We start from the raw sequence: 110,496 nt of genomic DNA, 5'->3' as shown, positions 1-110,496 counted from the left end.
AAGGCTGATCATGAACGAATCTTCTACTTCATCTGGCGGACAGACCGGTACCACAAATGCCGGTTGCCCGATTCTGTTCCTTCAGGCAAATGTTCCGGGAGTCACGCCCTATTGCGCTGGAAAACACGTTTGGGGTGCGCCGTTAGAGCAATTCAGCAAGTCGAGGAAGGTCCTGACTTTGGATCTGCCAGGCAGCGCTGGTTCACCAATACTGCAAGAGGTTCCCACGGTCGACGTGATGACCCAGAAAGTCGCGGAATTTACAGACCGTCAAAAGCTGGGGCCTGTTCATCTTGTAGGCCACGATGTTGCGGGGCTGGTGGCGCTCATGATGGCCATGGAGCATCCAAAACTTCTGACAGCAATAACTATCGTTTCTAGCGCATGGGCATCACCTTCCGGCGACGGCGTGGAGAACTACACGCTCCAGTATCCGCCGGCACCACTTTGGTCAAAGAAATCCCAACATTGGGCATTCGAGAGACTGTCTTATAGCCATCAGCACATAGATGAGGCTCTTCTGGAAGCGTCCGTAAACGCGGCAAACCAACCAGCACACCTCGGTGCAGTCCAAGCGATGTCTGGCCAGGGCTACAAGAAAACTTTTTTGGCCAGCGCCACGAAAGCCAAATTCCGATTTTTCAAACTTGCCAGGGCTGAAGGACTTTCAGTACCCGTGCAGGTCATCGCAGGCCAAAACGATCCACTCATAACTCCCGACTATCCGCTCAGCTTGTTCAGGATCGCTGCAGCAAAGCAGGTGAACGCTCATTTTCACATCATCAACAAGGCGGGCTCATTCGTTTTTCGTGAGCAGCCAGATGAGTTCTACCGTGTGTTGGCGGCTTTCCAGGATGGACTATTCAAATCCAGGCGCTGACATTTCGGCTGCTTCGCATAGGTCAAGCCATCCAATTAACCGAAGAACCTGGAGTTCCCAATGCGTATTCTTCTATGGAGTGTGAAGCTCTTCATCTCGGCAAGTTTTGCCGCTGTGTCATACACGGCAACTTTTGCGGCTGATGCGTTCCCAGTCAAACCAGTACGCCTCATCACAGCAGTCAGCGCAGGAAGCACAGGTGACGTCCTGGCTCGTCTGCTTGCCAACGAGCTTTCGACAACATGGGGACAGCGGGTGATTGTTGAAAATCGGCCGGGATCTGGAGGCATTGTTGCTGCTCAAGCCATGCTCAACTCACCCGCCGACGGATATGCAATTTTTTTTGGCTCAGGAAATTCCCTGACTATTGCCCAATCGATGTACACCAAGCTTCCCTATAACGTCGAGAAGGATTTTTCCCCCGTTGCCTTGGTCGCCGAAATTCCATTGATCATGGCAATTGGTCCAGGCCTCCCGGTTCGCAACCTCAAAGAGCTCATTGATTACGCCAAGAAGAATCCAGGGAAAATGAACTATGGCGCGACAGGAGTGGGATCCGTCCTGCATCTGTCTGGTGCTCTTTTGATGTCACAAACCGGACTGGACATGACCTATGTCCCCTACCCCGGCATTGCCCAAGCATTGCCCGATGTAGCATCCGGTCGCGTTGACATGCTCATCGAAGCAGGGCCTGGCCTGTCGGGCCCCGTAAAGGCGGGCCAGCTCAGGCCAATAGCGGTGACCTCGAACAAGCGGATGTCTATATATCCTGATGTTGCGGCCATCTCCGAGGTAATTCCAGGCTACTCGTCCACCGGCTTCTATATGCTGGTTGCCAACAAACTGGCGCCGGAAAGTATCTCGAGGCAGATCCACGCAGCGGTTGTTCAAGTCTTAAGTAAACCAGAAATGGCGGCACGGCTTAATGAACTCGGAAACGAGATACGGCCTGTACCGTTCGATGAATTGCCCGGATATCTGCGTCGTGACCGTGATCTATGGGCACCCGTAGTCAGACGCCTTGGCATTGCCGAAAAGTGAACCCTGCTTCACTTGACATGACCACCGAACACAACGTCACCGAGACTCTGGCCGAATTCGCGCTTAAAGCTGAGTTCGAACGGCTGCCTCGGCAAGTGGTCACGGTAGCCAAACAATGCGTACTCGATTGGCTCGGCTGCACGCTGGCGGGAACAAAAGATCCCTTTGCCAAAATCTTGCTCGAAGAAATCTCCGAGCAGGGAGGAAACAAACAAGCATCTGTCGTTGGCACCAATGTTCGCTGCACATTACAACAGGCAGCTCTAGTCAATGGCGCCCTTTCGCATGTATTGGACTATGACGATGTTCACCTCGACATGCCAGGGCACCCCTCAGCCCCAGTGGTACCTGCAGCACTCGCGTTAACCGAGCTCACTAACGCGACTGGCGCGGATTTCATAACTGCAGTAGCTGTTGCAATCGAGGTCGAGTGCCGTATCGGACGTTTGATGGGGCCGACACACTACAGCCATGGATGGAACCCATCGGGCACCATCGGCACTTTCGGAGCGACTGTTGCCGCAGCCCGGCTTATGCATCTCAGCATTAAGCAATTGCTTCACGCATTGGGTCTTGCAGGAACACAGGCAGCAGGTCTCCAGTCAATGATAAAGACCCAGGCTATGACCTTCCACTCCGGGCGTGCAGCCAGTAGTGGGGTCCTCGCGGCTAGCCTCGCTGCGAAAGGTATGACTGCAAACAACCAAGTGCTGGACTGTGCGCAGGGATTTGCGGCAACCCAGTCACAAGCAGTGAATCCTTCAGCAGCCTTGCAGGGTCTCAATAAAGAGTGGCGCATTCTTGACACTATTTTCAAACATCACGTTTGCTGCTTCGGGGCTCATCCTGCCTTAGAAGCCACTTATTCATCTGTCCGTGAGCACGATCTAGCGCCCGGAGACATCCTTTCCGTGGATGCCTATGTATCAACCTTTATTAACAAACTATGCAACGTGACAGACCCGCAGACTGTGCCTGAGATGAAGTTTTGCATACCTCTAAATCTGGCAATGACGTTGACTGGCGTAGATACGGGTGACGTCGACTCCTATTCCCTGGAGCAGATTACCCGGCCGGAAATTGCACGGACAAAAAATCTCGTGCAAATGCATCATGAGCCTACTTTTCCTGATTGGCAGTCAGACGTTGACATTCATTTGAAGGATGGAACAACTCTGCACGGTACGGCCAATCTCGCCGAAGCTAATCGCGATCTAGCCGATCAAGACCAAAGGCTGAGTTCCAAATTCCTGAATCTTGCTGGATCGACACTGGGTAAGTCTTCAGCAGCCAAGGCACTGGACTTGCTTCGGTGTATCGAGGAGCTCCCCGATCTGAAAACCTTAATGGCGTTAAGCACCTTCGAGAAAGAATTTCAATGAGCGCGGAAATTGTGATTCAGGCCATTGTGAGCGGACTGTTAATGGGGGCCGCTTACGCACTAGCAACCGTAGGATTCACCATTGTTTTTGGTGTCATGAACATTGCCAATTTCGCACACGGACATAGCATCATGATTGCTATGTTTGGGGGTTACTGCCTTAACAAATATTTTGGACTGAGCCCCTATATAGCAGCACCCATTCTTTTCGTTATTTTCCTGGGCTTGGGGCAGCTCCTGTACAAGCTTGCGATTGCGCCAATCATGAGTAGTTCGGTTGCCGCACAGCTGCTGACGACTCTGGGACTAATGATCATTCTGGAGAATCTTGCAAATCTCATTTTCGGTGGAGATCTGCGAAGCGTTCCACCACCTTTCGCAAGCAGCTCTCTGAGAATCTCGGGCATAGCCATGCCTTGGACCCAGGTCATCGCAGGTGTCGCCAGCTTCTTTGTGATTGGACTGCTGTGGGCATTTCTCAGGTACACGCGTTTTGGTACCCAGATACGGGCTGCAAGTGATAACAAGGTTGGTGCGGCTGTTGTCGGCGTGCCCATCGAGAAAGTCTTCCGCTGGGCATTTGCCCTCGCGACAGCAACAGGAGCCATGGCGGCTGGCCTTTTGCTACCGATGTACCTTGTAAGCCCGTTTGTCGGTCACGACTTCATGCTTAAAGCGTTCGTGGTTGCAATCATTGGGGGCCTCGGGAGTTTCCCTGGCGCCCTCTTCGCCGGCCTCCTGATTGGCGTGATTGAAGCTCTTAGTGGCTTGTTCATCGGCGCATCCCTAGGTAGTGCGGTCGTATTCGCACTACTTCTTCTGACGCTTCTGGTTAGGCCAGAAGGCCTGTTTGCGCGAAAGTAACTGCGTCATGACCTCCAAGATCTCCTTTCTGCGCCATCTTTCCCCCATGCGACTTGTTGCTCTAGCTGGAGTAATCGGCCTTCTCGCGCTGGCTGCAGCTGGCTCGGATTACTCCTTGACTGCGGCAACCTTGATTCTTTTAGGGTGCATCCTTGCACAAAGTTGGAACCTTTCTGCGGGTTATGCCGGGCAATTCTCTTTGGGACACACTGTCTTTTTTGGAATTGGGGGCTACACCTCCACAGTGCTTTTCACCACATATGGCATTTCCCCGTGGTTTGGGATGCTTGTTGGCGGGCTAATCGCATCTGCGGCAGGCGCTGCACTCTCTGCAGTTGCGTTTCGCAGCGGCGTGAAGGGTATTTTTTTCGCCGTGGTGACGCTGAGTGCCGCGGAAGTGGTGCGAAGCCTCATCGACCAGTTTGACTCTCTGGGTGGCAGTGCGGGCATTTACCTCGTGTTGGCGAACCAGCCCGCAAACATGCTGTTCACCTCACGCGCTCCTTATTTGGTGATTGCACTGTTCCTTGTGATATTGCTGGCACTTGGGACATTTTTACTTGAGAGAAGTCGATTTGGCCAGTATCTTCAGGCCATCCGCGAGGATGAAGATGCCGCTGAAGCCACCGGTATACCCACATTCCGCTGCAAAGTCGCCGTCATAGCGCTATCTGCATTTCCTACCGCGATCGCCGGCAGTTTCTACGCGCAGTTTCTTTTGTTTATTGCGCCGAACACCATGTTTTCTTTTGAACACATTCTCACGATGTTGCTCGGCACGATGGTGGGAGGGGCCGGCACCGTGGCCGGGCCAATCATCGGAGCAGTCACTTTCGGTGTGATCTCTGAAATCATCCGCGCTCTTCCCTTCGCAGACTCACGGGAGATAACAAGTTTGCTACGCATTGCCTACGCGGTGGTTCTCATCATCATTGTTATCCGCGTACCTGGCGGTCTGCTGTCACTCTCAAAACGGATCGGATGGAAAAGAAAATGAGCCTACTCTCGCTAGAGGCTGTTGGCCGCAACTTTGGTGGCTTAAAGGCACTACAGGGTGTCAGCTTTGAGGTGCCAGAGGGTGGTACTTTTGGCGTCATGGGTGCAAATGGCGCCGGGAAGACAACACTATTCGGTGTAATTTCAGGTTTCATCAAACCAAGTACTGGAGGTGTGACCTTTCAGGACAAAGACATCACCAGCCTTCCTCCCTATAAACGCTGCATCGCGGGGATAGGCCGCACCTTTCAGATCACCAAGCCCTTTCCCGAACTTACAGTTCGCCAGACTGTCCGCATCGGCGTGCTTCTCAGGACCAAAAACATGGCGGAAGCCACACAGAAAGCGGATGTGATCCTGGAGCGATTCGGATTGATGGCCCACGCAGAACGGCTTGGTCATCAGCTCGCTGTCATGGATCGCAAGCGCCTTGAAATTGCACGCGCGTACGCAACTGCTCCTAAATTGCTGCTGCTCGACGAGGTCGCCGCCGGCCTGAGACCAGCGGAGGTTGACAAGCTTGTAGAACTAATAGACAGCGTTGCGAGTGAGGGAGTGACCGTGCTGATGATCGAGCATGTTTTACCGGCTATTTTTTCCCTGGCAAAACAGGTTGTCGTGCTTGATCATGGGCAACTCATCGCGCAAGGAACGCCGTCGGAAATACTGAAGAACCAGCATGTCATCGAAGCTTATTTGGGAGCAGGTTATGGCACTGCTTGATATCAGGAATCTCTCAGCTGCCTATGGTGACGTCCCGGTTCTGTTTGATGTCAGCTTGCATGTGGATGAAGGCGAAGTGGTATCGCTGATTGGCTCTAACGGAGCCGGAAAAACGACATTACTGCGAGCGGTGTCAGGGCTGATCTCAAGCCAAGGCGAGTTGTTCTTCTCGGGAGAAAAAATCTCAGGACTGGATTCCCACCGAATCGTTGAGAAGGGGATCGCCCATGTCCCTGAGGGCCGACAACTGTTCTCGGGCATGACTGTCGCCGAAAACCTGCGCCTGGGTCTCCCCAGATCCATCACGAAGACAGAGTCATTACGGAGGATGGAATCAATCTATGAACTCTTCCCTCGTCTGAAACAGAGACTGGGACAAATTGCCGGCACCTTGTCCGGTGGCGAGCAGCAAATGGTGGCCATCGGCAGAGGTTTAGCTCTCCAACCACGTTTGTTGATCCTGGATGAACCCTCTCTTGGCCTCTCACCAGTAATGGTTCAAAGCATCTTTGAGACAGTCAAAAAATTAAGAGACTCTGGCATGACCTTGCTTCTGGTAGAGCAGAACGTCACAGAGTCGCTCAAGTGCTCAAGTCGCGCATACGTAATGGATGCGGGGCATATCACTATCGGCGGGGCGGCAAACGATTTGCTCCATGACCCCAAAGTTCGAGCGGCATTTCTCGGCGGCAATTTTGTTGAAATCTAAAGGAAACATCATCATGAATTCATCTGACACGCTCTTCCGTTCTAACCATACAGCACCCGCTTCTGGCAGGAGAAGATTTCTTGTTGCAGGCGCGGCCTCCCTTGCAGGTATCGCGGTTCACACTACTTCCAAAGCTCAACCCGGCGAGGTAGTGATCGGCGCCGTCCTGCCACTAACGGGACCGAGCGCCAGTTTTGGTCAAAACTCCTGGAATGCGCTTCAATATGCGTGCGAAGTCGCCAACGAGGCCGGTGGCGTAAAAGCCATGGGAGGGATGAAATTCCGGGCTGTGGTCGCAGATACTCAAAGTCAACCGGAAATCGCAGCATCCCAAACCGAGCAACTGATAAGGCGTGGTGTCACCGTATTGATCGGATGCAACCAGAGCGCAGCCTCCATCATTTCAACTCAAATTGCTGAGCGGGCCGGTGTCCCATTCCTTACTGCCTACGACATTGATCCGGCGATCACTGCCCGTGGTTTTAAATACACATTTCGCGCCTCTCCACTCATCGACGCCTACGCACGCGACATGGTGACTTTCGTCAAAGCACTGGCAGAAAAAAATGGGAAGCCACTTCCAAAGATAGTAGCCTTTAGCGAAAACTCGATTGCAGGCCAAAGCGCCAACAAGTTTATCGTGCAGACCGCCAAGAGCCTTGGCATGGAGGTGGTGGAGGCTGCGACTTATGACGTCGGCAAGACCCAAAACTTTGCGCCGTACATTTCGCGCTTCAAGGCTGCGAATGCACAGGCTTACATTGGACACAACCGGACAGCTGATGGCATCCTGATAGTCAGAACCATGAAGGAGCTCGGGTTCAATCCAGCGGTGATGGGGGGCATTCTTGGTGCCACCAGCGATCCGGAATTTTCGAAAAATCTGGGCGCCGACTCCAACAACATTTACGCCAGCGACAGTTTCTCTCCGGAACTGAAGATCCCGGGAATGGCAGCCATCACGGGCAGGTACGCCGCAAAGTTCGGACGTCCCATGGATGTGGGCTCGGCAACCATGTTTGCAGACCTTGCTGTGCTTTGGGACAGCCTTGAGCGCAAGAAGTCTCTCAAGCCAAAAGATCTGCGGGATGCAATCGCATCGACTGAACTAAAACCTGGTGACCGCGGGTTCTTCCTTTTGGGCGGGGTGAAGTTCAACGAGGTAGGCGACAACGCACGCGCCGGGGGAATGATTACGGTCCTGCGCAACGGCAATAACGTCCCCGTTTTCCCCAACGAAGTGGCCACTACGCCAGGCGTGTATCCCAAACCGAACTGGTCATGAGCTGATGAAGAGCTAAATAACAAATGAGACAACGATTCGAACAAGGCAGATCCTGATGACCATTCATTTCAAACCTCTTTCCAAACACGTTGGCGTCGAAGTCATCGGACTGGATCTTTCCAAAGCCTGCACGGCCCAAGAGGAGGAAATGCTCCGCAGCGCATTTGTGGAGCATGACCTTCTTTTGGTTCGCCAAGCGGGCCTCAGCCCCGAAGATCAGGCGCGCTTCGCCCGGATTTTTGGCGACATAGAGATCAGGAACAAAAGCAGCGACTCTGACGGGATTACGCAGCATGTCTCTAACACCCGCAAAGACGGCATCCTGGGAGATGGTGAAATTCTGTTTCACCAGGACCACCTCTTCTATCAGCACCCGCTCAAAGCCTTGATTCTCTATGGACTGGAGATTCCAGCATCCGGAAGCGTCACCAAGTTTCGGAGTGGCTCTGCAGTCCTAGCGCAACTACCGCCCTCGTTGAGAAGAAAGCTTGAGTCTGTTGAGTGCCTTCACCTGTACAACTACGCGGCTGATTACACCAAGAGGCAGGATCTTTCCAAAGCTCCAGACAGCGCTCCGCGCGCTTGGCAACCCCTGGTGTGGAACAACATCGACGCAAAAAGGAAGACGCTCTGGCTGAGTCCACTCAACGTCGTGGGATATCGTGGAGTGACGAACGAAGAAGGCGAGGCGCTGCTGCAGGAAGTTAACTCGATCGCCGATTCATCGGAGGAAACGGTGTATGCCCACCATTGGGCTCCTGGCGATCTGCTGATATGGAACAACCAGATGCTTCACCACGCCCGCATGCCATTCAACAATGCAGAACCGCGCACACTTCGGCGAACGCCGATTGTTTCAAAAGCTTCTGCTTCTGAAATGTCCGCAGAAATGTCGGAGCGAATTGAGTCCATCCGGAAAACGCGTGGGTTCATCTTGCCGCATCATGGTCTGATGGCAATTTGCGATATGCCGCTCCTGAAGGCGTATGACGCCTTTTACACGGAACTCGCGCTGAACAAAAGAGCGCTTGACGAACATGACAAGGAATTGGTGTGGGTGATGTGCCTGATCGCCACTCAGGAGGCGATACCTATACATCACATCAGGAATCTGCGCCGGAGCGGTGGATCTGATCTGGAAGTCGCAGAGCTTGCCCGAATCGCGTCGGTGGTCTGGGGAGCTACATCCTTCAAGTTCGTCGCGAACAACTTTAGTAACTACCTGCCTGACTTTGACAGGAAGGAGGAGTATTGGAAGCTCTATTCTGCAGCGTCGGATGGACTTTCCATCGGACCAAGAATGGCATCGCTAACGGCTCTGGCAGCATGTGTCTGCCAGGCCCGATGGGAAGAATTCGGGTGGCATCTGGAGAATGCGTATGAACTTAATGTTCCCGAGCCAGAGATAGCCGAGGCAATATCAATTCCGATGTTTCCAGGCGATGCGGCGAACTATTTCTATCCTGCATGCCAGATCTGGCGACGGCTTATCCGGAGTGGGACGCTGAACGCATCTGCGGCGTTTAAGACCTGGGCCTATCTGCCGGACCATGATCCGACAGCGGGCTAAGGCTTTAAACGAGCTGCGGAGCGAAGATTTAATTTAGATGCACAACGGAGAAATTTAAATGAGAAAGTCACCAGGATTTTTTAAGGCAATCGTCGTTGTGTCCTTTGGGATATTCGCGTCCTGCCTGGCCCAAGCGCAAAGCTATCCAAGCCACCCCATCACCATCATCGTCAATGCAGATGCAGGAGGTCCCACGGACATTGTGGCGCGGGCACTCAAAGACATCATGAGCTCGGACTTGGGGCAGCCGATCGTCATTGAGAACCGGACAGGGGCGGGGGGGATTGTTGGCGCGACTGCAGCGGCGAGAGCCCAACCAAACGGCTACACACTTCTGATCAGCGGAGCCGGCCCACTGGTGTTCAGCCCGCTGCTATCGGCAAATGTGCCTTACGATCCTGCCGCGTTCAAACACATCGCTCTCTTGACTACCCTGCCCACGATTCTTGCTGTCAACCCGAAGATTGAGGCAAAGACAGTGGCGGAACTGATCGCATTGGCCAAGCGAAAGCCGGGGGAGTTGATGTTTGCATCCTCAGGAATTGGAACCCCCAGTCACCTGGCTGGCGAATTGTTCAAGCAGGTTGGGGGAATTGAGATCCAGCACGTTCCTTACCGCAGTGTTCCGCAGGCAAATCTCGCGCTGGCCACGGGGGAAGTGGCATTGAGTTTCACAAGCCCCTCAAGCAGCCTGCCCTTGATCGCAGACGGTCGAATCCGGGCCTTGGCGGTGACTGGAAATGAACAGTTCAAGCAAGCGCCACAAATACCAAGCATCACTCAGGCGGGATATCGGAACATGGAAGTTCTTGGCTGGTTTGGTCTTCTTGCACCGGCAAACACTCCCAACGAAATCGTAAACCGTCTCTATCAATCTGCGGCTAAAGCGTTGGCGGACTCAAAGGTCCGAGAGGTATTGAGCAAGACGGGGGGCGACCCTGCCCTGCAATCTCCCGAAGAATTCTCCCGCTACACCAAGAACGAACGTGAACGCTGGGGAAAGGTGGTGCGCGCCGCCGGAATCAAGCCAGAGTAAACAGCGCCGCTTAACAGAGATTCACAGACTTCGGAAGATGAAAAACGCATGCTCAATCTAGATGGACAAGTTGCGCTTGTCACTGGTGCTGCCGGGGGAATCGGCAACGCGGTGATACGCCTCCTGCAGCAGCAGGGGGCCGTCGTCGCGGCAGTCGACCTGAATCCGCTCGATGAAACCTTATTGATAGGCTCAGGAGTTCAGCGTCCAGTCAAGTCATGGATTTGCGATGTAACAAAGGTCGAGGAAGTCGACCGCGTCTGCGACAAGGTCCGGGCCTCCTTGGGACCCATATCCATCCTTGTAAACCTCGCGGGAGGCAGTGGAACGCGTGCAGCTCAAACTTTAAGCGACACCACAGACGAAATCTGGGAGCATGTCATGTCCTTGAATGTCACAAGCGTCTTGCGTTTTTGCCGGGCGATTGCACCATCCATGAGCAGTGCAGGTTATGGGCGCATCATTAACGTTTCTTCGACACTTCGCCATGGGATATATGGTGCCGTTGGAACGCTCGGAGCCCGCTTGCCCTACATCACCAGTAAAAGCGCACTGGTGGGGATGACAAGCCAACTGGCCAAGGATCTCGGGCCCTTCGGGATCACAGTTAATGCGGTTGCTCCAGGCCTGACTTTGCCCGGGGAGGAAGGCGCAATTACAAAACGTTTCCGTGCCCTGCCCCAAGAAGCGCAAGACAAGCTGACAGGTCATATTCCCGCTGGTCGACCAGCGGATGGCAATGACATCGCAAATGCCATTGCATTTCTGGCATCGCCTGAGGCAAAGTATGTCAGCGGGCAAGTTCTGGATATAAGTGGCGGAGCTTGAGCCAGCTCTTGCTTGATTAACCTAGCAATGGACCGAGAATGAAAATCCCTAAAAAATATCAAAGCACATGGACCCTGCCCAATAATGCAAAACTGGCATTCACGGTGGGCATCCCGTTTGAGGCCTTTCTGAACCAAAGCCAGGTCAATCTCATTGCCAAACCAGGTGTCAAAGATGCTTTTTCGCTTTCCTACGGAGACTATGGTTGGAAGGTGGGCGTCTGGCGCTTGATGAGCCTGCTGGAGGAGTTTGGAGTTACAGCCTCAATGTCGGTGAATGGGCTGGCAGCTCAGCTCCACCCTGAGATCATCAAGGTGATGATCGAGCAGGGTCATGAAGTCTTGGGGCATGGATGGGTCAACGATGTCTACGTCAAAGACGAGGGTCCGGAAAAAGAGTCCGCAGAAATTGAACGGGTGACAAAAGCGATTGAGCAAGCTTGTGGCGTGCGTCCGGTAGGCTGGACAAGCCCTGGTAGCAGTGGGTCAGATCACACTGTCGAGTTGCTCAGTAAACACGGCTATACATGGGTAGGTGATGATGCCAGCGATGACATTCCTTTTGTCGTCAACACGGCTACGGGACCCTTTGTCATTCTTCCTCGCACGAATGTTTCTACAAATGACATCACGATGTGGGTGTTCCCGAAAAATCCCCCATCAGCCTTCTTCGAAAGTTTCAAGGACACGTTCGATCAGCTTTACGCTGAAGGCGCGGCCGGCTCGCCGAAGTGGCTTGATCTGACCTTGCACAGTCATATGGCAGGACGTGCCACCCTGATACCTACCATTCGTAAGTGCCTTGAATACGTGAAGCAACATGACGGAATCTTTTACACACGCAAGTGTGATCTTGCTGCCCAGGCATTGGCGGACCATGAAGATTCACTGAAACGTTCATAGTCCGAATAACCTGAAACTACTTCATCGTGAAAAAATCGCGCGCACTTCTAGGACAAATTAGCGACACAGACATCAGGCTGTTGCGAGTTTTCAAGAGCGTGGTGAACTGTGGCGGTATGGCCGCTGCTGAACTGGAGTTGAATATCGGGACATCGACGGTGAGCCGTCACATCAAGGACCTGGAAACCCGCCTGGGCTTAACCCTCTGTACACGCGGGAGAGCCGGCTTTGCGCTCACTCCTGAAGGAAGCCGGGTATATGAAGAGACGCTGCGCCTCATTTCCTCGATGGATCTCTTCCGAAGCGGCATTGATGACATACACGGCCGCCTTGGAGGAAAGGTTAACCTGGCAATCTTTGACAAGACAGCCACAAATCCGGAAGCGCACATCGGAAAAGCACTAGCCCTATTTCACGAAAGGGCACCCGCTGTCTCGTTGAATGTCTACGTGTCCACCATCAATGCCATAGAAAGAGGGGTTATTGACGGTGAATTCCAGGTTGGAATTATTCCGGCGCACCGTACATCGAGCATCCTGGACTACTCAACCTTGTTCAGGGAAACCATGCTTCTGTATTGTGGCAATTCGCATCCGCTCTATGATGCGGCCGACAGCCGATTGACCTGGGAGAGCCTCAGGTCACATGCCTTCGCTGTTTTGGGAGAGCACTCACCCAACATGGAGTTGAGCCATAAACACCAATTACAAAGTAAGGCCACTGGCTTTGACCAGGAAGCCATCGCCACGTTGATTCTTTCGGGCAACTTTCTCGGCTTTTTACCTGACCACTATGGTGATCTCTTTGAGCGCAGAGGCCAAATACGTGCCATTGCCCCGGCGCGGTTCAGATATGAATGCCGCTTTGTAAGCCTGCAGCGCCGCTCCCCTCAGCCCGCGCGGGTTGTGCAGCTGCTGAGCGCTTGCCTGGCGGAAGCCCATCCTCCCCAGACTTTCAACCTTGCTGCCGTGAAAGCCTGAGGCGCACTTAAGCCGTCTCGTGCAGCGCGTCACCCAGGGCACTGACAAGCCGTTCAATCTCAGTGACCTCGGTGATGAATGGCGGCGCCAGCTGGATCGTATCGCCGCTGTAGCGGACATAAAACCCTTTTTTCCAGCAGGCTTGAGCAATGTCGAAAGGCCTGCGAGCCGGTTCACCAGGAAGTGATTCAATGGTGATGCCCGCTGCCAGCCCAAAATTCCGAATGTCTGTCACATGTTTAGTCCCCTTCAGACTATGAACTGCTGACTCAAAATAAGGGGCCAATGCTGCAGCTTTGGCAACAATCTGCTCATTCACCAGAATATCGAGTGCCGCAATGCCGGCAGCGCAGGCAACTGGATGAGCCGAGTAGGTGTAACCGTGCGGGAACTCGACAAGATAGTCCGGGCCACCCGCGTCCATGAATGTTTCGTAAATCTCCCGCGTTGAAACCACAGCGCCAAGGGGCTGGGCACCATTGGTGACCTGTTTGGCAATGTTCATGATGTCGGGCACTACGCCGAATGCATCAGCGCCCGTCATGGCACCCGTACGCCCGAATGCCGTAATCACTTCGTCAAATATGAGCAGGATGTTGTTGTCCGTGCATATGCGACGCAATTTTTCGAGGTAGCCTACTGGCGGCACGACTACACCCGCCGAGCCAGAGAACGGCTCCACAATGACGGCAGCAATAGTTGATGCATCATGCAGCGCAATCATGTCAAGCAAGCGATCTGCCAAGTCGCCACCCGTCTGCGGCATTCCCTTCGAAAATGCAGCACCGGCTTGCTGTGTGTGCGGCAAATGGTCTGCCTCTATTCCAGAACCAAACAGTTTTCTGTTTCCAGCGATTCCCCCAACCGAAATCCCGCCGAAGTTCACACCGTGGTAGCCCTTCTCACGGCCAATGAGACGGGTTTTAGACGCTTGACCCTTCGCCCGCCAGTAGGCTCTCGCCATCTTGAGAGAAGTGTCAGCCGCTTCGGATCCAGAAGAAGTGAAGAATACGTACTCCAGAGACTTGGGTGTCAGATCGCGAATCCGGTTAGCCAGCTCAAAGGAAAGAGGATGTCCGTGCTGGAATCCAGGCGAATAATCCAGTTTTGCAACCTGTTTACTGATTGCAGCGGTGATCTCCTGACGTCCATGGCCCAAGCCACAACACCAAAGACCTGAAAGTCCGTCAAAGATTTTGCGGCCATCGATGTCTGTGTAGTAAGCACCTTTGGCCTCTACGATCATGCGCGGATCTTTTTTGAACTTTCGATTGCCCGTGAACGGCATCCAGTGGGAGTCCATCCAAGCAGGATCCGAACGAAAACTCGCATCCTGATTTGCTTCTGCAATGAGTGACATGATGATCCAAGTAGTAGGTGTTGGACCATTGTCCCGATCACCAGCAACAAGGAAAATAGCTAGTTAGCCATGTTTACTTGACTAACCGTGCAACTAGGTCGAAGGTTAATCACTCCGTCACTCTGCTGTTTTGCCGTGCAAGTAGCGCTGAGTGGCAAGCCACTTGGGGAGCGGTAGGTGCACATGTTAAACGCCTTTAGTCTTAAGCTTCTGCAACCCCGACCGACATCTCCCTCATGCCATTCGATCCTGCCCAATAGTTGCCAGTTACTGAGGGATCATGCCTGATGCTTTCACAAGACGGGAATAGGATCCGATATCTTCTCTGATTGCCTTTGCGAACTTCTCTGGGCTTCCGCCTGCTGTGTCCAGCCCGATCGCAGCGAATCGTTCACCCAAGCCGCCAGAAATCAGGGCTTTCTGAACGGCAGCGTTAAGGGTCTCGACAACGCTCCTAGGAGTGCCACTCGGAGCCAGCAGACCGATCCACGTCGTCAGTTCCAGCCCTTTAATTCCAACTTGGCTCATCGTGGGCACCTCGGGAAGGACGCCGGAACGAGTTTCGCTCATGACCGCTAATGCCCTGAGTTTTCCGCCCTTTACGTGGGTCACGGCTTCTGGCACAGGCGCAAAGATCATGTCAATCTGACCGCCTAGCAGATCAACCATTGCGGGAGCACCCCCCTTATATGCCACATGGGTCATGGCGGTCCCGGTCGCCTGACCAAACATGACTCCAAAAAGATGGTGCGGAGATCCATCGCCGCCGGAACCATAATTGAGTTTTCCAGGACTTGCTTTAGCCAACTCGACCAACTTTGCGACGGAGGTGTATGGGCTGGAGGGATTAACGATCAACACAGTGGGCTGAATTACGGTCTGAATGACCGGTGCGAAATCGCGCACAGGATCGTACGGCAGCTTAGCGAAAGTGCTCACATGAGACGCGATCCAGGCAGCTGGGGCCATCGTCAAGACATATCCATCCGGATTGGCCTTGGCGACGTAATCTGTACCGATGATTCCGGCACCTCCTGCCCTGTTTTCAACAATAAATGGTTGGCCCAATGACTCAGTCAATTTTTCGGCTACGGACCTTGCAACCATGTCTATGCTCCCACCTGCAGGCACGGCGACGACAATACGTACCGGTTTGTTGGGAAAGACAGGTTTCGCCAAAGTCGAAAAACCATGGGCATATCCCGCACTGGCAATGAAGCTTTTCAGAATGTCTCTACGTTTCATTTGCTACTCCTGAAGTCACTTAGGGTTCAAGATCAAACATCTGGATCCGGTTATCAACCGAAGTACTTGGACTCGTCAGCCAAAAGCTTCTTCGCCCATACCGCCACCACTTCATCCGGATTGCTTCGCTCAGACCAGCGCCGAGGAAAGTTCTGCAGCGAATGTTTCGCTTTGCGCAGCAAGCGAAGATGGACCATATGCCTCAGTAGCTCCAGGATCGATTCGCTGCATATCGGAGGGGTTCCATCCACCCACCCATTGGCAAGTCCTGTTACAGGGTCGATCAGACCGCATCGAGCAGCGGTCTCCGTTACCCGACGTTCGTCGGAAACCTCGTGAATTGCCTCGGGCATATGCAACGCAGCCGCAAGGCATGCTTCGATGCCATAAGCCCCCCAATTTGCAACCGCAGCAACAACGAGCACTTCTGTCTTCAGAGGCGTTCCGATGATTTTTCCGGTCGGGACCACATCATCGATCGCATCGAGAATGCTGCCCATCCCCACCTCATTTCCGCCATCGCCAATGCCTATCGTGAGAACGCCGCGACGATTTGCTTCGTTCACTATCCAATCGATCTTTCCGACCACTGACGAAACATCGAGGCCAACGCCAGTGTGATAGAAGCCGCTTCGACAAGGTGCTGGCTTCTCAATCGCAATAAATGCTGATGGATTAACTTCATCCAGGCAGCGGATCGCCTCGCGCTGAGCCCGATCGGTGTCTATGGGCAGCACTGCAATCGCCCCCTTGTAAGGCGTTGTACGTGCAAGTTCCAAGTCCACAATCTCTATACCCGCAGCATTGGCCAGCGCAGTCATGCTAGCGACGTTGTTCAGCTCTGTCAGGAAAACAGGGGTTGCGTCGAGCATCGCGCAGAGTGCACGCGCCAGCAATGCAGCCCCCAGTGGACCATCAGCCTCTCCAATCATGGATGGGGGATCAAAAAACCCACTTGTGATGATCACTGTGTCGCGCGGCTTAACTTTCTCAAGCAGCTTTTTTGCTGCAAGCGATGTCATCGGCTCCCCGCTGATCAATCTACCTGCATCTGACAACTCTTTGGTGATATTCCGGTTGGTGAGCTCTGCGGATCCTCCGGACATGAAAATCTGTGATGACAACAGGCGGTCAGCAGATTCGCCAACAGTTTCGCAAAGGGTGATATCTAGTTCCATAATTTTCTCAATTGATTGGGGATCGGCTGGATGTTATTGGCGCCTGTATTGCCCCCGCAGACCTATAAGGGGCAGAGGCCGCGCCTAAATAGTTACGGGATTTCTGAGTACTCCTATATCCTCGATCTCGGCCTCAATGACATCACCCGGACGGAGCCGGTAGTCAAACATCCCGGGCGGTGATCCAGTTGTCACGATGTCACCCGCGCGGAGTTCGTAAATTTGACTGGCGAGCGACACAACAGTTTCGATCGGGAACATCATTTCTGACAGTGACCCGTTTTGATATGCGACACCATTGACACGCAATTCAAATCGCAGTGACTGAACGTTTTCAATGTCCTCAGCTGGAACCATGTGGGGTCCAATGGGGCCAAACGTGTAAAAACCTTTGGATGCGCAGACCGGATAGCCTGCAAGCTCCATGTCGCGCTGAGTCAGATCGTTGAAGATTGTGTAGCCGAGGATGTGTTCCCTGACGTCGGACACTTTCAGCCGATGACAGGTATCCTTAATGACAATCCCAAGCTCCACTTCACCTGTAACTTGACCCCAAGAGTTGTCGAACGTCTTTTTGATAAGTGGAGAAATATCAGGCAGTTTGACAGGGGCTCCATCGCTGCTGAAGGAGGATGGGGACTTGACAAAGAACCACGGCAGGCCTTTTATCTCCTCCTTAATCGGAAACCACTCCGCCAGCTCCTTGTTGTGTGCTGCGTAAGACATGCCGCCGCAAATGATCTGGCGCGGTAATGCGAGCGGTATTCGCCTAGTCCTTGAAGTTGCAAATTTCTGTGAGCCGGCATATCGATCTGGGCTTTCCACGTTCGTGGCCGAATTGGGCATTTTTATCTCCGTGTATTCAGTTGCCATCAATCAAGCTTTATCTTGAGCTCAGGTAACGCTTGGCCCCACCTTTCAAAGGATGCTTTGGCAAATTCATCCGCCTGCTGGCTGGATGGCCGGTCGCTTATCGTGAAGCCTCCATCGTTGAGCTTTTGCATCACGGTGGGATCCACCAAAGCCGCGTTCAAACTCTGATTTAGACGGTCGACCACAGGTTGTGGTGTACCTGCAGCGACGGCCATTCCCAACCACACCTGAAATCCCACGTCGTATCCGGATTCAAGGAAAGTGGGCAACGAGGAATAGGCGCTCAGCCGCTTTGGGGTGGCGGTTCCGATCATCTTCAACTTCCCAGCACGGACATGCTGGATCCCATCGTTTGGACCAACGAAAAGTGCCGAAACCTGGCCGGCCATCAGATCGATAAATGCCGGGGGCGATCCTTTATATGGAACGTGAACCATATTGAGGTTTGCTTTCTGCTTGAACATCTCCATAGTCAGGTGTGCCGCAGTCCCCAACCCAGACGACGCGTAGTTCACGGTGCCCGGGGGCTTTGACTTGACGTAATTGATGTATTCCGCAACTGTGTTGACATTGAGTGAGGCAGGAACAAACATCACCATCGGTATGCTCACGAGCATGCCGGCCATCTTTAAGTCCCGCTTTGGCTCGTAAGCGAGCTTTGTGTAGAGATGGGGATTGAGGGCGTAGGTGCCTATATCCACACTCATGAGGGTGTATCCATCACGCGGCGCGGACGTCACACCCCCAACTGCCACCGCCCCGGCGGCACCAGGCCGGTTATCGACCGCAATCGACTGTCCCAAGCTTTTACTCATTGAATCGGCGACAACTCGCGTAACAAAGTCCAGCCCGCTGCCCGCAGGAAACCCTACGATCCAACGGAGCGGGCGCTCTGGAAATGCTTGTGCTTGAGCGGCACCTGCGGCTCCCAGAAGCAACGTCGCCAACAACACCGAATGGCAGGCTGACGTGATTCTTCTGTAACCGCCATGCAGCTGGCGCGTAGCCGTTGTTATCAGTGCCTCTAAAAATCTGGATTGCAGCAGGTTTGCGCCGCAATCGCATCTACTAGCCGGGTTCATAACAATCTCCTATTTCTTCAAGATATCGTATCAACATATAGAACGCTTGTTCTATTATTTATCCTAACGGTTCCAAATTTTTGTGTCAATGAGGGTTTTGCTAGCGCCTTGCCACGCTCGCTCGACAGAGCGTCCAAATGAGCGAATGCATAATTCCTAACTAGTAACTCGCCGCCCAACCGCGGCACGAATTCCGCCTCAAAGGTATCGATGGATAAAACACTTGTTAAAGGACTGGCCGTTCTTGAAGCGTTGGCGAAAAGCGAACGTGCTCGTGGAGTGACCGAGGTGAGTCAAGAACTGGGGATGACGAAAAGCAACGTTCATCGCTTCATGCAGACGCTGACCGAGTGTGGGTACATCAAACAGGATGCGGAAAGTGGTCGCTATCTGCCCACCCTCAAAGCTTGGGAAATAGGCTACGAGGTGCTCAGCCGCTCGACATTGAAACGGAGCTTCTCACCCTATGCAGAGGACTTGGCCAGACGCACAGGGCAACTGGTGCATGTGGTGGTAGTTTCTGGCGACGAGTTGCAGTTTCTTGAGCAGATCGGAGCACCCAACCCCCACCCTCTTCGGCGATGGCCAATAGGCGGGAGAATGAAATTCTGGGAATTCCTCCCTGGTGGACACGACTTGGTGGCCATTCAGCTGGCCTATATGGCGACGCTACCCGCCTCTCAACAAAAGTGGCTATTTAAAAAGGTTGATGAGGAATCTCACCACTCAATAACCGCCAAAGACCTTCTGAAGCGTATTGAAGAAACCAAAAAGCGAGGGTACGCCATCAACAAAGGTGAATGGCATGAAGCGGTCAGAGGGTCCGCAGCCACTTTCTTTTCTGAAGGCGGAGAGCCGGCTGGCGTCTTAGGACTAATGGCGCAATCTGAAGGCGCAACCTTGGCTGACCTTGAAAGATGGGGAAAAGCCAACAAGGAGTGCGGCGACGCTATCTCCTATGCTCTCGGGTATCGCGGGACTGTCAAGTCAACTCGGTAATATCGCTGGCCAAGCAACGCAGCAATGGCGGGGGGAGGGGTGTTTTGGAGCGAACATTGCCAGACACTTAGTACTTCGAATCCAGGATGCCCAGTCTCTGCAAATGTTGGGATGTCGGGAAAAGTGCTGAACGTCGAGTCCCTATCACCGCCAGGAAATTCAGACGCCCCCTGCTTTGTGAAAACAGGCCAGACTCAATAGTGTGGCCTGTCTATTCCTTGGTCAAATATGTTTAAGGCCAGTAAGAGCCAGTTTCCTGCACCACAATTTGAATCATGGCATCGATGTAGTATGGATCGTCGTAGATATTTTGACTTTCACCGTGTTGATTGCCTTCGTCGTCGTCGCATTCGATATCACTAGTCATAAAACTTCCTTAAAAAGAACACTGGAAAAGAACCAGTGATAGCACAATACTTATTAGGCGTGAGCTATGCAACCAAAACTTTTCCGCAGATATGTCACTAGGGTTCAACGTAATCCAAAGACGTCCAAGAACGTCTAAAAATATATTGTGCAATTGTTGTAAGGCTGCAATTTATTGTTAGTGCCTTCAAGTTACTCCCGGGATCCCTCAGCAGCGGCCTAATGCGCAAATGGCCGAAAATTCGCCGTCGGCTTTGAACGCTGCTGAAATCCAACCCGTAAAGAGTGGTGATTTCCATCGAGACCTGATCCACGTGGGCCCTACCCCGCAAATTTTCAAAAGCAGGGGAACTCTGGAGTAATAGACCTGGTGAGATTCAACGCCATCAGGCGCTGGGCACTGCGAGAGCATATGTACATGCGCAAAATGGCAAGGCGTGCAGGCCTCGCACGCAACACGATAAAGAAGTACCTCACATCCGAGGAGAGCGAGCCGCGGTATACCAGGTGGGCCAGGCCAAGCAAGCTTGATCCCTATGCCAAAAAGCGGGCCGCATGGCTGGTAACGGAGGTAACAAAATCGCGTAAACAGCGGCGTACTTTAAGACAGATCTACACAGTCCTTCATTGGTTGTTCCGCGTATGATTTGCCGTTTTGAATTGATGACCAAAGGCTGCTCTCAGTTTCAAAAACCTGCAACAACTCGTGCTTGGTGACTGTGCAATGGATAAATTGACTCGAAATTTTGTCTTGGAAGAAATTCAGAATGAAGCGGTGGGAATCGACGTTTTTTCGAAAGAGTATTTCTTCGACAGCAAATACGCAAAACATCGAAGCGAGGTGGTGGTTTTCGGGGGCTCACTGTCACACAGAAGCCGTCTGTCAATCCTGATTCGCGAAGGACTGAACAACGTCCGCCGTAAAAAGATATTTGACAGTGACTTTCAGCTGGGAAACAGGCGCGCGCTAGCACCATCGCAGTGCACATACGAAAGCCTTACGCATGAGCTTTGGCCCGGAACAATAAAACCAGAAGCGAACGATGCTTTCGAAACCATACAGAATTGGATTCCCATAATCACAGGCAGAAAGATAGGGGATCATGCCAAAACCAACAAGTCAACTACCTTCAAAGTGCTGTATACGTTGAAGCGACTGATGATGAGAAACCAGAGGCTCTTTGATTTGTTGCGTCCGCCGAACCTGGAAAACTGGTCATTGGCTTTTGGAGACGCTTACGGCTATAAAAAAAATCAAGAGCAAGTTTGGTTGGTGGCTGACTTGAAAGCTTATCTCAGCGCCGAGTTGAGTCATGAATCTATTCAGAGAATCGGCGATGCATACAGGGGGCTGGGTGAGTGGAAAAACAGTGTTCTACAACTTGTTCCGCAAGCCCTCTCCGCTGCGTACGCCGCAGATCCGATAGGCAAAGCGTCTGCATTCAAAGCTTTGGCTGATGAACTCGGAAAGTTTCAGGTGTCAGGGCCGCTAAACGTTGCACCATTGGATGAGATCCTCTTTAGCCACGTTCTGTCGCTTGATGAGCAGCATCTACACATTGGCTACTCAAAGCTGTTGATGCAGGCCGTGCCTCAAATTTCGGTCACCCCAATCCGCCTCCCGCTAAAAAGATTAACTAATCTGATCCTGACCGCCGAACAAGATGAGGAACATGAATTTATAGAAATCCAGAAGGTGTGTGAGGTTGCGAACAAATATCGTGAGGAAATCATCTCCCTCATGCAACTAGCCCTGGACTCGAAAATCAAGCCTCCAGGTTTCAACAGCATTGTGGAAGCCGCAACTAACCTCCTGCACACGCGCGCAGTATGGGGAAGAAATGGAAAAGGACTATTTCAGGACCGAACAGCGCTGGTGAGCGTGCTGGAGATGATTGCTGCGTTCTGCTGTGTCTGGCACACGCAGATGGATGGCACGGAAGTTATGCCGTATTGGCCTGGGCAGAAAACCCAAGGCAAACGTGTCACAACTTCATTTAAGCAAGCACCTCTGCCTATACCTGACATCACGGTTGATGAGATTCCTGAGGAACACCGGCACTTCCTTACGTATCGTTTTGAATGGTTTACCAATGCACTCCGCGGGCATCAAGAGTTGATACAACAAGAGTTCGCATTCCGCTCCGCCATTGCGAAAATTGTGGCAGACCTGAGCCGTACAAATAATCCTGGCTACATCGTCGACACCCCGGACATAATCAACGCCCTCATTCAAGAGACGGCGTGGAGAATACTTCCGGAGTAGATCCCCCGTGACTATCAAGAGCGTTTTTCAGCGAGTCGAGCAGTAGCCTCATCTCATCCGGTAAAACGTGTCTATCTTTCACTCAGCATCGTTTAGGTGCGTCGATCCCGACTAAAAGCCAGCAAGAGGTTTTCGACAGGAAATTCTTTGCTGCTGAATTTACCAATGAAGTAAATGCCAGCTGACATCGGCTGAACGATGCATCCATCTCCCGTCTATCCCGGCCTTCTCTTTTCGGCAAATCCATACATCTGGGTTCACCGCTCCGTAAGGGCGTCGAGATAAGCACACCTTCGACGCGGCGTCGGAATCTGTCGGCGTTGAAAACTCTCCCCGAGACTTAAACCGGCGCTTTTTTTACAGTTCAACCAAGCCATGGTGGCCCCGGCGGAACTAAAGACTTCAGGTTCCCCGAAAGTAAACGGAGAACCTATGCCTTTAATCAAACCTGCAGTCCCAACTGAAATCTTCACGGGGGTTAGTCGCACGTCACCTAACCCATCGGAAGCACTCGAAACCGCTGCGAAGTGCTCCTGTCAAGCAAGCCGCAAATTTTCTGTTGAGGTGATTGCTCAAGAATCCCTTCTGAAGTGGCTCGACATTAGTCGCACCACGTTGTACAGCCTGCAGGACCCCGACGACCCCAAATTTGACCCAGATTTTCCCACCGTTTCAAAACCATTCGGCGAGAAGAAGAATTACTGGGTCGTGGAGGAGATCTCCGTTTGGCTCAGTGCACGTATTGCCGCAGGCCGTTCACCGCGCCTTGTGAATTCTAGCAAAGCAAAGGGTCGCTAGCAAACATCAACCCTGTGCAACTGCCCACTAATTTAGGAGGCGTTTAACCATCATCCCCGCGTGGAGTTCATTGGGTCCCGGGTGGACCGCTACACCACCCCAGGACTAAAGGCTGGCCGATTTCCTGACTGCTTTGACCCACTTACCAAATCAAACCTGAGGGCATCTATTCCGTAGTGATTCATGTTGTTTGTCACTATCTTTCTGGAAAAAAGGAGCAATTTTCTTGGGCGCTGGAGGTCCCGTGCGTCCGACTTGGATTCGTTTTTTATTGGATATGCAAAGGAGATCACCTATATGAAAGTCATAGGCACCAAGCTCGAAAAGCTTTTGGAAGCCCGAAAAAACATCGCATTCGAGCGAGACCTTTTTCTAGCAAAGGAAATCCCACTTCGTAAGGCTGACCCTACATTCACGCCCGCACAGCTCAAGTCGCTCAGAAATCTGCAGATGTCGCATTTCAAAATCGCAGGCATGAAGATTGAGCGCGACATCCTTTCATGTCTTATTGAGCAGGAGGTCAAGGATCACGCGAAGAAGACTGCTTTGAAGCACTAGGCGGCACCACAGCCTCCCATTTTCACAATCTCTTCAGGGGGTATGCAATTTCGATAGCGATGAAGCACTACGTCTTTCGTCCTCAACCTTTTAAGAACTATGGAAAACGAAACTTTTGATCCACCATTCCCATGTGAAGCATTGATGCCAGTAATTGCCGGCGCTACCCACTTTATCCAACGCACCAATCAAACCCCAGTCGAAATGGGGGCTTGCTCAGTATTGGCGGCATGCGCATCGGTCTGCCAGGGTCTTTACGATGTTAAATGGCGAGAGAATAAAAAATCGCCTTCAACACTGATTATTCTCATTGATGCAGGGTCCGGAGAACGCAAAAGTGCCATCGACGACATAGCGTTTCTTCACATACGATTATTCAATGCAGCGCAAGCACTTCTTGCAGAAGAGCATGAGCACGAATATCAAGCGAACGTGGCACTTTGGAAGCAGAAAGTCAAAGAGATCCGAAAGCTGATTTCCAAGCTATGCGCGCGCGATGAATGTACCGACGAAGAGGAAGATCGCCTGGAAGAGCTGCTATTGGAAGAGCCTGAAAAGCGGAAATTTGCCCAAATGCTGGTGGTTGAATCAACAGGGCCGGCATTGGCTCAGCATCTTCACTCGACTTACCCATACGCGGGGCTTATTACCGACGAGGGAATCACAGTTTTCAAAAGCGGTGTGTTGAGCGACTTAGGGATGCACAACAAGCTTTGGGAAGCCGGAAATTGGAGTTCGGACCGTATCACGCGCAAAAGAGTTGTTCTGAGTGACTGCCGGTTGAGCATTTATATCCAGAGCCAACCAGGCGTTACGGACAACTACCTTGAAGATCGAGGCAAGCTCTTCCATGCGACAGGATTTTCGAGCCGTATTCTTTACGCTCGTCCCAAATCGACGCAAGGAGCAAGACTTGAAGAATTTATAGATATCAGCAAGGAAATCATCGAGCCGTATCACGCGCGCGTGCGTGAACTTTTGAAGGAATACGAAGGGCCTGAGGTTCCCAAGCCGCAAGAGTTGACGCTTAGCAAGCCAGCGTCCGAACTGTTGGCCTGGTACTCTCGTGAAATTGAAAAGGAACTGGGCGAAGGAAAACGCTTCTTCGACATGCGAGGCGCCGCTTCCAAAAGCACCGAAAACGCCGCGAGGATTGCCGCCATCTTGCACATAATGGAGAAAAGGAATGGTCCCATTTCAGTGGAGGTCATCCGGAACGCCATCAAGCTCGCTGCCTGGTTTCTAAATCAATTTCGCAAGCGGTTTTCCCCCCGGTCGCAACTTGAGCTGGACATGATCAGTCTCGAAGAGTTCATCACCGACAGGATCGCCCCCCGATTTGCGAAGGAAAGATCCGTTCCGGGACCCTACTTGTGCAGATACGCACCACGCCATCTACGACAAATAGACCGGCTTTGGGAGACGCTCAAAGGGCTCGAGCATAGGAATAAGGTGAAAGTTTGGGGAAGCAAAGGGGACTCATGGCATGTTCATCTTGCTGACTGGTTCCCTCCCCCGCCAGTTCCGGTCCACCCCATAGATGAGCGACCACAACGATTCTCACGATTTGACAGGCCATGGTATGTTCGTGAACCAGTCAAACCAGAGGTTACGAACGACGGTTACGAACTTTGGCCAGGGGTGTATCTGAAGTAACGAGCTCTCGGTCGCGGCTATTTGGCTACTGAGTAGCCAAATAGCCGCCAACCGATCCATTTGAAGTCAAACGAAGGCCGGCTGGACGGCTATGACTCGTCTAGTTTGGACCGGGCGTCACGGCGTCCCATCTGCCGTACCGCAGATATTCCCGTCATCTGAGTCGGTCGTGGGCGCGTCTGGCCCTTTTCCCAGAGATAAACCGTAGCACCTGAAACACCGATCAGTTTTCCCATATCCGCAGCCGACAGGCCCAGACGCTTGCGCTGAGCGGCAATGCCTTTGGCGCTGAAGCGCTCAACTGACTTTTCAGCTCCAGCCTCTTTCGCCGTTGAATTTCGTGCCCGACCACTTCCAGCGGCTTTGCTCAACAGCTTGATTGCCTTTTCCAACTCCAACAACCGGCGTTTGAGTTCGGCATTGTCAGCGCGTAGTTTGGTAGTGACTTTCTTGAGAGTTTGGAATTCGGCACGCATCTCTTTGCGCGACACGCGGGAAATCTCGGACTTCAGAGCAACAGCTATGTTCATGGGATCCAATGTTAACAACTCATGGAAGCCGAGTTTTAAGACAAGTCCGGCTGGACAGTGCCTGCCAAGCGAACTGCAAGCCGTTTCGTTTTAAGGCCAGAGTCTATTCAAGATCCGGGTCAACCGGGCGCCGGCCAACACCAGTTGCTGCTCCAGGACTGGAGTCCAACGGTCCACATAAGGTGCCTCTACCTTCCGGTCGGGATAGAACCCGGGCGTCGCCACGACGCGGCAAGACTCTTCAGCCACGCGGACGAGATCGATCAGGTTGACACGGGCAGGTAACGGTCTGGTAAAAAGCCTGTCTACCCAGACCTTCGTGTCGTCCGAGACAAATTTGATCAATCCAGAATCCCAAAGTGCGTGAAGGTTGGAACCGCGTTTATAAGCCTGGATTTGATACTGGTTTCCACCCCTGTCGTCCAAATAGCCCAGGTGCAGCGGCTGGTGAAGGTCACCGATGAAATGGACCAAGTATTTGAGGGCTTGCAGCCTCTGAAGGTCAGTGGCATCAGACTTCAAAATATTCAACTGCCGGTCGATGGCACCCAGAAGGCAGTTGCCGTCGGGGCAGTCCCTGGCTTGGTCGTAATTGCAACTGGTGCGCGGGAAGTTCAAAAAATGCCAGCGCGCAGTGGTGGAATTTTTACGCTCATCCGCCCATGTGGAAATGGAAGCCAGTGTGGATCCAGCTTCCGAGGCGAGCAGAGTCTGCACTTGGACTCGAGCGTTAGCAGTAAGCTGCTTCTCGGCCAAGGCGCCAATGACCTGATGTCCCGTAGCGCCCCAAGCGAAGGCGCATGGCGGAAACATGAGTACGCTAATGACGAGTAGCTGTCCAAGCCGCGAAATGGCAATTCCCAAATGGCATCCCATCCTGGGAGTCGGCGATCGAACGCTTGTTGTGCTAATGGACCGGCAGTTCGTGGAATCTTTGCCCAACGCTACCAAAGCGCAGAGTCCCGAAGATTTCGAACCCAGCGTCGGGCATGCCTGCGGCGTTTCCATTCCCATGCAAGGGCAATCAGGATGATGCCCACACCCACAACCGATTTCCCATTCTCCCAGCCTGCGCCCGGCCACCACCGATAGCAGCAAGCAGCTTATGGCAGTACCTACAAGAGTGGCAGCGATGAAGGTGACTAGTCGCGGCATGACTAACAAAGAATTGGTGTGACGTTCGATATTTGGAAGCTCAGGGGGATTCAATCTCCCAAAGAGCTGCACATTGTCCACAAAAACTGGGGCTAACCTTTTGGATAACTTCCATGTCCGGTTGCCCGAATTGGCTCAGCTTCACGGCTTTAACCAGTTGCCTACATATTAAGCAACGTGTATTCCTGGAAGTTACTCAACCCAAGTGGAGCTAGGCGAGGTGAAGCTCAAAGTGGGCCTCACCCTCACCTATATTCTTAAGCCCCGCCCTCTGGGCTGCCTCAAAAGCCTTTGGCCATCTGACTGCAAGACTAGCTATGTCGCTGCTCAGCTCAGCAGCATCGCAGTCACAAGCTTCCTTCCAGGCCATAAAGGTAGCGACGACTGCCTCAGATCCACCCAGGCTTTTGTCCAGTTCCTTGATGAACCGCATTTCGGCAGAAATCTTCTCGGCTGCTGGCATTGCTATGACGTGCTCAAGGCTCACTACATACGGCTTGGTATCCATTGAATTTCTCCTGCTCTAGTAACTGTATAAATATACAGTATTAAGGTTTAGAGGCAAATGGTCAACCCTCGACTGGTCGTGACTCACAGTCCCGTGGCTGCATAACTTCGTGCGCTTCAGAAAAGCTGAAATCGCCGCATAGAAGGATGAAAGCCGCCCGTCTTTTCCACTGAGCAAGCAGTTCGCCGCCGCTGTACTTCGGGTAAATAATGTTATTAAGAAGAGAAGCGAGTTTATATAGACAGTACAGCTCAACTAGATTGAAGAGCAGCTTATAGACCATCTTCATAAACGCTAATCAGTAAAAAATTACATCGTTACTTATCTCCTATGAACCATAGGAGAGTAATGAATGAATTCCGACGCTACACAGCAGCTCACTGCTGACGAGATATACCGGGCCATCGACCTGGAAAAGAACCTTGAGATCACTGAAGCCGAGCAGTTGGTGATCAAAAAGGATTTCGAAAACCATCGTCCAGCAGTAGAGCGTTTCGTGCACAAGGTGATTGCCTCAAGTAGTATGGGTTACGACATCAAGCCCAATGCAAAAGGTATATTAGCCGTCAAGGAACTGACCATTGGCCGTCAGTACTTCCCGCTTCTGAAGGCCTATTGTCAATCCTTCATCCCGGGCTACTATTTCAGCCCGCATGTCGAGCTGTTCTTTCAGTGCTGCAGGCACTTATGTGTTGGAGATTGGGCTTCTTTAAGACCAGATGAAAAGCTGAGCTCAGGCCTTTTGGTGGCCGAGATGTTCAACTGTCTGCTCGATGAGTTACGCAAGGGTGCTGCCAGAGACCAATTCAAGCGCAAACTACGCGCGATCGACGAAACATGCCAGCGGGGCTTCGAGAGTTGCAAGACGTATTTCAATGACCTGATAGCCTGCAGGAGAAGACTGCTGGTCCTGCGGGTGGACTTCTCCTACCTCAAGGAACATTCAGCCAGTGCGTCACCGGAAGAAATCGCAGGAGACTTGAAGCGGTTTCTTGATAGCAGACGATACGACCCTCTCTTTAAGACATTGTGGGGCTACATCTGGCGTCTGGAGTACGGCGAAGACAAGGGGTTGCACTACCACATGATCTTTTTCCTGAACGGTTCAAAGTCTCAACATGACGGCTGGCTGGCTCAGCAGTACGGTCTGCACTGGCAAAAGTGCTGTGCAAGTGGTCAAGGCATCTTTTTCAACTGCAACAGGAAAAAGAAGTCCTACTGCTATTTGGGTATCGGCATGATCAAACGCGACGATTACCTCAAGCGTTACTACTTCATAAGAAACGTCTTGAGTTATCTGGCAAAGAAAGATCAATACCTGTTATCCAAGGTGACGAAGAACATGCGCCGCTGGGGCCATGGGGAGCTTCCCGACAAACCAGATTCAGTTAGGCTCGGACGGCCGAGAGCTCACTGAGAGTGCGTGCAATAAGCCCCGAGAAGTAGGCTGCCGAGACAAAAGCCCAGGGGAAGAGTTTAGAGGGAAGCGTACGAATCTGGATCAAAATGATGAAGGACAGCAATGAGACCTTTCGACTTCTTCCGCCGGAAGGTGGCACTTCCGGTCAGAGTTGCGACGTCAGTCGCTTCAAGAGAGGCACCGTTTGACGAAACCCGCTGGTCGCCGCCTCAACGGCCGCCGGAGCGCAAAGGCAAACGCAAGACGGCAGAGGAGCGGGAGGTTGAGCGGACTAGCCTCGCAGCACACATGCGCGAACTGGCCGCAAAACGCATTGCGCGCGACTTCGCTCGTGCAGGGTCCATCGGCGTCACGCATTACATATGGCAGACCTGTGGCGCAGACTCTTGCGACGACTGCCTGGCATTAGCCGGCATGAAGTTTCGACTGGACACTAGGCCTGCACATGGTCATGCTGGAGAACCTGCTTGTAAAGATCGCGGGTATTGCAGATGCTGGCCCGAGTTCATCATCCCAGGTTTCAGCTGAAACCCCAGTTGCTTGCCTTGTAAAAATCATGACGGCAAAAAAAAAGCCGCTTTAACCCACCCGTCTCCGGGGCGGGCATCAAGCGGCTTGTGGTGATGTCAGTTGGTACAACCGGTGTCGTAAGAGCAATCGCGGACGCTCTGCAGCGAGACTAGGCCTGCAAGGTTCTTGGCCCACCACGCCCGCTCCGACGCAAGGTCTTTTTGAGCCAGTCTCATGATCGAGAAAATTTCATCGCCTCCCGAAACGCCCTGCTGCTTGTCGCCGAGAAGCATACGCATCCCCCTGATTCGGCTCTGCTCACCACGAATCTGGAAATAGTATTCAGCCGCAAAGGGCTCATTGGCTTCCAGCAATTCCTTGAAAGCTGCCAATGCTTTGTCTTTGCGGGCATCGACTTCTGCGAGATAGGCATTGGCCCCCTCCTTGCGCGAACTCAGGCGCCCCATTTCTTCCTGCTGCTCCTTCAGCACACTGGGCGGAATTGAAGATGGGTCTTGCCCTCCATACTGCCGGGAGAAGTTTTCCACCCGCTGTTCAGCCTGTCTGATCTGACTGTCGAAAGCCAGCTTGTTCAGTTTCACGACTTCGGCCAGGCTTTTCTCGGCAATGGAGATCGCCTGCTCCCTGGCTTCGCTCGCCATGGAACGGCTGAGGGTGCAGGTCGCCGTCACATACTTCTTGCCGTTGTCATCCGTGGGTACAGCCCATTTGAGGGAACGGCAATCCGCCCTGTCCTCCAGAATGACTCCATAAGTGGGCATGTTTTCATAATGACGGGATTGCTTGACTGCTTTGACCTCCGGATCGGTACAACCGGCCAGAAATGTCGACAAAACCACCAGACACAGTGGAACGATGGATTTCAGTAGATTCATGACTTTTCTTTCAAAACGTGTGTGGATGGAATGGGTGACAGCGGACCCATTCCGCTGTCCATGTACAAAAAAGCGGCCAGTGGCCGCGAAGAGTCGGAGTTGATGAACCTGACGCTGCCCGCATAACGGCCTGCAGGCGAGGCATGCAGATTCCGCCTCCAGGGGTTCACTCGGTCTTGGCAGGCTCAGCTACAGCGGGCCCGTTGTAGATCGCGAGATACATGATCAGCCCCCGCACCCCAACAAAGATCAGGAACATCGCCTGAACGGTGTAGAGCTCGGCCATCATGCAAATCAGGGACAGGATCGTCCCGCCCACCACCAGCATCCAGTTGAGCCTGGTGCTGCCGGCAAAGCCAGTCTTCTGGTGGGCCAGGTAGAGACGCACGCTCAACCCAAAACAGACACCAGCAGCTGCCCCAATAAGGACGAAGGCTTTTGTTGTGAACAGAAAGATCACGCCCAGCGCAGCGGCTGCCAGCATCACCAAGTGGAGTTTCTTGTTCAACGAGTCTGCGGGGCTAAGGACCGTCGCTGACGCTGGGGTTGATCCCACTTGCGCAATGGGAGTTGCAGCCGGCTTTTGAGGCGCACCGCATTCCGGGCAAGCCAAGGCGGTTTCGTGAATTTGTTTGCCGCAGCCGCGGCAATAGACCATGGTCATTTATTTCTCCTGTTTGTAGTAAAAATTGTTCAAATCAAATCGAGCCCAGCAGTGCTAGGCCAGCGATAGCGCAGACGATGAAAGCGGCAATCGACAGTCCATCGCGGGTGTGAGGACGGCTGACGTTGAACACGCCAAAAGACAGCCCCAGCATGAATACAAAGGCGGCGCCGATCAGGGTGTCTTTCTCCCAGACATCTGTGCCCAGAAGTCCGGCGAAGGCCAATGCACCCAGAACAATGCCGGCGATGGACACGCCAAGGCTGACTTTGTTGACAGGGGGCTTGGCTGGCGTTGGATTAATGACTGCCCCGCAGTGGGGACAGCTGACTGCGGTTTCGTGAAGGGCACCCCCGCAGCCCCTGCAATAAATCATGTTTTCTCCTCGTGTTGTATTTCCAATCCGTGGGTAAGCGAATTTGGTTTTTGATACTCAGGAATCCTTAGTGTAAATATACGACATATCTAAGACTATCTGAGCATGCCCCGCGGTATCTCTCGCTCAGAAGTTGATCCAGATCTACCGCTATTTGCGCGGCGATTGAAGGCTGCCCGCCTGAGTTCGGGCCTATCGCAGGAGCGACTAGGCGTTGCTGCTGGAGTGGACGAGTTTTCGGCGAGCGCGAGAATCAACCAATACGAGCGTGGCAAGCACACGCCTGACGTGTTGACTGCGGCTCATTTGGCGAAAGCTTTGGGAGTGCCCTTGGCATATTTCTGGGCTGTGGAAGAGGACCTCGCGAAGCTCGTACTCAGGTACGGTCAACTCAATGCCAAAGGACGAAAAGCCCTTCTGGCAACAGCTGATGAGCTGTCCCAACAGAAGTAGTCTGCTAGCTGCAGTTCGGGTTCGGTGCCTGCCCCCGCTCCACATAGCCCCAGAACCGAGCCTCAGCCTCGATCAATCGCTCGATCAAGACCTCATCGCGTTCGACTCTATAAAGCTGCACAGAACGCCCTCCAGCCAGTACAGCCAGATCCACCGCCTGCTGACCTGTCACCGCCTGCAGGTGTCCGATATCTACCTTCACGTGCTCAGGAACTCCACCCTGCCATAGCGACAGATCCTCTGAGGCGATCTGCAGGCAATGCAGCAGCCTCACCTCGGACGACTGGACCTCCCAGCGGATCGCTGCCCCCATCCAGGGGTGCTCGGAACTGCGCAGGGTTTTGGAAACCCGCTTGACCGGGTTTCCCGTCCGCTTGCTGTAGACCAGCGCCACCAGCGGCTCGATGAGGTCCCAGCTGCACTGACCGTGCTGGCCTGCAGGTGTCTGAGTCTGGATCAGCAAGCCCTGCTTCTCATGCCAGATGTCCAGCATGCTGCGCTTTGGATCCAACCCCATGATGGCAGCGGCCTCCGAACTGTAGATGCCGCGTTCAAAGTGGGGCTCGTTGGCCGATGCATCGCTGTCCTGATGTCTGCCGAGGGTGACGGTCAGACCGGTCGGGGCCGGTGTCCAGGTGTTGTCTGGATTGAGGTTGCGCATTGGAAATCCTTTCATGATTGGATGGGTGAAGTGGACTGCTGGGGGTTGTCTGCATGGAACAGCCGGACGTTGGCCCGCCAGTCCGCAGATTGCTCGGGCGCCAGATCCAGGAAATGGATCGGGCAGTCGTAGTAATAGGGGTGGCTGGATTCCTCCAGGCACTTGTAGCCCCAGCCCTCTGGACTGGATTCCAGCAAGTCGCAACGGATGAAGTTGATGGATTCGCCGGCTTTGAGTTGCAGGCAGCCGTCCTTGAGAGCCGTCAGGCACACCAGGGACCAGAGAACGTTGCCGACCAAGTGGTGTTCCAGCACTTTGGATTGGACGAGCTCGTTGCTGCTTTCTTCGGTCAGCATGGCGATCAATTGATCGCGGGTTTTGCGCGTAAATAACCAGCCCATGGGTAGACTCCTTTTGGATTGAATGAATGGATATGAATGAGGCGCACCGGCGGATCGGGCTGATCCACCGGTGCGTTGATGCGACTGGATCGAGCTCCGCCAGACTCAGGCCACAAGCTCAAGCGCCTGGCTCAGAGCCCGGTCCTTGATCTGCGCGCCCAATCCAAACCAGGCCGAGTCCATCCTCAAATCGGGACTTTTGGCGCGCCGCTCGTGGTCCACGAATTCCGTGACGGAATTCAGAATTCCCCAAGCCGTGCCTTTGGCTGCGGACAGATCAGCCCCGCGGCCTTGGCCATTGAAAAGATCCAGGATCTTCTTCAAAGACCGGCCATGTGAGGCCTGTGCGTTGGTGTTCACTGACATCTGAGCTAGGTCAGAAAGCTGCGGCAGGTGCAGCAGCTTGCGAAGGAAGGTCTCCGCTTCCGCGTTGTTGACCTTCCTCTGGCTGAGCGCCTTCATTCGGTCCATGAACTGGTCCCACTGCGACACAGCAATGCCCAGTCTGGATTTGACGATTTCGGGATCAAACACGGTGTTGTGTGGAACACGGACCGCACCACGGCTGTTGTTGATCGCCACCGCCAGTGTGTTGGCACAAACTACCCGCACGGTAGTGTGGGTAGCTGTCGTCGCGAGGGAGCCGTCGCAGGATGTCGCCAAAAGTATGTAACCGTCCACGCGGTCACCGCCCCTGAGGACCGTCTGCTTGCCGGTTTTGGCGAGCGCCCAGATTTTTCGGCCGCCTCGCAAGCAACCGGCAGTCGCGAGCTCGTATCCGGAGACCTGCATCAGATCGCGGTAGAACTCCAGCACGGCTTTGGGCTGTACCTGGACATACTTTTTGGAGACGACGGACAAGGCCTGGTGGTTGTCGCTGCGGTAAAGGACCTTCTTGTCGTCGAAGACGAGGATGGAGGAATCTGCGGATTTGCCCGGCTGGAACCGGACCGGGGCTTCGCACAGAGTCCAGTCCATCCCAGCCTTCTGGGCCCAGACCTCGATGGACTGTTTGGGGGGAAGCCGGCTACCTAGGGCGTGCCAGGGGGTTTCGCCAACATAGGCGGTGGAGGAAATTTCATGGGACATGTGAGTGTTTGCTTTCTGAAAGTACAGGCGTGACCGGGCCTCTGCGGAATTGCAGAAGCCTGGTGTTGCCGGGGGTTAAGGAGTTTGTGAAGTGAAGAGGCAGGCGCAGGGAAAGCTAGATGCGGGGCGCACCGCCTTCATCTGCATCCGGACGGGAGTCCGGACTAGGTGGATGGCTTGAATCCGGTCCAGCGCTGGCACTGGAATCCAGCGCCAAGTCTTGCGGTCCGAGTCCAAAGCCGAAAGCGGGCAGTCTGGACGGGAAGTCACCGTTTCCCTCGCCGCTGTCAGCCTCTTCGCCCCCTTCGTTTTCTTCGTCCAGGTCGACGTCGGTGGGGGGTTCACCGAATCGGGCAGGATAGAAACCTGGACCGCGCGGTCTGGCAAAGCCTGCTGCCTGCCGGGAGGCGGCTTCGAAGGGGGTGGGCCGCTGGACGTAGTCCATTCCAGCGCCGAACGGATGGCCGCACTGGCGACAGGTCTGGTTTTCTAATAAATGGGCGTCGACGAGTTCGCCCAGTCTGATCCCCACCAGGCACCCGGTTGTGGCACCAATGATGGCGCGCAGCGTGGCGGCAGCCAGTGAGATCAGGTCTGTCCGGAAATCTTCGATGTCCTCCGGGTAGTGGACATCGTCCATCCCTATCCTGTCGGTGCCCAGGATGCCGTACACACCGCAGGCCGCGCCGGCCACTGCCCCGAGAGCCCCGCCGATCTTTCGGGCGAGGTTCTTAGGGCGGCGGTCTTCGTGGTGGCAGTTGGGACAAATGCAGGCCATGGGTGGGGCCTGGGGCTGGGGATCGCGTTTGAAATATTTCAATAGATTCATCGGTGTGTTCCTTTGGATTGACGAACTCAGGTGGTGGGGACCGGTCCGAGTGAGCTGAGGGTGTTGAGGGCGCTGACGGCGTCAGCCCGTATATGTGCCGTGTAGCGCGCGAGTAAAAGTCCTGCGACAAGGCCGCCGAAAAATGCGAGGGAGAAGGCGGCAAGTGATTCCAGCGGGGAGGTGTTGACGATCATGGGTTCCTTGGTTGGTTGATGAGAGGTGGAGCGATCTGTGTTTGCGATACCTCAATGCCGGGGATAACCCAGGCCTTGGGAAGTCATGCGATTGGACAAGGCATGTGCGGCTTCCCGCCTGCCTTTGATGGTTTTGGTTTGATCACCTTGCAGCCAGGCGTGGCAGGTACCGAGCAGCTCCACCGCTTTGGCGAGTTGGACTTGAAGACCACTTACCTGGGCGCTCAGGCTGGTCATGGCTGCCTGGACGTCCTCGCCCAATCCTTCGAGTTTTCCGGCTTCGAAGGCTTGGGTTTTGAGGATGTCCTGACTGTTGGCGTAGTCGAGGTTCTCCTGCTGGAGGTCATGGGCGGTTTCGGCGAGCGAGGCGATCAGGCCGTCGCCAGCCACGAACGCCCTGCGCTCGATCTCGTCGTGGGTGAGGTAAAGGGGATACAGCAAATTTGGACTCCTTGTTTTGGGTTGAAGTTGAGGTGTGTGTGCCGGGCACGGGATGGCCTCGTGCCCGCCCTCTGTCACAGGGCTGGCGCTGATGTCATCTGTGTTGGCTGGACCGCACCCACACAACGGGCTGTTTGTCACGGCGATGCATGGGATCGCACAGTGCAGCACCGCCGGGCGCTCTCGGGTTGTCGGTCAGCAGTGCGCCAACTAGGAGGCAGCCGAAGCCATCCTTCATGGCGCAGCCGTCGCACACACCGGCTTCGCCGCCCTTCTGTGCAAGAAAGCGCTCGCCGTCTAGCTGAACGCTGTTCTCGTCACTTGAGAATGTGACGCGGCTCATTCACTCATCTTCCGTGATTGCAGCAACAACCGATTTGAAGCGGCTGATGTGAAACTCGCACTCACAGGTGATGTGCCCGTCATGGCGCACTTTCACCTGATTCGGACCCATCGGAGGGCCCTTGCGGTACAGGTCCATGCTGTAGTGCTCACCGCCACGCGTGCCGTGCGCTTTCTCGAAGCCTATGCCTTCGAGCATGGCGACATGCTGGCGTAGTGTGTCGTGCCTCGTCTCATACTCGGCCAGCAGGTTGCGCATCTTTGTCGCCACCTCAACAGCCTCGGGGTTCTTGAGCACGCGCTTGAGCACAGCTTTGATGATGCGGTCTGCATCGTGCGTTGCGTCAAAGGTTGCGTTGTAACTCCCGCCATGCACATCGCCGGGGCTGACGCGGATACCGTGCCTGCCCTCGATGGCGGAGACGAATGCGCTGATGCGGTTCTCTTTGTTCCAGTTGCCGCCAGTCAGACTGAAGGAAAGGCCTTCAGGCGTCGTCACCCTGGCAGTAATCCAGTTTGCGTTGTCCTCAATGTGAACCGGTTTTGCGGTCCACAGGCCTTGCTTTACGCCTGCCGCCACAACCTCATGCAGCTTTGCGATGGATGCGGCCTTGTCCGCATCGCGCTTGTTCAAGTTCATGTCATTTCCCTTCAGGAAAAAGAAACCCCGCCGAAGCGGGGTGTTTGATGGGTGAATCTGTTGACTTAGTAGCAGTCGGAGTCAAAGGGTCGACCTCGCAGCGTAGAAACCATCCGGATCTACGTTACGTAGAGCTTTGAGGTGTCCAAGCCTTTCGCTTGGCGGGCTGTGCGGATGAGGTCGGTGAGGATCAAACCGAAGGTGGAGGCTTGAGACTCTTTGGGGAAATCAGCAACGATTTCAATATGGCCGCCGATGTCAAGGTGTAATGCGACCGACCAGAACTGGGGCTGGGTGCCCTCCGGGTGTTCGTTGGTCTCGAAGCGTTGGATACAGTCATCCCCTTCTATACAGCCAAACACTTCGACGGCGTCGTAGTGGTGCAGGGGCATCTGGGGATTGGTCAGGTCAAACGGGGCGGTTGCAGTCGAGGCAGTGCCGGGGCGATAGCGTGCTTGGGGTCTGAGGATGGTGGCGCCGTCCGGGAGGCGGTGCTGCTCCAGGCCCAAACCGTCCAGCAAGCATTGATGCTGCTGCTCGGTCAGCCGAAAATGGTTGCTGGCCCAGCAGGCCGCTCCCACGACGGCGTTTGTCACCAGCCCTCTCGGGTTCAGCCGCCAGCATATGTCGCGGTCGAAAGTGACCAGCCCGGCGCCTTCGTTGGGTGGCGTGTAGGGCTGGAACTTGCGGGAATAGATGGTGGAAATCGGGGTTGGCATGAATGTCTCCGATGGAGGCGACCGACTAGGGTGCCTAGTTAGAAAGGCGCCCATTCCTCGCAGCATGTCCACCATGAAGGCGGCATAAAAAAACCGGCTTGCCTATTCGGGCAGCCGGTTGGGTTGTGAGGAGTAATTAGACGCGGTGTATTTTGATCAGATTATTCGTCTGATCACAATGGGCATATGTGACTGAAAAATTCTGGAATACTTTTGGTGCATCTGACCTAACCCCAGAATTGCCGAAATTCAGCGCTGTCAAAGTAAATATGAAGCGCTGATTCGATCCTTCACGAGTATGAGTTCCAGTTTATGGTTCCGTTGACATTCAAAACATTGCTGCGCAGATTTTTGAGGTCCGACACCAAGATGTCGGAATCACCGTTCACCAACGAGAACATGATGACGTAGCGCATTTTTCCCTTGACCTCTATCCGCGAAATAAAGAAGTACCCTGGCTTTCCTTGGAAGGTCGTCGCCTTCGAAGTAGCGAAGCCCCGTCCGCCGTCGTGATTCAAGTAGTTCTGTATGTTCCGGACAGCTTCCTCATTGGAGGGCGGGCCTGAGTCAGGTTTTTTCAGTTTGGGATTGGCAGAAAAATTGATTGATTTGCTCATCGCATCATCCTCACTTGTTGGTTAAAAATGAAATGATGCGTGAAATGGACGGATCGCTCAACGCCCATATTTAGAAGCCGATTCGGAGAGCGTTACGTGGCCTATTCCAACTGCGTCCAACAACGTCCAACGACATCCGATGGCCAGAATCTGCACAAGTCAGATTGTTTTTCCAACGTCTCGAAAAAACCACTGCCTGTCAGCTTTTGATAGATGTTTTAAGGTCCAAACGCAAAAAAAGGGCACGCCGACAACGTGCCATCATTTCGAAGTCTAGGCTACTGCAAATGTCTTCGCTACCGACGAATCGGAGGCCTTAGACGCAAATCTAGCTTTTGCATGCGGACTTGGTGAAAGAACTACAGATCAAAAAAACCGAAATCCTGCTGAGCCTTCAGAAAGAAAACTCAGGGTTCGGTGCATTTTTCCTTGTCAGCGCAAGGACGCCAGAGATCGAATCATTTCGTCGAAAGCATTTGTACGCGACGCCATCAAGCGCAGATCAAGTCCTCTTGAGCTGCTCAAGTTCAACTGGTGATAACTGCAAAGGGGCAACTGCCGATTGTTCGCGAATCTTCTATCCGGTCCGCCATCATTCCGGACATACTGCCATGTGTGGCCGATGATGGTGGCATCCGAGGGAACAATTCCATCCTCCACAAATCTTGTCGTCTGGGCTTGGGCATCCAGTTCTTTGTAGGAAATTGAACCGACCTGCTTGCCCTCGAAAGCCAGAATCCGGTCGGGGAAGAACGCCAACGTCTTTTTGCTGCCCTTTAACATCGGAATCTCAATATTCGTAACGATCCCGGGAACCTGTCCAATCGAAAAACTGGCAGGCTTCAATTGCAATCCCGCGGTTGCCCCTGCGGTGTACCTCTTGTCGGCGTACTGCGACGTTGCAGCGATCCCGGAGAGCCTGTGGGTTGTCGACACCTGCAGTATTGCAGACGCTAAACGACTGAACAAATCGCTGTTAGGCTGATCCAGCTCAAAAAAGAGGACTGTCAGCTTTCTCAGTTGATCTCGCCAATAGACCCAGTAAATCAGGCCACCCAGCGCGGCGAAGAACAGGACATGAACAATTTCATACCAGTTTCTGGTCAAAGATTTCCCCCAGATAAACAGAAAAATGCTGCCGGCTGCCACCCAAGGCCAGCGCGGCATGAACTGGTTCTGTTCATTGAGGGTTTTGACCAGTTCATCACCGCTGGAGTCTGTCAATTCCAGCACGTTTTTCACGTCATGCTCAACAGAGGCAAGGACATTTCCATTCGGAACTACGGGAAGGCTGGGCTGCAGGGGAGTGGTTTGATTTTGCGGTTGTGCGAGGGGCTGTGAACTCCGCGAAGACTTACCTCGCAGACTTTGGCGATATCGAAAGCCGCCTGCCCCTCCGCTGATGTAGGCTCCGCGAGGACCAGTTCCTATCCGCAGACCGGGAATCCCGACCGAAACGCCTATGCCACTGCCAGAAAAATTGAACCTTACCGCCCCGAACTTGATGCTTTTAGAGTAACTCAGTCCCATAAACGTCCTCTCCTGTCAGTCCTAATTTGCAATACCCTTGTCCGCGTCAGCCTGTGCCAAACGTTGCGCGGCGCGTCGCAGCTCGTCCAGATTCTGCGTGTAGGCACTTTGAACCTGCAATCTCAAAGCCTGGAGCGCTTCGGGCGCTGCGGACAGTGCGGCCTCCAGTGCCCGGCGCCTGACGTAGATTGCTGAGCGAACCTTCGCCTTGTCTGCATCCGTGACTGCTCGGCGGGGATCGAAGTGGAAGCCTTTCTCGACCTGGTTTTTCCAGTCGACTACAGAACGGGTCAGCACGTCACCGAAGCCCTTGACCATGGACACGCGCGAGTACGAGACGTCCGCAGCTGTTTCGATACCAAAGGATCTCAGCGCTGCCTTCTTTGCCCCGCCAACGCCATGAATGGTGGCCTTCTCTATGAAATGCCGCTCGAGATATTGCTTCTTCTGTCGCTTCTCCGCAGTTGCATCCAGCTTTTCGATCTCTGACTTTTCCCGGGCATCCAGCCCCTCATATTCCCTTTTAATATCAGCAAGCTCTTTTTTCTTGTTCGCGAATGCGGTGCGGTGAGCATCACCCTGCGCCCTCGAAAATATCGCGTCATACGCACTTTTGGCAGTGTTGCGGGCATCATCTCGACGCCGTTTCTCAGCCTGCAGGGGGCCTTTGTCCTCCACACCCACAACGACCCAGGCTATCCAGGTCAATACGGCGATGGGCAGCCAGGCTTTGGGCCAAGCCAAAAAGATCCCGACGCCGATCAGAATGACGGCAAACTTCCACCAATACTTGCTGACGCTGGGAATAAGGTGATCCGGCAATGGCACTGCGATCACTGAAAAGTCTGCAGCTTTGGGAATCGCCTGCTGCAGTATCAGGTTGACCGACTCAATGGCCGCCCAAGTTCTGGCCAGCGAGAAGTTCGAAGCCGGAGCCGTGAATGCGCCGCCCAGATCGATGAAATGCACAATACCTGCCTCATCGAGGGCACACCAGGGGCAGGAGCTCAGACTGGTCGGGAAAACGTGCATTTTGGACTGGGCACAGCGCTTCAAACGGGCGCGGGCGTCGTCAAGTACCTTCAGCCATTGTTCAGCACCCGGCCTTTGACCCTTCGCCCCCGGCTCCGTGAATGCAGTCACAAACATCTGTTGAACTTCAGCGCTGACCAGGCTCAACGGAATTGCATTGGGCGGCGGTGAGGTCCCCCTATTCTTGGCATCGGGAGCATAGGCATAGCGAAATGCCTTGATGTCTTCCTCCAGGGAATCCCCAACGCCATTGCGCAAGGGGCGACCGGCATAAGGGTGTCGTCCGCCGAAAAGCAGATGAAAAACCAGCAATGCCAAACCAAAGTTGTCGTGGTTGGTGGTGCGCTGGGTGCGGTCAAACAGAGTACTGCCCTGCAATTCTGGTGGGGTGAAATGCGACACGCCAACTTCACAGAGATGCAGGGTGCCTTTTTCATTCACCTGGTATGAATCGCAATCGATCAGCATGACCTTGCTGTCATGCCCCACCATTACATTGCCCTGATTGACGTCACCCAGCACATGGTGGTGTTTGTGCAGGGTCTCGAATGCGGCCGCTGTATTCCTAGCGGTGTAGAGCAGGAAATCCCAAGCCGCTTTCGGAAAATCCTGTTTCCGCTGGGCCGGGCCGTACAAGGTGTGAATAGGCACCTTGGCATTGACCTTGGGCATGAAGAACCCGACGACGGGACCTCCTTTGGTCAGGTGCAGGGTGTCTTTTGGCCAGGCGCAGTATTCGAACAGGGAGGCTGTGGCATTGGCAGCCATGAAACCGAGCTTGGCCTGCTTTTTCGCGTTGGGAGGCTGGTGATAGAGCTTCGCTACGAAGTTAGCATGATCGGAGATATCAAAGACAGCACCTTCCCCTCCCCGTCCGAGTTGCTGACTGAGCTGGATCAGTTCATGACGGCCAGTGAAGTAGTTTTTCACACGGATTCCAGCCGAACTGCCAGCGCCAGTGTTTTGTCATCGTCTGTTCTGGCGTTAACTGGCTCACTGCCAAGATATGAGGCGAGGGCCTCGCCCAACTGCTCTGTTTGATCTTCGCTGGATTTGGAAAGCACATCGAAAAAAGGTTTGAAGAACGGTTCGTGCGGCGTGTTCTCCGTCATGTTCAGAGCAAGCCTTTGAACGCCATCGGTAAAGGCCGCTATCTTTCCTGCAGCCTTGTTGATGAGCCTTGTGGTGACAAGGGAAAGCGCGTTTTCATCAGTCACAAAATTCGTCATGTTGGCGTATTCGCCATTCATGGGAATGACCGCGAGTTCAAGCCCATCGCCAACGTCCATGACGATCCCCCCGTCGCCTATCTGCATCACAAGAGTCGCGTCGGGAATCGCAACCACCCCCAGAAAAGTACAGGCGAAGTCTCTGGGGACCTTTTGCTGAGCCCAAGCCTCTGCCTGGATCGTTTCCCGCACGGTTTCCACGCAGCGACCAGCCAGCTCTTCGTTCAGAACAAAACCAGGTGTCGCCAGCTCATCACATGCAAGTTTGACGGCGCTCTGAATGGCCAGGCGCGCGCCTTCCCCGCCATTGCTCGCACTTCCAGCACCATCGGCAACAAACACCACCAGGGCTGACCGGCCATCTGCCAGCGAGATCTCAAACGCCCAACAGTCGTCCTGGCATTCTTGAGATCTTGCTATGTGGGACGTTCCGATGACTGATGCCGAAACTACCGTCCAACTCACACAGAAGCCCAGCCAGTTGGCGCAGCAAGGGGCACATCGGTACCTGGCGTGGATTGGGATACGGATTTCAGTGACGAGGAGAGCCAGCTGAAGAGTTCGCGAAACTTCAGCGCATCGAGAGACAGCGGCTCCCGAACGCTGATTTGCCTCAGAATTTCCATATTGGCGCCCTTGACGCCAATTGCAAAGAAAGCAAATGACTTGTTGGCCTCCCCTTCCCTGATGGCTGCGGCCGCAGACTGCCACTCATCGGTTGGCCCGCCATCGGTGATCATGAAGATCCATGGCCTGTAATAGGGAACCGCATTATTTCGGTATTCAGCTTTTCGCTGATCGACCATCTCGATGGCCAGCCGGATGGCACTGCCCATCGGAGTATCACCTTGGGCAGTCAACGTCGGTGGATAGAAATTTTCAGCCCCCGTGAAAGGCAACTCGGCCTTGACCGGTCCGAAAGTCACGATGCCCACTTCCACGCGCTTCATGGCCAGCGCGTCAGTGGCGAGTTCATCCTTAAATGTAGATAGACCGAGATTCAGCTCCATCAGTGCAGCGCCCTGCATGGATCCCGACACGTCCAGCAAAAGCAGGCACGGGCAGCGCGGCTCCGGGTTGTCTGCGAAATTGGTGGATCCAAAGGTGATTTGTTCTGTCATGACTTCCCTCTAGTTGATCGACTGCAGATATATTTCTTATGTTGCAAGATGTATCTTGCCATAAATGATCAAGTTAAAGAGGGGGCGATATGGAGGCAATTGGGGGCTTGCTGGCGATACTCGGGTTGGTATCGCTTTTCACCAGTAGCTACGGCGGCGGCAAACCAGACCGAAGGACCCGGACGGGATACAGAGGCAACGTGCTGCCGACCTACGTCCCTCTGAACTCCCGGCTTCGATTTACCGGCATATGCTGGCTAGGCTCTGCATTGTGCTTCTGGCCTTTCTACGTCTTGCAATTAGCCGCAATGGGGGCTCTGGCTTTCATCATCTGGGTCTTATACCCAACCTTTCATGCCAAATACCAGCCTGGCATAAAAACCGAATCAGGCGTGCTCATTGCGCGATTGGCCGCCTGTTTGATGCTGGGAATACTTCTTCCCCTTTCCCTGTTTCAACTTATTCTGCCGCAAGGCAAAGCACTTCTAGATGCAGTTCAAAGTGGAGCGGCTGTATCTCCCCAGCCGGTGACGTTGCCCGCCACACCGGCCAAAGTCCCGCCTAAGCCTCCAGTTGTAGAACAGGTCCAGACGGCGTTGCCTCCCATACCAAGTACATCTGAAGTTTTCAAGAACCGAACCACATTCAGCGAAAAGACCGAGACTCTGCCTGCTACCCCTAGCGCGATAGCAATACAGCGCACCGAGCCGGCACAAGTAGCATCACCCGCCAATACTCCCGTTGTTAACAGCAAACCTGCAGAACAACCATTCGAAGACAGTCGTTTCAAGGGAAACTAGTTGCCATATGTCGAGTACTTACCTGCCTCGCTGAAGCAATCAGTTGTGCGCCGCCTGACCTTGCACTTCAGGGCCGCAGTACCTTTCCATGCAACGGCCCCTCAAAAGGCAGACTGCTTAGTCCGAATGCAGCTGGCGTTCTAACGGTCACGCTTCGCGGATGCATGTAACCCAGCTAGATGTGTTTGGGTTTCTTCACGCTTTTCAGCCTCAAGCTGGGAAAGCGCGAGTATGCCTTCAAGTAAAGAGTTAGTTATAGGCCCCAGCTTCTTTAATTGCTCAGTTATCCATGTACGCGAATTGGGATAGACAAACGCGATGATGACGATCCCGATTAAACCGATCTTGAATTTCGCGGGTAGCTTTTCCACGATATTCTTAATTGCACCCAATAGCTTCAAAAAGCCACCAATTGCAATCGCTCCTACGAAATATCCAGAGACCCTTATGCCCACCGATATCACTGCTGCTCTCGCGTAACTTCTAGTGGCCAACACGAAATCCAGTGTAAGACGGTTACCCCCCATCCGATCAATGTCGCCGTCTTTGCTGAGGATGCCTGTGGCATTCAGGGCATTCTGCAAGTCAATGTATGGCAAATCTTTTGGATCGTCTGTGTGGGAGAAATCTTTGGGTATCGAATCATATTCTTCATCCCAGTTGATGAGAACCTTATAGCGTTCCCATGCTGCCCACAAATCGCTCTCAGAGATCCTTCGCCTCCGGGCCACTTGTTGGAAAGCCGAGGACAATTCTGTCTCCAGCCATCTCGGCGCAAAGATCTCAAGCACGCTGGATTGTGCAAGTTCCTCCAACGCAGTACTGCCTCTACCCGGATACTTGATTTTCTGAAGCAGATCGCTGACAACAAAGTTGACGTCAATGACGACTCTTAAGCGTACAAATTGTTCTATGGATGAAAGAAACTCCCGGTGCCTATCTAAAAGAGCCCGGAGCAGTTTGATATTTCCAGTGTCGACACGCCACTTCTGAGTCATATAACCGGTAGTCTTTCTGCTGGCTTGTAAGGTATCAGAACGAAATCGTGACGATTTATGTGAGCCCTGAAGAACATGTGGAGAGCATGCACTGCACTCATCAGATGCCCTTATCCGTGGCCTATCGAATGTTCGTAAGATTGCCTAAAAAAAAGAACTTCGGGCAGTCCGAGGTGCTTAGTCTGAATCAATCTCGCCCCACCGGCTTTAGGTCAATCTGCGCTTCTTCGCACAGGAGCTCCACGTGAAGGCAGGTGGTTCCCACTATTAGAGCAACGAGAGGGGAGTGCTTTGCTCGGCCCGATAGAAGCTTCCGCCACTCCGTCCGGTCGAAGCTCGAAGGCACCGGCACCCGTTGGGGGTGTGTGTGCCATTCGCCGAGGTAGTCGACTGTTCCGCCGCTAGTGGCCCACGCCTCCATGGCCGCAGTTGCATGGCCATTGACCTCGCGTTCAAAGAAGAACGGTCGACGCCTGTCCGTGATCATTGGCTCAGTTGCGAACAGCACTTCAAGATGATTCCCTCGTCGCTTGCCGAGGAGGATGCCGCCAGCCTCTGTCTGCCAAGGAAACCGCTGTCGGTGCTTCATGAAGACCTGGACGGCTGCCGGAGCGAACACCACGAGCCGCCTCCGGTCAGGCGTTACCCATTCGCTTACGAACTGCACGCTGGGCATTGAGGCAGTCTTGACACGTCTACATCGCCCGAAGCAGGCGAGAAGCTCGAGCGTATGACCCGGGTGCGCAGCCGGGGCGATGGAACACCCCGATTCCAGTCCACGACCATTTCGGCTGCCAAGCAGGCCGCGTGCACCGATGCAGTCGCAGGAAAGGGCACGTAAAGGCTTTCGCAACCGTGACCAGCTAGCTCCACCGGGATGGGCTCCGTCACCGCAGGAAAAAGCGGTTTGCGCTGCAGGTCGGACATGCACCTGGTGCATGCCTGTTCTGGGGCGTCTCGGAATAATGCCCGGGCGGCGACCCCGGCGCCCTCAACCCAGACCGTCAATGTCGGGATGAACAACTGCTGTTTTGTCCACTCTCGTGTCAGCAGATGCGCGAGTGCCTCTTCACCGGTGGCATTGATGAAGAGGTCCGCTCTCCCCAGCTCCCCCTGCTCTACGGCGACGGGCAGGTCGCGCAAGTTGGCCGTAGGTGCTCCACGACGAAGCTCATGTGCCAGGGCGGTGGCCTTGTTCTTCAACACGTAGTTCATCCCCAACCGGTGGCGGCCGACGTTCTGGGGCGCCAGGATATCGGGGTCGACGAGGAGAAGTTCTCCGCGGCCCAAGCCTGCTCCGTTCTTGACCAGCAGTTCCGCGAGGAATCCGCCAATCGTGCCGCATCCCACCAAGACGATGCGCTTGTGTGCCAAGGTGGGCTGCTGCGGGGTATTGCGCTGACTCACATAGGCGTCATCGAACCGAAAGAGCGACATCGGCTGCACCTCAGAGGCGTACAGGCGTTTGCGCAGGGATTCCGTGGGCCTGGCTTCTTTCGGGCCTGGGTCCGGAAAGCTGACGAAGATGGCGTACTGCGTTACGGGAGCCGCTACAACACATAGGGCTGCCTGCCGCCCCTTCCCGCAGGCCACCAAGAGTTTCCGCTCCATGTTGCGCCGCGCCGCGGGGTCGAGCATCCCTTGCCAGGCGAGGAGCGCTGCCATTGTCTTAGGCGGCCAGTCGTCGATAAGCGGGCGTGGATTCGCAGAACTTTGGACCTTCACCGCCACTGCACCAGTGTCGGGGCCCTCTTCCAGGCCCATGGCCTGCAGCTTCAACCGTGTACCCGCGGGCTGGTTGCCGACAAAGAGCATGCTGGTTCTGTCGGCAGCATAGCTGGCGAATATCACAGTGAGTTCCGATGGACCGTCCCTTTCGACATCGACAAAGCAGGGTGTGCCGTGCCAGAAGGCAAAAAACTCGTCCTCGAGGTCTTTCTTCATCTTTCCGCGCAGGGAAAGGTCCAGCACCTCGGCAGCGCGCTGCAGGTGAGCGACCGTTTGGCCGGCAATGTCGAAGACATCGGGTACTACGCTGCCCTTGGCCGCGTAGCAAACCTGGCCGCCGGCCCCGATGTGCGCCAGGACCTTAGGCGCGTTTGGGGGTAGGCAGACACTCACTAATGGGAGCTTTAGGCCTTTGGGGTCGACAGATACCACTGCGGGGTGATCACCCTCGGCTGCATGGAGCGCTCCGTGGAACTCCCAAGAGCCGTCCGCCCGTCGGCGACGGTAGTCGAAGCCGCGCGCCTGGAGCGCGGCTCGCAGCAGCGTGAACGGTGTGTGGTCGGAAGTCATCCAGCCTGCGAGCGGCCGACCAACGGGCTAGCAACCGCCGCCGCAGGCACAGCCTGCACCGTCGCAGTCGCGGTCGTCGGCTTCACGCGTTCCGGTGCGTGCGGGAACCGAGACCCGAACTGGTTGATAAGCCACTGGCAGGCCTGGTCCGCGTTGCTGGCGTTGATGGCACCGCGCAAGTTGTCTTCCAACTGCTTGAGCTTGCGGATGGCATCTTCGACCCCGTCTTTGCCCAGCCGGTCGGTGAGTGATTCGGTCTCGTCGGTAGGGTTGCAGACGCCTTTTCTGAGCCGCTCTTGCATGGCCTCGACCAGGTCAAGCAGAGCGAGGTCATCACGCCGGTCCCGAGAATCGAACACCGGCGCCGCGGCCGCCATCAGCAGGATGGACGAAGGGCCCCCGGTAGGCCACTGCCAGTCGCGGAACGCTTTCAGGTACCGCACGCTACGGCGGAACTGCTCACCGAGACGGTCGACCTCCTCGATGAACCACTTCTTGACCGGCCGGGGGTCGGACGGCTTCCAACCCTCTTCACGATGCGCGAGCAACACTTTGTCGCGCGGCAGGGCGGTCCAGGCGTCGCGCTCCGCTTTGATGACCGCCTCGTCTTGGGCGCCCAAGGTGTAGTTATTCATCGCGGCCTTGCGCAGCTCCTCAAACTGCACGTCTGGAATCGCGTAGAGTGGTATGTCGATGTGTGCGCTCCTGGCAATCACGATGCGAATGCACGTCGCCTTGTCTGTAACCAGCTTCCAGCCTCTTTCTTTCACCAGTGGTTCGAGCGCGGTTTCAGCAGCCTTGAAGAAGACCTGGCTCGCGGCCCTAGGGCGGCCTGTTTCCGTCATAAAGCTCAGAGGCAGGTACGCGCCGTCGTCGATATCCGCCTGCTGGGGTGGCAGATGGCACGGCGCATTGATGGTTTTGTAGGCCCACGAGCCCTGCGTGAAGAATCTGGGAGGCACAGCTTCTTTTTCGTACCCGGCTTCCTTCATCAACCGCGGAAGCCCAACGCGCAACTGCTTTCGGACGGCCTCCTTCGCTTCGAGGATGAACTCGCACTCGGCGTCGCCAAGGGTGATATTTTTCAGCAGGGTCGAGTCCTCGACCTCGGTGTGAAAAAGTGGGCTGAGATTAAGCATGATCAATTTCCTGAGTTTTTGTTGGGCCCGTGGAAGAACACCGGGCTGGCCGCAACGTGGCTGCGGAAGGGAGCGAATCGGGAGTCACCGAGCGCCGCTCTGGCGGCTTGGGTACCCCGGGTTTTCAGAACCTCGATAGCGGCTGGTGTCACCAAATCAAGTTTCTCGATGTCCCGGCTCTGATCGGGCGTAGCCGGATCGTCGATGCGCATGTAGTCGTTGCCGAGCAAGTGGCCAAGCAGGGTGTCGGTGGACTTCTCCTGCGTCGAGATGACTAGGTCGAAGAGCTTGGCACCCCACTGCTTGTAGCCCCAATCGAGACCGGAGCCGCCCCGTTTTGTGGCACCCAAAGTCATCGTGCCGATGGCCAGAACGCGCACAGCACCAGGTTCGCGCGACGCACCAAGGACCTGATGCGCCTCATGAAGTCCAAAAAAACCGGGGGAGTTGCCAACAAGGCCCCCGTCGGCGAACACACCTTCGTCACCCATCTGATGAAGCGGGAAGTATGTAGGGGCGGCAGCGGTGGCCAAACCCACGTCAACAAGCTTGTGCTTGTAGTCGGTGTAGAAATTTTCCGCGTGTGGCGTTTTGAAGAACTGGCCGGAGCCCTTGGAGTAGTTCACCGTCGGAATCAGCACGCGATGCTTAAGGTCACCGATGTTCAATTCACCCAGCTGTTCCGTGAGCACCGTGCGCAGCCCGTCAGACGCGTGCTTTGCCTGCAACCACGGGCCGAACACTTTACGCTTCAGGTTCTGAGAACTAAAAATGCGGCCGCCATCTTGCTCGAACATCGCTTGCAGCTTGACTGCGGGTACCTCGGCGGCCAATCCCATTGCCAGCAGACCTCCGGCAGATGTCCCGCAAATCAAGTCAAACCGGTTCGCCAGTGGCGCGCCAAGCTGCTCCTCGAGAACCTTAAGGACAGTCGCGGTGTAAAGGCCGCGGAACCCCCCACCGGAAAGTGCCAAAACATGCAACGACATTAACGACCCCAGACCGGGACCATTCCCGATGATGGGGACAATTGTGGATGAGGCGGTAGCTCAAATAGTGCGCTACCCAGCAGGCTCGTCGCCGTAATGTTTTGCTGCAGCGCACAAACGCTCTTGAATCCTCTGGCGCAACTCGGGCGGCGCTAGGACTTCGACCTCGGGCCCGTAGCGCAGCACGTCCATTACGAGCTCCTGATCGTTTGAATATGGGACTTCCAAAATGTAGCTGCCGTCGCTCAGCCATTTGTCACTCTGGTCAGGATGCCAAGTCTCCAGGGCAATCCATTGGGCGCGGTCATGAGTGAACTTCAGGATAGCCCGATTAGTCGCCTTCCCAGAGAAAATACCGTATCCGCTCTGAAAGTGCGTTCTCATTTCCTCTTGGCTTACCTCGATCGCAGATTCGGGCAGGATCCTGACGTCCTCGATGGCCTCGGGGGCAAAGGAGCGCAGCTCATTGCGCAGGTGGCACCAAGCATCCAGAACCCAATTTTCCCGGTAATGGACCAACTGCAATGGAGAGATGATGCGGTCGGTCATCTCGCTTTTGTCACGGCGCAGATACTGCAATTGAAGTTTCTTACCTTCCAATAGGGCGGTGGCTAGCACCTTAAAGTGTTTGGGTTCAACCCTACGCGGTGCAAAGTGAATCAGCTTGACCTTACGCTCAACCTGCTTTGCCGACTTTCCGCCTGCTGCCAGCATTGAGCGCACTCGCTCCTTCATGGGAGCGACATGCTCTTCAAGGAGGCCTGGCTGCACGCCCTCAACAAGGTGCAACATCATCAGCATTGCGAAGAGCTCTGAGGCATCGAACCAGAGACCTGGAAGTTCAAAACGCTCGCCGGTTGCCGGGTCGTCCCGTAGCGTGTATGCGCGCTTGCGGCTGTCCCATTCGATTGGGCAGTTCAGCCGGTCTTTCAAGTACTCTATGTCACGCTTGACAGAAGCAGTCGAGACACCGAGTTCAACCTCAAGGTCGCCCATAGTCACGCCATTTTTTCTGCGTGCGAGCCGAACAATCTTTACGAACCGTTCGATGCTGACCTTGGAAACCCGCGCTTTTTTTTGCCCATTGTTAAGCACTGGCACACGATTGGGCTGCTTCTTTGCAAGGCTAGACGTAAGCTGAAATTTGGGTATTCCTGACACTTGGGACGCTAGGTTCTTCTTTGTTGATAGTGCCATGTTCCGCCCCGCCTAGAAATCTTGGCTATTCTTTTGAACACGCAAAGGTTAAAGAATTTTGCCCGGATGCATATTCAATGCCTTCGCCCTCAAATCCGAGCTTATCAAGCGTGGCAGATGCTTATTTCTCTGAGGTCATGGCTTGGAAGCAGCAGCCGTCGCCATGTGGTCCCATGCTTGGATAGCCATCACCATTGCCAGCGTGTCCAGCTCGCAGTATCGAAGAAGAGCGTTCTCTATGCTTGCCCTACGAGCATCAGACAGATCCTCAAATTGGAGCCGTGCGTAGGCAGCCATCGCTGCGCCCCCTTCTTTCAGTTCTTCGGACAGGCCTTCATCGGCTGCGTCGGTCTCATCTCGCGACACGTCATCGAATACCGGAGGCAGAAGCGCGTACGGGTCGATCACCTTGCCATCGTGTTCCTGCCACCAGGCAATAGGTTCCACAAAGTTCAAGCTGACACCGTTGCCGCCGTAGTTCGCCTTGCTGTAAGTATCGCGCAGCACAGTCGAACTATTCATCAGTGCTGGGAGCACCTTCTTTAGTGAGTTGCTGCCCTTGGTAGATGGGTGAAAATAGAACTTCTCTGCGATGTCGCAGAGGTCAATCATGGTCCTTGCTCCGTGAACTTTCTCTTTGGGCGACACCGATCTTGACGTTATGGACTCAATGAAGCTGATTAGTGCGTCCTTATCTGTGGGAGACGTAGCGGAAACAAGTAGCTCTTCACGCAGCTTGTTCAGCACGGTGTTCTCGTGCGCGGACCATCGAAAAATCGACCCATCGTCTTTGCAAAGGGCGTCGCGCAGCGCACGGACGAAATCGATATTCGGATCGACGCCTGGTTTGGCGCAGAGCCACTGGCTTCGGTGCTCAACCCGGCCATCGTTGTGAACGACATGGTGCGAAAACTGGAAGGCAGTGATCTCGTACGGATGCCGACCGCTCGCGAAGGGGATAGCCACGGCGCTTGTCTCGAAGTCTATGCAGTGCAAAGGGAATTTCCATTCATTCCTTGCATTCTGATAGCCGGCACCGTCGAAGTAGTACTCGCCGCCACCAGGCCACGCCGGCTGGCAGATGTACCACTGACGATGCTTTCGGGTCATCCCATCAATGCCTGGCTCTTCGCCATCGAATTTCAGGTCCTCCAGCGTTACTTGTTGTGCCTTAAGTACTCCCTGGTCGATGAGCTGGGTCTTTCTGAGAAAACCCCAGAGGTCAAGAACCGTCGACCCCATGAAATCAGGCTCGCTCCACTTGAATGCTTGTGACCAACACTCGTGAAAGCCGCTCTTGGTTTGCTCGGCCGATTGCCAACTCGTTGCTTTGAACTGGCAGCCGCCACAGGCTGAAGACGGAACTGGTGGGAGTGGATTGTCATTTGTGTAGGCTAGAGCGAATGCATCCACGGCTTCCGGGAAGGGGCGCAGATCGGCGGGCCCAACCCTGAGGGTATCTGACAGAATCATGTCGACCTGCCCATCCACCGGCACCTTGGCCAAGAGGAACTGACCCAAAGATTCCGGCGTCGTGCCTGGTGTCACCTGGACTCTGAGCCGTCTTTCTTCTAGGACCACCTTAAAGCGCTGATTGAGTCCATCGACTGTCGAGGACTGCTCCTTGTCGACAAGCATCAAGAACGCGTGAACTTGGTGGCCAGGAAGCGCCTGCTGCGCAACGTAGCGCTGAAAAGCGACGTCCTGCAGGTATGGAAGGAAATCTGACTTCAACTGACCCTTGGCTCCTTTGAAGTCTCCGTCCTTCTTGGCGCTGTAGGACTTCGCTTTGACTTCAATGATCTCGATGCGGGTCCCGCTCTTGCGCAAGACATCGACACGCACAAATAGAGTCCCGACTGCGATCGCGGCTTCAAAGATGATGACTTCGTCCTGCTGCAAGAGTTCTGCAGTCTTGGCGAGCGCGACTTGGTGATTGAGCTCGTCAACGCGGACTCCACCGGGATGCATTAGGCAGGCCAATTCGCCTACTTGATAGCCACCCTCGGCCAACGCTGCCAGAAAGCTGTCATCAAGTGATCGGTCGAGGTAGTTCTTCTTGCCCGTGTAATAAAGCTTTCTGGGGCATTCGGCTGCCAGCTTGAAGCGAGACTTGGTTAGATACCTAACGACTTGGTTCATGAAAAGATGGTATGCCCATGCACCCGGATGTCCATAGCAATTTTCACCAAGCAGCTACGTCCCAAGGCACCAAGTATGAAGACCCTAGGCCCCAGAGCGCCAGCCAGGAGCAATTGGCGGCGCCAAGTAGATACATCGACAACCGATGAGCCAATCCTAAGAACGTGCTCGTTTATGACGAAATTGGCATGTGATCGGCCGTCTGCCGCCTCTTGAGCATCCCGTCGGACTCAATCAGCCGAGTGGAGCCGAAATACATGTGGCGATGGAGGCAAAGGGCACACCGTCTGAACCATGCATCGTGATAAGAGTTGACATCAATCCGACAACCCAGTGTCCCGATCTATTCAAATTCATCCAGCAGCATCCAAGAAAAATCTGGCAACGATCTGGCAACGGCATAAAAAGAAAAATCCCCGCTACCGATTCGATAGCAGGGATTCCAGCATTGACGCTATATAAATGGTAGGGCGTCACAGACTTGAACTGTGGACCAAAGGATTATGAGTCCTCTGCTCTAACCAACTGAGCTAACGCCCCTGACCAACTGACTATTGTAAGCGGCTACTTGCTGTGGCTCAGCGCCGAGCTAACGAGTTTTGAGGTGATATCCACGATCTGGATCATTTTTTCGTAAGGCATGCGCATGGGGCCTATGACACCCAGGGTGCCGACGACCTGGCCGTCGACCTCATAGGGCGCCGTGACGACAGACAGCTCCTGGTAGGGGATGACCTGGCTTTCACCGCCTATATAGATACGCACGCCTTCGGCCCTGCTGGATACGTCCAGCAGGCGCATGAGCTGGGCCTTCTGCTCGAAAAGGTCGAACAGCTTGCGCAGGTTGCCCATGTCGCCAGAAAAGTCGCTGACGGCCAGCAGGTTGCGTTCGCCCGAAATGACGACTTCATCGCGTGACTCGATCGCCTCGGTGCTGACCTTGACTGCGGCCTGCATCAGTGAGGCGATCTCGCCCCTGAGCGCTTCAACCTCGTTTTTCAGGCGCTCCCTGACCTCTTCAATCGCCATGCCGGCATAGTGGGAGTTGAGGAAATTGGCGGCTTCAACCAGCTGGCTCTGGGTGTAGTCGGCCTCGGTAAAGATGACGCGGTTTTGCACGTCGCCATCGGGTGACACGATTATGACAAGAAAGCGCTTTTCTGAAAGCCGCAGAAACTCGATGTGCTTGAACACCGAGGTGCGGCGCGGCGCCATCACCACGCCTACAAACTGCGACAGGCTGGACAGCATGTGCGCGGCGTTGCTGATGACTTTTTGCGGCTGGTCGGGTGCCAGATGCGGGGCAGTGAGGCCGGTGGGGGCAAAACGCTCGCGCTGTGTGGTCAGCATGGTGTCGACAAACAGGCGGTAGCCCCGGGCCGTGGGAATGCGCCCGGCGGAGGTATGCGGGCTGACGATGAGGCCGAGCTCTTCGAGGTCGCTCATCACATTGCGGATGGTGGCGGGCGAAAGCTCCAGGCCCGAGGCCTTGGAGAGGGTACGCGAACCTACCGGCTGGCCATCGGCGATGTAACGCTCAACCAGCGCTTTTAACAACAGTCGGGCACGATCATCAAGCATGCGTACATTCTACGAAGGCAAAGGCACATCTTGTGATGTAATTTGACGATGAAGTCGCAATTTCACCATGTAGCCCTCATCGGGAAGTACCACGCGCATGGTTCACGCTCTGCACTGGAGGGGATTGCGCAATTCTTGGGGGCGCAGGGTTGCGATGTCGCTATTGAGCAGGACACCGCCAACAACACCGGGATGACCCAATACCCCATTCTTGACGTGGCAGGCATTGGCGCCCAGTGCGATCTGGGCCTGGTCGTGGGCGGAGACGGCACCATGCTGGGCATTGGCCGCCTGCTGGCTCAGTTCGGCGTGCCTCTGGTGGGCATCAACCAGGGCCGGCTGGGCTTTATTACCGACATCGCATTTGACGACTACCCCGCCGTGCTTGCGTCCATACTGCGCGGCGAGTTTGAAGAAGACAAACGCTGGATGATGCAGGCCAAGGTTGTGCGGGACGGGCGCTGTGTCTTCAATGCCACCGCCATGAATGACGTGGTCGTCAACCGCGGGGCCACGGCCGGTATGGTTGAGTTGCGCGTGGAGGTGGATGGCCGCTTTCTGGCGAACCAGCGGGCCGATGGTCTGATCATTGCCACCTCAACCGGGTCGACGGCCTATGCGCTTTCTGCAGGCGGGCCGTTGCTGCACCCGTCAATTGCCGGCTGGGTGCTGGTGCCAATTGCACCGCACACGCTGTCAAACCGGCCGATTGTTCTGTCAGACAGCGGGGAGATCACGGTCGAGATTGTGGCGGGCCGTGATGCCAGCGCCAATTTCGACATGCAGTCACTCGCCACGCTCTTGCACGGCGACCGCATTACCGTGCGGCGCTCCGAGCACCAGATGCGCTTTCTTCACCCCCGGGGCTGGAGCTACTTTGACACCCTGCGCAAAAAACTTCACTGGAACGAAGGTGTGGCATGAGCCTGAAAAGCATCTCGCTGCGTGATTTTGTCATCGTCCATGCACTGGATCTTGACCTTGATGGCGGCTTTACCGTACTGACTGGCGAGACCGGGGCGGGCAAATCGATTCTGATTGATGCACTTCAACTGGCGCTGGGCGCACGCGCAGATGCCGGCGTGGTGCGCGAGGGCGCGCAGCGCTGTGAAATAAGTGCTGAATTTGACAACCCGCCTGCCCTGCTGGACTGGCTTGAACAGGCCGGGTTCAACGCAGGCGACACCCTGCTGCTGCGCCGGACGATTGACGTGCAGGGCAAAAGCCGCGCATGGATCAATGGCAGTGCGGCAACAGCTACGCAGCTCAAAGACATTGCCGACAAGCTGGTTGACATTCATGGCCAGCACGCCTGGCAAAGCCTGACGCGGCCAGATGCGGTGCGCGGCCTGCTTGATTCATACGGCAGCGTGTCTACACAAGCCCTGGCAGGCCATTGGCAACAGTGGCGGCTGGCACAAAAAATCTTGCTGGATGCACGCGAGGCCCAGGACAGCCTGCAACGCGAGCGCGAGCGCCTCGCATGGCAAATAAGCGAGGTCGACAAGCTCGCCCCCGGCGACGATGAGTGGGACGAACTCAACACGCAGCACAACCGCCTTTCGAATGCGCAGGCCCTGACCGGGGCCGTACAGGCTGCGGTTGATGCGCTGCAGGAGTCAGAGCAAAACGCCAGCAGCCTCATAGGGCAGGCGCTTGCACTGCTGCAGGAGCAGGAACACATCGAGCCGCAGTTCAGGCCACTGGCTGAGGTGCTTGCAAGCGCACTGGCACAGACGGAAGACGTGGTGCATTCATTGCACGGTTATGCCCGGCATGCAGAACTGGAGCCGCATCGCCTGGGTGAACTTGATGAACGCCTGGCGCTGTGGGTGAGCCTGGCCAGGCGCTACAAGCGCACGCCGGCCGAATTGCCCGAGCTGCTGGCAGCGTGGCGCAGCGAATTGCAGAAGCTGGATGCTGCAGCTGACCTGGCCAAGCTGGAACAAAACGAACAGCAGGCGCAGCGGCTTTACCAGGACGAGGCCAAAAAAGTATCCGCTGCACGCAGCAAGGCCGCACCCTCACTGGCCAAGGCCATTACCCAGGCAATGCAGGGTCTGGGCATGCAGGGCGGCAAGTTTGAGGTAGCCCTGACAAAACTTGAGCAGCCGGCCCAGTACGGGCTGGAACAGGCGGAATTTCTGGTGGCCGGCCACAGCGGCACAACACCGCGACCCGTGGGCAAGGTGGCATCCGGCGGTGAACTCTCGCGAATCGCGCTGGCGATCGCGGTGACGACCAGCCAGCTGGGTGAAGCCCAGACACTGATATTTGACGAGGTGGATTCTGGCGTTGGTGGTGCGGTGGCCGAAACCGTTGGCCGCCTCATGAAGCAGCTTGGCAAGGACAGGCAGGTCATGGCCGTGACGCACCTGCCGCAGGTGGCCGCATGCGCAGACCAGCACCTGGTGGTCGCCAAACAAACAGAAAAAGGCAAGACGATGAGCACCGTGGCTGCCGTCAATGGTGAAGAGCGGGTGGCTGAAGTTGCCCGCATGCTGGGTGGCGAACGCCTCTCAGGCACCACACTGGCCCATGCCAAGGAGATGCTGGGGCAATGATGGCCAACCTTGAGGTTGTGCTGATCACCGGCATGTCGGGCTCAGGCAAATCAGTTGCGCTGCACGCGCTGGAAGATGCAGGTTATTACTGCGTCGACAACCTGCCCCCGGAATTGCTCACCTCTTTTGCGGCGCTTGAAAAGCAGCACGGCGCCAACAAGGTTGCGATTGCCATGGATGTGCGCAGCGCCACATCGCTGCCGCTTGTACCCAAACAGCTGCAGCAGCTTCGGGCGCAGGGCGTGACGGTTCAGTCACTTTTCCTCGATGCCAGCACCGAAACACTGGTGCGGCGCTTTTCGGAGACACGCCGCCTGCACCCCTTGTCGCGCGCAGACGTAGCTGATCAGCACCGGGCGCTGGTAGAAGCCATTGAACTGGAGCGCGAGTTATTGAGCGAGATGCGCGAGCAGGCACATGTGCTGGATACCAGCATGATCCGCTCGTCGCAACTGCAGGGTTATGTGAAGTCACTGATCTCTGCACCTTCGACACAGCTGACGCTGGTGTTTGAATCGTTTGCCTTCAAACGCGGCGTACCGCTGGATGCGGACTATGTGTTTGATGTGCGCATGCTGCCAAACCCCCACTACGAATCGGGCCTGCGCGACCTGACGGGGCGTGATGAACCTGTTGCCAGTTACCTTCGCGGCCACCCCGAAGTGACGGACATGTTCAACGATATCGAGAAGTTCATCAGTCACTGGCTGCAGGCGCTGGTGCGGGACCACCGCAGCTACGTGACGGTGGCCATCGGCTGTACCGGGGGCCAGCACAGGTCCGTCTATCTTGTCGAACAGCTGGCCGCGGCATTTGGTTCACGCTGGAAAACACTCAGGCGCCACCGCGAACTGGACGCAGCGCGGCAAGGCTGAGCAGCTACACGTTGCAATCAGTTCAGCGATCGGTTTCAAGCAGCTTGCGTATGGGCGCAGGCAAGCCCAGAGCAGGCCACTCCTGCGATGAAAACCACGCACCGTAGCTCCCGGGCTCACCAGTTGCAGACGCTTCCCCCGAAGGCATCTTTTGTATGGCGGTAAAGCCCGCCATGACGGGGCTGAGATGCAAGTCCTTATGGGTCAATACATGCTTGAACGTCGGCAATACCTCTGTTCTGGCGTGCAGCTTTTCAGGCAAAAATGCCAGCAACGCCTCTTCACTTTCAAACACAGGCAGACAATAAAGCCCGCCCCAGATTCCTGTTGCGGGCCTGCGTTCAAGCCAGACCGACCCGTCAGGCCGCTGCGCCCAGAGCAGGCTCAGGGACTGGGCGCTACGCTTTAATTTACGGGTTTTGACGGGGTATTTTTCAGGCTCGCCGCTGGCAAAACCAAAGCAGATGTTGTGCACCGGGCAGAGCAGGCAGGCAGGCTTGCGCTGGGCACAGACGGTAGCGCCAAGGTCCATGATGCCCTGCGTATAGCGGGGCATGGCCTCCTTCAGGTTTGTGGAAGGCAGCAGGTCATTGGCGATGTCACGCAGTTTCTTTTCCTGGCTGCCTTGCGCCATGTCGCCCTCAAAAGCCAGCAGGCGCGTCAGCACCCGCTTGACATTGCCATCGAGAATGGCGACCCGCTCTGAAAAGCAGAAGGAAGCGATTGCCGCCGCGGTCGAAGGCCCGATGCCGGGCAGGGTCTGCAGTTCTTCTGAAGTACAGGGGAACTGCCCGCCATGAAGCGCCACCACCTGTTGCGCACAACGGTGCAGGTTGCGGGCACGGCTGTAATACCCCAGCCCGCTCCAGAGTCCCAGCACTTCATCGGTGTGGGCGGCGGCCAGGTCACTTACATGAGGAAAGCGCTTTAAAAATCGTGCGTAGTAATCGAGCACGGTCGCAACCTGCGTCTGCTGAAGCATGATTTCAGACAGCCAGACCCGATAGGGGTCGCGCGTGTTTTGCCAGGGCAGGCTGTGGCGGCCATGCGTTTTTTGCCATTGCACAAGCTCACGCGCGAAGTGCGGCAGGACGGCCTGCGTTGAATCGTCGGGAGTCACGGACGCTCCAGAGGCCCTAGGCAGTCTCGCTCATCGCAGCATCCATCACAGTGTCAGGTCCATGCCCGTCATTGCCTTCATCTACCGGGCTCCCCGCCAGGTGGGAGGTCAGCTCCGTCAGCTTGTTATCAAGATCATTCAGGACCTGCTCCTGCTCGTCGATTTCGCCGATGCGCTCGTCCAGCCCCGACGCGGCGCTCTGTATGCGCTCGATGGCCTCAATGCGGCGACCGAAGTTGCGCCTGCGCTCACGAAGCTGCGCGTCGAGTTGCGAAGCCGCGGACTTGTTCCACAACTCGACCTCCCCGAGCGCTGATTCGAACACCACACGCAGGCGGGTGGACAACGCGCGCACAAGGCGTTCGGAAAAATCAGGCTGCGAGAGCTTGAGCACATTGCTCACGCCAAGATATTGCAGGTGGCTTCGCTCTATCAGTTCAAGATCATGCGAGAAGCGGATCAGTTCAGGGGCTTTGGGCGCCTGGAGCGAAAAACCGAACTCTGTATTGAGCTGTTTGAAAGTTGCCATCAGCATGGCATGAATCTCGTTACTGGTGACATCGGCCTTCTGCAGGCTTTCGCGCAGTCGCGAGAAGGTCTGGCCGTAAGCCTTTTTCACCCCCAGCTTGATGCCGGGTTGCTTGAGGGCGGCGGTCAGCTCGGCAAGTTCGCCCTTGAGCGTTGGCGTACTGAGCAGCGTAAAGACTTCACGCAGGAGTTTCAGGTGCACGGAGCGCACCGCGTGTATCTTGGCGCCGCTGGTATCGAACTCCGATTGTTCCTGCTCGATACGGCTGCGCATGTGCTTGATGACAGAGGCATTTTTACCCCTGAGTCCGCGCAGCTCGTCCATCTGTTCGGCGAGATCGCGACGGCGTATATGAATGGCGCGCCCGGCCTCGACGCGCAGATCGGCAATGCCGCCCGCAACGGCAGACCTGAGGATCCTCTGGCGCTGACCCATGACGCCCTCCGCCAGCGCCAGCTCCAGAGTGGGCAAGCGGCTGGCTGCCAGCAGTTCATCGTTACCAGTGACCTTGGCCACAAGGCCCTTTTGGGCGGACACGGGGATGACCTGACTCTGTGACAGCCCCAGAATTTCCGCCGAAGACGCGCGCTGGCGATCTATCTGGCGCTGAACCTGCTCGGGCGAGCTGAGCGCATCCCACAAGGTGTCTATCTTGTTGAGCACGACCAGTCGTGAAATATCCTCTTCGTCGCCGGTGATCAGGTGTTCACGCCAGATGGCCAGGTCGGATTTGGTCACGCCGGTATCGGCAGCAAGTATGAAGACCACCGCATGCGCCTGTGGAATCAGGCTGACGGTCAGTTCGGGCTCCGCACCGATGGCATTGAGGCCAGGCGTATCAAGAATCACCAGGCCCTGCTTGAGCAGCGGGTGCGCAATGTTGATCAGCGCATGGCGCCACTTGGGCACCTCAATCAGCCCGTCAGCGCCCACCAGCGGGTTATCGTCAATGTTTTCATCGTTCCAGAAACCAAGTGCACGCGCATCATCCTTGGTGACATGGCGAACCTCTGCAACTTTTTCAAGCGCCTGGGCCAGTTGTGCGGGGTCGTTCACATCGAGGTCGACACGCGTCCATTTTTCAGGTGCTGCACGCCACTCCATCAGCGCCTGCGGTTGCAGGCGGGTCTCGATGGGCAGCAATCTCAGGCAGGGAGGAATATCGGCGTCGTAGCCCAGCTCGGTCGGGCACATGGTGGTGCGTCCGGCGCTGGCAGGCATGATGCGCCTGCCGTATCCGGCAAAAAAGAGGGCATTGATCAGTTCGGACTTGCCGCGCGAAAACTCGGCTACAAATGCCACCATGACCTTGTCGGCGCGCACCTGGGACTCCAGCCTGCGCAGGCGCTCTTCAACGGCCGCGTCCAGCAGGTCATGGTCTTTCATCCATTCGGCAAGCAGCTTGAGTCGCAGCGCAAACTGTCGCCGCCAGGTACCGTGCTGGTCGAATTGTTCGTTAAAAGACATGTTGATTGGGTCTATGGTGGTCGGTCAATATAGCATCACCACCCGGAAAGAGCCATTGGCGGGGCTACGTACTGGCCGCCCCGTTTAAACCCGGGTTTTCAGGGTTTCTGGCAAACGGTGCAGTAAAAAGTAGACCTTTGGCCCTGCCGCAGGCTTTTCACGGCATTCCCACAGACCCGGCAAGGCTGGCCCGCGCGGTCGTAGACCATGGCCTCAAGCTGGAAGTAACCGGACTCGCCATTGGCGTTGGAAAAGTCTTTCAGGGTGCTACCGCCCTTTTGCACAGCTTGCGCCAATACCTTTTGTATTGCGCCATGCAAGGCCAGGGACCGCAGCCTGCTGAGCTTGTTTGCCCGCGTGGTGGGGCGGATACCGGCCAGGAAAAGTGTCTCTGACGCGTAAATATTGCCCACACCCACCACAATTTCCCCTCCGAGAAGCACCTGCTTGATGGGGGTCTTTTTCAGCTTGAGGGATGCATGGAATGCAGCCGGATCAAAGTCACCGGACAGCGGTTCCACACCCAGTCGGCCCAGGAGCTTTTGTGCGGAAACGTCATCTTCACCGGGCGCAAACACCACGGCGCCGAAACGCCTGGGATCATGCAGGCGCAAGGTGCCGCTGGTCGTCACCATATCGAAATGGTCGTGTTTGCCGGCAGGGGGTAAATCGGGGCCAAAGCTGATGCTGCCGGACATGCCCAGATGAATCAGCAGCAGGCCTCCACTCATGTCCAGCAACAGGTATTTGCCGCGGCGCCTGACACCCAGCACTTTCTGGCCTTTCAGCATTGACGGTTCGCAGCCAAGCGGCCAGCGCAGGGCCTTGCCCATGGTGACCGACAGGACGCTTGCACCTGCTATCCGTCCTGCAAAGCTCAGGCGGGTGACTTCTACTTCCGGGAGTTCAGGCATGGGCACCAATGGATTAGGGGGACGGCATAAAGTTCTCCCGGCAGCACGGGAAGCGAAAAACCTTTACGCCAGCTTCATCTGAAAGGGGCATACGCGGCCCCAAGCCTTCAATTATCATGGCTTGATGAAGAAAAAACTGATCTGGATTCTCGCCGGCTCGTGCCTCGCGGCACCGCTTCTCATGGCCCAGACCAGCCCCCCGAATCCGCCTGCTGCATCTGCAAAAGCCGCAGAAGCGCCCCTCGTCTCAGCGCTGGATGGAGAGCTCTTCTACCAGTTGCTGGTTGGCGAGATCACGATTCAGGAAGGTGAACCAGGCGCCGGTTTTGCCATCATCCTGGATGCGGCAAGAAAATCGAACGACCCGCTTTTGTATCAGCGGGCGACAGAGATTGCCCTTCAGGGGCGCTCTGGCGATGCCGCCCTGCAGGCTGCAAAGGCATGGCAGCAGGCACAGCCGGAGTCACGCGATCCCAACCGCTATGTCCTGCAGATTCTGATTGCGCTCAACCGTATTACAGAAACCGAAGTGCCGCTGAAAACCGGCGTGGAACTGGCGCCTGCGGCAGACCGGTCACTGGCTATTTCAGCGATTCCCAGGGCCTACGCGCGTGTCAGCGACAAAAAACTGGCCAGTATGGTGGTCGAACAGGCACTGGCCACCTACATTGCCAACCCCGCCACAGCCAGCTCAGCATGGACCACCGTAGGCCGGATGCGTCTGGCCGCAGGCGATGTCACGGGAGCGCTGGAGGCGGCACAAAAAGGCCAGGCTGCCGATGTACGCTACGAAGGCCCGCCTCTCATGGCCCTCGAATTGATGGACCCCAAGCTGCCCGCAGCCGAGGCACTGGTGCAGAAGTACCTCACGGGCAACCCAAAATCACTGCCCGAAATACGCATGGCTTACGCCCGCGCCCTGCTTGATGCGCAACGTTATGGTGAGGCTTCGGCCCAACTGCAAATTGTCATCAAGGAGAAACCTGATTTCCCGCCGGCATGGCTGGTGCTGGGCTCACTGCAGCTGCAGGACAACCAGTTGGCCCAGGCCCAGACCTCGCTGCAGCGCTATGTCACGCTGGCGCAGCAGCCGTCTGCCGAAGAAGACCAGGCCAGGGGGCTGGCGCAGGCCTATCTGCAACTTGCCCAGATTGCAGAAAAACGCAAGGATTTTGCGGCCGCCGAGAACTGGATCAGCAAGATTGAAAATCCGGACGACATGATGCAGGCACAGGTCCGCCGTGCCTCCCTTCTGGCCAACCAGGGCAAGCTGGCAGAGGGCAGGCAACTGATACGCAACCTTCCTGAACGCAGGCCTGGCGACGCGCGCCTTAAGGTGCTGGCCGAAGTGGGTCTGCTGCGTGACCTCAAGCAATACCGCCCCGCCTATGACCTGCTGACCGAGGCGAGCGTCAAATTCCCCAATGACCCTGACCTGGTTTACGACCAGGCCATGATGGCCGAAAAGTCAGGCCAGTTGCAGGAAATGGAGAACCTGCTGCGGCGCGTGATCCAGCTCAAGCCCGACTCTGCCAGTGCCTACAACGCCCTGGGTTATTCATTTGCAGACCGCAATGTCAAGCTGACCGAGGCCCGCGAGCTGATACGCAAGGCGCTTGAATTCACACCGGGTGACCCGTTCATCCGCGACAGCCTGGGCTGGGTTGAGTTTCGCCTCGGCAACCGCGAGGAAGCCGCAAAAATCTTTGCCGAAGCATTCAAGGCAAAGCCTGATGCCGAGATCGCAGCCCACTACGGGGAAGTGCTCTGGAGCATGGGCCAGCGCGATCGCGCCATCGCCATCTGGCGCGAGGGCAACCTGCTGAATCCGGAAAACGAAACCCTTGTCGAGACCCTCAAGCGCCTGCGCGTGAAGCTGTAGGACCTGTTAACACAATGACAGCATTTAGATGGATTCGCGGCGCCGCGATATCTCTGGCGACGGGTGCCGTTTTGCTCATCAGTGGATGCGCAACCCCGCAAAGCCCCGCCCCTCAAAACGATGGCCCGAAAGACGCTTGGGCGGGCCGCATAGGCCTGCAGATACAGAGCGAACCTCCCCAGGCCTTTTTTGCGGGGTTCGAGCTCAAGGGCAATGCGCAGGCCGGCGAACTCAGGCTCACCAGCCCCATAGGCAGCGTTCTTGGTGTGATGCGATGGTCGCCCGCCGAAGCGTTGCTCGATTCAGGCCAGGAGGTCAAAAAATTCGCCTCGATTGATGCTCTGCTGGAGCAAACCACGGGTGCGGCAATTCCCATCAATGCCCTCTTCGACTGGCTCAACGGCAGAAATACCAGCCTTGACGGCTGGACGGCCGACCTGACTGAACAAGCTGCCGGGAAAATTTCGGCCAGACGGACCAACCCGGCACCGCAAACCGACCTGCGCGTTGTGCTTGAACAGTAGCCTGTCGCCCATCATGACCACGCCCAATCAGGCCATCAAGGCTATCTACGACGTCCCAGCCCCGGCCAAGCTGAATCTTTTCCTGCACATCACGGGGCGCCGGGCTGATGGTTACCACCTGCTCCAGTCCGTTTTCATGCTCATAGACTGGTGCGACACCCTGCACTTTGAGCTGCGCACCGATGGGCAGATCACGCGCCGTGACCTGAACAGCGATGGCGCAGACCCCCTGCCGGCGGAAGACCTGACGCTGCGCGCCGCCCGCGCCCTGCAAAAGGCCTGCGGCACCATGCTCGGTGCCGACATCAGCCTTGAAAAGCGCATTCCGGCACAGGCCGGCATGGGCGGCGGTTCATCGGATGCGGCCAGTTGCCTGCTGGCACTGCAGCGGCTTTGGGGCGTCAGCCTGCCGCGCGAGCAGTTGCTGGCGATTGCCCTGTCGCTGGGCGCTGATGTGCCGTTTTTCCTCTTTGGCGGTCACGCCTGGGTAGAAGGCATTGGCGAGAAAATGACGGCGATTGACCTGCCCGACGCCCGGTTTCTGGTGGTCAAACCAGCCCAGGGGCTCTCGACGCAGGCGATTTTCACGTCGCCACTGCTCAAACGGGACACAGAAACTGCTACAATCTTAGGCTTTGCTGCAAATGATGGCGGTGGCGCTGAAAACCCGGTTTTCGGGTTTGGCCGCAACGATCTGCAGCCGGTTGCCCTGGGTTTGTGCCCGCAGCTGGGCCAGTCTCTTGACTGGCTTGCCGCGATGAAACTCCAGGGGCGAATGACCGGCTCTGGAAGTGCCGTATTTGCGCATCTGCCGCATGAGATGGAGATTCCCCAAGCCCCTGGCGACTGGAAGATCCGCACATGCAGCAACCTGAAGGCGCATCCGCTGGCTGGTTGGTAAAATAACCGCCGCTGGGTCGCTTCCAGTGACAAAGTTTGAGGTTGGCTGACAGATTAAAAGTTTGACAGCTGTCCTGTGTAGGGGTGTCGCCAAGTTGGTTAAGGCACCGGATTTTGATTCCGGCATTCGCAGGTTCGACTCCTTCCACCCCTGCCAAATTATTCAGGTTTCGCCGCATTGGCGACTCCAACGCACAGCAGACCCGCCAGACTACCGAATGGCGGGTCTGTGTGTTTAGAGCGACGATTGTTCAGGCAATGGCCTTTTAGAATGACAGCCACGACTCAAACATCGACACAAGCTGGGCCCTACATGCAAACGCACCACCCCGAGTTCATGCTGTTTACTGGCAATGCCAACCCCAGCATGGCAGCCGAAATTGCCCAGAATCTGGGTATTTCTCTGGGTGCAGCCCATGTGGGCCGCTTCTCGGATGGTGAGGTTACGGTAGAAATCCAGCAGAACGTGCGTGCACGTGATGTGTTTGTGGTGCAGTCCACCTGCGCACCGACGAACGAGAACCTGATGGAACTGCTCATCATGGTCGACGCGCTCAAGCGATCCTCCGCACAGAGCATTGCCGCAGTGATTCCCTACTTCGGTTATGCGCGCCAGGACCGCCGGCCGCGTTCGGCCCGGGTGCCGATCAGCGCCAAGGTGGTGGCCAACATGCTGCAGGCTGTGGGCGTGTCGCGGGTTTTGACGATGGATCTGCATGCAGACCAGATCCAGGGCTTTTTTGACATTCCGGTCGACAACATTTATGCGTCGCCGGTGCTGCTGGGCGATTTGCGGCAGAAGAATTATTCCGACCTGATGGTGGTGTCACCTGACGTCGGCGGTGTGGTGCGTGCACGTGCGCTGGCCAAGCAGCTCGGCTGCGACATGGCCATCATCGACAAGCGCCGCCCCAAGGCGAATGTGTCTGAAGTCATGCACGTGATCGGCGACATCGAAGGCCGCAACTGCGTGATCATGGACGACATGATCGACACGGCCGGTACGCTGGTCAAGGCAGCCGAGGTCCTGAAGGACCGTGGCGCCAAAAAGGTTTATGCCTATTGCACGCACCCGATTTTTTCGGGCCCTGCAATAGACCGCATCGCGCAGGGCGCGGCACTCGATGAAGTGGTGATCACCAACACCATTCCGCTCAGTGCCAATGCCGTGGCATGCAAGAAGATTCGCCAGCTCTCCGTGGCGCCGCTGATCGCAGAAACGATACAGCGCATCGCCAAGGGTGAGTCGGTCATGAGTTTGTTCTCGGACCAGGACCAGCCGGCCCTGATCTGAGACAAAAGGTGGTTGCGAGGCACTTTGCCCGCAGCTTTTTTGCAAAGAATAGTTGATCCATTGTCGATTGATGAAATTTGCGCGGAACGAGACTGGTCGCGGTCCGTTCCATATTGGAGTAAGTTATGAAATTCGTCGCTTTTGAGCGCGCAAAGCAGGGCACGGGTGCGAGCCGCCGTCTCCGCATCACCGGTCGCACGCCCGGTATTGTTTACGGTGGCACCGGTGAACCCACGCTGATCGAAATCGATCACAACGCGTTGTTCCACGCCATCAAGAAAGAAGCTTTCCACGCTTCCATCCTCGAGATGGAACTCGGTGCAGACATCCCCGAGTTCATCGCCGTTGACCTCTCCGGCCTGAGCAAGGGCAAGTCCCTGCACGTCAAGGACATCACCCTGCCAAAGGGCGTGAAGTTCGTGGTCAAGGGCCAGGAAAACCCGGTTCTGGTGTCTGTGTCGTCGGTGTCGGAAGAAGCCGAAGCCGATGCAGCAGCCGCAGCCGCCGCACCTGTGGATCCGAAAGCAGCCAAGGCAGCCGCTGCCAAGGACGCCAAGGCCAACGCAGCCAAAGACGCCGCCAAACCTGTCGCCAAGAAGTAATCCACCCGGATCGCTTCATTGCGCTGGCTTGAACGCCACGGCCCATACCTTCAACGGTGTGGGCCGTTTTTATTTGTGCCCTCGCAGTGGTACCGAAAACTTTCAGAAATTCGATTCTGGGGATGCAGGGCAAGGCGCACGGAGCGCAGGACACCGGAATGCACTTGGGTGCATGAGGATTCCGAGCACCGTAGCAACGCCGCCATGCGCCCTAGAATTGGATTTATGGAAGTTTTCAAATGATCAAGCTGTTTGTCGGTCTGGGCAACCCGGGTGCTGAATACGAAGCCACACGCCACAACGCCGGCTTCTGGTGGGTTGACGAGCTCTCGCGTGAGCTCAAGGCACCCCTGAACTTCGACAAGAGTTATTCGGGCCTGGTGGCACGCACGACGGCCGCCGGCCAGACCGTCTGGCTGCTGGAGCCGCAGACCTTCATGAACCTCTCGGGCAAATCGGTCGGCGCACTGGCGCGCTTCTTCAAGATCCAGCCTGAAGAGATCCTCGTCGCCCATGACGAGCTCGACATCGTGCCCGGCCAGGTCAAGCTCAAATTTGGCGGCAGCCATGCCGGCCACAACGGCCTGCGTGACATCCATGCGCAACTGGGCACCGGCGACTACTGGCGGCTGCGCATAGGCGTGGGCCATCCGGGCATCAAGTCTGAAGTCATCAACTGGGTGCTGAAAAAGCCCTCGCCCGAGCACCGCACGGCGATTGAGGACTGCATTGCCCGCTCGCTAAAGGCCGTGCCCGCGCTGCTGGCCGGCGACATGGAAAAAGCCACCATGCAGATACACACCAGCACCCCACCCCGCCCCAAACCGCCGCGCAAGCCGCCAGAGCCTGAAACGGCCCCGCCCGCACCCTGACATTACGGCAAACGCCGGGAACTGCAAGTCACGGATAGCGGCAGATTGCTATTAAATTCGTAGCTGGTCACGCGCGTATTTATTGGCCTGGAGGCCGATTTACGGGTTAAAAACTGACATTTTTGACCTCAAAACCGGCGAAAAAGGCTGCCGGAACCTGCGAAGCACCCCAAATGTAAAGCGGACTTTACATCTGGCACACCAGCTACTTCAGGCAGGCCCGACGGCCCAGGCCTGGTCAGCCCACTGAAGACGGTGCAGCCGTCGTGCCGGTCAGGCGGTGGTACTTCTGCCAGAGCGTTTCCTTGGCTTCCACATGCTGCGGGTTCACCGGTATGCAGGCGACCGGGCAGACCTGCACGCACTGCGGCTCGTCGAAGTGGCCGACGCACTCGGTGCACTTGTTGTGGTCAATCTCGTAGATGGCCTCGCCCATGTAGATGGCCTGGTTGGGGCATTCGGGCTCGCACACATCGCAGTTGATGCATTCGTCGGTAATCATCAGGGCCATCTCAAGCCCCCTTTGCGGTACCGTGCGCGGTTTTCAGGGCGGCGATCACCTCGGCACCGGCCATCTGGCCTACATCGCCACCGAGTTTGCTGATCTCGCGCACCAGCGTGCTGCTGATGCACGCCAGCGGCGCATCAGGCAACAGGAAGACGGTTTCCACTTCAGGCCGCAGCTTGCGGTTCATGGCCGCCATCTGCGCTTCGTAGTCAAAGTCGGTCAGGTTGCGGATGCCGCGCACCACGGCCGTGGCCTTTTGGGCGGCACAAAAATCCATGATCAGGCCATCAAACGGCAGCACGCTGACGTTGGCCAGGCCCTTGCACGCGCCCTGCACCAGCGCCACGCGCTGCTCCAGCGTGAACAGCGTTTTTTTGTGGTGGGCGATGGCCACCGCAATGACCAGGTGGTCAAACAGACCGGCAGCGCGGCGCACCACATCGACATGGCCCAGGGTCACCGGGTCAAAAGTGCCTGAATAAACCGCTGTGCGTGGGGATGTTGAGGTGCTGGCTGCCATGGGTGAAATTATGCCTCTGCGGGGGTTTCCACACTGCTGGCAGCGCCTTTGGTGAGCAGATGGAAGTGCACGGCACCTGCCTTGCCGAAGCGATGCACCTTCAGGCCCAGACCGGACAGCTCGTCATCTGTCCAGGCTCTGGGCGCTTCAAGGTACACAAAACCATTGGCGTGAATGGCTTGCGCAGCCGCTTTCAGTGCAGGTTCAAACAGCGCAGATTCATACGGCGGGTCCAGAAACAGCAGCTGCATGCTGCCCGGGCTCAGGCGCCTGAGCAGGCTGACGCCATCGCCGCGCTCAAGCCTGATCGCGTCGGCTTTCAGCTTGGCCTGCAGCGTCCTGATTTTTTCAAGCAGCACCGGGTCCTGCTCGCAGATCAGCACTTCTGCTGCGCCGCGAGAGGCGGCCTCAAAACCCAGCACGCCCGTGCCCGCAAACACATCGGCGCAGCGCCAGCCGGTCAGATCCTGGCCCAGCCAGTTGAACAGCGTCTCGCGCACGCGGTCTGGCGTGGGGCGCAGGCCGGGCCTGTCGGCCACAGGCACCTTGCTGCGCTTGAACAGGCCGCCAATGATGCGGATTTCACCCGGCGGCACGGTTTTGCGCGCGACGACCTTGCCGGAACGTGCAGGTTTTGGTTTTTTATCGGTTTTTGTATCGGTGCTTGCTGCGGTGTATTTCACGGTTTTCCTCCCAGGATGACCGTGACCATTTTCTCAGGTTGCAGTTTCTGCGCGAACGCGGCTTTCACATCGGCTGCCGTAACACTGCTTATCCTGGCGGTCCAGGTATCGAGGTAGTTCAGCGGCAGGTCATTCCACGCGATGTTTGAGATGTTGCCCAGCAGCTTGCGGTTGCTGTCTATCAGCAGCGCAAAGCCGCCAATCAGGTTGTCCTTTGCAGCCTTGAGTTCGGCCTCGGTCGGGCCGTCGGCCACAAAGTCGCGCAGCACCTTGCGCGTCACCTCCAGCGCCTGGCCGGTCTGGTCGGGCCGCGTCTGCAGGCCAATCGTGAAGGCGCCGGCATGCAGGCCGGGCGAAAAACCGCTGGAGACGCTGTAGGTCAGGCCGCGTTTCTCACGCACCTCACTGGCCAGGCGCGAGACAAAACCGCCGCCGCCCAGGATGTAGTTGCCCACCAGCAGCGAGAAGAACTGCGGGTCGGAGCGCTTGTAGCCGGGCTGACCCAAAAGCACCTGCGCCTGCGCAGAATCAAACGGAATGATCTTCTCGTCGGCCTGGGCCAGCGCCGCCACTTCAGGAACGGTCGCGGGCGCAGGCAGGCCGGCGCAAGGCACCTGCGGCAGGCGGGCCAGCAGGCGCTGCGCAATCGCATCGGCCTGGGCGCGTGTCACTGCACCGACCATACTGACACGTGCGCGGCAGGCCACCACACCGGCGTTGTAGAAGGCACGCATGTCGGCCACGCTGATGCGCTTGACGCTTTCTTCGGTCGTTTCATGACCGTAGGGGTGGCTGCCGTAAACCGCTTTTGAATAGGCCCGGCCAGCAATACTGCCGGGGCGTGTGTACGACTCCTTCAGGCTGGCGATGATGCGCAGCTTGCCGCGCTCCCAGATGTTCTCGGGAAACGAAGGTTCACCAATCTGCCGCGCCGCCAGCGCGACTGCCTTGTCGAGCAGTGCCGGGTCGGTCAGCGTGCGCAGCGAAAAGCTCATGCGGTCTGCACCGGCACTGCTGCCAAAACTGGCGCCCAGATCAGCCCAGGCTTCGCCCAGTGCGTTCTCATTCAGGGCCGGCTGGCCGTCGCGTGCTGCAACGCCCTTCTCAAGCAGATTGGCGGTGGAGCTGGCCAGCCCGGCTTTGTCAGCAGGGTCACGCCTGCCACCCGCGTCAAAGTCGATCTGCACATCGAGCATGGGAATCGCAGGGCTTTCAACCAGGTAGACGCGCGCGCCGCCGGGCTGCGTCCATTCCTGGATGGGGATGGCGGCAAACGCCGTGCTGCACAGCAGGCCTGCAACACCTGCAAGGAAAGCATTGCGAATGATGGTGTGTTTGAAATTTGAAATCAGGATCATGTTTTTTCAGTCCATCAATGATTAGGAACGGCAGGGCCGGGCGTGCGCGGCTTGCGGTTCGGGTCCGGCGGCTGTGGAATCAGGGTGGCCATGGTGAGCTGGTCGTCACCAAAATAACGTGCAGCCACTGACTGCACTTCTGCGCCGGTGATGGTGCGCAGCTTCGCAATCAGGCGGGCACTGGCGTCCAGCGGCATGCCGTTGATCCAGTTGCTGCCCAGCTCGCGCGCCTGGTTGAAGACGCCGTCGAGCTTGTAGGTCTCGCTGGCCTGCCACTGTGTCTTGACGCGGTTGAGTTCGGCCTCACGCACGCCATCACGCGCGATCAGCGCCACCTGTTCGCGCAGCGCGGCCACCACCTGATCGGTGGTCTTGCCGGCTGCAGGCACGCCATCGAGCATGAAAAGCTGCGGGCCGCGGCCATAGAGGCCATTCGATGCGCCGGCGCTGTCGGCAATGCGGGCTGCGCCCTCGCCCTGCTCCAGCGCACGGGCCAGGCGCGCGCCGGTGTAGCCGTCAAGCACGGCAGCCAGCACGGTGAGCGCCAGGGCATCACGGCCAGGAGTCGCACCAGCGGGTGCATTGTCCGCAAGATCCGCAGGCTCGAGCTTGGGCACCTTGAAGGCAAGCGATACGTAGGCCTGGCTGGCGGGCGCCTTGAACTCCAGCTTTTTCAGGCCGTTTTGCACAGGCTCATGCTGGGGCTTGCGCGCAGGCACAGGCCGCGCGGGAATGCCGCCGTAGTATTTTTCAACCAGGCGGCGTACTTCGGCCACCTCCACATCACCGCTGACCACGACTGCGGCATTGGCAGGTACATACCAGCGGCGGTAAAACTCGCGTGCATCAGCCGGCGTCATGGCGTCCAGGTCGCTCATCCAGCCCACCACAGGCCGGCGATAGGGCGACGCCGTGAACGTGAGGGCATTGGCGGCTTCATACATCAGCGCACGCGGTGAATCTTCCGTGCGCAGGCGGCGCTCTTCCTTCACCACCTCGATCTCTCGCTTGAACTCGTCGTCGGCCCACTGGTTGTTGGCAAAGCGGTCGGCCTCAAGCTTCATCACGTCCTCAAGTTTGCTGGCCGGAATCTGCTGGTAATAGCCGGTGTTGTCGCGGGAGGTGAAGGCGTTTTCACGGCCCCCCATTGCAGCGACGAGGCGCGAAAATTCGCCCACCTTCAACGAGGGCGTGCCCTTGAACATCATGTGCTCCAGCGCATGCGCCACGCCAGATGTGCCATCGACTTCATCCATGGAGCCCACACGCACCCACAGCATGTGCGCCGCGGTAGGGGCGCGGTGGTCGGGCTTGACGATGACGGTCAGGCCGTTGGCCAGGGTGAATTGCTCGACCCTGGGCACGGTCTGGGCCTGTGCGGCACCGGCTGAAAAAGCCATGACGAGAGACGGTAAAAGGGTTGAATAAAGGCGGGGAAAGCGGCAAAACAGGTGTTTCATAGAATAGTGCGACTCCAAAGCAGGCCCAATGTTCAGTTTCTTCAAGAAAAAATCCCCTCCCCCAGCCGCAGCCCCCACGACGCCAGCCCCGCAAGCGCAACAGCCTGTCAGTCCGGTACCGGCAGCGCCAGCCACCGGGAGCCTGATCGGCAGTGCGCTGGTGGCGCCTATTGACATCGCATCGATTGCAGTCGCACCCGAGCGCGAGCGCTGGCTGGCCAAGCTTACATCGGGCCTGCGCAAGACCGGCTCCAGCATCTCGGGCGTCTTTACAGGCACACAGATCAACGATGAACTGTATGAAGACCTCGAAACCGCGCTGCTGATGGCCGACACCGGCGTCAAGGCCACCACCTTTTTGCTCGACGACGTGAAAAAGCGTGTGAAAGACAGCGGCGTGACGCACCCGGTCGCCGTGCGCAACATCCTGCTTGAATCACTGGCCAGGCTGCTCAAGCCGCTGGAGCAGGCCCTGGTCATAGGCCAGCATCAACCTACGGTCATCATGGTGGCGGGCGTCAATGGCGCAGGCAAAACCACCTCCATCGGCAAACTCACCAAACACCTGGCGACCGAAGGTGCGTCGGTGCTGCTGGCGGCTGCCGACACCTTCCGCGCCGCGGCACGCGAGCAGCTCAGCGTCTGGGCCGACCGCAACACGGTCGAGATCATCAGCCAGGAAGGCGGCGACCCGGCTGCCGTGGCGTTTGACGCCGTCAGCGCCGGCAAGGCGCGCGGCAAGGATGTGGTGCTGGTCGATACCGCCGGGCGTTTGCCGACGCAACTGCATTTGATGGAAGAGCTGAAAAAGATCAAGCGCGTGGTGCAGAAAGCGGATGGCACGGCACCGCATGAAGTGCTGCTCGTCATCGACGGTAACACAGGCCAGAACGCGCTGTCGCAGGTCAAGGCTTTTGACGAGGCGCTACAGCTCACGGGCCTGATCGTCACCAAGCTCGACGGCACAGCCAAGGGCGGCATGCTGGCAGCGATTGCGCTCTGGGCCCAGGAGCGCCAGCAGGCATCGCCCACCCTGCGGCCAGTGCCGGTTTATTTCATCGGTGTCGGGGAAAAGCTGGAAGACCTGGAAACGTTTAATGCCCGGGAATTTGCGCAGGCCCTGCTGAGTTAGTTGAGCTAGGCCGACACCGTCAAAACCCAAAAGTTAACTTCCATATTAACTTTTTGCCTTTTTGAGCTCATCGCGCACTGCAAAATCGCCCCCAAAAAGCCTAAAAAGGCCATTTTTGGGTGGCAAATCGGGCTGTAGCCCTTTAAATACGAGCGTGAGCAGCTACTGAATTAATAGCATTCAGAAGCTCGCGAGGCTTTGCTTGCTGCCCGACGCGACCTTCAGACGACCTTCAGACGACCCTCAGGCAGCCTTGAGCAGCCGTTTGAGCTTGAGCACAGCACAGTCAGGCGTGGTCAACACCTTCAGCCCGGTCGCTTTGGCCACTTCGCCCGCCGCACGCGCCAGGCTGAACTGGGCCAGCGCAATCACATCGCAATCGCGCAGGCCGGCAGCAGCCACTGCAGCGAGCCGGTCATGCTCATGCACGTCGCCCCGGTCAAGCGCGGCCAGTGCACCTTCCGCGAGTTTGGGCACCACCGTCATGCCCGCCGGAAACTCGGGCGGCATGGACGCCAGTGTGGGCGCAAAGGTGGCCAGCAGGCCCACCCGCCGCGCCAGGCCGGCGGCCTCTTCAATCATGGCCTCGTTGGGCTTGAGTACCGGGATATCAGGGTACTTCGCGGCGCAGGCTTCAATGCAGGGCCCGAATGCCGAGCAGGTGAAGAGGATGGCATCCGCACCGGTAGACACTGCATAGGCGCTCAGTTCAAGAAAACGCCGGGTGATGTCGTCGGTGATGCGGCCTGCCGCCGCCAGGTCTGCAGAGAGGCTGTCATCGAGCAGGTTCATCAATTTTGGCTCGGGCCACAGCCTCGCAAACGACTCCTCTACAGGCGGCGGTGAATGGCGCAGGGCATGGATCAGGGCAATTCGCATGTCAGTTCAATCAGTCAAAAGCAAAGCCCGCAGCCTACTCCTGTTTGACGCCGGTTTCTTTCACCACCCGGGCCCATTTGGCAAGTTCCTGCTTCTGGTAGGCCGCAAACTGTTTGGGCGGCACATCAGATGCCTCAAAGCCCAGATTGACAAGCTGCTCTTTCACGTCGGCCTGCGCCAGTATGGACACCACATCTGCAGAAATTTTGTCAACGATGGCGGCCGGCGTGCCCTTTTGCACCCACAGGCCCACCCAGGTCGAATCTTCAAAACCTGTGAAGCCTGCTTCGGCAATGGTCGGCACATCGGGCAGAACCTTTGAACGCCTGTTGCTGGTGACGGCGAGCGCACGCACCTTGCCGGACTTGACCAGTTGCACGGCAGCAGGCATGGCGACGCTGGCCATCTCTACCTGGCCGCCGGCCACGGCTGCCACTGCAGGCGATGCGCCGCTATAAGGCACATGTGTCACCGGTACCTTTGCAAGTGACTTGAAAAGGTATTCAGCCGACAGCTGCGGTGTGGTGCCCAGGCCCGGCGAACCGTAGTTCAGGGGTTTGGTCTTCGCCAGATCCACCGCTGCCTTCAATGTCGTCGCCGGCAACTGCGTGCTGGAGACAATGATGTTGGGTGTGGAAGCGATCAGCACAACGGGGATGAAGTCTTTTTCGGCGTCATAGCCGGGATTTAGCATGATGCTGGGGCTGACAGTAAACCCGCTCGAACTGAGCAGCACGGAATAGCCATCCGCCGGCGCGCGCCCCGCCGTGGTGATGGACAGCACACTGCCAGCGCCGGGCCGGTTTTCCACCACCACCGACTTGCCCCAGAGCACACTGAGTTTCTGGCCAATCAGCCGGCCTATGACATCCTGCGGGCTGCCGACGGATGCGGTAATGAATTTGACGGGTTTGTTGGGGTAAGGCCCTTCCTGCGCAAGGGCAGCCGCAAAGGGCGCACTGCAGAGGCCGGCCAGCAGCAGGCGGCGAAAAGTTTTCATGATGTCTCCTCTTTATTTTTAAAAACCGGCACGGCCCATCAGCCCTGGCCTGTAAACCGCCACTTCAGCAGCCTGCGCTCCAGCGCCTGCAGGGCCATCGACGTCGCAAAGCCAATCACACCGAGCATGAGCACTCCGGCGTACAGATCAGGTGTTTTGAAGGAGCGCTGCGCCATCAGGATGTTCTGCCCCAAACCGGGCAGCGAGGCCTGCATCTCGGTCACCACCGCCAGAATCAGCGCAATCGCCAGTCCGACTTTTGCACCGGCAAGGATGTCGGGCAGCGCACTGGGCAGGCTGATCTTGAAGAAGCGGTCACGGCGGCTCATCTCCAGCGCGGCCGATACCTCGGCCAGCCTGTCGCTGACCGCACCAAAACCCTGAATGCTGGCCAGCAGAACCGGCCAGATGGAGCCGAATGCAATCACGGCAGTGGACATGGTGCCAGACAGGCCGAAGGCCAGAATGGCCACCGGGATGATGGCCGATGCGGGCAGCGGCCGCATGAAGTCGAGTATGGGCTCCAGCATGGCCCGCGCCACAGCCGAGCCGGCAATCATCGCGCCCAGAACAATGCCGGCCACAGACGCGGCCAGCCAGCCCCAGGCCATGCGCGAGACGGTGGAGCCCAGCGGTCCCCACAGCTGGCCTTCGGCAATCTGGTTCCAGAGCGCGGTCAGCGTGCGCAGCGGCGAAGGGAAGAACAGCGGTGAAATGATGTTGGTGGCCGACAGCAGCTGCCAGAGCAGCAGCAAAAACAATGCAAAGGCGACGGCACCGAGACGGTCCAGCCAGCGGTGTGAAGCCCTCATGCTGCCGCCCCCTGCGCCGCCATGCCGGGCCAGCTTTTCACCAGCCGCTGCGAGAGCTTGCTGATGGCCCAGCCGATCACGCCTATCCAGAGCAGTTGCGCATACATCTGGTCAAAGCGCAGCGCCTGCTGCGCCGACATCATGGCAAAACCAAGGCCGCGCGGGTTGATGACGATCTCTACCGTGACCGCCACGATGAGCGCGATGCCCAGGGCCAATTGCAGGCCCACCGCGATCAGCCCCAGCGCTGCGGGAATGACAATCTTGAAGGTGCGCGCCAGCGATGACATCTCCAGCGCATCGGCCACCTCCAGCAGGCGCGGGTCAATCGCCCGCACGGCGGCGGTCGTCACCAGCAGCACCGGCCAGAAACTTGCAAAGGCCACCACCAGTGCCTCAAGCGATACACCAAAACCAAACAGCAGCAAAGCCAGCGGTATCAGCGCAACGGAAGGCACAGGGCGCATGGCATCGACCGTCGGGCCGACGATGCGGTCCACACGCGGCATCAGGCCCAGAACAATGCCGAGAAAAAGACCGCACACAGCGGCAATCCCGAAGCCGAGCGCGGCGGCTTCCAGCGTTTCAAGCGTGGATTTGAGAATGGTTTTGTCAGTCATGCCCAGGTAGAAGGCCTGCGCCACATCCCAGGGGCGGGACAGCGACTCCATCCTCAGGGATTGCACATGCCAGATGGCTTCCCACGCGAGCAGCAAGGCCATCGGAATGATCATGCCGAGCGCGCGCTTGTTGAGGCGCATGTCATTCACGTCAGTGCTCCAGCAGGCCATGCAGGCGATGGCGGAGCTCCAGGAAGCGCGGCATCTCCTTGGTAAGGAGCTGCGACCTGGGCTTGGGCAAAGCCACATCCACCTCTTCAAGAATGCGCCCCGGGTTGGCCCCCAGCACAATCACCCTGTCACCCAGGTAGATGGCTTCTTCAAGGTCGTGCGTGATGAAAACAACCGTGGTGCCATGGATGGCGGCCAGGCTGGCAACTTCATCCTGCAGGTGCTGGCGGGTGATGGCATCGAGCGCACCAAAGGGTTCATCCATCAGCAGCAGTGAAGGCTTTTGCGCCAGGCAGCGGGCAATCTGCACACGCTGCTGCATGCCGCCCGACAGCTGGTGCGGGTAACGGTCAACGGCATGCGCCAGACCTGTGGTTTTTGCAAGGGCGGCGACCCGTTCAGCCTGCTCTTCCTTGGGCACACCGCAGGATTCAAGCGCCAGCGCCATATTGCCGGCCACCGTACGCCAGGGCAGCAGGGCACGGCCGTAGTCCTGGAAAACAATGGCGCGGTCACGCGACGGCCGCGACACGCGCTGGCCCTTGAACAGCACCACGCCCGAGCTGGGCGTCAGCAAGCCCGCCAGCAAGCGCAGCAGCGTGGTCTTGCCGCAACCCGAGGGCCCGACGATGCACAAAAATTCGCCCGCATGCGCATGAAAGTTCAGCGAGTCGATCACCACCTTGCCGCCAAATTTGACGGACAGGTCGCGCACGGAGATCGCCGGCTCCTTGTGTTTGAGGGCAGCCACGGCTGCAGCTTCGAGGACAGAATTGTTCATGGGTGGTGTCGGATTCACGTTACGCCTGAGGCCTTGTCTACGGCACGCATGGCAATCACGCGGACCAGGTTGGCTCGGTATTCAGCCGTTGCATGCATGTCGGTGTTCAATTCAGATGCATCGACCGCAATCGTTTTCAGCGCATCTGCAGAGAACTGCTTTTTGAGGGCTTCTTCAAATGCGGTCATGCGCATGACACCCGCGCCGGCGCCCGTCACGGCGACACGGATATCACCGCCGAAATCGGCCACAAAGACCCCGACCAGTGCAAAACGTGAGGCGGGGTGCCGGAACTTCACATAGGACGCGCGTTTGGGAATACGAAATTCGATCGCGGTAATGAGTTCGCCCGCGTCAAGTGCGGTTGAAAACATGCCGAGAAAAAAAATATCCGCCTTTACTTTTCTGCCGGAGGTGAGCACTGTGGCATCGAGCGCCAGCAGGGCGGCTGGCCAGTCTGCCGCCGGATCGTTGTTGGCGACAGAACCACCCATGGTGCCCATGTGGCGCACCATGGGGTCGCCGATATGGCTGGCCATGTCGCTCAATGCACCCAGTGCGCCGGCAATTTCCTGCGACCCGGCCACCTCTGCATGTGTGGTCATGGCGCCAATGCTGATGGACTGGCCGGCAAGCACACGAATGCCTTTCAACTCGGCCAGCTGGCCCAGGTGAACCAGGCCATCAGGCTGGGCCAGACGCAGCTTGAGCGATGCAAGAAGCGTCTGCCCGCCCGCCAGAAAACGCGCATCACTGTACTGTCCGAACGACGCCAGCGAATCGGCAACACTTTGCGCGCGATGAAACTTGAATGAATACACGGTGCGTCTCCTCAGTGACCGGCGCGGCTTGCACACAGGGACACCGCCTTGACGATGTTTTCGTAACCGGTACAGCGGCACAGGTTGCCTTCCAGGCCCTCACGTATCTCTGCTTCGCTGGCCGCAGGCTTGCGCCGCAGCAGGTCCATGGCGCTCATCACCATGCCCGGCGTGCAGAAGCCGCACTGCAGGCCATGGCATTCCCTGAAGGCCTGCTGCATCGGGTGCAGCGCGCCGTCTTTTTCGCATATGCCCTCTATCGTGGTGACGGTGCCGCCGCTGACCTGAAGGGCCAGCACGTTGCACGATTTCACCGCCTGCCCATTCAGGTGCACGGTGCAGGCGCCGCACTGTGCGGTATCACACCCCCGGTGCGTGCCCTTGAGCCCCAGCGTGTCGCGAAGCAGGTCACTGAGCAAGGTGCGTTCTTCGACCTCACGCACGATTTTTTTCTGGTTGACAACAAGATTTACTTCCATGACCGGCCTCAACGTTTGGGAGAATTCAAAATTTCACAACTTCAGCGCAAGACCATGCGGCTGACATCCATGGGCTTGGTGAGGTAACCCACATCGCGTGCGTACTTGACCCAGATGTCCAGATCCGCCACATTCACAGGCACCGAGAAGGGCAGCATGATGGGGGTCTTGAAACCCAGGTACTTGAGTTCGATGGCGCGTGCTTCATCGGTGTTGGTCTTGATGAACTCGATGGCCTCGACCAGGGACTCACGGAAAGCCGGGATGGCACGGGGGTTGGCATCTGCCCACTGTTTTTGTGCAACCCAGACACCGCCCAGCAGGTCGGGGTTGACCTCGGCCATGTAGTCGGCCACGCGGTATCCGGTGTTGTCGGCCACGATGCCGCTGCGGAAAGGCTCCAGTACGGCGACAGCATCAAGCGTGCCGCCCTTGAGCAAATCCTTCATCTGCGGGAAGGAGGCTTCAACAATCGACACCTTTGAAACCGTGGCGCCTTTTTCCTGCAGCCACTTGCGGAACATCACGTCACCGGTGCTTCGAAGTCCGGGAACGCCGACACGCTTGCCCTCCAGGTCCTTGGCACTGGCAACCTTGACGCCAGTGCGCACCACCACGCTGAAGATCGATGGGTTTTTGACAAAGCGCGTGCCGCCGGCGACTGCCACAAGGCCGAGCCCTGCATCGGAGGCGTCCATCAGCACGGTGGCCGTGCTGGCGCCAATCATCAGGCTACCCGACATGATGGCCGCCGGAATATTGGAGATGATGCCGACCTTGGTCAGCGTGACATCCAGGTTGCGCTTTTCAAAAAATCCCTTGTCCTTGGCAATCAGCGCCGGCAACCAGTCGCCCGCGGGTATGTAACCGATATTGACTTTCACCGGCTGGGCAAAGCTCAATGTGGACACCAGCGACAAGGCCAGTGCGGGTAAGAAACGCAGGAATTTTTTCAACACGATTTGTCTCCTCTATAAGTTAAATATCTGACCGTAAAATCACCAGACCACTGCTACAGCATTACCAAGCGGTATGGCCGCCATCTGCCGAAAACACCGAACCGGTGCTGAATGAGCTGGCATCGCTGACCAGAAACACCAGCGCCTGTGCCACCTCTGCAGGGTCGGCAAAACGTTTTTGCAACTGACGCCCTGTCAGCTTGCCGACCAGCTCGGCCGAATCACTTTCAGACAGACCGCTGAGCAAACCCCTGGCCATGGGTGTGTCCATACCGCCCGGGCAGACCACGTTGCAGCGCACATGCGGTGCCAGCTCGGCGGCGACTGCGCGGGTCAGGCCGATCACAGCGGCTTTCGAGGCGCAGTAGGTCGTCATCATGGGCAGCGCCACCATGGCACCGACCGAGGCCACATTGACGATGGCACCCTGCCCCGATGCCTTGAGTGCCGACGCCATGCGCTGTATGGCCAGCAACTGCGCAAAACAGTTGACATGCATGACGTGGTCAAAACTTTTCTCTGTGACGTCGGCCAGCTGGCCCGCACCCAGCACACCCGCCACATTGCACAGGCCGTGCAGGCTTCCAAACTCGCCCAAGGCGCTGGCCAGCAGCTGGTCATGGGTGGCGGCCTGCGTCACATCACCCACCACACTGACGGCATCCACACCTGCGGTTTTCAGGGCCTCCATGGTGGATGCCAGGCCCGCCCCATCGATATCGGTCAAGGCAAGGCGCGCACCTTCGCGGCCCATGGCAAGCGCCGTGGCGCGCCCCAGGCCCTGGGCTGCGCCAGTGATGGCAATGACTTTGCCCGCGAGGTTTTTCATGCGCTGGCCACACTTTCTTTGGCAGCCTGCAAGGCATGCCATACCTTTGAAGGAGTCGCAGGCATGTCAAGGTGCTTCACACCCAGAGGCCTTAATGCGTTCATGACCGCGTTCATGACGGCTGAAGGTGCGGCAATCGTGCCGGCCTCACCGACCGCCTTCACACCGAGCGGGTTGGTCTTGCAGGTGAATTCGACCAGCTTGAGGTTATAGGACGGCACATCGTCGGCGCGCGGCATGCCGTAGTCCATGAAACTGCCGCTCAGCAGCTGTCCGCTCTCGCGGTCATAGACCACGTGCTCAAGCAGCGCCTGGCCAATGCCCTGGGCCACACCGCCCTGAATCTGCCCTTCACAAATCATGGGGTTGAGGATGCGCCCGACATCATCAATGGCGTTGTAGCGGTCAACTTTCACGACGCCAGTTTGCGGATCAATCTCGACCTCACACAAATGGCAGCCACTCGGGAAGTTAGGCGGGTCGGTGTTCCATGTGCCGCTGGCCTCCAGACCCACACCCAGCTGGGACATGGGGCCGGCCTTGATGAAGAAATTTTTGGCCACATCAGAAAGCGCCACGGTTTTGCCGTCGGCCTCGCTGGTGAACAGGCCGTTATGAAACTTCAGCTGATCCGGCGTGCAGGCCAGCAGTTGTGCGGCGACGGGGCGTACCCGCTCGATGATGCGGTCACAGGCGATGCGCAGGGCGTTGCCGCCAATCATGGACGAGCGCGCCGCATAAGTGCCGCGCCCGAAAGGCACCTTGTCGGTATCACCCTGCAGGTAGCGTATGGCCTCAAACGGCACGCCCAGCCATTCAGACACGAGCTGTGCAAACACCGTCGCATGGCTCTGCCCGTGCGAATGTGTACCTGCCAGAATGGTGACCCCACCGGTGGCGTCAAAACGCACACTCATCTGGTCGTTGAAGATGCCGCCCTGTTCGATAAAAAAGGCAATACCACGGCCCCGCAGAAGTCCATTCTGTTTTGAAGACTGCTGCCGCTTGTCATAGCCATCGGCATCCGCAAACCGCAGGCAATGCGACAGCATGTCGGGGAAGTCGCCGCTGTCATATACAAAACCGGTTTGTGTGGCGTAGGGCAACTGGTCGGGGCGGATCAGGTTGCGGCGGCGCAACTCGACGGGGTCCATGCCCAGTTCTGCGGCCGCCTTCTCAATCAATGCTTCGCACACATAGGTGGCCTCTGGCCGGCCAGCACCGCGATACGGGCCGGTGGGAGAGGTGTTGGTGAAGATGCCGAAATTCACGCCAAAAAACACCGGCACGTCGTACACCCCGGGGATGAAACGCAGCGCAAACGTCAGCGGCGCAACAGCAGCAGACACCACATAGGCCCCGAAGGCATGCATGGAGCGCGCACGCATGGCCAGGATGCGGCCATCAGCATCAAGCGCCAGCTCGGCGTTGACGACCTGGTCCCGGCCATGGTTGTCACCCAGAATGCTCTCGCTGCGCGTGGGAATCCACTTGACAGGCCTGCCACACCGGCGCGAGGCCCACAGAACCAGGCCGTCGTCGGGATAGGCGTCGGCCTTCATGCCGAAACCGCCACCCACGTCGGGAGAGACCACACGCATTTTGGTTTCCGGAATGCGGAACACCGAGCTGCACAGCATCTGCCGCGCACCATGCGGGTTTTGCGAGCTGGTGTGCAGCGTGTAACTGTCGTCCGATTCGTGGTACTCGCCAATGGCGCCGCGCGGCTCAATTGAATTGGCAGACAGGCGGTTGTTTTCTATGCGTATCGATGTCACATGGGCGGCTGCCTCAAACGCGGCTTTGGCCTTGTCTTCGTCACCGAACTTCACGACGCAGCACTTGTTGCCGGGTGCGCCATCCCAGACCAGGGGCGCGCCTTCACCCACCGCGTCTTCAAGCGCCGTCACTGATGGCAACGCGTCGTATTCCACCTCAATGAGTTCAAGCGCATCACGCGCCAGTGCGGCGGTTTCAGCCACGACGAACGCGACGCGGTCACCCACACAGCGCACTTTGTCGGTCGCCAGCAGGGGGCGGGAGGTACGGTAGCCCTTGGGCCCCCCCATGTCTTCGGGCATGAAGAGCGGCGGCAGGCCGCCCATGTTTTCAGCCAGCACATCGGCGCCGGTCAACACGCACAGCACGCCGGGAGCCGCCAGTGCCTGGCTGGTATCCACGGACACGATGCGTGCATGGGCATACGGAGACATCAGCGTCACGCCATGCACCATGCGCGGCAATTCGATGTCATCGATGTACTGGCCCCGCCCCGTCAGGAAGCGGCGGTCTTCCAGTCGGGGGGCGGACTGGCCAATACCGGTTCCAGCATGGCTCTCTGTTGTTGTACTCAAAACATGTCTCCTTGGCTTTTTTTAATGTCTGGCGTTGCGGTATCTGTCAAGGCAGCAATACACCGCGCAAAAAGTCACCCACCGTCTCAGTGAACAGCACGGGCTGCTGCACATTGCCCAGATGCGCCACACCGGGCATCACGACCAGGCGTGCACCCTGGATCTGCTCTGACATCGCGGTGGCGACAGACGGCGGCGCGGCCGCATCAACCTCGCCGGCCACCACGAGCACAGGCGCGCGCAGGGTCTTCAAGGCGTCAAAGTGGTCGAGCTGCTGGATGGCCCTGATGGCGGCCGCATAACCTTCGGGGTACGTGGAGGCGATCTGGTCGGCGATCCATCGCAATGTCATGGGCGAGGCCTCGGCAAACTCGCGCGGAAACCAGCGATCTAGAACCGACGGTATCTGGGCCACCAGGCCATCCTGGTTGAACTGGTCAAGACGGCGTGCCCATATCTCCCAACCCGCAGGGTAGGTGCGGGCGCTGGTATGTGCCAGCACCACGGCAGACGTGCGCTGCGGACAGGCCAGCGCAAATGCCTGCGCCACCATGCCACCCAGGGAGAGGCCCACAAAGGCTGCGCGGTCGATATTCAGATGGTCGAGCACATCCTTCACGGCCTCTGCGTAGTCGGCCATGCCGGAGATGCCCGGCTGCGGCGCGCTCTTGCCGTGACCCGGCAGATCAATAGCCACAACACGGAACTGTGCTGCCCACGCGGGAAGTTGTGGCGCCCACAAGGCGCTGCTGGTGGCCAGGGCGTGCAGCAATACAAGTGGCTGGTCGCTGGCAGAGCCGTGAACGCTGTGTGCAAGGAGCGCGCTCATGCCGCAGCTCCGTGTTTGGTGTTCCAGCGGCCCAGCCCGATACCTGTGTACCAGTTGGACACCGCCTTGTAATAAAGCGTCTCGAACCGGCCGCCACCTGCGGCGCCATGCGCCATCAGCCAGGTGCGTATTTCTTCTGCGCCGTTGCCGGCTTCGTTGACGTGATCGGCGGCGTAGCGCACCAGTTCTTCATCGTTCCCTGCCGACAGCAGGCGCATGAATTCCAGATCAAAGCTTTCATTGACCATGCCCATGCGGGGCGTGGCGATGTCATGACTGATACCACCGGTTGCCAGGATGGCCACACGTTCGCAGCCGTCGTAGGCACGCAGGGCCTTGCCCAGAAATGTTCCCCATTGCAGTGCGCGCTTCATGGGTGGCAGCGGCGGCTGCACGCAGTTGACCAGCATGGGCACGATGGCGAAGTCCTGCGCCACACCGGCCAGGTGCATGGGTGCCAGTGTGCCGTGGTCCAGCTTGAGCTCCATCGAGAACGAAGGGTCGAAGCCGCTGTCCAGCGCCTGTTCCACAAGATAACCGCCCAGCCGTGCATCACCCCTGAGGGTTTGCCTGTCGAGCTTGAGCCAGTGCTCGGCCGGCGTGTCATAAGACTCCGCAGCGCCTATGCATACGGCAGGGAAATTGTTGAAGAAGAAATTGTGGATATGGTCGTCAGAGATCACCACCACCACGTCGGGTTTCGCGCTGACGATCTGCTCGCCGACTTCCTTGAAGGAGGCAAAGATCGCCTCGCGGTCAGAGTCCGGAATCGCTCCCGGGAAATTGATCATCACCGGTGTATGGCTGACGGCATGGATGGCAACAATTTCAGCCATGGTCAGCTCCCGACACCTTGTTGTCGCCCACAGCCTTGAGCGAGTCAACAAAGAGTTTTTCTGAAATATGCAGGCCCAGGCAGTGGGCTCGCAGCAGGTAAGGATTCACACCAGCCACGTACATGGCGCCTATGTCGTTGTCGCGAATCGCCGCCTTGAGCGAGGGCTCCAGCGGAATGTCGGCCATGTAGGCATCCGGGCTCGCCTTGTAGCGCTGCAGGTGGCTGTCCTTATGGTGCACGTCATACAACACGCGGTTCATCCAGTAAGCCGAGGTGGTCGGTATTTTTTGTTGCCAGTTGCCAGCCATCACCGCACCCCGCCTGCATGCACCTGGCGTGCCAGCCAGTCCACCACCGTGGGCAGTGTTTTGGGCGTGAGCCCCATATGCCCGCCCGGGAACATGCGTACCGATTTCGGCCAGCCGTGGTCTGTCAGCAGCTCGATGTCTGCCACCGGACACTGTTTGTCTTCCTTGCCATTGACGAGCAGCAGCGGCGCGCAGGGCTTGTCCAGCCAACCCTGATCCAGCAGAGACAGGCGCCTGAAGAACTCGACGTACTCCGCATCGTTGGTGGCGCCCAGCATGGCGCTGCGGGTTTCGACCAGCTCCATGAGGTAGCTGTCCGGGTAGCGTGAGGCCTGCACCCATTCGGGCTGAAACATGTAATGCGCACCGCCACCCCAGTTCACCGCGCCGGCAATCATGTCGGGCACCTGATGCGCGAGCTTGGTCGCCCAGTAGCCACCAAATGAACGGCCCAGGCAACCCACACGCGCGCCGCTCAATGAGGTCTGCCGGCGCACCCATTCAAAGACGGTGATGAACTGGCGTTCGGCATCCGGCACACCCCTGACCGGCGATTCCCCGGTACCGGCGTTGTCCATCGCCACCGTGGCAATGCCCTGTGCCAGCAGTGCATCGCTGGCTTCCGTCATCTGCTCCTTGCAGGCGTCGACGCCGCCCCACATCACAACCACGGGCGGCTTCTCGATACCGGCCGGCCTGCGCAGCAACACCACGATCTCCCCGCCTTCGCCTTCGCGACCGTCAAACGGGATGGTGATTCGCTCTATCGGCACAGCCCAGAACCGGCTGGCGGCAATATAGGTCTCTCGCTCTGCCACGGCACAGCGTTGTTTGGCCGGATGGTTCGGGCACGGAAAGCGCCCCATAAAGAACATGCCGCTGGCCTTTTTGTAAAGTGCCCCGGCGCGCGCGCCGTCGCCCGCCTGCTCGGCATCCAGCGCCTGCCTGCGCACCTTCTCACCACAGGCTTCCCAGTAGCTGCCCCAGGCCTGGCCATCCAGCGCGGGCACGGCGTCTATCAATGCCGGGCCTTCCTCAAGGCTCAGGGCATTCATGGGGTGAAAGCGCGACACCAGCCGCTGCTGCATCCATGCCTTTGATTCGGCAAGATTTTTCGGTCGGTCAGTGACCTGCGTGTTAGGGGAATGGTCAGTCAAGTCGCGCTCTCCGGTGCGGGGTTTCAGGGTCTTTTTCGTTTGTCTACATACATGCAAATCACCTTGCGGCGGCCTGCTGTGTGGTGACCGAAATGTTAGGTAGAACGACTCAAAAATGTTGTTCCCGGCCGGTAGCGGAATTTGACTGCGCATGCAGCGCGCACAGTGTTAACCCTGAGCACCAGTAGAACGCACCGGCCCGTCAAAAGAACAGGCAAACAAGGCACTTGACTCGGTGCGCTTTGCCTTTTGCCTGCGATGGCTTTATGCATGCAGAAGCGTTGACGCTCGCAAGGTGCAGCGCTTAACCTCGCGCCACTGACAACAGATCAAACACTTGGGCAGCTGTTGCACGTACCCGGATGCGGGCACGACAGCAAGCCAGACCTACGAGACAAAGAACAGCATGCAAGATCAAAACAAAGCAAAACAAATCCTGGTCGTCGGCGGTGGAATAGGCGGCATGTCTGCCGCCATCTCCATGCGGCGCAAAGGCATGGACGTCGACCTGGTTGATCTTGACCCGCAGTGGCGTGTTTACGGCGCAGGCATCTCCATCACCGGCCCGACGCTGCGCGCCTTCAAAGGCGTGGGCATACTCGAAGAAGTCATGCAGCAGGCCTATACCGGTGAGGGCATACAGGTGTGCGACGTCAACGGCAAGCCCGTGCATATCGTGCCCACACCGCTCGTGGGGGCCGATGATGTACCGGGTTCGGGCGGCATCATGCGACCGCTGCTGCACAGCATCCTGTCACGCCGCACAAGGGAGCTGGGCACGCAGGTCAGGCTGGGCATCACGGTAGACAGCCTCAGGTCTGATGACGACGGTGTAGACGTCGTATTTTCAGACGGCAGTGCACAGCGTTATGACGTGGTGGTCGGTGCAGATGGCGTATTCTCACGGGTGCGCAGGCTGCTGTTTCCCGACGCTCCCGGGCCTGAATACACCGGACAGTGTGTATGGCGCATCACCGTACCGCGGCCTGCATCTGTTGTCCGCAGGATGTTTTTTCTCGGCGGCGAACTCAAGGTGGGCCTGACGCCGGTGTCGCAGGGCGAGATGTATATGTTCCTGCTGGAGCCGGCGCCCAGACGCGACATCATTCCTGACGCGGAACTGCCTTCACGGCTATCGAGGCTGATGCAGGGCTATGGCGGCGTGCTGCAGGACATTCGTGAAAACCTCAGCGACTCCTCACACATTGTGCTGCGGCCGCTTGAAGGTTTTTTGCTGCCACGCCCCTGGGAGAAAGGCCGTGTCATCCTGATCGGTGATGCCGCGCACCCGACCACGCCCCAGCTCGCGTCCGGCGCGGGCATGGCGGTGGAGGATGCGCTGGTACTGGCCGAAGAGCTGGCGCAGCAGCCATCGGTGGAGCTGGCCTTTGAAGGCTTCATGGCCCGCCGCTATGAACGATGCCGTCTGGTGGTTGAAAACTCACTGGAAATAGGCCGGCGCGAACAGGCGCGGGCACCCATGGAAAAACAGGCAGAACTTGTCGAGCAATCGCTGCGCGTTCTTGCAGAGCCCATTTGAATTCAAGTCATCTACCCGAAACCCAGACATGCAGATATCCAGTCAACAAACCCTTCCCGCATCACAGGACAACGCCTGGGCGGCGCTGAACAATATTGAGGTGCTCAAGGCCTGCATCCCCGGATGCGAATCCCTCACCGAAACAGAACCCGGCCGCTATGAAGTCCTGATCACGGCGGCCGTCGGCCCCGTGAAGGCGAAATTCAAGGGCAAGCTGGGCCTGGCCGACATCAACCCGCCCGAGTCCTACACCATCAACTTTGAGGGCCAGGGCGGCGCGGCTGGCCACGGCAAGGGCTCAGCCAAAGTCAGACTCGAACATACGGGCCTCAACCAGAGCGTGCTGCATTACACGGCCGATGCGTCGGTGGGCGGAAAGATAGCCCAGATAGGCCAGCGGCTGGTGGACATGGCGGCGCAAAAAATGGCTGCTGAATTTTTTGCCAGCTTCAATCGCCAGATCCTGCTGCTTCACCCGCTGGACGCTGTACCACCGGGCACAACAACTGCAGAAGCAGGTCGGGATGAGCAAGCGGGTCTCTGGGCGCGCCTGCAGCGCTGGTTACGCGCCCTGCTGGGCAGGAATTAAACGGACCGGGATGGCATCGCTGAAGATGCCATCAGCGATCTCAGTGCCTGGTGTCGGCAAGCACTTCCAGCATACGGCCCTGAGCTGCCTTGCGAAACTCGCGCGGCCCTGTGCCGAACTCGGCCTTGAAGGCGCGGCTGAAATGGGACACATTGCTGAAACCCCAGGTAAAGGCGATCTCGCCAACAGTTCTGGCCTGCAGCCTGGGTTCAGCGAGGTCACGCCGGCACAGGTTCAGCCTTTCCTTCCAGACCGACTTCATGAGCGGCTGGTCATCTTCCGAAAAGAGTTCGTACACATGCCTGGGCGACAGGTTGACGCCGCGTGCAATGGCGTTCGCGTCCATGTTGCTGTCCCAGAGGTTGTCGCGCACAAAACGCGAAATGCGCTGGCGGTGCAGCGCCTTCAGGCGGGTAGCTGATTTGTCGGATGACTTCTCAAGATTGCGCAGTGCCGGGGCCAGCAAATAGGGCAGCGCATCAGACATGTCATCTGCAATCTCTTCGGACATGGTGGGTGTCATGGCAAACAGGCCGTCCAGCACAGAACGGAAGATGGCGCCAGGCCCATGGTCACAGCGGATCGCAAGTGCTGTCAGCGTGTCGAACTGCGGGAGCAACTGGCGCAAGGCGCAGGGCTTGATGTAAACGGAATGGACATAAATCTCGCTGGCCTCGATATGAAAGGGCCGTGAGGGATCAATGACAAAAATATCGCCAGCTTCAATGCGGCTCTCACGGCCGCCCTGTGACACCACGGCCACGCCCTGTTTGTGCAGCGACACCAGCAGGCGGGACTCTGGTGAATTTGAGGTACGGGTGGACGCTGTGGAATGCGGCGAAAACCTGATCGCTGCAAAACGCAGATTGCGCCCGAAATAGCCGGACACATCCGCAGTCAGGGGCTTTTCCTCAGGGCTGCGAACGGCCAGACCCACCGAAAAAAGGGATTGCATCTCACGCTGGAACAACTGCGCGCGCAGGGATTCCGGCGTTGAGTCGGTTGAAAAGTGCCGGGTAGTGCCGGCATCGTGGGCATGCGTCAGCATTGTTGTCTCCTGGATATCCCTTTGCAGGTATCTGGCGCAAATATAGCGCTGCACAGACATTTACAACAATGATTTGTATGGATAGAATTTATCCATGCCATCTATACCTCGAATTGCGCAGAATTTTCAGGGGACCAGCGGTGCGCATCAACCGGCTTGACCTGAACCAGCTCGCCACACTGGACGCCCTGCTGACAGAGGCCAATGTCAGCAAGGCAGCCATTCGTGTGCATCTGAGCCAGCCGGCGGCCAGTGCAGCGCTGGCCAAGCTCAGGGAATTTTTCGGCGACCTGCTGCTGGTGCCCAACGGGCGGGTCTTGAGCCTGACACCATTTGCGCAGGCACTCGTCGATCCTGTGCACGACCTGCTGCTGAAGGCGCAGGCCCTGTCACGGTTGCGCCCCCAAACCATTCCCTCGAAATTCGAACGCAAGATAACGGTTGCCGCATCAGACTATGCGTTCAGCATATTCCTTTTGCCCATGTTCAAGCGTGCGGAAATCGAGGCGCCGGGCCTGACATTTGAGTGGCGTCCGTTAATGGGCTCCATCACCGAGGAGCTGGACAGGGGCGATGTGGACATGGTGGTGTCGCTGGCCTCCGGCGCATCGCCACGCCACCCGAGCGAGATGATTTTTGTCGACACCTTTTCTTCCATTGTCTGGAAAGACAACCCGCTGGTCGGCAAGGCACTGACAAAAAAACAGTATCTTGAGCTCGGGCATGTGGTGATGGTTCTAGGCAACGGACGCGTACCGACGCTGGACCAGCTCGCCATGGAAGCTGCCGGCCTGCAGCGAAAAATACAGGTGAAGGTGCCCAGCTTTACGCTGATTCCTGCCTGTGTGGCAGGCAGCAACCGCATAGGCACCATACAGACCACGCTGGCCCACATGCTGGCGCAGCGCATGCCCCTGCGGGTGATGCGTTGCCCGATACCCATACCCGTCATCCAGTCCTCAGTACAGTGGCACAGCTACCAGAGCCGTGACCCGGCGATTCAATGGACACTTGCCGCCATTCGTGACCTTGCGCGCGAACTCGGCAGCAGGCGCAAAACTGCATAGATGGCGATTCGCAGCAAACACGCCGCGGGTTAACACTGAGCCCATCACAAAGACAGGCAAGTCCCGCTTCCGGCAGGGAACAACATCAATGCCTTCGTCTGCCTAACATCCTCCGCAGCCCGGGATTCGCTGCGCCAGATATGGAGGCTGTGCGCTGTCGATTCCTGTTTCAGGATTTAAACAAGAGAGACAAAACATGACTTCACGCCAGACCCTTTCGCGCCGCGCGCTGCTGCAGCTGTCCGCAGCCGGAGCTGCCACCGCAGGCCTTGCTGCCGCTTTTGCACAAAGCGCCGGCAGCGCGCTTGACCTGTCCAAAGTCGTGCTGGGCCAACCGGCAGGATCACTGGTGGATATTTTTGCGCGCCGCGTTGCGGACTCCATTCAACCAGCGTATTCGCGCAACGTCATCGTCGACAACCGGGTCGGTGCAGGCGGCCAGATCGCTGTGACCGCCGTGAAGGCCGGGCCGGCCGATGGCACCAATATCCTGCTGACACCATCGCCCATGATGGGCATCTACCCGCATACCTACCCCAAGCTGCCCTATGACCCGGTTGCAGATTTCATCCCGGTGTCACTGGGCGCGGTGTTCGAGCTGGCATTTGCAATAGGCCCACTGGTGCCGGCCAGCGTGAAGACGCTGCCCCAGTTTTTCGAGTGGTGCAAGGTCAATCGCGGCGTGGCCAATTTCGGCTCGCCCGCTGCCGGGTCATCGCCGCACTTCATGGGCACCATGGCGGCACAGGCGGCTGGTGTCGAACTGACGCACGTGCCCTTCCGCGGCACTGTGCCTGCCATCTCCGACATGGTGGGCGGGCAGATCGCAGCGGTCAGCACCCCGCTGGGTGATTTGATGCCTTTTGTTGAGGCCGGCAAATGCCGCCTGCTGGCCACCACCGGTGAAAAGCGCAGCCGGTTCTCACCCGCGGTTCCCACCTTTGCTGAAATGGGTTACAAAAATCTGGTGCTCACAGACTGGTTTGCATTTTTCGTGGCGGCCAAAACGCCGGCAGCCCACGTGCAGCGCCTGAGCAATGCACTGAAGACCTCGCTCACCTCGCCTGTCGTCGTCAAGGCCATGGCCGAGCGTGGCCTGGAGGCGCGCTGGTCAACGTCGGCAGAGCTTGCGGCGCGCCTGCAGGGCGATCTGGCACGCTGGAAGCCGATTGTGAAGTCGCTCAACTTCACGGCGACATCCTGAGGGAGGGCGCTTCACGCCCCCAGCAGGAAATCAACCATCAGGTCGCGCACGCTGCCAAACATGTCCGCGCCTGTCATGGTGACGCACCCTTTTGCACGCGCTGCAGCGATCAGCGGCGTCACGGCAGGCACTGTGATGACGCAGCCGACAAACATCCCGGTGCTGATCCTTTCCGCATCCAGCGGATAAGGGTCGGCCTCCTGCATGCCGACAGGCGTGGCATTGAGTACGATGTCAAAACCGGTCGGGTCTGCAGAACCCTGCGTGACCGGGCATTTGTTGAGGCTTGCGAGGCGATGCACCAGCGTGTTGCGGCGCATGTCGTCTTTATCATGGATGGCAATGCTCTTGGCGCCCGCCATCACCAGCGCATGTGCGATCGCCGAACCGGCACCGCCCGCACCGACCAGCAATGCTTTTTTGCCTTCGGGCTGGCAGCCTTTGCCCTGCATGGCAGAAACAAAACCCAGGCCATCGAACATGTCGCCATGCCACGAACCATCGGCATTGCGGCGCATGGTGTTGACGGCACGTAAAAACGCTGCGCGTTCGGAAGCCGTCCCGCACAGGTCAAAGCAGGCGAACTTGTGCGGAACAGTGGCGATGATGCCGTCCACGTTTTTGGCAAGGGACGCGCCCGCAAACCAGCTTGCCAGATCGGCCGGCGCCACATGTGCGGGCATCACACAAGCGTTGTGGCCGCGCTCCTGCAAGGCGCGGGTAACGCCCGCGGGGGATTTGACCTGGGCAATCGGGTCACCCACGATGTAGTGAAGACGTGTTGCGCCGTTTAAAGCTAGAGGTTCTGGCATGGCTGCTTTGCCCGATAGGTGTTTGTGATGGCCCTGAAGAATAACTGGCGCACGTGCCGTCCTCCTGTGGTCGATTGGCGGCAGCCGCGCTGGAGCCGCACGTCTAAAGACGGCGGAATCGGCGTTTTCACGCTTGCGCGGGTGACCGTAGGGCTTGTAGAGTCCGTCAAGGAACCGCCACAGGAGACAACCCATGACCACCGCAGCCCACACCGACACCCAAACGCCACAAGGCACGCGCCGCGTCGACGAACTCCTCGCCCACTATGGCGAGAGCCATCAGAACCCCGGCAATGAGGTGATCCACTTCATTGCCATACCGCTCATCATGCTCAGCCTGGTGGGCATGCTGTTTGCGCTGCACCCGTGGGTCGCCTACGCTTTTGTGGCAGCCAGCATGGTTTATTACGCCAGGCTATCGGTGGTTTTTTTGATCACCATGGCGGTCCTTTCCGTGCTGGCATTTGCCATTGTGTTCGCCATGGGCCAGCATGCATTGGCCATCTCGGTGGCCATATTCGTGGGGGCATGGATCATGCAGTTCATCGGCCACAAGATGGAAGGCAAAAAGCCCTCTTTCTTTGAAGACCTGCAATACCTCTGGGTAGGCCCCCTCTTTGTGCTGAGCAAGCTTTTTAACAGGCTGGGCGTGCGCTGGTAACCCAAAAGCAATCATTGAAATCCGGCTGGGTGGCCAAATTTAAAAGGTTTAAAGGAGTCATGTGTCCAGTTTTATCAGCCAGTTTCTGCGTTTGGTCCTGAAACTCGTTTTGGCCGCTTTCGGCATCGTGTTCGCGCTCAGCCTGCTGGCCGCCACGCTGATTTTCCTGGTCTGGCGCCAGCTGGTTGGCCTCTTCACCGGCAAAAAGCCCCCACCGCTCATGGCGTTTGGCAAATTCCAGCGCTTTTCGCCCCAGGACATCTGGGCTGCCGGCGCAGGCGGCTCGCAGGCCGGCAAACAGGGTGAGGTGGTCGACGTTGAAGTCCGCGAAGTGCGCGACGACCAGCGGCTGCGCTGATTCCACAGTTTCCTCCGCCCATCGCATTCCTTTGTCGCTACTTATTTGATAGCTGCTCACGTGCATATCCATTGCCTGGAGGCCGATTTATTGGCTAAAACCGGGTATAACACCCCATATTCCTGCCAAAGTCACCCTTTAAGGCTGGCTTAAGCCTGTCAAATGGCTCCCAGTGCATACTTGCAGCAAGTTAATGCACTTATTACATACAAAAAAAGTTTCGAATGACCCCGCCTTGAGCCCGTAATGCAATGCGGAGCCATTCGCCTACAGATACAAAAGCCCTCCGCGGCTGTTGAAGTTTGCGAGTCTCTCTAGAGTGAAAACAGGGGTTAACGCGTATTAGCCTTTCGCTATTCCCCGCATTGAACCTATTGCTTAGCACTCGCTCTAACAGAGTGCTAATATTTGGTATTGAAAGAAGGAGTTTTGCATGTCTTATGCTCTCGCCCCCAATAACCTGACCGCCCGTGAGCTGTCCGCAGCCAATCCTGCGAACTCCGTCGGCGCCGTCAACCCGTGGTCGCTGCTGCCCCCGCTCGGCAACCTGGACGCCTACATTTCGGCGGTCAACCGCCTGCCCATGCTCACCCTTGAGCAGGAGCAGGAGTTCGCCCGCAAGCTCAAAGACAGTAACGACATCGAGTCGGCCGAGAAACTGGTGCTGTCCCACCTGCGCCTGGTCGTGGCCACCTCGCGCAAATACCTGGGTTATGGCCTGCCCCATGGCGACCTGATCCAGGAAGGCAACATTGGCCTGATGAAGGCTGTCCGCCGCTTCGACCCTGATCAGGGTGTGCGGCTGGTGAGCTACGCGCTGCACTGGATCAAGGCCGAGATGCATGAGTACATCCTGAAAAACTGGCGCATGGTCAAGGTCGCCACGACCAAGGCCCAGCGCAAGCTGTTTTTCAACCTGCGCTCAATGAAGCAGGGTTTCAAGGATGATGCCGATGTGGCGACGCACCGCGACACCCTGAGCGAAAGCCAGATTGACTCGATGGCCAAAACGCTCAACGTCAAGCGCGAGGAAGTCATCGAGATGGAGCAGCGCATGTCCGGCGGCGACGTGCTGCTGGACCCCAGCCCCAGCGATGACGGCGAAGACGCGTTCGGCCCCATTGCCTACCTCGCAGATGCCACGCAGGAGCCATCGGCACTGATGGAATCGCGTGCCCGTGACTCGCTGGCCAGCGATGGCATCAGCACGGCGCTGGGCGAGCTGGACCCGCGCTCGCGCCGCATCGTGGAAGAGCGCTGGCTGAAAGTGAACGACGACGGTTCAGGCGGCATGACGCTGCATGACCTGGCCGACGAGTACAAGGTCAGCGCCGAACGGATTCGCCAGATTGAAGTCGCGGCGATGAAAAAGATGAAGAAGACGCTGGCTGCCTACGCGTAAGGCGCGGCAGCCTCAAAGCAAAAACCTGCGCCGGTCGCCCGGCGCAGGTTTTTTTAATGCTTGGTGGAATTCAGGCGCTTTTCAGCAGCTGGCGAATGTCCGACGTGAAACCCGCCACATCGTTGCCGTAGCGGCTATAGAGGCGCAGGTTGCCTTTGATGTCGAACACATAGCTGCCAGCCGTGTGGTCCATGCTGTAGCTGCCCGGGGTTTTGCCGTCTACCTTCTTGTAGTAGATCTTGAAGTCTTTGGTGACCTGCGGCAGCTGCTCCATGGTCGGGCGCAATGCGAGAAAGCTGGGGTCAAAGTTACCCATGTAGGCCTTGAGCACTTCGGGGGTGTCGCGCTCCGGGTCTACCGAGATGAACACCGCCTGCAGCTTGTCCCCATCGGCGCCCAGGTTCTTTTTGATCTGCGCCAGCTCGGCCATTGAGGTGGGGCACACGTCAGGGCACTGCGTGTAGCCAAAAAACACAACGACCACCTTGCCGGCGAAATCTTTGACCGTGCGCACCTTGCCGTTCTGGTCGGCAAGGGAAAAGTCTTTGGCGTAGTCGGCGCCGGTCAGGTCAATCGACTTGAACTGAGGTTTTTCATCGCCTGAGCAAGCGGCCAGCAAGCCCGCGGTAGCGGCGGCCAACGCGCCGCCCGCCAGCACCCTGAGCGTGTTTCTTTTCTGATTCATGGAAGATGGCAGCCTTTAAATGATGTAGTGATCTACCAGAAGCGCCGCAAAAAGCACCGACAGGTGAATCAGGGAAAAGCGGAAGGTCTTGCGCGCCAGCGCATCCGAATAATTGCGCCACAGCCTGAAGCCGTACCAGCTGAAACCGAAGCTCAGCACAATCGCGGCCACCAGATACAGCCAGCCGCTCATGTGAAAGGCAAACGGCATCACGCAGGCCGGGAACAGCACCAGCGTGTAGAGAAACACCTGCAGACGTGTGAACTCATTGCCGTGCGTCACCGGCAGCATGGGCAGGCCGGCCTTGCGGTAATCCTCGACGCGGTAAAGCGCCAGCGCCCAGAAGTGCGGCGGCGTCCACAAAAAGATGATGAGGAAAAGAATCAGCGCCTCGGGGCTGACCGCGCCTGTCATCGCAGCCCAGCCCAGCACCGGCGGCATTGCGCCAGATGCGCCGCCAATCACGATGTTCTGGGGTGTCATGGGCTTGAGGATCACGGTGTAGATGACCGCGTAACCGACAAAGGTGGCAAAGGTCAGCCACATGGTCAGCGGGTTGACCCAGAAGTAAAGAATCGCCGAACCGGCAGCGCACAGGGCAGCAGAGAAAGTGAGTGTCAGCGTGTTGCTGATCTGGCCCTGAGCGGTTGCACGCCAGGACGTGCGCTTCATGCGGGCGTCGATACCCTGCTCTACCAGGCAATTGAACGCGGCGGCGGCGCCGGCCACCAGCCAGATACCGGCACAGGCGATGAGGCCAAGCTTCACCTCGGCCCATGAAGGCACACCAGGCACAGCCAGCACCATGCCTATGAGCGCGCAGAACACAATGAGCTGCACAACGCGTGGCTTGGTCAGCGAATAGAACTGCCTGAATTTGGAGGGCACGGGCAGCGCAACCGGTACGGATGCAGCGGTGACAGGTGCGGTGGAATTGGTGGGGTTCATGCGGTCAGTCTCGAAGTACTCAATTTTGACGCACTGCGGCGCCCAGCGCGGCGCGTGTACAGAAAACCGTGCCTGTGAGCACAATCACCAGCGCCGCTGCGCCGCCTGTGTGCATCACCGCCGCCAGCATGGGCCAGCCCAGCAGCACATTGCCCAAGCCGGTGGCGACCTGCAACAGGGCCAGGCCCAGCAGCCATTGGGCCTGCCCGCGAAGGGCGCGAATACGGTAGAGGCGCGCGGCAAGCACCAGCATGGCAACAAACACAATATAGGCGCTCAGCCGATGGACGTAATGAATGGCCGTCAGGGCCTGGAAACTGATGTTGGCGCCGTCATGGCCTGCGCCCAGTTCGCGCCAGAGCGTGAAACCCTGCCTGAAATCCATGGCCGGCCAGAGCGAGCCCTGGCACGACGGGAAGTCGGTACACGCCAGCACGGCGTAATTGGTGCTGACCCAGCCGCCAAGCGCAATTTGCAACCACAGAAGCCCGAAGGTGGCGAGTACGAGGACACGCACCGGCTGGCTGACCACGACTGGCAATTGCGCACCCTGTGCCTGCGCGTAACGTACCGACTGGATCTTGAGCAGCGCCAGCAGCACCAGCCCGCCCAGCAAATGCATGGTGACGATGGCTGGAAAGAGTTTCATGGTCACCGTCAGCGCACCGAACGCGCCCTGCAAACACACCCAGATCAAGGTAAATGTCGGCCACCATGGCGAGATTTGCATACGTTTTTTTTCCAGCCAGCTGGTCGCGGTGAGCGTCAGGATAAGCACCCCCACACCGGTTGCCAGGTAGCGGTGAATCATTTCAATCCACGCCTTGGAATGCGTCACCGGTCCGGTGGGCATGGCGTTTTGTGCAGTTTCAATGTGCATCTGCGCACCCACAGGGCTGGCATGGCCGTAACAACCCGGCCAGTCGGGGCAACCCAGGCCGGAGTCCGTCAGTCGTGTGAAGGCACCAAAAATCACAAGATCAAAAGTGAGGAACAAGGTGACCAGCGTGAGCACCTGCAAACGCCGCGCGACAGGCGCCTGGCGATTGCGCAACCATACCCAGGCCAGCGGCCCCATGGCCACCACCAGGCCCATGATCATCAGGCGGATCGCTGGGCTGAGGTCGTAGAGATCAGTCATGCGATCGCCTCGCTTTCAGGCCGTAGGTGCCGTGGAACCGGCTCTGCTGGGCCACTGGCGCCGCCCCCAGAGAGGGGGAAAGGGCTACACAAAGTGAGCCCGATAGGGGAGAGCTCGTAATTCGGCTTTGCCGGGCCGCAGGCGGGCGGCCCCCTCGGGGGGCAGGGAACGACACGCAGTGCGCGACCGTGGGGGCCGTCATCTGCCTTCCTTGTCCCAGCTTGAGGATGCGCGCATGAGGCGGTCCAGATCGCGCTTGGCTTTCGCTGCGCCCGCTGCGTCCATATTGGCGGGGAAACGCATCATCCAGTTGCCCAGTGGATCAACCAGGTAAATATGGTCTTCAAGCTTCTGCCCGTCTGCAGGTAGCAGCCACTGCGACAGCGCAGCCGCAGGCACACGCAAGGTCGTCGATGACGACAGCGCAGGCATCAGGCGCGGGTCCACTGCAGCCTCGTCGTTGACAAGCCAGATCCAGTCAAGCCGGTCTTTTTCCTTGCCCAGCGCTTCGCGCAGCTGGCGCTGAAAATACAGGCGCTGCTGGCAGGCCGCATCACAGGCTGCACCGGACACACTCATCAGCAGCCACTGGCCTTTTAATGCGGCGATCTGGCCGGGTTTGCCGTCCAGCGTGGTGGTTGGCATGACGGGCAGGGGGCGTTGCGGATCGACAAGCTCACCGTAGTTGCGGCGGCCTTCAGGGCGAATGACGTAATAGGTAAAGTAGGAAGCAATGACCGGGGACGCGCACACCAGCAGCACGGCAATCATCTTCCAGCGGCCGACTGCGGTGCGAGGCGCATCGCGGCCAGGTGTGGGCATGCTGTGCACGGTCAGGCTGAGCGGCTCATCCGCAGCTGCAGGCGACGGCGTTGTCGAAAGATTGTCAGGATTCGGTGAGGTCACGGTGATTTATTTGTTGGCTGCTGCTTGCGCCGCAGGGGACTGATGACTTGAAACCAGATATACAGAAAGACGGTCAGCGCGCACAGGGCGAACCACTGGAAGGCGTATCCATGGTGTTTTTCAATGCCCAGATTGGGCGGAGCCCAGTCGCGGTGCAAACCTTCACTGGATGGACCCGTCTGCAACAGGGACACACCCATCAGCGGCAGGCCAGTCTCTGCGGCAAACGCCTGCAGGTCCATATTTTGCCGGATGCGGCCTGCCTCAATGCCCTTGAACTCATATAGCTTGGACGGCGGCGGGGCAATACGGCCCTGTACCGCCACAAGGCCTGCGGGTGTGGGCACATCAGGCAGGCGGTTACGGTCCGTGAAATCACGCTGCACCCAGCCGCGCTGCACAAGAATGACTTTGTTGCTTCCTTCAAGCGCCAGCGGGGTGACCACTACAAAGCCGGTCTTGCCGCTCATGGGGCGGTTGTCCAGGAAGACGGTGTGCTGCGGCTGCCATGTGCCGCGCAACAGGACGGGACGGTGTATGGCATCTTCAACGGGTGTGATGGCGAGCAGGGCAGCAGCATCTGCCAGCGCGTGCCCGGACTGCGTGGCAATCGCTGTCTGCAGCGCTTCTTTTTGCGCAGCGCGGCGCAGTTGCCACTGGCCAAGCGAAAAAGTCAGGGCGGCGACGAGAACGCCAGCAAGCGTCACGATCCAGAACCGCGGGGACAGCAGGAAAGCCTTCACGGGCGGATAATCCTGCTCATGAAATATCTCGTTGCGCTCGCATTTATCGCCATTCTGGGCAGCCTGGCCTCGGCACTGTTTTTCATGATGAAAGACGGCAGGGACGGCAAGCCCAAAACCAACAACATGGCGCGCGCGCTGACATTTCGCATCGGGTTGTCTGTTCTGCTGTTTGTCTGCATCCTGATTGCCTGGAAACTGGGCTACATCCAGCCGACGGGTATTCCGGCCGGCAAATAATTCAAAATACCAAAAAGAACAAAGGCCGCATCATGCGGCCTTTTTAGTGCTGGGTTGCCGGCTGCAAGTTCCGGCCTGCCGTCAGGCCTAGAGCCAGTACACGAGGATGTAGAGGCCGAGCCAGACCACGTCCACAAAGTGCCAGTACCAGGCAGCGCCTTCGAAGCCGAAGTGTTTGTCGGCCGTGAAGTGACCCTTTTGCAGGCGCAGCGTGATGAACAGCAGCATCAACATGCCGACGAACACGTGAAAGCCGTGAAAGCCGGTCAGCATGTAGAAGGTGGACCCATAAACGCCGGACGTGAGCTTGAGGTTCAGGTCAGCATAGGCATGGCTGTATTCATAACCCTGAACAAACAGGAAGATCAGGCCGAGGGCAACCGTCACCCACATGAAGGCGATGGTGCGGCTGCGATGGTTCTCACGCAGCGCGTGGTGGGCAATCGTCATGGTCACGCCAGAGCTCAGCAGCAGTGCGGTGTTGATGGTCGGCAGCCAGAAAGGGCCAACGGTCTGGAAAGGTTCGATGATGTTGGCAGGCGAAGCCGTCACGCCTGCAGCCATGCTGGGCCACACGGCCTTGAAGTCAGGCCAGAGCAATGCGTTTTCGAGATCGCCCAATGCAGGCACCGAATGCACACGCGCCCACCAGAGTGCGGTGAAAAATGCGCCGAAAAACATGACTTCAGAGAAAATGAACCAGCTCATCGCCCAGCGGTATGACAGGTCGATCTTGTAGCCGTAAAGGCCGCCTTCGCTTTCACCGATGGACTGGCTGAACCACTGGTACAGGACACCCCACCACCAGAGCATGCCGAAAGCCAGGGAGAACGCACCCCAGGTGTGGCCGTTGATCCACTGCGCCGCACCAAAAATGACAAAAAACAGGCCGATGGCCGCCATCACCGGGTGACGCGACGGTGCCGGTACAAAGTAGTACGGGGTGGTTCCTGCGGGGGTTGCTGAAGACATTTTCAAACTCCTGTTTCGCTAATTCTCTGATTTCAAATTCAATACGGTGGCAAAGGCTTATTTGCCTGCCACCCAGGTAGCCAGAAGAATCAGGCCACCTACAAATACGACAACGCCGATAAAGCCGACGATCACAATGTGCACGGGGTTAAGCTGCGCCACATCTTTTTCATAATCACCGCGCGCACGCAAACCGACAAAAGACCACATCACCGCCTTGATGGTCCGGAATACGGAGCCCTTGCGTTTGTGCACCGGGGCAGCCTCAGGGGTGTTCATGAGCCGGATGCCTGTGCCACATCGGCAGCCACCTTCAATGCCGGTGCATTCAAGGCCTGCGGCGGCGCCGGCACCTTGCCGCCAACTTCAAAAAAAGTGTACGAGAGTGTGATGGTGGTCACGTCTTTCGACAACCTGGGATCAATGACAAAAGCCACCGGCCACTGTTTCTTCTCGCCGGGCGCCAGCGTGTACTGGCTGAAACAAAAACATTCCAGCTTGTTGAAGTGTGCGCCGGCCTGCGCCGGTGCATAGCTGGGAATCGCCTGTGCGGACATGGTCCGGTCCTGCACATTCTGGAATTCGTACATCACAGTGGTGAGTTCACCTGGATGAACCTTGAGGCTGTTTTGTGCCGGCTTGAAGTGCCAGGGACCGCGCGCATTCGCATCAAATTCGACGGTGATGGTGCGGCTCAGATCGACATGCGTGTTCGCCGGCATCTTCGGCGTCGCGCCAGGAATCTGCCTGTCGCCCAGCGCGAGCACGTTGATGCCGGTCATCTCGCAGATCGCCTTGTAGATGGGCACCAGCGCGTAGCCAAAACAGAACATGCCGAGAACGATCACGCCGAGCTTTCCGACCATCCTGAAATTTTCGCGCCTGATCCGCATCACATCGGCACCGGCCTAGCGGCCAAAAAAGATCATGCGAACCATGAAGCCGGCAAAAAACACGACCGCAACAGACGCCAGGACCAGGGCCAGACGCAGGTTGTTCTTTTTTTGCTCGGGTGTGGTCATTGCAAAATAGTCGATGGACAGGTCAGCCGATCACGCGGGTTGCAGTTGCATCCAGCTTGGGCGGGGTTTCAAAGGTGTGGAAAGGTGCAGGCGAAGGCACTTGCCATTCGAGGCCCTCGGCGCCCTTGAGGCCATCGTCGTCCATCCAGGGGTTGGCCTTGGCCTTCACGCCCTTGCCGCGCATGGTCGGCAGCACGATGAACAGGAAGAAATAAACCTGTGCAAAACCGAAGAAAAAAGCACCCACGCTGGCAATCGCATTGAAGTCGGCAAACTGCATCGGGTAATCGGCATAGCGGCGCGGCATGCCTGCAAGACCCAGGAAGTGCATGGGGAAGAAGGTGACGTTGAAGGAAATCAGCGACCACCAGAAGTGGATCTTGCCGCGGGTTTCGTTGTACATCACACCCGTCCACTTTGGCGACCAGAAGTAGTAACCGGCAAACATCGCATACAGCGAGCCGGCCACCAGCACGTAGTGGAAGTGGGCGACAACGTAGTAGGTGTCCTGCAGTTGCGTATCAATCGGCGCGACCGACAAAATCACGCCAGTCAGGCCCCCGATGGTGAACACGAAGATGAAGCCAACCGCAAACAGCATGGGCGTCTCGAAAGTCATCGAGCCCTTCCACATGGTGGCGATCCAGTTGAACACCTTCACGCCCGTAGGCACTGCGATCAGCATGGTCGAGTACATGAAGAACAGCTGGCCGGTCACCGGCATGCCGGTGGTGAACATGTGGTGCGCCCAGACGACAAAGCTCAGGATGGCGATGGATCCGGTGGCGTAAACCATCGATGCATAACCGAAGAGGCGCTTGCGTGCGAACGCGGGAATGATGTGGCTGATGATGCCGAAGGCCGGCAAAATCATGATGTAGACCTCGGGATGGCCGAAGAACCAGAAGATGTGCTGATACATCACCGGGTCGCCGCCGCCGGCAGGGTTGAAGAAGCTGGTGCCGAAATGGCGGTCGGTCAGCGTCATGGTGATGGCGCCGGCCAGAACGGGCATCACTGCAATCAGCAGGTAGGCGGTGATGAGCCAGGTCCAGCAGAACATCGGCATCTTCATCAATGTCATGCCGGGCGCACGCATGTTGAGGATGGTGACGATGATGTTGATCGAGCCCATGATGGACGAAGCGCCCAGGATGTGCATTGCAAAAATACCTGCATCCATCGACGGGCCCATTTGCAGCGTCAGCGGTGCGTACAGGGTCCAGCCGGCTGCAGGCGCGCCACCGGGCATGAAGAAGGAAGTTGCAAGCATCAGGCCGGCAGGAATCATCAGCCAGAAGCTGAAGTTGTTCATGCGGGCAAAGGCCATGTCGGCCGCACCGATCTGCAGCGGGATCATCCAGTTCGCAAAACCCACAAAGGCCGGCATGATGGCGCCGAACACCATGATCAGGCCGTGCATGGTGGTGAGCTGGTTGAACAGCTCGGGGTTGACCAGTTGCAGGCCGGGCTGGAAGAGCTCGGCGCGGATCAGCAGCGCAAGCACGCCACCGAACATCAGCATGAAGAAGCTGAACAGCAGGTACAGCGTGCCGATGTCCTTATGGTTGGTTGCGTAAACCCAGCGGCGCCATCCTGTCGGTGCGTGGTCATGATGATCGTGGTCATCATGCGCATGATCGCCGTGTCCGTGGGGGTCTAGAACTGCACTCATCTTGGCTTCCTTTGGTGGCTTGTGCCGGGTAACTTTGTCATTGCGGCCGACGGGATGGTCTGGCGGCTGGGAATATGGGAGTCTTTAACGCTGAGCCGCTTACTTGCGGGCCGCCAGAATTTCAGCGGGCTGAACCAGCTGGCCGGTCTGGTTGGACCAGTTGTTCTTGGTGTAGGTTGCCACTGCGGCCAGGTCGGTGTCGCTCAGCGCCTTCCAGGAAGGCATCGCGCCACCGACAGCGCCGTTCAGCAGGATGGTGATCTGTTTCTGGTGGTCTGCATCAAGAACAATGGCAGAGCCGTCAAGCGGCTTGATCGGGCCGGCACCCTTGCCGTTGGCCTGGTGGCAGGCTGCGCAATTGGCCGCATAAACCTTCTCGCCGCGCGCCTTGAGGTCCACCAGCGTCCAGACCTTGGCCGGATCGTCAAGCCTGGCCGCAGCCTCCTTGGACTTCACGGCAACCCATGCGGTGTAGTCGGCCGCCGACACCACCTTGACGTGGATGGGCATGTAAGCATGTTCCTTGCCGCAGAGCTCCTGGCACTGGCCGTAGTAGTCGCCGATTTTTTCGGCACGGAACCATGTGTCGCGGACGAACCCGGGAATCGCGTCCTGCTTGATACCCAGCGAGTTCACGGCGAAGGCGTGGATCACGTCATTGGCGGTCGTGATGATGCGCACCTTCTTGTTGACCGGCACCACCATCGGGTTGTCGACCTTGAGAAGGTAGTTGTCAGGCACATCGACGCCCTTGGGGCCGCCGTTGTTGGACATCTCGCGCTGCGCGTTATCGAGTGTGGAGACGAAAGCAATGCCTTCGCCCTCGCCCTTGATGTAATCGTAGCCCCACTTCCACTGCATGCCAGTGGTCTTGATGGTGAGGTCGGCGCTGGTGGTGTCCTTCTGGGCCACCAGTATCTTGGTGGCCGGCAGGGCCATGGCGATCACGATCAGGAATGGAACAACGGTCCAGGCGATTTCCACCAGCGTGGACTCATGGAAATTGGCCGCCTTGTGGCCGACCGACTTGCGGTGCTTCCAGATGGAATAGAACATCACGCTGAACACCGCAATAAAGATCACGATGCAGATGATCATGATGAACCAGTGCAACCAGTGCTGCCCTTCGGCGATTTTGGTGACTGCGGGGTGCAGGTTGAGCTGATTGACAGCCGGACCGCCAGGCAAATCCTTGACGGCATAAGCTGCGGTGCTGGCCCAGGCGGCTACGAAAGCCAGTGTCATGGCGGCACGTCTGGCCATGGACTGGGTCATTTTGCTTATGGTTTTGCTTACGTTCATCGTGATCACTTTTATGGCTTCCATTGCTGGTCGAATCGCTGGCCTGACTGCTTAGCAAGGCGTCCGGCTTAATTTAACCTGCTGATTATAAAGTTAGCGCAGAGCCCGCCATGCATCGCCTGATGATTTATGACGGCCAACAGCTTGAAAAAGGGTTTCTGCGCAGTGCTTTCAGGGGGCCTGCAGGGGCCGGGAAGCTCTCAGTGCAAAACGGATTTCACGCGCCAGCTCCGGTCTGAGTTCAGGGCGCAGGTGCCGGCCCACACGTACCGACTGCCCCTGCCCGGAGACTTCTATCAGCGAGCCATCACCGCTTTTGGGCTCGACCCTCACCCACTGGCGATTGAATTCTGCACGCTGCATGCGGCCGCCGTTTTCGAGTTCAACCACCAGTTGCCCGCCCTGCAGCACGATTTTTTCGCCGTCACGTGCATGCCGCGCGTAGACCACAAAGGCGCTGCCCACGGCCAGCAACTCAAGCCAGGCAAAAGGCATGACCATACGCGCACCCTGCAGCCAGAAAAAAATCGCGATGCCCATGGATATGACGCACAGCGACACATAAAGCCACCCAAGCTGGGCAGGTGTCACGGAACAATTGCGTTTAAGCAGCCACTGCACGCTGTCTGAAGCGCGCTGGCGGTCATCCTGGACGGAAGACACGCTGGCAAAACGGAATGAGGAGGCGGCAAGCGCAGAAGTGGTTTGCAACACGGAGCGACACCTGAAAAAGCAGCGCTGGTAGCGCGCCGCCATAGGCCTGGGAACATGCCCGGAAATACAGTCCGATTATAGCCAGCTTGCCCTCTGGCGCACCGCACGGATCGCCGGTACCAGGGGCTTATGAAGCACCCCTGCCCGCTGAACGACCGTCCTTGAGCATGGCACGCATGTCTTCCACCGACACCGAGCTCATGGCACTGACCTTGAGCCGCGGCTGCGGCTTCAGCGCATGCCCGTAAATCACCTCGAATGTCAGGGCAAGCCGTCCGTCCGGCCCTGTGGCCAGCCGCTGTGCGAGCAGGCTGTCAAGCCGCGCCTTCCACCCGCGCCCGCGCAGGCCCGCAAATCTCGCGGGGTGGAAATTGCGGCCCAGCTCGGCGAGCTCCTGCAACAGGCGCTCAGGTGTTTCATAGGTCAGGGTGATGCGCTCCATGTCCATCACCGGCTCGGCAAAGCCTGCCTGCACCAGCATGTCGCCCCAGTCATGCATGTCGGTCAGTTCATGGCCGGCAGGCGGCCAGCCCAGTTCCCTGTAAAGCCCGCGCAGCTCGATCGCGGTATCAGGCCCCAGGCAGGAGAACATCAGGAAACCGTTGACCCTGAGCGCCTTGTGCCACTCGGCCAGCAGCGTCTGCGGGTCGGCCGCTTCATGCAGGGCCATATTGGCCCAGAGCATGTCCACACTGGCTGGCGGCGACATTTCAAAACGCGTCTTTGGGCCAAACCAGCCTGCAGGATTCCACCAGGGCAAGGCCACCGCCTGAACGGCCTGACTGACTTTGGCTTGCACCGCTTCAGCGACAAAACATGCCGCCTGCGGGTATTTCTGCGACAGCTTCTCGTGTGCTTTCAACCCACCGCGCACCGCTCCCCAATGGGCCCAGGCCAACGGCGCCAGCCTGATCCACTGCAGGCGGTCCATCATGCGGCTGGCCACTTCCTCATGCAGCCATGGCGACTGCGCAGGCGCGACCTGCTGCCAGCGCGCTACAGCACGCGGGTCCAGTGTGGGTGGGCGCTCGGTGGTGGTCATGGGGGAGGTGATGGAGCAAACCGCAAGGGCAGGCAAGCTCGCGAGTATATTGACCCCCGTGTTCCAACGCCTTCTCAGCCCCGCATACCGCCCTCAATGGGCCGGGCTATACAGCCGGTGCGCCGTGTGCCACAGCTGGCCTGCCAGCCAGGTCTGCCAGGCCTGCACGTCGCGCTTTTCACCGCACCTTGCGCGCTGCACGGGCTGCGCGCAGGCATTGCCGGTCGACCTCTCCATGGGTGCACTCCCCGGCCCCGGCCTCTGCATGGACTGCATCAGGACCCCCTCGCCACTGGATGCCATGCTGGTCGCGACCTCATATGCCTACCCATGGTCAGACCTGATCACCCGCTACAAATTCGGCGAGCAGCCCGGCTGGGCGGCCTTTTTCGCCGGTTTGCTGCTGCAGGCGCCGGGCGTCAGGCAGGCACTTGCAGGCCTTGATGCGCGCGATCTCATCATCCCCATGCCGCTGTCGGCCGAACGCCTGCAATCGCGCGGCTTCAACCAGGCCTGGGAACTGGCCAGTGCGCTGGCCGGGCAGTCGGCCAGCCCTGCCAGGGCAGATGCCCTGCTCTTGCTGCGAACAAAAAATACCCGCCCGCAGACCGAACTGAAGCGCGAGGCACGGCTGGCCAACGTCAAGGGTGCTTTCCAAATTGATCCGCTGCGCCTGGCCGAGCTCTCTGGCATGCGTGTGGTGTTGATTGATGACGTGGTGACCAGTGGCGCGTCAATCTTCACGGCGGCGCGTGTGCTACGTGCGGCAGGCGCCAGCAACGTCACAGCTATCGCCATCGCGAAAACCGACCTCGCCTGATCAGGCTGCCTGCCCCGGCGACAATTCACCGATGTTCAATATCGTCCTGGTCGAGCCGGAAATCCCACCCAACACCGGCAACGTCATTCGCCTGGCGGCCAACACCGGCTGCCGCCTTCACCTGGTGGAGCCGCTGGGGTTTTCGATGGACGACAAACACATGCGCCGCGCCGGGCTGGACTATCACGAGTACGCCCAGCTCACGCGCCACGCGGACTGGGCGGCCTTCCTCGACAGCGAAAAACCGGCAGCCGACCGGCTCTTTGCCCTCACCACCCATGGCGCCCGAAACCTCTACGATGCGGCTTTTTTACCCGGCGACTGGCTGGTCTTCGGGGCCGAGACCCGCGGGCTTTCGGAACAAGTTCGCAAATCGTTTGCGCCCCAGCAACGACTGAAAGCGCCCATGCAACCCGGTCAGCGCAGCCTGAATCTGTCCAATACGGTAGCGCTCACTGTCTTTGAAGCGTGGCGCCAGAACGGGTTCGGGGGAATGGCGTCCATCCCGCCGGGCTGACTGCATTTTTTGCACACCCAGCCTGGGGTCGCGCAGGCGACACAACCGTTTTGCTTTAGAGTTCGCCGCCTTGAAAGAAGTCCGGGAAAACCCTAAACTTCAGGCATCAAGCTTTAAACCTAAAGCAATTCGATGCAAGTCAATCCGACCGGACCAACTCGCGTACCCCCATACTTCCTTGCAGTTCAAAAGACTCGCAGGAGCCATTCCGTGAACATGCTCATTCAACGTATTTTCGGGACCACGATCCACGGTGGCAGCAGCGCCATCAACCGCAGGCAATTGCCGATCGAACAGATCAGGCACAGCCTTCGCCGCACGCTGGACGACTGCAAGGACAAGGACTTACGCGCCCAGCGCGTGATGTTCAAGATCAATGCCGCCAAAACCCCGGCCGACCTGTGGATGCTGCGCAGTGACCTGCACCAGTGCATTGCACAGGTGCACAGCCAGCGCGTGGCCGTCGAGCGTATCAACAGCCTGGTCGATGTGTTTGAAGGCTGGATTCCGCCTTCACAATTGACACGGATTCAGGGATAAAACCGCGCCAGCGATTCGGCGACGCAGACAGGCCTGTCGCCGCCCTCGCGTTCCACCACAGTATTCCACGTGAACTGTATGCCCCCCTTGTCTATGGGCGTGGCGGCCAGCAGGGTCATGCGTGCGCGCAAGCGGCTGCCGACAGGTACCGGCGCAGTGAACCTGACCTTGTTCAGCCCGTAGTTGACGCCCATGCGCGAGTTCGTCACTTCGAACGACGACTCCATGAAAAACGGCAGCAGCGACAGCGTCAAAAACCCGTGTGCAATCGGCCCGCCGAAAGGCCCGGCGGCGGCTTTTTCGGGGTCGACATGAATCCACTGGTGGTCATGCGTGGCATCGGCAAACTGGTTGACCTGCGACTGCCCAATCACGGTCCAGTCGCTGACGGCCACTTCCTGGCCCACACAGGCGGCCAGGTCGGCCAGGGTTTGAAAGGTTTTCATGGGCTGACTTTAGCGCCGTAAGCAGCGCCAAAGCCCTTGTCACTGTCTGATCTGTGACAGCGGAAGCCTCAACTACTTGTTGAGCCAGTCGCAGATGCCTTGCCACTGCTCCAGATCCTTGCCGACCCGCCCCGGCGACACGTCAAACACACTCAACCCGCGCGCAGCAAGGTGGATGTAGTTCTGCGTATCGCGCAGGTAGCCCAGCACCGGCAGGCCAAGGTTGTCGACAAAGTCGTGCAGCTTGTCAGCCGCAATCGTGCGCGAATCCACACGCATGCCGACGATGCCGACCTGCACCTTGCCGGCGCGGCGGTGCTCGGCCAGTTGGTCCAGAAAGGCACGCGTGGCAAAAATATCAAACACACTGGGCTGCAGCGGCACGATGATCTTGTCGGCCACTTTCACCACCTCGTTGAGGCGAGAGCCATGCAGGCCGCCGGGGGTGTCCAGCACCACGTGGGTGGTGCCTTTGGGCGGCTTGACCAGCTCTGAAGTGACATCCCAGCTCGCGATGGGCCGGGCTGCCGGCGGGCGCAGGCCCAGCCACAGCGCGGTGGACTGCTGCCTGTCCGCATCGCCCAGCATCACCGCGTGGCCCTTGCTGGCAAAGTAGCCGGCAACGTTGGTGGCAAGTGTCGATTTGCCGACGCCTCCCTTTGGATTGGCAATGACGACCACGGGCATGGGAATCTCCTCAGGGGTTGTTATCGGGGCCGCATTCAGGCGGCTGACGTTGCTGGCACTGACACCACGTGCATGGCGCCCGGCTTTTCCGCTATGGTAACGGCATGGCAAGCATTCCCACAACCACCGCCCCGACCGACGCCGGCACGCCCGCCAACGACATCTATGTCATCGCGGCCCATCCGGCCTGGCGCGAATCACGCGTCAACCGCCCCATGATGGAAGCCGCGCAGGCATCGCCGCGCACAAAGGTGCAGGACCTTTATTCAAGCTACCCCGACTACGCCATCAACGTGCCCGCCGAACAGGCCGCCATGGCCAGCGCCAGCCTCATCGTGCTGCTGCACCCCATCCAGTGGTATTCCATGCCGGCACTGCAAAAGCTCTGGATGGATGAAGTGCTCACCTACGGCTGGGCCTATGGCAGGGAAGGCAGTGCGCTGCAGGGCAAGGACTTGTGGCTGGTTGCCACCACGGGCGGGCCTGAAGACTCCTACCACCCGCAGGGCTACAACCGCTATTTTTTTGATGCATTCCTGCCGCCCTATGAACAAAGCGCCGCCCTCTGCGGCATGCGCTTTTTACCGCCGCTGATATTGCACGGCGCGCACAGTGTGGATGCTGAATCCGTCGCCCGGCACATCCAGACATTCAGGGACAGGCTGAACACTTACCCCGACTGGCCCGAGATGGACGAGCTGGAGCAATGCGCTGCCTGCGTCGTACCCATGAACGACAGGCCCAAACCTGACCCGGCGGTGACCCGGCCATCGTTTGCCAGCACCATCACATTTGATGATGATGCTTCAGCCCCGGAAATGAAAAGCGCGGGGGCAACGAAATGATTGAGCACGCCCCCTCCTGGCTGACCAACAGCTTTATCTATCTCGCCGCTGCAGTCGTGGCGGTCCCCATCGCCAAAAAGCTGGGACTCGGCGCCATCATTGGCTACCTCGCTGCCGGCATAGGCATAGGCCCCTGGGGGCTGGGGCTGGTCACCAATGTGCAGGACATCCTGCACTTTGCCGAATTCGGCGTGGTGCTGATGCTGTTTCTTGTCGGCCTTGAACTGGAACCCAAACGCCTGTGGAACCTGCGCCGCCCCATTTTCGGCTGGGGCAGTGCGCAGGTGCTGGGCTGCGCCGTCATCCTCATGGCCGTGGCCGTGGCCTTCGGCGTGAAGTGGCAGATTGCATTGGTGGCCGGCCTTGGGCTGGCGCTGTCGTCCACGGCCATTGCACTGCAGGCGATTGGTGAGCGCAACCTGATGCCGACATCCAGCGGCCAGGCAGGCTTC

At 57.6% G+C, this 110,496-nt stretch carries 120 protein-coding genes, 2 tRNA genes and 1 pseudogene (2 of these 123 cut by a window edge); 47 read left to right on the top strand and 76 right to left on the bottom strand.

Translation table 11 applies throughout. From position 1 onward, the window contains the following. The 14 genes in view from HYX42_RS08385 to HYX42_RS08320 are tightly spaced (at most 60 nt apart) and all read left to right on the top strand, a layout consistent with a single transcriptional unit that may run on beyond the window. Positions 1-8: the 3' end of an alpha/beta hydrolase gene (locus HYX42_RS08385; RefSeq protein ID WP_293401765.1), read on the top strand. The gene continues 913 nt to the left of window position 1, outside the view; only the last 8 of its 921 coding nucleotides appear in the window; its start codon lies off the left edge, out of view; the stop codon is at positions 6-8. Positions 9-10: 2 nt separating this feature from the next. Beyond that, positions 11-880 (top strand): alpha/beta hydrolase, encoded by an 870-nt coding sequence (locus HYX42_RS08380; RefSeq protein ID WP_293401763.1) that lies wholly within the window; start codon positions 11-13, stop codon positions 878-880. A 60-nt stretch (positions 881-940) separates the two neighbouring features. Beyond that, positions 941-1,921, top strand: coding sequence for a tripartite tricarboxylate transporter substrate-binding protein (locus tag HYX42_RS08375; protein WP_293401761.1), 981 nt, complete (start codon positions 941-943; stop codon positions 1,919-1,921). Between the two features lie 17 nt (positions 1,922-1,938). Next, positions 1,939-3,303 carry an MmgE/PrpD family protein gene (locus tag HYX42_RS08370; protein WP_293401759.1) on the top strand — a complete coding sequence of 455 codons (1,365 nt, stop codon included), beginning with the start codon at positions 1,939-1,941 and terminating at the stop codon, positions 3,301-3,303. Continuing rightward, on the top strand, positions 3,300-4,166 hold the full coding sequence (locus HYX42_RS08365; protein WP_293401757.1) for a branched-chain amino acid ABC transporter permease: 867 nt from the start codon (positions 3,300-3,302) through the stop codon (positions 4,164-4,166). The genes HYX42_RS08370 and HYX42_RS08365 overlap by 4 nt, the downstream gene beginning before the upstream one ends. A 7-nt stretch (positions 4,167-4,173) precedes the next feature. After that, positions 4,174-5,163, top strand: coding sequence for a branched-chain amino acid ABC transporter permease (locus HYX42_RS08360; RefSeq protein ID WP_293401755.1), 990 nt, complete (start codon positions 4,174-4,176; stop codon positions 5,161-5,163). Next, positions 5,160-5,885 carry an ABC transporter ATP-binding protein gene (locus HYX42_RS08355; RefSeq protein WP_293401753.1) on the top strand — a complete coding sequence of 242 codons (726 nt, stop codon included), beginning with the start codon at positions 5,160-5,162 and terminating at the stop codon, positions 5,883-5,885. Before HYX42_RS08360 ends, HYX42_RS08355 begins: the two co-directional genes overlap by 4 nt. Then, positions 5,872-6,594, top strand: a complete 723-nt coding sequence (locus HYX42_RS08350; RefSeq protein WP_293401751.1) for an ABC transporter ATP-binding protein — start codon at positions 5,872-5,874, stop codon at positions 6,592-6,594. The genes HYX42_RS08355 and HYX42_RS08350 overlap by 14 nt, the downstream gene beginning before the upstream one ends. Beyond that, the gene (locus tag HYX42_RS08345) at positions 6,542-7,879 is read left to right on the top strand and encodes an ABC transporter substrate-binding protein (RefSeq protein WP_293401749.1); all 1,338 of its coding nucleotides are present in this window, start codon (positions 6,542-6,544) and stop codon (positions 7,877-7,879) included. The genes HYX42_RS08350 and HYX42_RS08345 overlap by 53 nt, the downstream gene beginning before the upstream one ends. 55 nt (positions 7,880-7,934) lie before the next feature. Continuing rightward, positions 7,935-9,449, top strand: a complete 1,515-nt coding sequence (locus HYX42_RS08340) for a TauD/TfdA family dioxygenase (RefSeq protein ID WP_293401747.1) — start codon at positions 7,935-7,937, stop codon at positions 9,447-9,449. Between the two features lie 58 nt (positions 9,450-9,507). Then, positions 9,508-10,485: a tripartite tricarboxylate transporter substrate binding protein gene (locus tag HYX42_RS08335; protein WP_293401745.1), complete on the top strand. Its 978-nt coding sequence runs from the start codon at positions 9,508-9,510 to the stop codon at positions 10,483-10,485. A gap of 48 nt (positions 10,486-10,533) precedes the next feature. After that, complete coding sequence (locus HYX42_RS08330) at positions 10,534-11,313, top strand: SDR family oxidoreductase (protein WP_293401743.1); 780 nt, start codon at positions 10,534-10,536, stop codon at positions 11,311-11,313. Positions 11,314-11,351: 38 nt separating this feature from the next. Beyond that, positions 11,352-12,215 (top strand): polysaccharide deacetylase family protein, encoded by an 864-nt coding sequence (locus tag HYX42_RS08325; protein WP_293401741.1) that lies wholly within the window; start codon positions 11,352-11,354, stop codon positions 12,213-12,215. A gap of 26 nt (positions 12,216-12,241) precedes the next feature. Continuing rightward, complete coding sequence (locus HYX42_RS08320; RefSeq protein WP_293401739.1) at positions 12,242-13,195, top strand: LysR family transcriptional regulator; 954 nt, start codon at positions 12,242-12,244, stop codon at positions 13,193-13,195. Between the two features lie 7 nt (positions 13,196-13,202). Here the strand turns inward: HYX42_RS08320 and HYX42_RS08315 are convergent, their stop codons facing one another. The 5 genes from HYX42_RS08315 to HYX42_RS08295 form a co-directional block, all read right to left on the bottom strand. Continuing rightward, a complete protein-coding gene (locus HYX42_RS08315; protein ID WP_293401737.1) occupies positions 13,203-14,555 on the bottom strand; it encodes an aspartate aminotransferase family protein in 1,353 nt (450 codons plus the stop codon). Positions 14,556-14,822: 267 nt separating this feature from the next. Continuing rightward, positions 14,823-15,800, bottom strand: coding sequence for a tripartite tricarboxylate transporter substrate binding protein (locus tag HYX42_RS08310; protein ID WP_293401735.1), 978 nt, complete (start codon positions 15,798-15,800; stop codon positions 14,823-14,825). A gap of 53 nt (positions 15,801-15,853) precedes the next feature. Further along, positions 15,854-16,978: a glutamate cyclase domain-containing protein gene (locus HYX42_RS08305; protein ID WP_293401733.1), complete on the bottom strand. Its 1,125-nt coding sequence runs from the start codon at positions 16,976-16,978 to the stop codon at positions 15,854-15,856. Between the two features lie 84 nt (positions 16,979-17,062). Further along, positions 17,063-17,824 (bottom strand): fumarylacetoacetate hydrolase family protein, encoded by a 762-nt coding sequence (locus tag HYX42_RS08300; RefSeq protein ID WP_293401731.1) that lies wholly within the window; start codon positions 17,822-17,824, stop codon positions 17,063-17,065. A gap of 26 nt (positions 17,825-17,850) precedes the next feature. Further along, complete coding sequence (locus HYX42_RS08295) at positions 17,851-18,933, bottom strand: tripartite tricarboxylate transporter substrate binding protein (protein ID WP_293401729.1); 1,083 nt, start codon at positions 18,931-18,933, stop codon at positions 17,851-17,853. Between the two features lie 210 nt (positions 18,934-19,143). On the opposite strand from HYX42_RS08295, the gene HYX42_RS08290 reads away from it, so the two are divergent. Further along, positions 19,144-19,932 (top strand): IclR family transcriptional regulator, encoded by a 789-nt coding sequence (locus HYX42_RS08290; RefSeq protein WP_293401727.1) that lies wholly within the window; start codon positions 19,144-19,146, stop codon positions 19,930-19,932. A gap of 232 nt (positions 19,933-20,164) precedes the next feature. On the opposite strand, the gene HYX42_RS08285 is transcribed toward HYX42_RS08290, so the two are convergent. Next, the gene (locus tag HYX42_RS08285; RefSeq protein WP_293401725.1) at positions 20,165-20,299 is read right to left on the bottom strand and encodes a hypothetical protein; all 135 of its coding nucleotides are present in this window, start codon (positions 20,297-20,299) and stop codon (positions 20,165-20,167) included. 723 nt (positions 20,300-21,022) lie between these two features. Here HYX42_RS08285 and HYX42_RS08280 point away from each other — a divergent pair. The 4 genes from HYX42_RS08280 to HYX42_RS08265 all read left to right on the top strand — a co-directional run bounded on the left by HYX42_RS08280 (position 21,023) and on the right by HYX42_RS08265 (position 25,576). Continuing rightward, complete coding sequence (locus HYX42_RS08280; RefSeq protein ID WP_293401723.1) at positions 21,023-22,564, top strand: hypothetical protein; 1,542 nt, start codon at positions 21,023-21,025, stop codon at positions 22,562-22,564. A gap of 432 nt (positions 22,565-22,996) precedes the next feature. Next, positions 22,997-23,362, top strand: a complete 366-nt coding sequence (locus HYX42_RS08275; RefSeq protein WP_293401721.1) for a hypothetical protein — start codon at positions 22,997-22,999, stop codon at positions 23,360-23,362. Between the two features lie 297 nt (positions 23,363-23,659). After that, positions 23,660-23,920, top strand: a complete 261-nt coding sequence (locus HYX42_RS08270) for a hypothetical protein (protein WP_293401719.1) — start codon at positions 23,660-23,662, stop codon at positions 23,918-23,920. Between the two features lie 99 nt (positions 23,921-24,019). Then, positions 24,020-25,576 (top strand): YfjI family protein, encoded by a 1,557-nt coding sequence (locus HYX42_RS08265; protein WP_293401717.1) that lies wholly within the window; start codon positions 24,020-24,022, stop codon positions 25,574-25,576. Positions 25,577-25,665: 89 nt separating this feature from the next. On the opposite strand, the gene HYX42_RS08260 is transcribed toward HYX42_RS08265, so the two are convergent. The 3 genes from HYX42_RS08260 to HYX42_RS08250 all read right to left on the bottom strand — a co-directional run bounded on the left by HYX42_RS08260 (position 25,666) and on the right by HYX42_RS08250 (position 27,769). Further along, entirely contained in the window at positions 25,666-26,106 is a 441-nt protein-coding gene (locus tag HYX42_RS08260) for a helix-turn-helix domain-containing protein (RefSeq protein ID WP_293401715.1), read from the bottom strand. Between the two features lie 90 nt (positions 26,107-26,196). Beyond that, positions 26,197-26,919 (bottom strand): S1/P1 nuclease, encoded by a 723-nt coding sequence (locus HYX42_RS08255; protein WP_293402437.1) that lies wholly within the window; start codon positions 26,917-26,919, stop codon positions 26,197-26,199. A 553-nt stretch (positions 26,920-27,472) separates the two neighbouring features. Beyond that, positions 27,473-27,769 carry a hypothetical protein gene (locus HYX42_RS08250; protein WP_293401713.1) on the bottom strand — a complete coding sequence of 99 codons (297 nt, stop codon included), beginning with the start codon at positions 27,767-27,769 and terminating at the stop codon, positions 27,473-27,475. Between the two features lie 352 nt (positions 27,770-28,121). On the opposite strand from HYX42_RS08250, the gene HYX42_RS08245 reads away from it, so the two are divergent. Further along, positions 28,122-29,186 (top strand): inovirus-type Gp2 protein, encoded by a 1,065-nt coding sequence (locus tag HYX42_RS08245; protein ID WP_293401711.1) that lies wholly within the window; start codon positions 28,122-28,124, stop codon positions 29,184-29,186. A gap of 629 nt (positions 29,187-29,815) precedes the next feature. Here the strand turns inward: HYX42_RS08245 and HYX42_RS08240 are convergent. The 3 genes from HYX42_RS08240 to HYX42_RS08230 form a co-directional block, all read right to left on the bottom strand. Then, complete coding sequence (locus HYX42_RS08240; protein WP_293401709.1) at positions 29,816-30,595, bottom strand: hypothetical protein; 780 nt, start codon at positions 30,593-30,595, stop codon at positions 29,816-29,818. Positions 30,596-30,761: 166 nt separating this feature from the next. Then, the gene (locus HYX42_RS08235) at positions 30,762-31,259 is read right to left on the bottom strand and encodes a hypothetical protein (protein ID WP_293401707.1); all 498 of its coding nucleotides are present in this window, start codon (positions 31,257-31,259) and stop codon (positions 30,762-30,764) included. Positions 31,260-31,293: 34 nt separating this feature from the next. Continuing rightward, on the bottom strand, positions 31,294-31,515 hold the full coding sequence (locus HYX42_RS08230) for a hypothetical protein (protein ID WP_293401705.1): 222 nt from the start codon (positions 31,513-31,515) through the stop codon (positions 31,294-31,296). Positions 31,516-31,740: 225 nt separating this feature from the next. Between HYX42_RS08230 and HYX42_RS08225 the strand changes: the two genes are divergently transcribed. Next, on the top strand, positions 31,741-32,088 hold the full coding sequence (locus HYX42_RS08225) for a helix-turn-helix transcriptional regulator (RefSeq protein WP_293401703.1): 348 nt from the start codon (positions 31,741-31,743) through the stop codon (positions 32,086-32,088). 4 nt (positions 32,089-32,092) lie between these two features. Here the strand turns inward: HYX42_RS08225 and HYX42_RS08220 are convergent, their stop codons facing one another. The 15 genes and pseudogenes from HYX42_RS08220 to HYX42_RS08155 all read right to left on the bottom strand — a co-directional run bounded on the left by HYX42_RS08220 (position 32,093) and on the right by HYX42_RS08155 (position 42,933). After that, a complete protein-coding gene (locus HYX42_RS08220; protein ID WP_293401701.1) occupies positions 32,093-32,764 on the bottom strand; it encodes a YqaJ viral recombinase family protein in 672 nt (223 codons plus the stop codon). Continuing rightward, complete coding sequence (locus tag HYX42_RS08215) at positions 32,761-33,150, bottom strand: hypothetical protein (RefSeq protein WP_293401699.1); 390 nt, start codon at positions 33,148-33,150, stop codon at positions 32,761-32,763. Before HYX42_RS08215 ends, HYX42_RS08220 begins: the two co-directional genes overlap by 4 nt. 105 nt (positions 33,151-33,255) lie before the next feature. After that, complete coding sequence (locus HYX42_RS08210; protein ID WP_293401697.1) at positions 33,256-34,239, bottom strand: DUF932 domain-containing protein; 984 nt, start codon at positions 34,237-34,239, stop codon at positions 33,256-33,258. Between the two features lie 115 nt (positions 34,240-34,354). Further along, positions 34,355-35,068: a hypothetical protein gene (locus HYX42_RS08205; RefSeq protein WP_293401695.1), complete on the bottom strand. Its 714-nt coding sequence runs from the start codon at positions 35,066-35,068 to the stop codon at positions 34,355-34,357. Positions 35,069-35,094: 26 nt separating this feature from the next. Further along, positions 35,095-35,262, bottom strand: coding sequence for a hypothetical protein (locus HYX42_RS08200; RefSeq protein ID WP_293401693.1), 168 nt, complete (start codon positions 35,260-35,262; stop codon positions 35,095-35,097). A gap of 51 nt (positions 35,263-35,313) precedes the next feature. Continuing rightward, positions 35,314-35,703: a hypothetical protein gene (locus HYX42_RS08195; RefSeq protein ID WP_293401691.1), complete on the bottom strand. Its 390-nt coding sequence runs from the start codon at positions 35,701-35,703 to the stop codon at positions 35,314-35,316. Between the two features lie 94 nt (positions 35,704-35,797). Continuing rightward, on the bottom strand, positions 35,798-36,046 hold the full coding sequence (locus HYX42_RS08190; RefSeq protein ID WP_293401689.1) for a hypothetical protein: 249 nt from the start codon (positions 36,044-36,046) through the stop codon (positions 35,798-35,800). Further along, positions 36,047-36,685 (bottom strand): hypothetical protein, encoded by a 639-nt coding sequence (locus HYX42_RS08185; RefSeq protein ID WP_293401687.1) that lies wholly within the window; start codon positions 36,683-36,685, stop codon positions 36,047-36,049. It lies immediately after the preceding gene. Positions 36,686-36,804: 119 nt separating this feature from the next. Then, positions 36,805-37,404, bottom strand: coding sequence for a hypothetical protein (locus HYX42_RS08180; protein ID WP_293401685.1), 600 nt, complete (start codon positions 37,402-37,404; stop codon positions 36,805-36,807). Between the two features lie 290 nt (positions 37,405-37,694). Then, the gene (locus HYX42_RS08175) at positions 37,695-38,021 is read right to left on the bottom strand and encodes a hypothetical protein (RefSeq protein ID WP_293401683.1); all 327 of its coding nucleotides are present in this window, start codon (positions 38,019-38,021) and stop codon (positions 37,695-37,697) included. 432 nt (positions 38,022-38,453) lie between these two features. Continuing rightward, the gene (locus HYX42_RS08170; protein ID WP_293401681.1) at positions 38,454-39,263 is read right to left on the bottom strand and encodes a hypothetical protein; all 810 of its coding nucleotides are present in this window, start codon (positions 39,261-39,263) and stop codon (positions 38,454-38,456) included. A gap of 141 nt (positions 39,264-39,404) precedes the next feature. Then, positions 39,405-39,551 (bottom strand): annotated as a pseudogene (locus tag HYX42_RS23220) (DUF4236 domain-containing protein); the annotation flags it as partial. A 21-nt stretch (positions 39,552-39,572) separates the two neighbouring features. Beyond that, positions 39,573-41,513 carry a helix-hairpin-helix domain-containing protein gene (locus tag HYX42_RS08165; RefSeq protein WP_293401679.1) on the bottom strand — a complete coding sequence of 647 codons (1,941 nt, stop codon included), beginning with the start codon at positions 41,511-41,513 and terminating at the stop codon, positions 39,573-39,575. Continuing rightward, on the bottom strand, positions 41,510-42,277 hold the full coding sequence (locus HYX42_RS08160; RefSeq protein ID WP_293401677.1) for a PP2C family serine/threonine-protein phosphatase: 768 nt from the start codon (positions 42,275-42,277) through the stop codon (positions 41,510-41,512). The genes HYX42_RS08165 and HYX42_RS08160 overlap by 4 nt, the downstream gene beginning before the upstream one ends. After that, a complete protein-coding gene (locus HYX42_RS08155; RefSeq protein ID WP_293401675.1) occupies positions 42,274-42,933 on the bottom strand; it encodes a VWA domain-containing protein in 660 nt (219 codons plus the stop codon). The genes HYX42_RS08160 and HYX42_RS08155 overlap by 4 nt, the downstream gene beginning before the upstream one ends. Before the next feature lie 200 nt (positions 42,934-43,133). On the opposite strand from HYX42_RS08155, the gene HYX42_RS08150 reads away from it, so the two are divergent. Continuing rightward, entirely contained in the window at positions 43,134-43,733 is a 600-nt protein-coding gene (locus tag HYX42_RS08150; protein WP_293401673.1) for a hypothetical protein, read from the top strand. 140 nt (positions 43,734-43,873) lie between these two features. Here HYX42_RS08150 and HYX42_RS08145 read toward each other — a convergent pair whose 3' ends face one another. Both HYX42_RS08145 and HYX42_RS23215 read right to left on the bottom strand, forming a co-directional pair. Further along, positions 43,874-44,731 (bottom strand): hypothetical protein, encoded by an 858-nt coding sequence (locus tag HYX42_RS08145; protein ID WP_293401671.1) that lies wholly within the window; start codon positions 44,729-44,731, stop codon positions 43,874-43,876. Positions 44,732-44,918: 187 nt separating this feature from the next. Next, on the bottom strand, positions 44,919-45,275 hold the full coding sequence (locus HYX42_RS23215) for a Mov34/MPN/PAD-1 family protein (protein ID WP_366931145.1): 357 nt from the start codon (positions 45,273-45,275) through the stop codon (positions 44,919-44,921). On the opposite strand from HYX42_RS23215, the gene HYX42_RS08140 reads away from it, so the two are divergent. Further along, complete coding sequence (locus HYX42_RS08140) at positions 45,165-45,410, top strand: hypothetical protein (RefSeq protein WP_293401669.1); 246 nt, start codon at positions 45,165-45,167, stop codon at positions 45,408-45,410. The two genes, HYX42_RS23215 and HYX42_RS08140, sit on opposite strands and share 111 nt — an antisense overlap. Here the strand turns inward: HYX42_RS08140 and HYX42_RS08135 are convergent. The 7 genes from HYX42_RS08135 to hrcA all read right to left on the bottom strand — a co-directional run bounded on the left by HYX42_RS08135 (position 45,386) and on the right by hrcA (position 54,077). Next, a complete protein-coding gene (locus HYX42_RS08135; RefSeq protein ID WP_293401667.1) occupies positions 45,386-47,029 on the bottom strand; it encodes a ThiF family adenylyltransferase in 1,644 nt (547 codons plus the stop codon). The two genes, HYX42_RS08140 and HYX42_RS08135, sit on opposite strands and share 25 nt — an antisense overlap. Continuing rightward, positions 47,026-48,168: a CBASS cGAMP synthase gene (locus tag HYX42_RS08130; RefSeq protein WP_293401665.1), complete on the bottom strand. Its 1,143-nt coding sequence runs from the start codon at positions 48,166-48,168 to the stop codon at positions 47,026-47,028. The genes HYX42_RS08135 and HYX42_RS08130 overlap by 4 nt, the downstream gene beginning before the upstream one ends. Positions 48,169-48,170: 2 nt before the next feature. Next, positions 48,171-49,157, bottom strand: coding sequence for a CBASS cGAMP-activated phospholipase (locus tag HYX42_RS08125; protein ID WP_366931141.1), 987 nt, complete (start codon positions 49,155-49,157; stop codon positions 48,171-48,173). A gap of 72 nt (positions 49,158-49,229) precedes the next feature. After that, positions 49,230-50,354, bottom strand: a complete 1,125-nt coding sequence (locus HYX42_RS08120; RefSeq protein WP_293401663.1) for a WYL domain-containing protein — start codon at positions 50,352-50,354, stop codon at positions 49,230-49,232. Between the two features lie 135 nt (positions 50,355-50,489). Next, positions 50,490-52,496 (bottom strand): DUF2779 domain-containing protein, encoded by a 2,007-nt coding sequence (locus tag HYX42_RS08115; protein ID WP_293401661.1) that lies wholly within the window; start codon positions 52,494-52,496, stop codon positions 50,490-50,492. 463 nt (positions 52,497-52,959) lie between these two features. Further along, positions 52,960-53,036, bottom strand: a tRNA-Ile gene (locus HYX42_RS08110). A 24-nt stretch (positions 53,037-53,060) separates the two neighbouring features. Further along, on the bottom strand, positions 53,061-54,077 hold the full coding sequence (hrcA, locus tag HYX42_RS08105) for a heat-inducible transcriptional repressor HrcA (protein WP_293401659.1): 1,017 nt from the start codon (positions 54,075-54,077) through the stop codon (positions 53,061-53,063). A 48-nt stretch (positions 54,078-54,125) separates the two neighbouring features. Here hrcA and HYX42_RS08100 point away from each other — a divergent pair, with 48 nt between their 5' ends. The 3 genes from HYX42_RS08100 to rapZ are packed head-to-tail and all read left to right on the top strand — an operon-like array spanning position 54,126 to position 57,516. Continuing rightward, positions 54,126-55,001, top strand: coding sequence for an NAD kinase (locus HYX42_RS08100; RefSeq protein WP_293401657.1), 876 nt, complete (start codon positions 54,126-54,128; stop codon positions 54,999-55,001). Next, complete coding sequence (recN, locus tag HYX42_RS08095; protein WP_293401655.1) at positions 54,998-56,641, top strand: DNA repair protein RecN; 1,644 nt, start codon at positions 54,998-55,000, stop codon at positions 56,639-56,641. The genes HYX42_RS08100 and recN overlap by 4 nt, the downstream gene beginning before the upstream one ends. Then, the gene (gene rapZ / locus HYX42_RS08090) at positions 56,641-57,516 is read left to right on the top strand and encodes an RNase adapter RapZ (protein WP_293402434.1); all 876 of its coding nucleotides are present in this window, start codon (positions 56,641-56,643) and stop codon (positions 57,514-57,516) included. Before recN ends, rapZ begins: the two co-directional genes overlap by 1 nt. Positions 57,517-57,538: 22 nt before the next feature. On the opposite strand, the gene mutY is transcribed toward rapZ, so the two are convergent. The 3 genes from mutY to mutM form a co-directional block, all read right to left on the bottom strand. Beyond that, the gene (gene mutY / locus HYX42_RS08085; protein ID WP_293401653.1) at positions 57,539-58,636 is read right to left on the bottom strand and encodes an A/G-specific adenine glycosylase; all 1,098 of its coding nucleotides are present in this window, start codon (positions 58,634-58,636) and stop codon (positions 57,539-57,541) included. A gap of 16 nt (positions 58,637-58,652) precedes the next feature. Next, the gene (locus HYX42_RS08080; RefSeq protein ID WP_293401651.1) at positions 58,653-60,632 is read right to left on the bottom strand and encodes a dynamin family protein; all 1,980 of its coding nucleotides are present in this window, start codon (positions 60,630-60,632) and stop codon (positions 58,653-58,655) included. Between the two features lie 98 nt (positions 60,633-60,730). Further along, entirely contained in the window at positions 60,731-61,546 is an 816-nt protein-coding gene (gene mutM / locus HYX42_RS08075) for a bifunctional DNA-formamidopyrimidine glycosylase/DNA-(apurinic or apyrimidinic site) lyase (RefSeq protein ID WP_293401649.1), read from the bottom strand. 124 nt (positions 61,547-61,670) lie between these two features. On the opposite strand from mutM, the gene HYX42_RS08070 reads away from it, so the two are divergent. The 7 genes from HYX42_RS08070 to pth all read left to right on the top strand — a co-directional run bounded on the left by HYX42_RS08070 (position 61,671) and on the right by pth (position 67,620). Next, positions 61,671-63,428 (top strand): tetratricopeptide repeat protein, encoded by a 1,758-nt coding sequence (locus tag HYX42_RS08070; protein ID WP_293401647.1) that lies wholly within the window; start codon positions 61,671-61,673, stop codon positions 63,426-63,428. 14 nt (positions 63,429-63,442) lie between these two features. Continuing rightward, positions 63,443-63,952, top strand: a complete 510-nt coding sequence (locus tag HYX42_RS08065) for a lipoprotein insertase outer membrane protein LolB (protein WP_293401645.1) — start codon at positions 63,443-63,445, stop codon at positions 63,950-63,952. A gap of 13 nt (positions 63,953-63,965) precedes the next feature. After that, on the top strand, positions 63,966-64,853 hold the full coding sequence (gene ispE, locus HYX42_RS08060; protein ID WP_293401643.1) for a 4-(cytidine 5'-diphospho)-2-C-methyl-D-erythritol kinase: 888 nt from the start codon (positions 63,966-63,968) through the stop codon (positions 64,851-64,853). A 79-nt stretch (positions 64,854-64,932) separates the two neighbouring features. Then, positions 64,933-65,009: transfer RNA gene (locus tag HYX42_RS08055), tRNA-Gln, on the top strand. Positions 65,010-65,165: 156 nt separating this feature from the next. After that, entirely contained in the window at positions 65,166-66,146 is a 981-nt protein-coding gene (locus HYX42_RS08050; RefSeq protein ID WP_293401641.1) for a ribose-phosphate pyrophosphokinase, read from the top strand. A gap of 125 nt (positions 66,147-66,271) precedes the next feature. Continuing rightward, on the top strand, positions 66,272-66,748 hold the full coding sequence (locus HYX42_RS08045) for a hypothetical protein (RefSeq protein WP_293401639.1): 477 nt from the start codon (positions 66,272-66,274) through the stop codon (positions 66,746-66,748). 239 nt (positions 66,749-66,987) lie between these two features. Then, positions 66,988-67,620: an aminoacyl-tRNA hydrolase gene (pth, locus tag HYX42_RS08040; RefSeq protein WP_293401637.1), complete on the top strand. Its 633-nt coding sequence runs from the start codon at positions 66,988-66,990 to the stop codon at positions 67,618-67,620. 238 nt (positions 67,621-67,858) lie between these two features. Here the strand turns inward: pth and HYX42_RS08035 are convergent, their stop codons facing one another. From HYX42_RS08035 to HYX42_RS08015, 5 genes are read right to left on the bottom strand one after another with little or no spacing between them, the layout of a single operon-like run. Beyond that, positions 67,859-68,131: a YfhL family 4Fe-4S dicluster ferredoxin gene (locus tag HYX42_RS08035; protein ID WP_293401635.1), complete on the bottom strand. Its 273-nt coding sequence runs from the start codon at positions 68,129-68,131 to the stop codon at positions 67,859-67,861. A gap of 1 nt (position 68,132) precedes the next feature. After that, complete coding sequence (gene coaD / locus HYX42_RS08030; protein WP_293401633.1) at positions 68,133-68,648, bottom strand: pantetheine-phosphate adenylyltransferase; 516 nt, start codon at positions 68,646-68,648, stop codon at positions 68,133-68,135. Positions 68,649-68,656: 8 nt separating this feature from the next. Continuing rightward, positions 68,657-69,331: an RsmD family RNA methyltransferase gene (locus HYX42_RS08025; protein ID WP_293401631.1), complete on the bottom strand. Its 675-nt coding sequence runs from the start codon at positions 69,329-69,331 to the stop codon at positions 68,657-68,659. Next, positions 69,328-70,689, bottom strand: coding sequence for a pitrilysin family protein (locus HYX42_RS08020; RefSeq protein WP_293401629.1), 1,362 nt, complete (start codon positions 70,687-70,689; stop codon positions 69,328-69,330). Before HYX42_RS08020 ends, HYX42_RS08025 begins: the two co-directional genes overlap by 4 nt. 14 nt (positions 70,690-70,703) lie before the next feature. Further along, entirely contained in the window at positions 70,704-72,089 is a 1,386-nt protein-coding gene (locus tag HYX42_RS08015; protein WP_293402432.1) for a pitrilysin family protein, read from the bottom strand. Positions 72,090-72,177: 88 nt separating this feature from the next. Here HYX42_RS08015 and ftsY point away from each other — a divergent pair, with 88 nt between their 5' ends. Next, the gene (gene ftsY / locus HYX42_RS08010) at positions 72,178-73,281 is read left to right on the top strand and encodes a signal recognition particle-docking protein FtsY (protein ID WP_293401627.1); all 1,104 of its coding nucleotides are present in this window, start codon (positions 72,178-72,180) and stop codon (positions 73,279-73,281) included. A gap of 243 nt (positions 73,282-73,524) precedes the next feature. Here ftsY and HYX42_RS08005 read toward each other — a convergent pair whose 3' ends face one another. The 14 genes from HYX42_RS08005 to HYX42_RS07940 all read right to left on the bottom strand — a co-directional run bounded on the left by HYX42_RS08005 (position 73,525) and on the right by HYX42_RS07940 (position 86,118). Beyond that, on the bottom strand, positions 73,525-74,160 hold the full coding sequence (locus tag HYX42_RS08005) for an aspartate/glutamate racemase family protein (protein ID WP_293401625.1): 636 nt from the start codon (positions 74,158-74,160) through the stop codon (positions 73,525-73,527). 34 nt (positions 74,161-74,194) lie between these two features. Beyond that, positions 74,195-75,160, bottom strand: a complete 966-nt coding sequence (locus HYX42_RS08000) for a tripartite tricarboxylate transporter substrate binding protein (RefSeq protein WP_293401623.1) — start codon at positions 75,158-75,160, stop codon at positions 74,195-74,197. Positions 75,161-75,198: 38 nt separating this feature from the next. Then, positions 75,199-75,972: an ABC transporter permease gene (locus HYX42_RS07995; RefSeq protein ID WP_293401621.1), complete on the bottom strand. Its 774-nt coding sequence runs from the start codon at positions 75,970-75,972 to the stop codon at positions 75,199-75,201. Then, positions 75,969-76,733 (bottom strand): ABC transporter permease, encoded by a 765-nt coding sequence (locus HYX42_RS07990; RefSeq protein ID WP_293402430.1) that lies wholly within the window; start codon positions 76,731-76,733, stop codon positions 75,969-75,971. The genes HYX42_RS07995 and HYX42_RS07990 overlap by 4 nt, the downstream gene beginning before the upstream one ends. 10 nt (positions 76,734-76,743) lie before the next feature. Then, on the bottom strand, positions 76,744-77,544 hold the full coding sequence (locus HYX42_RS07985; RefSeq protein ID WP_293401619.1) for an ABC transporter ATP-binding protein: 801 nt from the start codon (positions 77,542-77,544) through the stop codon (positions 76,744-76,746). 14 nt (positions 77,545-77,558) lie between these two features. Continuing rightward, a complete protein-coding gene (locus HYX42_RS07980) occupies positions 77,559-78,365 on the bottom strand; it encodes a xanthine dehydrogenase family protein subunit M (protein WP_293401617.1) in 807 nt (268 codons plus the stop codon). 11 nt (positions 78,366-78,376) lie between these two features. Further along, entirely contained in the window at positions 78,377-78,844 is a 468-nt protein-coding gene (locus HYX42_RS07975) for a (2Fe-2S)-binding protein (protein WP_293401615.1), read from the bottom strand. 41 nt (positions 78,845-78,885) lie between these two features. After that, on the bottom strand, positions 78,886-79,803 hold the full coding sequence (locus HYX42_RS07970) for an ABC transporter substrate-binding protein (protein WP_293401613.1): 918 nt from the start codon (positions 79,801-79,803) through the stop codon (positions 78,886-78,888). Positions 79,804-79,864: 61 nt separating this feature from the next. Next, positions 79,865-80,632: an SDR family oxidoreductase gene (locus HYX42_RS07965; RefSeq protein WP_293401611.1), complete on the bottom strand. Its 768-nt coding sequence runs from the start codon at positions 80,630-80,632 to the stop codon at positions 79,865-79,867. Next, on the bottom strand, positions 80,629-82,986 hold the full coding sequence (locus HYX42_RS07960) for a xanthine dehydrogenase family protein molybdopterin-binding subunit (RefSeq protein ID WP_293401609.1): 2,358 nt from the start codon (positions 82,984-82,986) through the stop codon (positions 80,629-80,631). Before HYX42_RS07960 ends, HYX42_RS07965 begins: the two co-directional genes overlap by 4 nt. A gap of 46 nt (positions 82,987-83,032) precedes the next feature. Continuing rightward, positions 83,033-83,815 (bottom strand): alpha/beta fold hydrolase, encoded by a 783-nt coding sequence (locus HYX42_RS07955; protein WP_293401607.1) that lies wholly within the window; start codon positions 83,813-83,815, stop codon positions 83,033-83,035. Further along, positions 83,812-84,651, bottom strand: a complete 840-nt coding sequence (locus HYX42_RS07950; RefSeq protein WP_293401605.1) for a 2,3-dihydroxyphenylpropionate 1,2-dioxygenase — start codon at positions 84,649-84,651, stop codon at positions 83,812-83,814. Before HYX42_RS07950 ends, HYX42_RS07955 begins: the two co-directional genes overlap by 4 nt. Then, positions 84,644-84,961, bottom strand: coding sequence for a subunit of meta cleavage enzyme (locus HYX42_RS07945; RefSeq protein WP_293401603.1), 318 nt, complete (start codon positions 84,959-84,961; stop codon positions 84,644-84,646). Before HYX42_RS07945 ends, HYX42_RS07950 begins: the two co-directional genes overlap by 8 nt. After that, positions 84,961-86,118, bottom strand: coding sequence for an alpha/beta hydrolase (locus HYX42_RS07940; protein WP_293401601.1), 1,158 nt, complete (start codon positions 86,116-86,118; stop codon positions 84,961-84,963). Before HYX42_RS07940 ends, HYX42_RS07945 begins: the two co-directional genes overlap by 1 nt. 406 nt (positions 86,119-86,524) lie before the next feature. Here HYX42_RS07940 and HYX42_RS07935 point away from each other — a divergent pair, with 406 nt between their 5' ends. Further along, positions 86,525-87,658, top strand: coding sequence for an FAD-dependent oxidoreductase (locus HYX42_RS07935; RefSeq protein ID WP_293401599.1), 1,134 nt, complete (start codon positions 86,525-86,527; stop codon positions 87,656-87,658). Between the two features lie 28 nt (positions 87,659-87,686). Then, on the top strand, positions 87,687-88,247 hold the full coding sequence (locus HYX42_RS07930) for a CoxG family protein (RefSeq protein WP_293401597.1): 561 nt from the start codon (positions 87,687-87,689) through the stop codon (positions 88,245-88,247). 40 nt (positions 88,248-88,287) lie between these two features. On the opposite strand, the gene HYX42_RS07925 is transcribed toward HYX42_RS07930, so the two are convergent. Continuing rightward, positions 88,288-89,295 (bottom strand): helix-turn-helix domain-containing protein, encoded by a 1,008-nt coding sequence (locus tag HYX42_RS07925; RefSeq protein WP_293401595.1) that lies wholly within the window; start codon positions 89,293-89,295, stop codon positions 88,288-88,290. A gap of 140 nt (positions 89,296-89,435) precedes the next feature. On the opposite strand from HYX42_RS07925, the gene HYX42_RS07920 reads away from it, so the two are divergent. Together HYX42_RS07920 and HYX42_RS07915 are read left to right on the top strand one after the other, a co-directional pair. Beyond that, positions 89,436-90,362: a LysR family transcriptional regulator gene (locus tag HYX42_RS07920; protein ID WP_293401593.1), complete on the top strand. Its 927-nt coding sequence runs from the start codon at positions 89,436-89,438 to the stop codon at positions 90,360-90,362. A gap of 196 nt (positions 90,363-90,558) precedes the next feature. Then, positions 90,559-91,566, top strand: a complete 1,008-nt coding sequence (locus HYX42_RS07915; protein WP_293401591.1) for a Bug family tripartite tricarboxylate transporter substrate binding protein — start codon at positions 90,559-90,561, stop codon at positions 91,564-91,566. 11 nt (positions 91,567-91,577) lie between these two features. Here HYX42_RS07915 and HYX42_RS07910 read toward each other — a convergent pair whose 3' ends face one another. After that, the gene (locus HYX42_RS07910; RefSeq protein ID WP_293401589.1) at positions 91,578-92,378 is read right to left on the bottom strand and encodes a ThiF family adenylyltransferase; all 801 of its coding nucleotides are present in this window, start codon (positions 92,376-92,378) and stop codon (positions 91,578-91,580) included. A gap of 193 nt (positions 92,379-92,571) precedes the next feature. On the opposite strand from HYX42_RS07910, the gene HYX42_RS07905 reads away from it, so the two are divergent. From HYX42_RS07905 to rpoH, 3 genes are all read left to right on the top strand, one after another. Next, positions 92,572-93,039, top strand: coding sequence for an Mpo1-like protein (locus tag HYX42_RS07905; protein ID WP_293401587.1), 468 nt, complete (start codon positions 92,572-92,574; stop codon positions 93,037-93,039). 61 nt (positions 93,040-93,100) lie between these two features. Beyond that, the gene (locus tag HYX42_RS07900; protein ID WP_293401585.1) at positions 93,101-93,397 is read left to right on the top strand and encodes a hypothetical protein; all 297 of its coding nucleotides are present in this window, start codon (positions 93,101-93,103) and stop codon (positions 93,395-93,397) included. 433 nt (positions 93,398-93,830) lie between these two features. Beyond that, complete coding sequence (gene rpoH / locus HYX42_RS07895; protein WP_293401583.1) at positions 93,831-94,799, top strand: RNA polymerase sigma factor RpoH; 969 nt, start codon at positions 93,831-93,833, stop codon at positions 94,797-94,799. 70 nt (positions 94,800-94,869) lie between these two features. On the opposite strand, the gene HYX42_RS07890 is transcribed toward rpoH, so the two are convergent. The 5 genes from HYX42_RS07890 to HYX42_RS07870 form a co-directional block, all read right to left on the bottom strand. Further along, positions 94,870-95,484, bottom strand: a complete 615-nt coding sequence (locus HYX42_RS07890; protein ID WP_293401581.1) for an SCO family protein — start codon at positions 95,482-95,484, stop codon at positions 94,870-94,872. 15 nt (positions 95,485-95,499) lie between these two features. Then, the gene (cyoE, locus tag HYX42_RS07885) at positions 95,500-96,432 is read right to left on the bottom strand and encodes a heme o synthase (protein WP_293401579.1); all 933 of its coding nucleotides are present in this window, start codon (positions 96,430-96,432) and stop codon (positions 95,500-95,502) included. A gap of 19 nt (positions 96,433-96,451) precedes the next feature. Next, positions 96,452-97,573 carry a heme A synthase gene (locus HYX42_RS07880; RefSeq protein WP_293401577.1) on the bottom strand — a complete coding sequence of 374 codons (1,122 nt, stop codon included), beginning with the start codon at positions 97,571-97,573 and terminating at the stop codon, positions 96,452-96,454. A gap of 198 nt (positions 97,574-97,771) precedes the next feature. Next, complete coding sequence (locus tag HYX42_RS07875) at positions 97,772-98,395, bottom strand: hypothetical protein (RefSeq protein WP_293402429.1); 624 nt, start codon at positions 98,393-98,395, stop codon at positions 97,772-97,774. An 80-nt stretch (positions 98,396-98,475) separates the two neighbouring features. Beyond that, positions 98,476-99,222 carry an SURF1 family protein gene (locus HYX42_RS07870; protein ID WP_293401575.1) on the bottom strand — a complete coding sequence of 249 codons (747 nt, stop codon included), beginning with the start codon at positions 99,220-99,222 and terminating at the stop codon, positions 98,476-98,478. Positions 99,223-99,240: 18 nt separating this feature from the next. Between HYX42_RS07870 and HYX42_RS07865 the strand changes: the two genes are divergently transcribed. Beyond that, the gene (locus HYX42_RS07865) at positions 99,241-99,462 is read left to right on the top strand and encodes a twin transmembrane helix small protein (RefSeq protein ID WP_293401573.1); all 222 of its coding nucleotides are present in this window, start codon (positions 99,241-99,243) and stop codon (positions 99,460-99,462) included. Between the two features lie 87 nt (positions 99,463-99,549). On the opposite strand, the gene HYX42_RS07860 is transcribed toward HYX42_RS07865, so the two are convergent. From HYX42_RS07860 to HYX42_RS23210, 9 genes are all read right to left on the bottom strand, one after another. After that, on the bottom strand, positions 99,550-100,434 hold the full coding sequence (locus HYX42_RS07860) for a cytochrome c oxidase subunit 3 (protein ID WP_293401571.1): 885 nt from the start codon (positions 100,432-100,434) through the stop codon (positions 99,550-99,552). A 57-nt stretch (positions 100,435-100,491) separates the two neighbouring features. Next, entirely contained in the window at positions 100,492-100,713 is a 222-nt protein-coding gene (locus HYX42_RS07855) for a DUF2970 domain-containing protein (protein WP_293401569.1), read from the bottom strand. Beyond that, complete coding sequence (locus tag HYX42_RS07850; protein ID WP_293401567.1) at positions 100,710-101,327, bottom strand: cytochrome c oxidase assembly protein; 618 nt, start codon at positions 101,325-101,327, stop codon at positions 100,710-100,712. The genes HYX42_RS07855 and HYX42_RS07850 overlap by 4 nt, the downstream gene beginning before the upstream one ends. 15 nt (positions 101,328-101,342) lie before the next feature. After that, positions 101,343-101,456, bottom strand: coding sequence for a cytochrome oxidase small assembly protein (locus HYX42_RS07845; protein ID WP_293401565.1), 114 nt, complete (start codon positions 101,454-101,456; stop codon positions 101,343-101,345). A gap of 22 nt (positions 101,457-101,478) precedes the next feature. Beyond that, positions 101,479-103,131 (bottom strand): cytochrome c oxidase subunit I, encoded by a 1,653-nt coding sequence (ctaD, locus tag HYX42_RS07840; protein WP_293401563.1) that lies wholly within the window; start codon positions 103,129-103,131, stop codon positions 101,479-101,481. 99 nt (positions 103,132-103,230) lie between these two features. Then, positions 103,231-104,394, bottom strand: coding sequence for a cytochrome c oxidase subunit II (gene coxB / locus HYX42_RS07835; RefSeq protein ID WP_293402428.1), 1,164 nt, complete (start codon positions 104,392-104,394; stop codon positions 103,231-103,233). Between the two features lie 210 nt (positions 104,395-104,604). Further along, positions 104,605-105,096 carry a DUF2244 domain-containing protein gene (locus tag HYX42_RS07830; protein WP_293402427.1) on the bottom strand — a complete coding sequence of 164 codons (492 nt, stop codon included), beginning with the start codon at positions 105,094-105,096 and terminating at the stop codon, positions 104,605-104,607. A 178-nt stretch (positions 105,097-105,274) separates the two neighbouring features. Next, positions 105,275-106,189 carry a methyltransferase domain-containing protein gene (locus HYX42_RS07825; RefSeq protein WP_293401561.1) on the bottom strand — a complete coding sequence of 305 codons (915 nt, stop codon included), beginning with the start codon at positions 106,187-106,189 and terminating at the stop codon, positions 105,275-105,277. A gap of 93 nt (positions 106,190-106,282) precedes the next feature. Beyond that, positions 106,283-106,426: a hypothetical protein gene (locus tag HYX42_RS23210; protein WP_366931140.1), complete on the bottom strand. Its 144-nt coding sequence runs from the start codon at positions 106,424-106,426 to the stop codon at positions 106,283-106,285. Between HYX42_RS23210 and HYX42_RS07820 the strand changes: the two genes are divergently transcribed. The 3 genes from HYX42_RS07820 to HYX42_RS07810 all read left to right on the top strand — a co-directional run bounded on the left by HYX42_RS07820 (position 106,425) and on the right by HYX42_RS07810 (position 108,066). Beyond that, positions 106,425-107,009 (top strand): ComF family protein, encoded by a 585-nt coding sequence (locus tag HYX42_RS07820; RefSeq protein ID WP_366931139.1) that lies wholly within the window; start codon positions 106,425-106,427, stop codon positions 107,007-107,009. The genes HYX42_RS23210 and HYX42_RS07820 overlap by 2 nt on opposite strands. 31 nt (positions 107,010-107,040) lie before the next feature. Beyond that, the gene (locus HYX42_RS07815; protein ID WP_293401557.1) at positions 107,041-107,526 is read left to right on the top strand and encodes a tRNA (cytidine(34)-2'-O)-methyltransferase; all 486 of its coding nucleotides are present in this window, start codon (positions 107,041-107,043) and stop codon (positions 107,524-107,526) included. 210 nt (positions 107,527-107,736) lie between these two features. After that, positions 107,737-108,066: a hypothetical protein gene (locus HYX42_RS07810; protein ID WP_293401555.1), complete on the top strand. Its 330-nt coding sequence runs from the start codon at positions 107,737-107,739 to the stop codon at positions 108,064-108,066. On the opposite strand, the gene HYX42_RS07805 is transcribed toward HYX42_RS07810, so the two are convergent. Both HYX42_RS07805 and HYX42_RS07800 read right to left on the bottom strand, forming a co-directional pair. Beyond that, positions 108,057-108,512, bottom strand: a complete 456-nt coding sequence (locus HYX42_RS07805; protein ID WP_293401553.1) for a MaoC family dehydratase — start codon at positions 108,510-108,512, stop codon at positions 108,057-108,059. The two genes, HYX42_RS07810 and HYX42_RS07805, sit on opposite strands and share 10 nt — an antisense overlap. Positions 108,513-108,584: 72 nt before the next feature. Beyond that, a complete protein-coding gene (locus tag HYX42_RS07800) occupies positions 108,585-109,199 on the bottom strand; it encodes a ParA family protein (protein ID WP_293401551.1) in 615 nt (204 codons plus the stop codon). 104 nt (positions 109,200-109,303) lie between these two features. On the opposite strand from HYX42_RS07800, the gene HYX42_RS07795 reads away from it, so the two are divergent. Further along, positions 109,304-110,044 carry an NAD(P)H-dependent oxidoreductase gene (locus HYX42_RS07795; RefSeq protein ID WP_293401549.1) on the top strand — a complete coding sequence of 247 codons (741 nt, stop codon included), beginning with the start codon at positions 109,304-109,306 and terminating at the stop codon, positions 110,042-110,044. Continuing rightward, a protein-coding gene (kefC, locus tag HYX42_RS07790) for a glutathione-regulated potassium-efflux system protein KefC (RefSeq protein WP_293402426.1) crosses the window boundary here: on the top strand, positions 110,044-110,496 show its start. Its footprint extends 1,407 nt past the window's final position; the window shows 453 of its 1,860 coding nt (coding positions 1-453); its start codon is at positions 110,044-110,046; its stop codon lies off the right edge, out of view. Before HYX42_RS07795 ends, kefC begins: the two co-directional genes overlap by 1 nt.

The sequence above is a fragment of the Polaromonas sp. genome, assembly GCF_016185115.1.
Classification (GTDB): Bacteria; Pseudomonadota; Gammaproteobacteria; order Burkholderiales; family Burkholderiaceae_C; genus Polaromonas.
Note: the sequence above shows the minus strand (reverse complement) of the source record. Positions and strands in the feature narration are given on the sequence as shown.

What these genes read in the sequence shown, in the direction of transcription:
- HYX42_RS08380 (WP_293401763.1), top strand. Translation starts at nt 11, where the DNA reads ATGAACGAATCTTCTACTTCATCTGGCGGACAGACCGGTACCACAAAT.
- HYX42_RS08375 (WP_293401761.1), top strand. Translation starts at nt 941, where the DNA reads ATGCGTATTCTTCTATGGAGTGTGAAGCTCTTCATCTCGGCAAGTTTT.
- HYX42_RS08370 (WP_293401759.1), top strand. Translation starts at nt 1,939, where the DNA reads ATGACCACCGAACACAACGTCACCGAGACTCTGGCCGAATTCGCGCTT.
- HYX42_RS08365 (WP_293401757.1), top strand. Translation starts at nt 3,300, where the DNA reads ATGAGCGCGGAAATTGTGATTCAGGCCATTGTGAGCGGACTGTTAATG.
- HYX42_RS08360 (WP_293401755.1), top strand. Translation starts at nt 4,174, where the DNA reads ATGACCTCCAAGATCTCCTTTCTGCGCCATCTTTCCCCCATGCGACTT.
- HYX42_RS08355 (WP_293401753.1), top strand. Translation starts at nt 5,160, where the DNA reads ATGAGCCTACTCTCGCTAGAGGCTGTTGGCCGCAACTTTGGTGGCTTA.
- HYX42_RS08350 (WP_293401751.1), top strand. Translation starts at nt 5,872, where the DNA reads ATGGCACTGCTTGATATCAGGAATCTCTCAGCTGCCTATGGTGACGTC.
- HYX42_RS08345 (WP_293401749.1), top strand. Translation starts at nt 6,542, where the DNA reads ATGACCCCAAAGTTCGAGCGGCATTTCTCGGCGGCAATTTTGTTGAAA.
- HYX42_RS08340 (WP_293401747.1), top strand. Translation starts at nt 7,935, where the DNA reads ATGACCATTCATTTCAAACCTCTTTCCAAACACGTTGGCGTCGAAGTC.
- HYX42_RS08335 (WP_293401745.1), top strand. Translation starts at nt 9,508, where the DNA reads ATGAGAAAGTCACCAGGATTTTTTAAGGCAATCGTCGTTGTGTCCTTT.
- HYX42_RS08330 (WP_293401743.1), top strand. Translation starts at nt 10,534, where the DNA reads ATGCTCAATCTAGATGGACAAGTTGCGCTTGTCACTGGTGCTGCCGGG.
- HYX42_RS08325 (WP_293401741.1), top strand. Translation starts at nt 11,352, where the DNA reads ATGAAAATCCCTAAAAAATATCAAAGCACATGGACCCTGCCCAATAAT.
- HYX42_RS08315 (WP_293401737.1), bottom strand. Translation starts at nt 14,555, where the DNA reads ATGTCACTCATTGCAGAAGCAAATCAGGATGCGAGTTTTCGTTCGGAT.
- HYX42_RS08310 (WP_293401735.1), bottom strand. Translation starts at nt 15,800, where the DNA reads ATGAAACGTAGAGACATTCTGAAAAGCTTCATTGCCAGTGCGGGATAT.
- HYX42_RS08305 (WP_293401733.1), bottom strand. Translation starts at nt 16,978, where the DNA reads ATGGAACTAGATATCACCCTTTGCGAAACTGTTGGCGAATCTGCTGAC.
- HYX42_RS08300 (WP_293401731.1), bottom strand. Translation starts at nt 17,824, where the DNA reads ATGCCCAATTCGGCCACGAACGTGGAAAGCCCAGATCGATATGCCGGC.
- HYX42_RS08295 (WP_293401729.1), bottom strand. Translation starts at nt 18,933, where the DNA reads ATGAACCCGGCTAGTAGATGCGATTGCGGCGCAAACCTGCTGCAATCC.
- HYX42_RS08290 (WP_293401727.1), top strand. Translation starts at nt 19,144, where the DNA reads ATGGATAAAACACTTGTTAAAGGACTGGCCGTTCTTGAAGCGTTGGCG.
- HYX42_RS08285 (WP_293401725.1), bottom strand. Translation starts at nt 20,299, where the DNA reads ATGACTAGTGATATCGAATGCGACGACGACGAAGGCAATCAACACGGT.
- HYX42_RS08280 (WP_293401723.1), top strand. Translation starts at nt 21,023, where the DNA reads ATGGATAAATTGACTCGAAATTTTGTCTTGGAAGAAATTCAGAATGAA.
- HYX42_RS08275 (WP_293401721.1), top strand. Translation starts at nt 22,997, where the DNA reads ATGCCTTTAATCAAACCTGCAGTCCCAACTGAAATCTTCACGGGGGTT.
- HYX42_RS08270 (WP_293401719.1), top strand. Translation starts at nt 23,660, where the DNA reads ATGAAAGTCATAGGCACCAAGCTCGAAAAGCTTTTGGAAGCCCGAAAA.
- HYX42_RS08265 (WP_293401717.1), top strand. Translation starts at nt 24,020, where the DNA reads ATGGAAAACGAAACTTTTGATCCACCATTCCCATGTGAAGCATTGATG.
- HYX42_RS08260 (WP_293401715.1), bottom strand. Translation starts at nt 26,106, where the DNA reads ATGAACATAGCTGTTGCTCTGAAGTCCGAGATTTCCCGCGTGTCGCGC.
- HYX42_RS08255 (WP_293402437.1), bottom strand. Translation starts at nt 26,919, where the DNA reads ATGTTTCCGCCATGCGCCTTCGCTTGGGGCGCTACGGGACATCAGGTC.
- HYX42_RS08250 (WP_293401713.1), bottom strand. Translation starts at nt 27,769, where the DNA reads ATGGATACCAAGCCGTATGTAGTGAGCCTTGAGCACGTCATAGCAATG.
- HYX42_RS08245 (WP_293401711.1), top strand. Translation starts at nt 28,122, where the DNA reads ATGAATTCCGACGCTACACAGCAGCTCACTGCTGACGAGATATACCGG.
- HYX42_RS08240 (WP_293401709.1), bottom strand. Translation starts at nt 30,595, where the DNA reads ATGAATCTACTGAAATCCATCGTTCCACTGTGTCTGGTGGTTTTGTCG.
- HYX42_RS08235 (WP_293401707.1), bottom strand. Translation starts at nt 31,259, where the DNA reads ATGACCATGGTCTATTGCCGCGGCTGCGGCAAACAAATTCACGAAACC.
- HYX42_RS08225 (WP_293401703.1), top strand. Translation starts at nt 31,741, where the DNA reads ATGCCCCGCGGTATCTCTCGCTCAGAAGTTGATCCAGATCTACCGCTA.
- HYX42_RS08220 (WP_293401701.1), bottom strand. Translation starts at nt 32,764, where the DNA reads ATGAAAGGATTTCCAATGCGCAACCTCAATCCAGACAACACCTGGACA.
- HYX42_RS08215 (WP_293401699.1), bottom strand. Translation starts at nt 33,150, where the DNA reads ATGGGCTGGTTATTTACGCGCAAAACCCGCGATCAATTGATCGCCATG.
- HYX42_RS08210 (WP_293401697.1), bottom strand. Translation starts at nt 34,239, where the DNA reads ATGTCCCATGAAATTTCCTCCACCGCCTATGTTGGCGAAACCCCCTGG.
- HYX42_RS08205 (WP_293401695.1), bottom strand. Translation starts at nt 35,068, where the DNA reads ATGAATCTATTGAAATATTTCAAACGCGATCCCCAGCCCCAGGCCCCA.
- HYX42_RS08200 (WP_293401693.1), bottom strand. Translation starts at nt 35,262, where the DNA reads ATGATCGTCAACACCTCCCCGCTGGAATCACTTGCCGCCTTCTCCCTC.
- HYX42_RS08190 (WP_293401689.1), bottom strand. Translation starts at nt 36,046, where the DNA reads ATGAGCCGCGTCACATTCTCAAGTGACGAGAACAGCGTTCAGCTAGAC.
- HYX42_RS08185 (WP_293401687.1), bottom strand. Translation starts at nt 36,685, where the DNA reads ATGAACTTGAACAAGCGCGATGCGGACAAGGCCGCATCCATCGCAAAG.
- HYX42_RS08180 (WP_293401685.1), bottom strand. Translation starts at nt 37,404, where the DNA reads ATGCCAACCCCGATTTCCACCATCTATTCCCGCAAGTTCCAGCCCTAC.
- HYX42_RS08175 (WP_293401683.1), bottom strand. Translation starts at nt 38,021, where the DNA reads ATGAGCAAATCAATCAATTTTTCTGCCAATCCCAAACTGAAAAAACCT.
- HYX42_RS08155 (WP_293401675.1), bottom strand. Translation starts at nt 42,933, where the DNA reads ATGACAGAACAAATCACCTTTGGATCCACCAATTTCGCAGACAACCCG.
- HYX42_RS08145 (WP_293401671.1), bottom strand. Translation starts at nt 44,731, where the DNA reads ATGACTCAGAAGTGGCGTGTCGACACTGGAAATATCAAACTGCTCCGG.
- HYX42_RS08140 (WP_293401669.1), top strand. Translation starts at nt 45,165, where the DNA reads ATGGCCATTGACCTCGCGTTCAAAGAAGAACGGTCGACGCCTGTCCGT.
- HYX42_RS08135 (WP_293401667.1), bottom strand. Translation starts at nt 47,029, where the DNA reads ATGACTTCCGACCACACACCGTTCACGCTGCTGCGAGCCGCGCTCCAG.
- HYX42_RS08130 (WP_293401665.1), bottom strand. Translation starts at nt 48,168, where the DNA reads ATGCTTAATCTCAGCCCACTTTTTCACACCGAGGTCGAGGACTCGACC.
- HYX42_RS08125 (WP_366931141.1), bottom strand. Translation starts at nt 49,157, where the DNA reads ATGTCGTTGCATGTTTTGGCACTTTCCGGTGGGGGGTTCCGCGGCCTT.
- HYX42_RS08120 (WP_293401663.1), bottom strand. Translation starts at nt 50,354, where the DNA reads ATGGCACTATCAACAAAGAAGAACCTAGCGTCCCAAGTGTCAGGAATA.
- HYX42_RS08115 (WP_293401661.1), bottom strand. Translation starts at nt 52,496, where the DNA reads ATGAACCAAGTCGTTAGGTATCTAACCAAGTCTCGCTTCAAGCTGGCA.
- hrcA (WP_293401659.1), bottom strand. Translation starts at nt 54,077, where the DNA reads ATGCTTGATGATCGTGCCCGACTGTTGTTAAAAGCGCTGGTTGAGCGT.
- HYX42_RS08100 (WP_293401657.1), top strand. Translation starts at nt 54,126, where the DNA reads ATGAAGTCGCAATTTCACCATGTAGCCCTCATCGGGAAGTACCACGCG.
- recN (WP_293401655.1), top strand. Translation starts at nt 54,998, where the DNA reads ATGAGCCTGAAAAGCATCTCGCTGCGTGATTTTGTCATCGTCCATGCA.
- rapZ (WP_293402434.1), top strand. Translation starts at nt 56,641, where the DNA reads ATGGCCAACCTTGAGGTTGTGCTGATCACCGGCATGTCGGGCTCAGGC.
- HYX42_RS08080 (WP_293401651.1), bottom strand. Translation starts at nt 60,632, where the DNA reads ATGTCTTTTAACGAACAATTCGACCAGCACGGTACCTGGCGGCGACAG.
- mutM (WP_293401649.1), bottom strand. Translation starts at nt 61,546, where the DNA reads ATGCCTGAACTCCCGGAAGTAGAAGTCACCCGCCTGAGCTTTGCAGGA.
- HYX42_RS08070 (WP_293401647.1), top strand. Translation starts at nt 61,671, where the DNA reads ATGAAGAAAAAACTGATCTGGATTCTCGCCGGCTCGTGCCTCGCGGCA.
- HYX42_RS08065 (WP_293401645.1), top strand. Translation starts at nt 63,443, where the DNA reads ATGACAGCATTTAGATGGATTCGCGGCGCCGCGATATCTCTGGCGACG.
- ispE (WP_293401643.1), top strand. Translation starts at nt 63,966, where the DNA reads ATGACCACGCCCAATCAGGCCATCAAGGCTATCTACGACGTCCCAGCC.
- HYX42_RS08050 (WP_293401641.1), top strand. Translation starts at nt 65,166, where the DNA reads ATGCAAACGCACCACCCCGAGTTCATGCTGTTTACTGGCAATGCCAAC.
- HYX42_RS08045 (WP_293401639.1), top strand. Translation starts at nt 66,272, where the DNA reads ATGAAATTCGTCGCTTTTGAGCGCGCAAAGCAGGGCACGGGTGCGAGC.
- pth (WP_293401637.1), top strand. Translation starts at nt 66,988, where the DNA reads ATGATCAAGCTGTTTGTCGGTCTGGGCAACCCGGGTGCTGAATACGAA.
- HYX42_RS08035 (WP_293401635.1), bottom strand. Translation starts at nt 68,131, where the DNA reads ATGGCCCTGATGATTACCGACGAATGCATCAACTGCGATGTGTGCGAG.
- coaD (WP_293401633.1), bottom strand. Translation starts at nt 68,648, where the DNA reads ATGGCAGCCAGCACCTCAACATCCCCACGCACAGCGGTTTATTCAGGC.
- HYX42_RS08020 (WP_293401629.1), bottom strand. Translation starts at nt 70,689, where the DNA reads ATGATCCTGATTTCAAATTTCAAACACACCATCATTCGCAATGCTTTC.
- HYX42_RS08015 (WP_293402432.1), bottom strand. Translation starts at nt 72,089, where the DNA reads ATGGCTTTTTCAGCCGGTGCCGCACAGGCCCAGACCGTGCCCAGGGTC.
- ftsY (WP_293401627.1), top strand. Translation starts at nt 72,178, where the DNA reads ATGTTCAGTTTCTTCAAGAAAAAATCCCCTCCCCCAGCCGCAGCCCCC.
- HYX42_RS08005 (WP_293401625.1), bottom strand. Translation starts at nt 74,160, where the DNA reads ATGCGAATTGCCCTGATCCATGCCCTGCGCCATTCACCGCCGCCTGTA.
- HYX42_RS08000 (WP_293401623.1), bottom strand. Translation starts at nt 75,160, where the DNA reads ATGAAAACTTTTCGCCGCCTGCTGCTGGCCGGCCTCTGCAGTGCGCCC.
- HYX42_RS07995 (WP_293401621.1), bottom strand. Translation starts at nt 75,972, where the DNA reads ATGAGGGCTTCACACCGCTGGCTGGACCGTCTCGGTGCCGTCGCCTTT.
- HYX42_RS07990 (WP_293402430.1), bottom strand. Translation starts at nt 76,733, where the DNA reads ATGCGCCTCAACAAGCGCGCGCTCGGCATGATCATTCCGATGGCCTTG.
- HYX42_RS07985 (WP_293401619.1), bottom strand. Translation starts at nt 77,544, where the DNA reads ATGAACAATTCTGTCCTCGAAGCTGCAGCCGTGGCTGCCCTCAAACAC.
- HYX42_RS07975 (WP_293401615.1), bottom strand. Translation starts at nt 78,844, where the DNA reads ATGGAAGTAAATCTTGTTGTCAACCAGAAAAAAATCGTGCGTGAGGTC.
- HYX42_RS07965 (WP_293401611.1), bottom strand. Translation starts at nt 80,632, where the DNA reads ATGAAAAACCTCGCGGGCAAAGTCATTGCCATCACTGGCGCAGCCCAG.
- HYX42_RS07955 (WP_293401607.1), bottom strand. Translation starts at nt 83,815, where the DNA reads ATGAGCGCGCTCCTTGCACACAGCGTTCACGGCTCTGCCAGCGACCAG.
- HYX42_RS07950 (WP_293401605.1), bottom strand. Translation starts at nt 84,651, where the DNA reads ATGGCTGAAATTGTTGCCATCCATGCCGTCAGCCATACACCGGTGATG.
- HYX42_RS07945 (WP_293401603.1), bottom strand. Translation starts at nt 84,961, where the DNA reads ATGGCTGGCAACTGGCAACAAAAAATACCGACCACCTCGGCTTACTGG.
- HYX42_RS07935 (WP_293401599.1), top strand. Translation starts at nt 86,525, where the DNA reads ATGCAAGATCAAAACAAAGCAAAACAAATCCTGGTCGTCGGCGGTGGA.
- HYX42_RS07930 (WP_293401597.1), top strand. Translation starts at nt 87,687, where the DNA reads ATGCAGATATCCAGTCAACAAACCCTTCCCGCATCACAGGACAACGCC.
- HYX42_RS07925 (WP_293401595.1), bottom strand. Translation starts at nt 89,295, where the DNA reads ATGCTGACGCATGCCCACGATGCCGGCACTACCCGGCACTTTTCAACC.
- HYX42_RS07915 (WP_293401591.1), top strand. Translation starts at nt 90,559, where the DNA reads ATGACTTCACGCCAGACCCTTTCGCGCCGCGCGCTGCTGCAGCTGTCC.
- HYX42_RS07910 (WP_293401589.1), bottom strand. Translation starts at nt 92,378, where the DNA reads ATGCCAGAACCTCTAGCTTTAAACGGCGCAACACGTCTTCACTACATC.
- HYX42_RS07905 (WP_293401587.1), top strand. Translation starts at nt 92,572, where the DNA reads ATGACCACCGCAGCCCACACCGACACCCAAACGCCACAAGGCACGCGC.
- rpoH (WP_293401583.1), top strand. Translation starts at nt 93,831, where the DNA reads ATGTCTTATGCTCTCGCCCCCAATAACCTGACCGCCCGTGAGCTGTCC.
- HYX42_RS07890 (WP_293401581.1), bottom strand. Translation starts at nt 95,484, where the DNA reads ATGAATCAGAAAAGAAACACGCTCAGGGTGCTGGCGGGCGGCGCGTTG.
- cyoE (WP_293401579.1), bottom strand. Translation starts at nt 96,432, where the DNA reads ATGAACCCCACCAATTCCACCGCACCTGTCACCGCTGCATCCGTACCG.
- HYX42_RS07880 (WP_293401577.1), bottom strand. Translation starts at nt 97,573, where the DNA reads ATGACTGATCTCTACGACCTCAGCCCAGCGATCCGCCTGATGATCATG.
- HYX42_RS07875 (WP_293402429.1), bottom strand. Translation starts at nt 98,395, where the DNA reads ATGCCCACACCTGGCCGCGATGCGCCTCGCACCGCAGTCGGCCGCTGG.
- HYX42_RS07865 (WP_293401573.1), top strand. Translation starts at nt 99,241, where the DNA reads ATGAAATATCTCGTTGCGCTCGCATTTATCGCCATTCTGGGCAGCCTG.
- HYX42_RS07860 (WP_293401571.1), bottom strand. Translation starts at nt 100,434, where the DNA reads ATGTCTTCAGCAACCCCCGCAGGAACCACCCCGTACTACTTTGTACCG.
- HYX42_RS07855 (WP_293401569.1), bottom strand. Translation starts at nt 100,713, where the DNA reads ATGAACACCCCTGAGGCTGCCCCGGTGCACAAACGCAAGGGCTCCGTA.
- HYX42_RS07850 (WP_293401567.1), bottom strand. Translation starts at nt 101,327, where the DNA reads ATGCGGATCAGGCGCGAAAATTTCAGGATGGTCGGAAAGCTCGGCGTG.
- HYX42_RS07845 (WP_293401565.1), bottom strand. Translation starts at nt 101,456, where the DNA reads ATGACCACACCCGAGCAAAAAAAGAACAACCTGCGTCTGGCCCTGGTC.
- ctaD (WP_293401563.1), bottom strand. Translation starts at nt 103,131, where the DNA reads ATGAGTGCAGTTCTAGACCCCCACGGACACGGCGATCATGCGCATGAT.
- coxB (WP_293402428.1), bottom strand. Translation starts at nt 104,394, where the DNA reads ATGGCCAGACGTGCCGCCATGACACTGGCTTTCGTAGCCGCCTGGGCC.
- HYX42_RS07825 (WP_293401561.1), bottom strand. Translation starts at nt 106,189, where the DNA reads ATGACCACCACCGAGCGCCCACCCACACTGGACCCGCGTGCTGTAGCG.
- HYX42_RS07820 (WP_366931139.1), top strand. Translation starts at nt 106,425, where the DNA reads ATGGGTGCACTCCCCGGCCCCGGCCTCTGCATGGACTGCATCAGGACC.
- HYX42_RS23210 (WP_366931140.1), bottom strand. Translation starts at nt 106,426, where the DNA reads ATGGAGAGGTCGACCGGCAATGCCTGCGCGCAGCCCGTGCAGCGCGCA.
- HYX42_RS07815 (WP_293401557.1), top strand. Translation starts at nt 107,041, where the DNA reads ATGTTCAATATCGTCCTGGTCGAGCCGGAAATCCCACCCAACACCGGC.
- HYX42_RS07805 (WP_293401553.1), bottom strand. Translation starts at nt 108,512, where the DNA reads ATGAAAACCTTTCAAACCCTGGCCGACCTGGCCGCCTGTGTGGGCCAG.
- HYX42_RS07800 (WP_293401551.1), bottom strand. Translation starts at nt 109,199, where the DNA reads ATGCCCGTGGTCGTCATTGCCAATCCAAAGGGAGGCGTCGGCAAATCG.
- HYX42_RS07795 (WP_293401549.1), top strand. Translation starts at nt 109,304, where the DNA reads ATGGCAAGCATTCCCACAACCACCGCCCCGACCGACGCCGGCACGCCC.